The organism is Halodesulfovibrio sp. (assembly GCF_025210605.1).
GTDB lineage: Bacteria > Desulfobacterota > Desulfovibrionia > Desulfovibrionales > Desulfovibrionaceae > Halodesulfovibrio.
Genome location: NZ_JAOARI010000002.1, coordinates 1 through 115,343 on the forward strand (window position 1 = coordinate 1; position 115,343 = coordinate 115,343).

The following is a 115,343-nucleotide window of genomic DNA, read 5'->3' on the forward strand; positions in this document are numbered from 1 at the left end:
AAAAGCTCTTACACTTTCGTGTAAGAGCTTAACTTGCTTTGGCGTCCCCAAGGGGATTTGAACCCCTGTCGCCTGCGTGAAAGGCAGGTGTCCTGGGCCAGGCTAGACGATGGGGACGCGTCGAAATATGTATTTCTAAAACGCTAAAAAGCTTTTTAGAAAATTTGGCTGGGCTACAAGGACTCGAACCTTGATTAACGGAGCCAGAACCCGTCGTCCTGCCAATTGAACGATAGCCCAGCAAGTGAGAGGTGTTTTTATGGAACTCCTCTTCTTTTGTCAACGCAAAAAAATTTTTTTCTAGAGACCGCAGCAGCCACGTCGCAGTGAGCACACACTTCGTTCTATATATGTAAACCCAATACACTTCAAAGAAAAAACTCTCTTTCACATCGAGTAAGCTATTTAGAAGTATAAGACGAATGCCGCATTCATATACCACATGTAATACATTCACCACACGTTACCCGTAGCAGAAGACTTTACTCCATGCTGCCTACCCACGTTATCATTAGTAAGTAACCACTTATAATTTGAGAAAATATAAACTTATCCCTTTAAGTTCCGATATCTCTCGAGTAAGAGGAGTTGCATGTATTAGCAATAGAATACTCGTAAGCAGTGGTGAGTAAACGGTTTCTTTTTGTATACATTACGACATTGATCTTTTTATACTAAAGTTTGCTTTTTAGAATAAAAAAGCAACAGGCTGTAAATATACGCACTGTAATATTTATTACACTATGCCATACTCACGCTGCAAAACTGTTCTCTACTCATTTAATAGACAATAGTTTTTCCTACGACATTCTATTGTAGATATTTAATTACTGAGAGGGGTTACTCATGTCGATTAAAAAACTTTTGCTGCTAGGTTTTTGTACAACCATCGGTTTGTCGCTGCTCATCGGAATAGTAGGATATAAATCAGCCTACAATGCGTCAGAACAAATCAATGAACTCATTCACGCTGATATGGCATTCCGTGAACAAACATTAACAATACGGAATCTTATCCAACGGCATCGTCGCTATGAAAAAAATATTTTCATTAATATTGGCAATGCAGAACAACAAAAAAGTTATTTTCAAAAGTTAGAACACGTCAGTCAAGAAACACAACAAGAGCTCAAAACTATATCTCAACTTGAGCCTACCGTTGTTGAATTGACGACAGAAGAACGTAGTGCCATTCAAAACTTAGAGCCTTACTACAAAGCCTACTTGCAGGGTGTTAAACAGGTTGCCCGGCAAGCTATGTCTCAAGACATTACACCTTCTGAAGCAAATGAAAGAATGATGCCTTTCAAAAAGCCATTTCACGATATGGAAGACTCCCTTCGCGAACTTGGCGAGTCCAGTCACAACATTCTCATTGCTGAGGGTAAAGAATCTATGGATCTGCTGCATGAGTCAGAACTCATGCTTATAGGCATCTGTTGTCTAGTTCTCGTATTTGGTATTGCCATCGCAGCATACATCTTCCGCGCAATTAACGGGCCGCTTACTCAGTTGACCAGTTTTGCAAACAGAGTTGCAGATGGAAACCTTAATGCAGAAACTGAAAGCTCTTTCACTGGTGAAATGGCTGTACTCCATAACTCTATCAACCGCATGATTCTTGTCCTCAAAGAAAAACTCGGGTTTGCAGAAGGCGTTCTCAACGCTATTCCTTCGCCTTGCGGCATTGTAGGACCAGACTTCACTATGCTTTGGGTCAACCAGCAGCTGCTCAATTTGCTGGAAAAGAAAGGCTCTCCTGAAAGCTACAAGGGCATAGTCTCCGGTGAGCTTTACTGGGACGATGCAACCAAAGAAACTCTTTCCGACAGAGCAATTAAAGAGCGTAAGCCGCTGCATCTCACATGCGAGCGCCCATTAAAATCAGGTGAATCATTAATGATTGATGCCACAACAACACCTGTTTACGATCTTAACGGCGAAATCCTTGGCTCTGTCTCCTTCTGGTATGATCTCACAGAAGTAACTGCTCAGAAAAAAATTATTGAAGAACAAAACGAGCGCATCAGCAACGCTGCTCAAGAAGCAAGTAGCATTGCCGATCAAGTTGCAGCTGAAGCAAGCCAGCTTGAGATGCAGGTAAACCAGACGACACAAGGAACTGCAATTCAGAGTGACCGCATAGGAGAAACAGCCGCTGCTGTGGAAGAAATGAATGCAACAACCCTTGAAGTTGCAAGCAATGCCGCCCGTGCAGCTGAAGCCGCTGACACATCACAACACATCGCATCCAAAGGTGCAGAGATAGTTCAGGATGTAGTTCAGACAACCGAAGAAGTACAACAGTATGCACAGGAGATGCGGTCGACGATTACAGAACTGGGGACACAAGCTCAGTCTATCGGCAACATTATCAACGTTATTAACGACATTGCAGACCAAACCAACCTGCTAGCACTGAACGCAGCCATCGAGGCAGCTCGCGCAGGCGAAGCCGGACGTGGTTTTGCCGTTGTTGCAGATGAAGTTCGCAAACTTGCAGAAAAAACAATGCAGGCAACCAACGAAGTGGAAACAGTTGTACGCGGCATCCAGACAAGTTCCGGCTCAACTCTAGAACAAATGGAAAAAGTTGCAAGCCACATCGAACACAATACAGAACTTACTGTAGATGCAGGCGAGGCACTTGCGCAAATTGTTGAAGCTGGCACACAGACAGCGGATAGAGTGCGCTCTATTGCAACAGCATCTGAGCAACAATCAGCTGCATCTGAGCAAATAGCCCGTTCTTCTGACGAAGTGAACGCACTTGCGCAGGAAACATCACAAGGCATGCAAGAAGCTTCTCAAGCAGTTACAGCGCTTGCAATGCTTTCGCAAAAGCTTGAAGCTGTCATGCGCGAAATACAGCAATAGCTTTGCACCAAAAGAGGGCATTTTCCCTCCGAGCCTTTTTTTGCTAAACAAACTAAAAGCTCTGAGTCGTATGGCTCGGAGCTTTTTCCTAAACTTGATAACGTAGCACAGAGATGCAACCGTCAAGTTTTCATGATTTAATTTTTATTTACGCAACATAGTTTTTCGCTTTTTGACATGTATTGTGATATTTCTTTTACACGCCAAACACCACAATACATTTCTTTTATATCGCACAAGAACAGTCAGCTTTGCATACCATACGGTTGCAGAGCGGCTCTTTGCTTTACACACGCATCGAATTGTTGGGGAGCACATGAAAAAAGCAACTCTTATTCACTCTGAAATTTCTTATGTCATCGCAAAAATGGGACATTACGATGCTATCACAATCTGCGATGCTGGATTACCTATTCCATCAAATGTGCAGCGCATCGACCTTGCAGTAACACAAGGCATTCCATCTTTTATGGATACACTTAAAGCGATTGCTTCTGAAATGGAAATCGAATCTGTCGAGCTGGCAGAAGAATTTCAAAAAGCAAGCCCAGACCTGCATGAAACCGTAACAGACTACATTGCACTGTTAGCAAAGCTTCGAAGAAAAAAAATCACTACAACCTATTCTAATTACGAAAAATTTAAAAAGCACACGAAACAAAGTCTTGCAATTATCCGTACAGGTGAATGCACTCCATATGCCAACATCACATTGAAATCCGGTGTGGTATTTTAACGGAGCCGTCGCCGCAAGCAGCGGATCACACAAAACGCAAGCAATTAAATAAAAAGACTTTTTTTCAAGTCAGTCGGGAGTGCAAGTCCGTACACGCAGCACAAAAACAAATTGTTGACGTTCTGCTACATATGGACTGCCTCCCGATACTTGCAACAACCAACGCTCACGTTCACATCTACGCATCACCGAATTGCTAAAACGCAAACTCTGATTCTAACGTGAATTCGGCACTATCCCTATCGACTATACAGCCTCAATAAACTCTAGTGTTAGTTTGAAAAGCTTCAAGAATATAAGCAGGTACATGTTCTTCTACTGGATTTTGCTAAATACTATCATATAAAATTGATAGAACAAGTGCCTTAAGAAACAACACCTCTTCCAACCGTAGCGACGTAGATGCACACCTAGAAAACAACTAGTACACCACTATGACACTGCGTTTATTGTAGAAAAAATATTTGTAGTACCCGCCATGCCATATGCATTTACAATTTATCGCAAAATGCTACGCGACATATTACAATAATTTTCCATGCATTCACAACTTGGTATCCGACCATAACTTCTCTCAGCTATCATACTGGAATAAATAGAAGTCAACAACGCGCCAGACGACTTGCAAATAGCCAGACAGTATGCCAAAATCCCGCATACTTTGACGCAATCACATTGACCCTAACTCAAGCAGAGACCCTATGACTCGAGCATCATCCTCCCTACGCACGTTGCTATTAGCAGCCATGGCGCTCTTTTTCTTTTGCGTGTCTTCACCATCACCTGCTCACGCTTCATCACAAGAAATGCGTCTTACTTCTTTTCGTCTTTCTGAAACTGATGGCGCACTCATGCTCAATTTTGGTGTAGGCGTCACCCAGATGGATCAATTGCGTTTACTGCTCACAGAGGGTGTGCAAGTTGAACTTTTCTGCCATGTAAATCTGTCAAAACCACGTTCGTATTGGTTCGGAAAAGGGCTGGCGGAAACCAGTATTGCAAGCCGCTTATACTATGACACACTCACAAAAGATTATTTTTTAACTCTGCCTGACAACAACGCGCCACACCGTAATAAAAGTTTACCTAAGCTGATTGAAGGGGCTTGGAAGTCCATAACTCTTCCTGTGGGAAGTACAACCTTAATGACTTCCGGTGATGATTACAGAGTCACTCTCGATGTTGAAATGGTTAATACCGATGTGCCCGAATGGCTCAGTAAATCATTCTTCTTCTGGTCATGGGATCCAGCACCTCCAATACAATACTCAACGGACTTCACGTACTGATAGTACGTAGGAATACATATGACCCCTACCGATCAGGGCACAATCATCGTTAACGCCATTGACGCGCGTGAAAAAAAACGCCGCAAACGAGAACTCATCGTTGCGGCTGTTGTCTTCCTTGTCATCATCACACTTACATGGATAGAGCTTAAATATCTTGGTGTGGATTCGTATTTTTTCCTCGCCCTGTTCAATTTAAACTTTATTCTTGTCCTGCTTATCCTTTTTATTGTTCTGCGTAACGGGGTCAAACTCATCCTCGAACGCCGCCGCAAAGTACTTGGGTCGCATCTTCGCACACGCCTTGTACTTGTCTTCATGTGCCTTTCTTTAATCCCGACTGCGCTTATGTTTGTTATCAGCACGCAGTTTGTGCAAACATCTGTGGACTACTGGTTCAAAAATCAGGTCGAAACTTCCATGGAAACGGCGCTTGATATTGGACAAGCATTTTATGCGGACTCCTTGAATGACCTTGAGCACTTCAGCGTTAATATTATTGACCAGATTCGTAAGCGAAAATTCGCATGGGGCGGCAAAGGAATGGATAGTTTCCTTGAAGAAAAACGCTCCGAATACAACCTCACGGTTGTTGGCGTTATGTCTCCCAAGCGCACAGAACAAAACTGGCACGGCAAAAAAGATATCGAAAAAGTTTGGGAAGAGACCAAAAGCCGTATCAACTGGGGTAACTTAGAAAAAGACCCCCGATTCTGGTCTCTTATCTGGCCGGGTGCAGCATCAGACTATGCCGTTGGCGTGCTTCCCGTTGATGAAGGTAAAACAGGCTACCTTGTGCTGGTTCGCAGCATCGGCAAAGATACCATGTTCAAACTTGACCGCATTGTACGTGGTCTGGATGAATATAAAAAGCTGCGCACCCTCAAACGACCTCTTAAAATTACGCTCTACTTTATTCTTGGTGTAGTCACCCTGCTTATTATTCTTGGAGCAATGTGGTTCGGGTTCCGCCTTGCAAAAGAGCTTGTTGAACCAATTCTTGCCCTCGGCAAGGCAACGGAACGCATTTCCAAAGGTGACCTTTCTGTACGTTTGGAAGATACATCCAACGACGAGCTGGGCGTACTTGTCGGCTCGTTTAACCGTATGGCAGAAGACCTTGAGCAAAGCCGCAATAGCATTACAGATGCGAACACAAAGCTGGAACATCAAAATCTCGAAAAAGAACAACGTAACAGATACATAGAAGCTGTTCTCGACAATACAGCAGCAGGTGTTGTTTCCGTTGATTCTCTCGGACGAATTTCTACCATCAACAAAGCTGCTGCCTCCATGTTTGGTGTATCTGCCCAGTCACTTATTGGCTGGAACGTGCACACACTTATGAAAACCCGTGTTGAAAGCGAACTAGTGGGTGAATTGATTTCCCATTTCCAGACGACCCCTGAGTCACCTTGGAAGCGGGAAGTTGCCGTAAACATCGGAGGGCGCGAGTTAAAGTTATTATTGAGCGCGATTGGGCTACCATCCCACGATGACAAAGAATTTGGCTTTGTGGCTGTAATCGAAGACATTACTGAACTGGAAAAAATGCAACGTATGGCTGCATGGCGAGAAGTTGCCCGACGCATTGCGCATGAAATCAAAAATCCACTTACCCCGATCAAGCTGTCTGCTCAGCGATTGCAGCGCAAGTACGGCAAACAGATTGAAGAACCGGCATTCAGCCAATGCACTAATCTGATTGTAAAAGAAGTAGAAGAACTCCAAAACATGGTGCAGGAATTCTCCGCTTTTGCAAAATTACCGGAAGTAATGCTTGCACCGGGAGAAATTGACCCGCTGCTGCAAGAGCTTGTTACGCTCTATAAAAACTCGCACACTAAAATAAGTTGGAATTATCAACGACTGAACGAGATTCCAATAATTCAGATGGACAGTTCCGCACTAAAACGCGTGTTTATGAATATTATGTCTAATGCCGCAGAAATTCTTAGCGGAAACGACAATGCAACAGTGACTGTCACCCTTGAACACAAACAAGCACGAGGGCTTGTTCGCATTGATGTCGAAGATAACGGTCCGGGGCTCACTCAGGAAGAGCGTTCAAGACTGTTTGAGCCGTATTTCTCACACAAAAAAGGTGGCACAGGACTTGGATTAACCATTGTGAAATCCATCATCAGCGACCATCGAGGCTACGTGCGGGCAAACAGTCCTGAGCACGGTGGAACCATTGTCACGGTAGAGCTTCCTGTGGTATAGTACGAGAGGCACACAATCTCGTAACTATTCCAAACCTCGAACAAGAGGGAGCCAGAAACAATGCGCGTTGTACTTCTAGGTGGTTCGGGTTTCATAGGTAGAGCACTCACAAGTCGACTGCTTGATAATAATGCTCATGTTGTTGTTACATCACGTAACCCTGAACGTGGCAGGTATCTTATTCCTGAAGGACATTCTTTCCACGTTGATTTTGCATTGTGGGATGGAAAAAGTCCTGACCAGCTTGCACCGCACATTAAATCTGCTGATGCGGTTGTTAATTTAATCGGGTCAAGCATAGGGGATGGACGCTGGACAGATGAGCGTAAAGCGCTGATCCATGACTCACGTGTATCTGCTGGAACAGGGCTATGTAATGCCGTTTCAATGCTTGATGATAAACCCAAAGTTGTCATTCAGGCTTCAGCTATCGGGTACTACGGTTCACAGCCGACATCACCGGAAGAACAATATGTAACAGAAAGCAGTCCAGCTGGTCAGGGATTTCTCGCCTCTGTTTGTAAAGACTGGGAAAACTCTACAGCCTGCATGGATATCAGCGGAAGCCGCCGAGTTATCATTCGTACAGGTCTAGTACTGGGTGACGGCGGGGTACTGCAAAAATTCCTTACACCGTTCCGTATGGGCATGGGTGGACCTTTAGGAAGTGGTCATCAGGTAATGTCCTGGATTCACATCCAAGATCAAGTTGATGCCATTATCCATTTAATCAACACGCCATCCTGCGAAGGCGCCTTCAACCTTACCTCACCTTATCCAGAAACAATGACAGACTTTTGCAGCGCACTCGGCACAGTGCTCGGCAAACCTTCATGGTTACGCGTTCCTGCTGCTGTATTGCGCATGGCGATGGGTGAAATGGCAGAAGAACTTATTTTGCAGGGTCAACGTGTTCTGCCCGAAAAATTGCTCGATTCCGGTTTCTGTTTCTCGTATCCGTCACTTACTGACGCGTTAAAAAATATTCTCAATCGCTAGTGCAGCATACTTTCTAGTCCGTTTAATACCTATGGAGCTTCTATGCCTCAGTCCAAGGCACGTATATTAATTATTGATGATGAAGAGGGAATCCGCTTTTCACTTAGAGGAATTCTGGAAGACGAAAACTACACCGTTGATGAAGCTGCCAGTGGCGAACTGGGGCTGGAAGCTATTAAAAATGAATCGCCCGATCTAGTTTTCCTCGACATCTGGCTGCCCGGCATGGACGGTATGGAAGTTCTTACAAGCATCAAACAACACGACAAGTCGCTTCCCGTTATTATGATATCCGGACACGGTAACATTGAGACAGCCGTCAACGCTATCAAATATGGAGCGCACGACTTTATCGAAAAGCCTCTTTCATTAGAAAAGGTCGTCATTGCTGCGGACAAAGCACTCGAGTTTCAAAATTTACGTAAAGAAAACCTCGCCCTCAAATCCCGCATACGCACAGAACAAAATGTCGAAATTACTGGGGACTCACCGCCCGTAATCGAACTTCGGGAACAAATTGAGCGTGTCGCACCTACCGATGCGTGGGTCTTAATAACTGGCGAGAATGGCACGGGTAAAGAAATCGCTGCCCGCTCTATTCACGCGCATTCACGCAGAGCGGATAACCCTCTTGTTGCCGTGAACTGTGCAGCAATTCCGGAAGAGCTTATTGAATCAGAGCTATTTGGACATGAACGAGGTGCTTTTACAGGAGCAGACCAGTCCAAAACCGGTAAATTTGAAATGGCAAACAACGGCACGTTGTTTCTCGATGAAATTGGCGACATGAGTATGAAAACGCAGGCAAAAATCCTGCGTATTCTTCAAGAACAGTCATTTGAACGGGTTGGCGGTAACAAAACTATCAAAGTCAATGTGCGTGTTATTGCGGCAACAAACAAAAAGCTGGAAGATGAAATACGTGAAGGAAATTTCCGTGAAGACCTCTACTACAGGCTACGGGTATTTCCTATTTATGTTCCACCTCTTAGGGTTCGTGGGACGGACATAATTACGCTTATCGAGCGATTTATCACAACGCTTGTTGCAAAGCATGGCTTCAAGCCGCTCACCTTTGATGATGACGCCACAAACGCCTTGCTTCAATACGGCTGGCCGGGCAATGTCCGTGAACTTAAAAACTTTACAGAACGAATGCTGATTATGTACGGCGGAAAAAATGTTACCGCTAAAATGCTACCGCCAGAATTTCTGCAATTCATGCCCCAACCTTCAACTGATTGCGACCAACTTATTACTGGTGGCTCCGTTGATTTTAAAGAAGCACGCAACCGTTTTGAAGCAGCTTTCCTCGAATCAAAACTTAAAGAATACGATGGCAATATTACGCGCCTAGCAGAAGCCATCGGTCTTGAGCGAAGTTACCTCTACCGTAAGCTTCGTTCGTATAGCATCCAATCAGACTAACTGCGTAGCTATAGGCGATGTTCATAGCAATCTTATAAAATAAAAAAAGTGGAGAATTATCTCCACTTTTTTTATTAACGACAGTTAGTTGTATAAAGTCTACAAAAGTTCTTTTATCGGATAAATTCGCTGTAACAACGTTGTTTTATTATTGGTGATACTTAATTGAAGTGCATACGCCTCATGCAGAGCAATTGCATCCGGCACTTCAAATGTTGTTACAATGCGCTTAAAGCGGTTAATGCTAAACTCCATATCTTTCTTATTCGCGTCAATCATAACTACTTTACCGTCTTTTCCGATAAACGAAAGTACGATGGAGCCGCGGATAGTTCCTTTAGCATTCTTATTATCCAACTTCAGCGAGAGTCTAAGATTGCCGCCAGTGGCTTTTTGCAATTTAAGATTAGATATTGCAACAAGGTTATGGTCAACTACCTGCAAAATAGACGAAAGATCAATTGGAGGTGGAAGCTCTGCTGAGGCTGCCACACTCATTGAAGAGAACAGTGCCTGAAGCTCTTCAGGATCATTCGACTGCAAAATTTGCTCTATATTTTCAAGACGTTCAACATATACTTTAAGGTCACGAAGTTCTTTTTGCACCCCGTGCCGTTCATTCATGAGAGTGGTATTTTTCTCCCACAATGAAAAGCTCGTAAAAATTCCGCAGACCGCCACCATCACGACGAAAAGCAGGACTATTACGAGTGAACGCAAACTGGAGGGGCTTACTCGGTATCGTCGAACATTGGTATCGTCACGCATTATGAGGACACTATACTTTTCGCTCATCTATCTGGCTCTCCACTCTTCGCTTACAATGACCCACCGATCATGTTGTGGCAGTAAAACAAGTGTTTTTCTACCTTTGTCTGTATATCCGGTACTATCTCCATAGTACTGATTCATACTTACTTCAAGTCCTCGTCTAGACATGCTCATGGTTATATCAGAAAGGGTTATTTGAGCAGGCATTGCATGCTGCCATACTGTACGTTTGTGCTCCGCAATAGATTTAGCCCCACGGCGTACACCTTGAACTGCATTTGGTGCGTACTTTTCAATGTACTTTTCTACTGAAGCACTTTTCCAATCAATAACCCAAGCATCTAAAAATGTATGCACACCCGTAGCCACAGCGTTAAGGTATGCTTTTTCTAATCCATTGTTTCTTTCAACCCACTCCATACCGACAATTGCAAACTCCCCTTCATCGTTTTTTTGCCAATACAAACGACGAGTCCCTTGGGAAACAAGATTGGGCGCTCTATAATACTGCTCAAACCAAGTTACCCAGTAATCAGGACCTTGCAATACATTTACATGATCTGTCCATGTAATTATCCAAGGAAGTCTTGAAAAAAGATTCTTTTTTTTATGAGCAAAAGAAGTAAACGACTCATTCATGCTTTTAGAAAACGCTTCCGATGAAAACATCTGTAAAAAATCAGAAGAGCGATTCTGCCACGCAGCAAGCCACTGCTTTGTTTTTTCCTGTAAAGTATGCACTTCGGCATCAGCTTTAAAGTATGGTGCTACCTTTTCGGCTAAAACAACAGGAGTATTAATTGTGACTCGTGCATTCAAGTCAGCAATATCAGGATTATTCATAGCGATGCAGCCTTTTGTTTCTCGCGGAACAATAGGAGCACCCCTGCCATGTATCCAAATACCATGCCCGTTCTTTTTTCTCAATTTATCAACTGGGTTAGGATAATTAAGTGTATAGGCTTCTTTTCCATACAAAGCGTAGTCGAGTCCGGCAGTTCTCCGATGTTCGACAAAATAGATGCCTTCGGGAGTTTTTCTATCTCCTTCACGCTGCTTATCGCCTTTTACCTGCCCAGAGCTGCATGGAACTTGGGTAGATGCAAGTTCACTGGCTTTATGTCCAAAAAATTGTGCAGACTGTCGGGATTTATCCACAGTAACAAGCATAGGAAGCTCAACAGCTTCTTCAGAAATAACAGCCTGCCAACCGGCAGACGCAGACCCCGTAGAAATGGTAAAACAAATGGCAATCAGAAAAAAATACAGAAACAAGCGCATGAATATCCTTACCAGAGGGACAATCCCCCACACATAGCGAAAGTAGTTTGAAGCTGTAGTATATTGTAAATACAGACTGACAAAGGACATTACAGAAGCCAAATTGTCAAGAAATTGCGACCGAATGCATAGGAAAAAAATGTAAAAAAAAAGTGCTCCCCTCAGGAAGCACTTTAGTACTTAGCAAAATAAAAGTGATTAGCTAGTAGCTAATGCAACAAGCTCTTTACGATCAAAGATGGATACCAGTTTGTAACCACGCTCTGCAAGGGCTTCACGACCACCTTCATCACGATCAAGAACTGCACATACGCAAGACACTTTAAGACCAGACGCTTCGATGCGTTCAATTGCAGTAATAACAGAACCACCTGTAGTTACAACATCTTCAAGCATGACAACTACGTCACCATCTTCAAAGTTAGCCAAGCCTTCAACACCTTGACCAGTGCCATGACCTTTAGGCTGCTTACGCACGATAAGCGCAGGCAGGTGTCCACCTTTCTCATAAGAAATTACAGAAGTAGAGCTTACAAGCGGGTCTGCACCAAGAGTCATACCGCCCACGCCTTTCACTTCTGAAGCATTCTCTAAACCGCAGATGAGATCGTAAAAAAGATTGCCCATCAGCCAGGCACCTTCAGGGTGCAGAGCGGTCTGACGGCAGTCAAAATAGTACTCACTCTTCTTGCCGGATGCGAGAGTAAAGTCGCCTTCTTTGTAAGACTTCTCGTACAGAAGTTTTGCAAGACGTTTTTTTAATTCTGTCATTTTCCGCTCCATAATTTGCTTGAACTGAATATCTTAAGAGTTGAACACGCGACCGAAAATCAAGTCTTCATGACGCAGGTAGTAACTTGCGTCGAACACTTCATCCATTTTTTCAGATGAAATGCGAGCACTGATTTCAGGATCTTTTCGGACTAAGTCTTCAAAGAGCTGTTTAGTGTCCCAACTTTCCATGGCACATTTTTGTACCATTACGTATGCATCCTGACGTCCCATACCTGTTTCAACGAGAGCAAGAAGCACACGCTGGGAAAAGAACAGTCCCATAGAACCAACAAGATTGCGATCCATGTTTTCTGGAATAACACGCAGGTTAGAAACAAGGTTGGACAAGCGGTTGAGCATGTAGTTCATAAGGATAGTGGTATCCGGCATAATTACACGCTCAACAGAGGAGTGACTGATGTCACGCTCGTGCCACAATGCCTGATTTTCCATAGCAGAAAGTGAGTTGCTACGGATAAGGCGGGAAATACCTGTAAGGTTTTCTGCTGAAATCGGGTTTTTCTTATGTGGCATAGCAGAAGAGCCTTTTTGACCTTTGCGGAAGCCTTCTTCTGCCTCAAGCACTTCTGTACGTTGCAGGTGGCGCAGTTCCACGCAAAGACGCTCAATACCACCAGCTGCAACAGCAAGTGCAGTAAAGTAAGCTGCGTAACGGTCGCGGTTGATAACCTGAGTAGAAATCGGGTCTACTGCAAGACCGAGAACTTCACAGGTTATGGATTCAACTTCTGACGGAATCATCGCCATTGTGCCTACAGCACCGGAAATTTTACCGACGCGAATACCTTCTACCGCAGCTTTAAAGCGCTCATAGTGACGTTTAAATTCTGCATAAAAACCAGCCATTTTCAAACCGAAGCTTGTCGGCTCAGCATGGATACCGTGTGTACGTCCCATGCACAGACGACCTTTATTCTCGTGCGCGATAGTTTTCAAAGTCTCAAGCATTTTTTCAAAATCTTTGAGAATGATATCACCTGCACGGGAAAGCAGAACGCCGTTCGCTGTGTCTACAATGTCGGAAGAAGTACAGCCAAGGTGGATAAAACGGGCTGCCGGACCAACTTTTTCTTCTACAGCAGTGAGAAAAGCAATCACGTCATGACGCGTGGTTTCCTCAATTTCCAGAATACGGTCCACGTCAAAATCGGCCTTCTCACGAATCTGCTTCATACTTTCATCATCGATTTCGCCAAGGCGGTGCCATGCCTCACAAACAGCGATTTCAACTTCGAGCCAGACGCGGAATTTGTTTTCAAGCGTCCAGAGCTGACCCATTTCAGGGCGAGTATAACGATCGATCATTTTAGCGTTCTCTTACATACGATTGTGGTTAAAGGTTGCTATGCATAAAAAAGGCAGCCAATGCAGGCCGCCGGAAATATCTATCTAAGATGCAGAAGAGGATGAGGAGTCGGAACACCCGGAAGAACCGGATGGAATGTTCTTTTTAGCGGGATTCGATGCCGCACTGTTTTTTCCATATTCGGAAACATACCAGCCACCGCCTTTTAATACAAAGGTAGTGTTGGACATAATACGTTCGGCTACTCCGCCGCATACAGGACATGTAATGGACTCATCACTCTCAGAACAGGATGTTGTCCATTCTTCAAAAATTTGTTCACACGCATTACAGCGGTATTCATAAATGGGCATGAACCCCTCCATCAACAAAAAAACTGAAAATAACTAAACAGCGGCTTCACTGTCACAAAACATGAAACCGCTGCCAAGAAAAATGCCGTTTTCCAGCCTGCAAATGCAGCTGAAAAACATTATCGAACTGAAGGCAGCCGATAATCTATCGTAAAGAAACTTATGCGTTCTTAGCAGCAATAGCTTCTTTAATACGAAGTTTCATTGCTTTTTTACGGCGATGACGACGACGGTCGAGTTCTTTCTTACGTTCGTGTTTTTTATGAGCCATTATAATTCTCCTTAGCGGTCTTTTCAAAAGTCGGGAGGATACAGTAGAAACCTTAGGTTGTCCAGTGATGCAATAGAATTACTGATGGTTTCAGTATACCTATTGGCAAAAACTTTTTTCTGCGCAATGTCAGAGTGTTATGCAGAAAACCTTCTGCTTCCCATTGCAGCACAAAAATGACAACCGCCTATAAAGTGTTATCCCTTACACCACCATACCGCAAGACAAAGGCTTTCCATTATTCCGACCTCTTATCATGAAAGCCGCTTACTTTTTCAGTACAATGAATTTGCACTGCCTCAAAGCCGACACGACGCAACGTATCTTCAATTGCAACATGGTGTTTGTGCAACATACCTTTTTCTGCGCTGGAAATTTGAAGCACCTGAGAGCCGTCATCTAGTATTCGCACTCGAAAATTTTGCAGTCCATATCGCTTCAGGGCATTCTCGCAATCCTCAACTTGCTGCAACATTTGCTCATCAGGCGCAGTTCCATACGAGAACCGCGTCAGCAGGCACGGGGTCGCAGGCTGGTCGGCATGCTCCATTCCTGTTTCGATCGCCAACTCACGTACATCTTCTTTTGTAATGGAGCACAGTGCAAGAGGGCTGACAATTCCAAGCTCTTTTAGCGCCTTCAGCCCCGGTCGATATTCACACAAGTCAGAAGCATTAGTACCATCAAGTATAGTAGGCTGTGGTCCTTTGCCATCATTGCACTCGACCATCTCTTGAATTGTGGCAAACAGCAGACGCTTGCAATGATAGCAGCGAGCTTTATCGTTTGCCGCAATTTCCGGCACAGAAAGCGGCGACAAGCGCAATGCTCGATACGGTATATGATGCGTTTGCAACCACTTCAGCGCCTTTGCAGATTCTGCACGGGGCACATGTTCACCTGTAATATGTACAGCCATGAACTCTATGTTTGCCCGATGCATGACATGCGCTAAAAAACGGCTGTCCACACCACCGGAAAATGCCAGTACGGGAGAAAAAAAGCCCTTGAGTTTAGACTCAAGGGCTTGAAGCTTTGCAGTATTTACCATGCGGGTATTTTTTCCACTGGTTCGCTCAAAAGAAACTCGCCCTTTTGAATCCATTCTTTAAGTTTGTCTGCAACTTCGAGGGAAATCGGGTAACTGGTCATCGGTACTGTTTCAACCTTTTTACCCATAATTTCTACTTCACCAGACTTCAATTCCTCGTACGTACAATGTTGCAGCACGCGTGGTAACCCGTTGGGGTAATCATGCCCGTAATCCTTAACCGGCATTTGGATGTCACTGTCTGCCACACCCGTGTACCACGCAATTTCCTCATTTAATATTGGAATCGGAATACCGACACCAACGCTCATGGTGTTACCGTACCCTAAGAAACTTAAACCGCGCAAGTATCTTGCATCCATTTGTTTTAAATCACCTTTAAGTTCTAACGTACCGGAAGGTGAAAGAGGAATTCCCCGCTCGTTGCGCTTAGGGTTTGGTACATGCTGTGTACCTGCCCCGATAACATAGCCGATACCACCACCAAGGAAGATACGAGTACCAAGCCCGATAGTCTTGAATAACGGATCGTTAAACAATGGTGACAAGCAGCCAGCTGTCGCAAAGTTTACGTTACGCAAATTAGGCTTAAGAGGTCCCATGTAGGTATATATAATGCGGCTGGTAAGGTTTACCGCAGCATTATAGTTCTGGTAACAATTTCGGGGATTAAACAGCTCTGCATGCGGCAAATCAGCGAGAGTTATATCCCGTTCATACAATTTTCGTGGATAACAGTCTGTGCCATACGCTTCAGCGCGTAACGAAACAGAGCGTCCGGCAACCAAATCTTCAATAACGTTGCCGCCGCCATATTTAAATTGTCCGGGATACACTTTGTTCAGCGGATCGTCTTCCCGCGGCTCAGTCGCACCTAAATATCCATCCACTGCGGCAAGCCCGGAATAGGCTGGAACACCATTAAGGGTGACCTTGGATGTTTTAATTGTAGGTGGCTCCTGTTGACCGATATTAAAAAGAAGACCGGACGAGCACATAGGCGAAAATGTACCGGTAGTAACAACGTCTACCTCTTTGGCAGCCTTTTCTTTACCCATTGTACGTACCGCATCAGTCATTTCTTCTGCGTTTAATACAACAGCCTTACCGGAACGAATTCGCTCATTAATCTCAGCAATAGTTTTATTTACTTTAGTGTGTGCCACTTCCGCGCCTCCTCAAGGAAGATATACTTTTCGTGATGTGATTCGATCTATATCAACTTTTGCAGATAACCTCAAGTAATGAGTTTTCAAAAAAGTCATCTTTTTAGCGTAGTACGTCAGCAGAACTTTTCCCTTTATTATCAGCAACAAAAAAAGACAGCCTCTTTTCACCTGTTGTGCGATTCTAAAAAAGAATTTGCAACAACTTTACGAAAAAAGGCTGTCATTCATGCTTTGGGGAAATATATTTTACATAAGTGATAAAACTTTTCTGGCACCTGCGTGAGTTGGATCAATCTCTAAGCAAATATCTAAATGTACTTTTGCCATCTCCAGCTCTCCCGCCTTATAAAAGATCAATCCCATATTGTAGGCAGTTGCTGGCTCTGTACGAACAAACTCCTGATTCAGCTGAATGACCTTTTTCAAACAAGCCGCTGCCTGCTTATAGTCCTTCCCTTCAGCAGAAGCGACAGCAATGTTGTAGTACAAGTTTTCATCTTTGCGGGAAATTTGAAGAGCGCGTTTGTATTCTGTAATAGCGTCACGCCATTTACCCTGCTTTCGCAGAACAATACCGAGACTGTTGAAAGTCTCAACATCTGCTTTTTCCAGATTATCCCCTTTTACGCGCAAGGCTCTGCGCAAGAAAAGTTCAGCACGTTCAGGGTCATGCTTTTCGTAGGCCGAAGCAATACGCTGGGACACGCTTCCCAAATAGTCCATTGCTTCCTTATTTGCCTGACGAACAGCACCCTCAAAATACGCATCTGCGCTTACAAAGTTACCCAGATCGACGTAAATGTGACCAATATCCAGCTTGCGCTCAACATTAAGCGGACTCATTTTGTCCAGCTTTGTCAGACAATCGAGCTGTCTTTTTTTAACCCCTGCAACACCATATAAATCTGCAAGTTTTTTTAAGGGATCAAGAAATAACGGAGCAGAATCCCCTGCCCCCATGTAGCACTTATGCGCCTGCTCGTACTTTTTCATTCCCTTATACGCATCACCCATAACAAGCAGAGCAGCAGACAACCCCGGCTTAGCCTTAAGGACGGTTCTGCCGACATTGGCAGCATCTTCATAGGCTCCCTGCTCAAGCATGGTCTTTGCGATATCAATAAGCTGAGAAATTTTACTTTGGGGCTTAATGCTGTGAGCGACTTTTTCAATAAAAGTATTAATCGCGATAGGCTTTGTAATAAAGTTATCAGCACCAAGTTCGTGCAGGAGAATAAACTGCTCTTTAGGAGCTTCAGTCATGGTAATAAAAATCTTACATTGACTGTATTCTTTCTTAATTTTGCGGACGAGCGAAGACATTTCCCTGTCTTTAAAAATACGCTCGATAAAGACCAGCAACTTTCTGTCGGCAGCAAGTTCTTTTTTAATATTTTTTATTGTCTCTTCGACGGTACTAACTTGCGTAAAACACTTATTTCGCAACCCAAGGTGTTTGTTAAGAGTCTGCCGCAAAAGTGTCGTAAAGTTCGTATCTTCCGTCAAGACAATCGCATAACCATTCTTCTTCATGAAAAAATCGATTATGCTAGCCTCGAACTTTCGAAACTCCATTTTGGCTAAAACACTTTCCATCGACATACGAACTCCAACCTTACGCTGCTACTAAAAAAATACAATACGGGGCTGCTGATACCATACTACGCGAACAGCAAAACAAACAGTAACCGCAACAAATCTACGTTACCGATGCTCCTCAAGAATAACGCAATGCACTACAAACCCTGTGTGAAGTGATAAGTTGTTATGTAAAAAATATATGAAAATTTTTGTGATAAACTTATCGTATTGCAAAGATAGAAATTATTTTTCTCTACATCACATACATGTATATTAATATGTGTCAAATAAAGTAGCAACACATAAAAATTTAGCAGGTTACACTACAATTACCACTACAACCTTTTTCCGCACCGCTTACAATACACTGCATCGGGAGAGTGATCCTGTGTTCCGCAAGAGCTGCAATTCATCTCTCCGATCTCTTTTTTCGCATCAATAAATCCCTGCGATATGACTCCGGCAAGAATTACAATCATGCTGTACCCTATCAGCATGATGAGCGAAGCGACTACCTTACCCAGCACAGTCTGTGGTGTTATGTCTCCATACCCAACCGTAGTCAGAGTAACTATTGCCCAGTAAATGGAGGTGGGAATTGAAGTAAATCCGTGCTCCTGCCCTTCGATAACGTACATTAACGTTCCGAAGATAACGACAAGCACCATAATCCACAAAGACAGCACTGCTATTCTGCGGCGGCTGTTGCGCAAAATTTGCAACATTAAGTGCGTATCGTTCAAATACTGCAATAACTTTACTAACCGAAGAATACGCAACACGCGAAAAAGGCGCAAAAGTGCTAATGAAGGAAAGACAGGGAACAGAATTGTCACCCATGTCGGAGCAACAGAAAGAAAGTCTATCACCCCGAAAGGACTGGTAATATATGTTTTAGGAGACGGCGTGCACCATATCCTGAGCAAATATTCTATAGTAAAAAGAACCGTAAAAAAAAATTCCAAATAATTTACTGCAAACCAATACTCAGCCGCGACTGAGGGGATGGAGTATGCAAGTACCACAAGAACCGACATTACTATCGAGGCGATAAGAATTGCGTTAAAAATCTTACCCGCCAGCGTTTCACGCAGGTACATAGTTGTATATACAATCTGCCGGACAGTTTTTCGCCTCATACTTCCTCACCGGTTATTTTTCTATCTTTTCAGCCTACTACAAAAACAATTCTACCCTCCAGTATTACCTCTACCGCAAGTATTCCGAACACAGGCACAGTATTTATCTACTATGACCACGCTGCTACCTAAAAAAAGAATGCCCCTTGAGCAAAAAACTCAAGGGGCACGAACAACTCTGGTATATCACAACGCAAAAGCCCGGCTTCTGCAATATCACATTATCCTTTTGCAATAATCTTTCGAAACGCAGCTTCTGTAAGGTGTGACATAAGATTATGTGAACCTTCAACAGCCTCCTCTTCATTCCCGAAGGCAACAGCGCGCATAATAACACGATGAATAAGGCTTCCTTTCAAGTTATCTGATTCTTCTTTATTGGCGAACCAGAACCGCCTTGAAAGGCTTTGCACCTGTTCCATTGTATTATGAAAATACGGATTGCCAGTGGAGTCAGCAACAAGCGTATGTATATCCTGAAGACACTGAAGAATCCCTTCTTCGTCGCCATCTTCTGAACATAACACTATCTTATCTCCCAGCCTGAGCATTGCTGACTTTTGCGAAGCCGTTCCGCGCAGAATCGCAAAACGCAGGCAAATTGGTTCAATTTGTCGGCGCACCTCTAACATCTGAATCTGTTGCTCAGGTGTTATCGTTAAAAACTCAATACCTTTGCGTGGATGAACCTTAAGCATATTGTCGTACTCTAGTTTCAACAACGCTTCGCGCACTGGCGTACGTCCAAGATTAAGCAGCGACGCCAACTTATTCTCAGAATACAGAGTCGAAGTATCCAGCTCCCCAAAAACAAGCTTCCGCTCAATCTCAAGACGTGCAAATTCAGATTGCGATTTATTATTCATAATTTTTAATTCCGTGTTTCATCAACAACGTTGATATACAAGTTCTCAAGCAGGAATCCATCCCAGCCTTCATACTGATCTACCAGACATACAACCCTCACTCAACAAAAAGATAACATATTGTAATAAAAGACTTTTATTTAAAAACCTTTAGAGAAAACACAACCTAGCAAGCACAAACTGACATATCAAGGCAGCATAGATCATATTTTAGATATCCTTTTTTCACCTCATAAGCCTTGATATATACGCATAAAACAGCTTTTAAGCATCTTTTTTCAATTTTTTATTGCAACACTCTCAAAACTGACATATCACCAAAAGGAAGTTGTCCAATTATTTTCTCAAAGAAAATTTTTAGCTAGGTAATTCAAAGCTAAAATAGATATATCAAAAGGAGCATCTATTGGAATTTTGGAATGAAAAAGCGATATCTTCGCACACTGAACCTGTTTTAAAAGAAGTAGACGTTGTTGTTTGCGGCGGTGGGCCTTCAGGTGTTGCAGCTGCAACTGTCTGTGGTCGCCAAGGACTCAACACTCTGCTTATTGAAAAAAACGGATTCTGCGGAGGAGCAGCTGTTTCAGGTCTTTCAGGTACTATCTGCGGTCTTTATTTGACGCAGGAAGACATCGAAAACAAAGAACCTGAACAGGTTGTTTTCGGATTTGCTGAAGAGTTCAAAAAACGCCTGACTGAAAAAGGTGGACTGACTGAACCGCAAATTTACGGAAACACCCACGTTCTGACCTTTGATCCTTTCTGCTGGCGTGAAGTTGCAGACGACATGTTGGAAGAAGCCAATGTTTCTGTGCTATATCACACGCTCGTATCTGAAGTATCTAAAGACGAAAATACGCTGACTGCTATCCGTATTGAATCAAGCGCAGGCAACTCCTACATTAAAGCCAAAGCATTTATCGATTGTACAGGTGATGCTGCACTTATCGCTAAAAGTGGACTCGAATACACATTTGGTGACAACGGAGCTATTCAAAACCCGACAATGATGTTCAGGGTTAGCAATGTCGATTCACCTGCTTTCTATGAATACTTCGGTAAAGACACAATCTGCCCTGCTGACTGCACCCGCAAGCTCTCCGATGCCTACGCAAAAGGCACATACAATACCCCACGAGACCGTGTTTGGATTTTCCCGACACCGCAGGAATCAATTTTTCTTATGAACTGCACTCAGCTTGCAGGGCAGCACGGTGAAATGCTCAACGTCATCAACCCAGAAGATCGTTCACATGCTGAAATATCAGGTCGCAGAGCCGCAAGAGAATATCATCGATTCTTTAAAGACAACATTCCTGCATTCAACGAGTCAGAATTAATTGATATGGCGCCGGAAGTCGGTGTTCGCCAGACTCGAACCATTGTAGGAGAGAAGCAGCTGAGCAACGAGCATGTTGCAAACTGCACTAAATGCGACGACAGCATTGCACGCTCTTCATGGCCGATTGAACTTCATGCTGGAGAAGTTTCCAAATTACAATGGCTTACTAATGACTATTACGAAATCCCGTATGGCACTTTGGTTCCAAAAGATTTGCGCAATGTCATTGTTGCCGGACGATCATTGTGTGCCGAGCATGAGGCGCTTGCTTCGTCCCGCGTTACAGCTCAATGCTTTGAATATGGACATGCCGCTGCTGTTGCCACAGGCTTACTATTTGAAGAGAACTGTAGCTACAAAGATGTTACTGTCAATGAGCTTCGTACCCGCATGGTCGCGAACGGAAGCTCTTTATAAAAATTCCCAATTTATTTTTTTGTACTGTTAGTAGTGAGAGGAGAACACTATGAAAGACTGCAAAATCAGCCGCGTTGAATTGTATGCCGTTGCCGACCGCGAAGCACCCCCTATTCCGTGGGCAGACAATCAGGAACCACTGCTTTACACAAACAACATCGTAAGACTGGTTACTGAAGACGGCATTGAAGGTCTTGGAGCAACTATCAGCTATACTGAAAACGATTTTGATCGCTGCATTATCGAGAGTATGCGTACCATCGTTCCAGGACTCATTGGTAAAAACCCGCTGATGACTGAAGAGTTATATGCATGGCTTGGAGCACGCTGTTCTTGGGGTGGACTGCCTGCAAAATCACCAATTGATATAGCTGCTTGGGATATCAAAGCGAAAAAAGCCAGAATGCCTTTATACATGCTGCTCGGCGGTGCACGCAACAAAATACTCTCTTACGCATCAACGCCAATGTTCGACACCGTAGAAGAGTACTTCCCATACATCGATGAATGTATCGAACATGGTTTTACCGCCATTAAACTCCATTGCTACTGCGTATTTAAAAAAGATCTCGCTTTAGTGAATGCGGTTCAGGAGCGCTACGGAAAAACCGGCATCCGCTTTATGCTCGACACTGCAACATTCTACACTCCAGAAGAAGCCATGAAGATGGCAAAACTGATGGAAAAATACGACTGGGAATGGTTGGAAGCACCAGTTTCTGACTACGACTACAAAACCTACCAGCGTCTTGTAGACAAAACCGATCTTGAAATTTCAAGTCACGGCAACTGCCTGCTCACCCTTCAGGAAGTAACTTACGCTCTTGGCAACGACTTCTGGTCTGATGTTCGTCAGGATGCGACTGTTTGCGGCGGTATTACTCCGTTGAACAAATGCTTCGCCATTGCTGAAGGTCATTCCAAACGTCTTGAAATTCAGTCTATGGGTTACACAATTACTCAAGCTGCAAACCTCCACGTTGCCTTAGCACACTACAACTGCAACTACTTCGAACAGTTCTACCCATACGAAAGCTTTGAGCTTGCATGTAACACTCCTATCCGCACCGACAAAGAAGGCTACGTTCATGCCCCTGCTGGCAACGGTCTTGGTGTTGAGATGGACTGGGATAAAGTAAAAGAAGCTTCTATTGCTTCCTATGTATTTGAATAGCTGCTTTGGAGAATAAAATGAAATTTAAAACGTCAGAAGTAGATTTGAACCTGACACTTACGAGTTTTTCGTTTGTATTGCTGCTTGGGGTTCTCGCTGTTCTTTTCCCTGATTCAGTAAAAGGCACTATGGGTGCTATGCTGGACTTTACCGTAGTAAACCTTGGAACCGGTTTCCTCTGGTACACCATATTTGCAACAGTTGTTCTGCTGTTCCTTGCTCTCTCTAAATACGGTAACATCCGCCTTGGCGGAGACACACCAACATTCAACAAGTTCCAGTTATTCGCCATGGCGCTTTCCGCGGGCATGGGCGCAAGTACCATGTACTGGGCTTTCATTGAATCTGTCTACTACTTCATGGACCCGCAGTTCGGCATTGTAGATACCCATATGGCTATGGAATACGCTGCTGCATACAACATGTTCCACTGGGGCGCTGCCGGTTGGTTCACATACCTTATTGTTGCTATTCCATTCAGTGTTGTATTCTACATTAAACGTAACCGTCGCCTGAGCCTTTCCGGTGTTGTAAACAGTATGTTTAACGACTCCTTACCGCTCTGGACTCAAAAAGTAATCGACCTTCTTTTCATCATCACTACCCTTGCTGCAACCGCGTTGACTCTCGGTCTCGGCATTCCGATGATTTCTTCCAACCTGAGCCAGCTTACAGGTATTCCGAACAACCTGTTCCTTGGTATCGGTGTTATCCTTGCTCTTTCCGTTATCTTCTCCCTCAGCTCATACATCGGTATTGCTAAGGGTATGGCTCGCTTGTCCAACGCTACTATTTACATTTGTGCCGGTCTGGTAGGTCTCATCTTTATTGTCGGTCCTTCCGCATTAATTATGAACAACACCACTAACGGCATCGGTGTAATGCTGAGCGAATACATCCGCATGAGCACCAACACAGATCCATTTGGTTCTAGCTTGTTCCCTCAGTACTGGACTATCTTCTTCCTTGCTAACTGGATTTCCTACTCTCCTGGTATCGGCGTATTCATCACCAAGATCTCAAAAGGACACAGACTCCGCGACGTTATCCTTATTCTGGTAGGTGCTGGTACTCTTGGTACATGCATCATCTTCGGCACATGCGGCACATTCACCATGAGCCTGCAAAACGCTGGTGCGATTGATGCTGTTGGAATCATTAAAGCAGGTCAGCCTACAGAACTGGTAAAAGCTGTATTCGGACAAACTCCGTTCCCTGTTCTGGTAACATTCATTTACCTCATCACAATGATCCTCTTTACAGTAACCACACTTGACGGCACCTCCTACTCTCTCGCAGGTATTGCTACCAAGCGTCTCGATAAAGAAGCTAACGTATCTCCAATCTTCCGCTTGTTCTGGTGTCTGCTCTTAACAGCACTTCCTATCATCTTCTTGCTGATTAACGCTAACCTGAACATTTTGAAATCATTCCCTGTACTCATCATCGTACCAATGATGCCTATATTTGCAGTGCTTGGATTCAAAACGTTACGGTACATCCAAGAAGTATTCGGAAAAATGAGTGCAGAAGAAATCGAACGCTACTCTATCGAAATATCAACTATGGAAGATGAATAAATATACCCTATTCTCTTCATTAAGCCTATATCGGACTCTTTTGTAGTCCGTCGTACCAAGACTTACAGTTGATATGCACCCCATTAGGTGGACACAGTCATAAAACAGCAGTTTTATGCATCCACCTAATGGGGTTTTGCAGTGTATAAAAAACAACCGACTTTGTAACATAAACCCCTTAACTTTTTCTCTATTTGAACGATAAGTCCCTATACATTTTTTATACTAGGAGCTTGTTATGGTTAACACTGTTAAGGGGAAAGTAACCGGTATCCTGATACTCGCATCCCTAGCTACTGCACTTGTAATTCTTTTTGCGGTAACAGCAATTCTTAGAGATAATGCACTTAATGGCTTTAATGAAAACTCTGCCACGGAAGTTGCTCTTATCGATTCAATTGTGGGGGATTTCTTTAAAAATGCCGAGGATGTCGGAAACGATATTGCAAAGTCAGGCTACTTTTCTAAGCCATTTTCCGAAATTGCTGTTGCCTGTGGTGGCTCCAGCAAAGTCACAATAGATAAAAACACGCTTCCAAAACGGGGGCAAATACTTGCTGACTATCTTGCTAATATAGAAAAAAACCATGCAGAATTCGGTTTCATCTATTTTGGCAGTAATGAAAACAGCATGGCTATTTCCAGTCCGGTCACACTTTCTGCCCATTATGACATGCGCACCCGCCCGTGGTACAAAGCACCGCTACAGTCCCCTACAGGGTTCGCCATCACGCCTGCTTACAAAAGTACAGAAAATGAATTTGTTTCCACCGCCAGCCACGTTGTAAAAAGTAGCGACGGGGAAATACTCGGCGTTGTTGCTATCGACCTTCAGCTCACAACCATTCTCGATAAGATGGCTTCGTTACGCATTGGAAAAACAGGTCGAGTCGTCTTAATTGAAAAAAGCGGAACCATTCTCGCTGCACCGGGCTTCAAAGAAGTTATCATGAAGAAACTGGGTAGCACTGGAATTGAAGGATTTGACGCATTAAACGGCAAGCCTGATGGTGTCTACGATCTAATGTTTGGCGAAACAGAAAAACTCGTTCGCGCACATACAATCGACAGCATTGGCTACCACGTACTTGTCATCCAAGATAAAGATGAGATACTTGCAACAGCCCGAAGCAGTGCTATTACCAGTGCAGGACTAGGAATATTTTCTGCGCTGCTCATCGGTGTTCTCGGCTACTTTATTGTTATCCGCATAACCAATCCGCTTGAACTTCTCACACAGGCAGCGACCGAAGTAAGTTCAGGAAACTATGAGGTTAACACCCCAACAAAAGGGTTCAGCACAGAAATGTTTGAACTCCATGCCGCACTCACCCAAATGGTGCAAAACCTCTTAACCACAATATCTCAAGCTCAAGAAAAAGAAGAAGAAGCTAACATACAGGCGCAACGGGCAAACGAATTGGCGGTTCAAGCAGAACGCAAGGTGCAGGAGGAACAGGAACGCCATACAGAACTCATGCATGCTGCTAGTCAACTGGAGCTTATTGTTGAGAACGTTGCCAATGTGACTCATGAACTTTCCACGCTTATTGAAAACACCCGCCTCGGCACAGAACAGCAAGCTTCACGCAGCGGAGAGACAGCGTCAGCTATGGAGCAGATGAATTCTGCCATTGCTGCGGTTGCTCAAAACGCATCCGATGCCGCCCAGCACTCCGATGTTATGCGCGATCAAGTCATCAACGAAACCCGCTCCGTGAATAATGTCGTCAGCTCAATTGATGATATTGCTAACCGTTCCGAGCGTATGACAAAAAGTCTTAGCGAGCTTGGAGACAAAGCACAGGATATTGGAAAAATTATGGATGTCATCTCTGATATTGCAGACCAGACGAACTTGCTTGCGCTAAATGCAGCTATTGAAGCCGCTCGCGCTGGCGAAGCAGGTCGCGGTTTTGCTGTAGTAGCAGATGAAGTACGCAAACTTGCGGAAAAAACCATGCAAGCGACCTCAGAAGTTGAACAGGCGGTTACAGCTATACAAGCAAGCACAGGGGATAATATTCATGCAATGCAAGAAACAACGTCAGTCGTAACAGACTGTACTTCACTTGCACGGAAAGCTGGTGAAGCGCTTGTTAACATTACAACGCTTATTGAATCTTCTACTGACATGGCACGCACCATCGCCACAGCCTCTGAAGAGCAGTCCGCTGCCAGTGATGAAGTAAACCGGACGATTGGCAGCGTTTCCGAAATTGCTGACGACATGGCGTCTTCTGCTGCTGACTCTGCCCAGACAATGGAAACACTGACAGGGCTGTCACACGAGTTGCAACAAGTCATCCGTACTCTAAAGCAAGACTAATTCAGAAGAAGTATCGGAAAATGGTTTATCGACAGCATCTTACTTACATCATTTAAAAAAAGTACATTCGTATGCTGGCGAATAAAACACACAGTGCCTCTCGCTTAGCAGGTAGGTGTGAACTTACAACCATAGATTGTGTAAGAAACCTCTAATTTCTTTCTGTCCCAAAAAAGACAACGCTCTTATGAACCTCATAAGAGCGTTGTTTTCATCTATATATATTTTTACTTTTTCTTTTGTTCTTCCAAACCATACTTCTTAATTTTACTATGCAAGGTTGCACGGGTAATACCCAGCGCCCCAGCTGCATCAACTTTCTTTTTATGTTTTTTCAACGCCGCCTGCACCGCACGTTTTTCAAGACTTTCTAAAGAAATATCGCCAAGAGGAAGTTCTGCACCGCGGGTAGTATTCCCAGAGTGGTCTGGGACATTTTTGCGTAGACTGGCTGGCAGTTCCCTATCGGTAATGTAGTCGGTAGTTGCCATAATAACAGCTCGCTCTATTGTGTTTTCAAGCTCACGGATATTCCCTTGCCATGGATTATTAACCAACACATCCATAGCCTGTGGTGAAAAGCCGATCACGCTTTTATCATATTTTTCAGCGAAAATTTTCATAAAGTGTTCAGCAAGTAATGGAATATCTGCCTGACGCTCTCGCAGCGAAGGAACCTCAAGCCCTATGACATTCAGGCGGTAATACAAATCTTCACGGAATGTCTTGTTTGCGACCTCTTCCTGCAAGTCTCTATTCGTTGCTGCAATAACACGAATATCCACATGCAGAATGCTGTCACTACCGACGCGCTGTAACTCACCCTGCTGCAAAACACGCAGTAATTTTGCTTGCAATGAAAGCGGGATTTCGCCGACTTCATCCATAAATATAGTGCCGCCGTTTGCTTGCCAGAAAAGTCCGTCTCTACGTTTATCTGCCCCTGTAAACGCGCCTTTTTCATGTCCGAATAATTCAGATTCAAGCAAACTTTCACTCAGCGCAGCACAGTTAATAGTTACAAAAGGCTTTGAAGAACGTTCACTTGCCGTATATACCGCCTTGGCAACCAATTCCTTACCCGTGCCGGATTCACCTGTAATCAAAACAGGAGCATGTGTCGGAGCAACAGTGGTTATTGTTTCTACCAACTCGTGCATACGCTCACTACTGCCAATCATACCGAATTGCTGTTTACCGGAGCTTTTCTCTTTCAGAGAGCGGTTCTCTTCGACCAGTCGGGTATGATCGAGCATACGCTCAATCGTAATTTTTAAGACATCAAAGTCGAGTGGTTTAATAAGATAGTCATATGCACCCTGTTTTAACGCAACCACAGCGGTATTAATGGAAGAATACGCCGTCATGATAAGTACAGGAATGGAAGGGTTATGCTTTGCTATCTGAGATTGGGCAGTAATGCCATCCATGCCACCCATTCGAATATCCATCAGCACGCTGTCGTAGGGGCGTTCCTGCGTCATTGCTACAGCTGTTTCGCCATCCGAAGCTTCCGATACGTCATAGCCCCAGTCTTCAATAATAGTTCGGAGCACGGCGCGGTGCGAACCGTCATCATCAACAATTAGAATATGCGCTGGCATTATTGTTCCTTATCCATAGAAGGTAGCTGTATTACAAAACGTGTTCCTTGCCCCTTTTGGGAGAACACACGAATAATTCCATTATGGGCTTCAATAATTTTATGCACCACAGATAAACCAAGCCCCGTACCATGAGACTTGGTTGTAAAATACGGCTCAAAAATCCGCTCTTTTGTGCTGTTGTCCATACCTTCGCCGTCATCTTCCACAATAATGCTTATTGATTGGGCATCCGGTACAACTGTCACCGTCAGCTTGCCGCCTTCCTCCATAGCATCCAGACTATTCAAACACAGGTTAAGAATCACTTGCGAAAATCGGTCAGTATCCAGCATCACCTGCGGTACGTCTTCTGCAATATCAACAGCAAGGTGTACATCACGCAGTTCTGCTTCCTGTGCAATTAGTCCCGTGCAATGCTCAATTACATCCGCCACAAAAACTGCCTTCATACTTAAGTCTGAAGGACGTGAAAGCCCGATGAGATCTGTTATTACGCGATTCAAACGCTCGACTTCATCAATGACTATCGCGGCGGTCTTTTCGCCCGCACTGCCTTGTTTAAACTGAGATTTCAAATAGGTTGCGCCACCCTTTATCGAACTGAGCGGGTTACGAATTTCATGCGCCACACCAGCAGCAAGCGACCCAATAGCGGCGAGCTTGCCTTTACGTTCAACCTCTGTTTGCAGACTATGCACCTCGCGCAGGTCACGCATAAGAAATACAGTACCGATAGTCACACCCTGATCGTCTTTAATCACAGACCCTGTCACACCGACAGGCAGCAGCGGCAAAGCATCAGTTGAAATTTCGATTACTTTTTCATGACGCAATAAGCCATCGCGCGCTTGCAAGTAATATGGAACAAGGTCAGGCAGCAGCACCTGTGCAATATCAACACCGGCGGTAATATCACCATCACAGTGCAGCAACACCTTGCTCAATTCATTCATGTATACAATCAGATCATTATTATCTGTCACAATCAGTCCATCAGGAAGGTTATACATTACCTCCTGCACGGTAGCCTGACTGCGCCCTGCTTTTCGTCTGGAACGCTGAGCACGGTGTGCCCAATAGATGGATAAAAAACCAACAATCGCCAATAACAGCACACTTCCAGTCGTAACAACAGTCTGCACAATGCTGGATCGCTGTAGTTCCTGAAGAGGTCTTGCATCAAGCCCTACATAAATAACAGGTCGGTGTGCCTCTTCATCATTTGGTTCCAAAAAAGACTTTACGTCGATAGCGAGCTTTTGCGTATCAACCTTGGCAAGCTCTCTGGTATCAATTCTTTTTTCAGCAAGCAGCTTGCCTGACGGAGTATCTGATACCTTTTTTTCTTTGTTGAATAACTGAATAAATTTTTCCAAAGGCTTGAGAGTCGGCTGCTTTTGCAACTTCTTCCATAATTCATGGCGCGTCAGCGGAGTAAATTCTCTGTAGGCGAGGAATATCTGACGTTCATTGGCATTGTATATACGAGAACGCTCCTGCGAACCTGTGTGTAGCCCTTTTATATGCTTTAAGAACTGCGTCTCCATACGCTGCTGCCCTTCTGTAAAGCTGCTTTGCATTATCGTGCCGTCGCTGAATGTAATGGCAATGAAGAAAATTTCCGGTCTGTCTGCCATTTCATCAAGCAATAGTTTAAGCCGGATAGTGGAATTTTTACTCCGCAAATCCGTACGCACGCCAGCTTCAACAGAAGTAATGAGCGATGCCCCTTTTTCCTCATACAACCGCACATACTTTTTCTGATTCTGTTGAATTGTATTGTAGGTCAGCGAGGCGACACCAAGCCCGACAAGCAAAATAACCCCAACAAAACAGTAGGGAGAAAGCAGCCTGCTCGACGGCATGTCGTTTCGTGTATTTTTTGAACGCATTGCGTTCTCTACTCCATACTTTTAAATATTAAATATCAATACAATCAAATAATTACATTCTTTTTCGTTCAATTTTTAAACGTTTTATAGAAAACGTAAAGTTTTTATACATAGCGTCTCTACCTCGTTATACGGGAAATATCACTACTTTTTTTATCTTCCTGTAATACAAGCACAAATCATAAAACATAAATTTTGGCACACCGGTTGCTATGTAGAAAAACATAAGCAAGCTAGCTCCCCCGACTGGCTGCTGAAGCGTATAGAGCGTAGCGTCCCTAAAAAAATGAGTTCACCCTCTCATTGTATGGCAACAAATATTGTTTTCAGGAAATAGTGACGCTGCGCTCTAAATAAAAAAGTACTGTGCAAAACCCATTTTTCTGCTCTTTATCATACTTGTTTTGCATTTTTAGATATGAGGAATCGCCATGATTTATCGTCTTTTCTTAGCAATAATTCTCGTATTTTCAATCGCCAGCGGCACCATAGCCGACGCCACTGAAATTGCGGAACACACAAAAGCAGATGCTCCCAAAATTGAGCTGACAGCTGTTCAGCAAAAAGAAGTGCAACAACTTAGCAAGGCGTATACAGAAAAGACCCGCCCTATTCGTGAAGAACTCTGGGCAAAAAAAACTATGCTTCGCGCACTTACACGCAACCCAAATGCCGAAGTTAACGATATTAAAAAGATAGTGAACGCCATGAAAGAACTCCGCGCCAAGCTGCATGCAGAGCGTGTTGTGTTCGAAGAGAGAATGATGAAAAAGTACGGCTTCATCCCCTCTACAAACTGGATAAATACTAATGATGCGTTCCGAACCGCTGACACTGATACTGATACTGCAACAGAAGACTCTCAGAAAACAGATGACAGCGCACCGAAAGTGAAGGGCTTCTTTTCGAGGCTCTTCAACTAAAATCACAGACAGTAGCGGCAGGCATGCCCCTCGAACAACATGCCTGCCGCCAGTCTGAGAAACATACGTTTCCTTTCCTTAACAATCTCACTGCAAAGTTACGCAGGAGTTTTCGATAATACGGTTGCTCTAGACTCAAGCGTCATAGATGCATCTCCCTGCTGCGGTTCTGGTAATCGCATCGCAGCAGGGAGAGAGTGGAGAGTCAGGCATAGTAGATTACTAAACATCTCTCACATTCCTTCTTAGTGCATACACAATTTCAGTCCCCCCTGATTCTCCCGTCAGGGGGGTGTTTTTTATGCTTGGAACCACTTTGAGAACATGAATACTGGTCTAATAGTTCTCTGAAGCGCATACTGTAGCAAACTACAGGCGACGCCCCGACAGTATCGCTCAGGAGTATTTCATGCAGAAAACGGCACTGTACCTTAAGGATATTGGAAAAACATTCTACCTTACTAAAGGAATGACGGATGTACCTACTCCGGCACCTCATAATGTCATTGTAAAAATCAAGGCTGCCAGCATTAATCCAGTGGATGCAAAGCTTGCCATCACAGGTCACCCCCAATGGAAACTACCGTATATACCGGGGCTTGATGGCGCAGGAGAGGTTGTACAAACAGGCGAAGATGTATCGCTTGTGACCGAAGGTGACGCTGTGGCATGGCACGGTAATTTTCTCTATGGAGGCGCATTCGCAACCCATGTGGAACTGCCGGAACACATTCTGTTCAGCATTCCTGATTCTGTTAGCCCAGTTGTTGCTGCCTCTGTCCCTTGCGCAGGACTTACCGCATGGCTTGCCCTTATTCACCGCATGAAACTTACTTCCGGCATGAACATTCTGATTGAAGCGGGTTCAGGTGGCGTTGGCGGTTTCGCCATTCAAATAGCAAAGATGCTTAAACTGCACGTAATTACGACAACTTCTCCTCGAAACCATACCTATGTCAGCAAGCTGGGTGCAGATCATGTTTTCAACTACAGACATCCTCAGTTGGCAAATGAAATCATCCATGCCGCAGGTGGCGAAAAACTCGATGCCATACTGGATACCGTCGGCTACAGCGCTTCCCCTCGCAATATATCACTGCTGAAACACGAAGGGCAGTACGCAAGTTTGCTGGGAATACCGCACGCAGAAGAAGCCGACGTTTTTAAAGTTGCGCCGACAATCTATATTATTGCACTCGGTGGTGCATATATGTCAGGAAGTCATGAAGCACAGTGCAGGCTGGCAACAATGGGCGATGAACTACTTGCAGCCCTTAAAGATGGATCAATACATCAGTTGCCGATAGCAGAAATTCCTTTTACTGACACCGCAGTTACACAGGCAATGCATCGCCAACTTGCAGGGCACGTAACGGGAAAACAAGTAGTTGTAATTGAGTAGCTACCGAAAAAATTTGCTGATTCAGGAGTAGTATATGATACGTGCTGTTAGAACATTGGCACACGCTGTTATTCTTATATGCATTGTTGCAATCGGTGCTTTTGCAGCAGAACAACAAGAACTTCCTCCACCTGTAACGATGGAAGTGGATAACGACTGGACTGTTTCTCCACGATGGAAAACCGCAACATACACGTTCCATAAAGAAGAGTTCATTAACCCCAAAATTATAAAAGAAATGATGGGTCCTCTTTCAGATAGCGGAAATCAGATCATTTCAGTCAACGTCGCCAAAGCCAACGTCAGTAACCAATTTTTTAGTGAAGTAAGGGTTCGCACGACAAACGCCGAGCCGTATGTGTACTATAAGGAAGGCGATGCAGAATTTGGATATATATTTGTTGGAGCCACAACAAATGGTATCCAGATTATTCATACCATCGACAATGGTGGCGGCTCTGGCACATTCCATTCACTCATGTTTTTTATCTACACAGATACCGAAACTATTTCATTTAAAAAAGAAGTAAGATCAGCTAGTCAGCCGACCTTAACCCTTATCGGGTCGTTGCCGTTGGGAGACAGATTTGCCGGTACAATTAACTTCAAAGAGAATGTGTTAACCGTGCTGCCATCTCCAAAGTTTTTTCAGCCTATTCCAGAATACAAAGGTGGAATAATTCTGCAATTTGACGATTAAGCACAAGCAAAATCAAAAGCTATCCTCAGCCATGCAATGTAAAATTCTTATGGATATCGCCCAAAAGAATTTCCCGTACAGTCGAAAAAAGCATACAGCAATGCACACAGCTAATTATGATATGAATCTGCAATCACGCAAAATGATCGGTAATAATCCCATTTTTAGTAGTCGAAAAAAGTAGATTGCTAAGCAACAATTCAAACTACCGTGACTGCTCTATAGGCATACAGGCGTGAAGGAGTATTCCATTTGATAGAGGTAACAAGCTTTCACAAGCTTGTTATTTTTCAGCATAAAAAAGCATGCCCATTGTTACATCGGAACTAGCAAAGCCCGTCTCTGCAACTTTGGATACATTGATAAAACCTGCGTCAGTAAGTAGTGCCAGAAACTCCGTTTCCGGTATTGCACCACCTTGTCACTGAAACCAGCTTGAAATAGCCTGTTCTCCAGACATCCCTGCACCAACTAAAATTTGATCGGCAACATGTAACCGCCCACCTTTTTTCAGAACACGGTAGACCTCTTTTAAAACACCTGCTTTATCTACAGCAAGATTCAGCATAGCGTTTGTGGTTACCACATCAAACTGTTCATCATGAAAAGGGAGATTGACACTATCGACAAGCTGGAAGGAGACATTGGGCGTTTGGGAAATTTCTTTATTATGTTGGGCGCGCTCAATCATATCGCTCGATACATCCGCCCCGACAACTACTCCCGATTCTCCAACCAATTTCGCTGATACAATCGTATCCACACCAGCTCCGCAGCCAAGATCGAGTACATGCTCTCCAATATGAATTGCACCAAGTGAAAAGGGATTCCCCACACCGCAATACCATTGCTGTACACTTTCTGGAATGCTTTCAAGCAGCTCTTGAGGGTATCTTAGCCCTTGCAAGCCGTCTTTTCCAGTAGGATACCTGAACTGGCTGGCAAGGGATTTAGCAACATTTTTATATTTTCTCTTTATGACAGAAAGAATCTTCTGCGAAGTTTCTGTATCGGGTTTCAGCATTATTCACCGCTCTCCCATTTTCTATGCACGCAAAGCATCACTGTGGAAACAACTGATGCGTTCAATAAAAATTCATGCAGATAATAGCTTGCTGAAAACAATTCTGTCTATATTTCTCTATAAAATCCTATATATAAGCACTCACTAACAAATATGCCCTTGTAAAAAACAAGGGCATATTGAAGTGATACTATTATAATTACTTGTCACATTGCAGTACTTCACTTACTTCATCAATTGAATAGAGACATTTACGATAAATGCCGTATCCCATCATGCGGGAATGTACGAATTTGATATCAACAGCATCGTGTAACAGTCCCAATGCACTGCGGAAATGTTTTGAGTTCATCAATTCTGTCAGGTGTGAACCTTGTGGCTCCTGATTCGCAAGGTTAATCACCAGATGCGGCTTTTTACTTGCAATATCATGAATACCTTTTTCATTTTCCACCAGACTTCCCGGAAGCATCAATTTTTTGCGCTGGTAGAATACGCTTTTCACCTCGTCCGCTAACTCTGCCAAAGCATTTGTGCCTTCCACCAATTTAAACAGCTTCTCTAAAAATGGAATAATGCCATACGGACCAACAAGATTCATCGTACCAAAGCGCATTGAAAAAATAGCAAGGGCAGGATTTGGATCAACAGTGGCACCGATTTCTGTTGGCAGATACAACCCGAGCATGTCGAACCGGACAACCGCGCCCGTTGAAAAAGTGCTTAAACAATCTATGTCGGTAATATGATAATCCGTTTTAGGAGCAACGGCTGAATATGTGTTCTCCCGCATGGTTGTCTGCAAAAAATCCTTCACAACAACTTGCTCTTCACAAGAGTACACTGTCTTTTCGTTGCAAGACAGATAAACATCAATACATGTTTTTAATTCCGCAAATATTCCTACCCAGCGTTCTGGATCATTCATCAATGTGTTGTCAACGCTGGGCATTTCAACATGGTAGCTCTTGGTCAAATAATTCTGATTAAACAGCATGTCATACTTACCAGCCCGTAAGCGGACAATCAGTAATGCTATCCCTCTATAATAAATATGCACTTCATCTGGACGAATTTGCATATCCAAAGATGTATCCTTACGAACAAATTCAAGAAACGGGTACAGAGGGCCGTTCTCATGCAAATCATTCATGAATTTACTGCTCAGTTCTCGCGCCATAGCAAACTCCTTTCTGTAAAAAAAGCCTACTACCACTATCCCATAAAAGCAGATAAAACCTATGATAACACCATATAGTTACAGCAATACCTAACCAGTTTTCTCCCCATATAAAATCATCCTTGGCAGAACAAACGCACGCCTTTTTCCTGCGCTCGATCACCCATTAGAAACAAAAAAGCTCCCTGCACAACTGCAAGGAGCTTTTTGAATTCGTAGCGATGATTATGGTGCTGATTAGTGCAACATAAACTTCAAAACAAACAGACCTACAAGAATGTATGCAAGATTAGGAATCTCGGAACGACGACCTGTAAGAAGCTTGAGTACAACAAAAGCAGTAAGACCGAAGATAATACCTTCTGCAATACTGAATGTGTACGGCATCATAACGATACACAGGAACGCTGGAATAGCTTCTGTGTAATCTTCAAGGTCGATTTCGCGAATCGGGCTCATCATGAACATACCTACAGTAATAAGTGCAGGAGCAGTTGCCTGAGCAGGAATAACGAGGAATACAGGCGCAAGGAAAAGCGCCAGAGCAAACATAATCGCAGTGGTAAATGAAGTAAGACCTGTGCGACCACCTTCCGCTACACCAGCAGCACTTTCTACAAAGGTAGTTACTGTAGATGTACCAAGACAGGCACCAGCGGTAGTTGCAACAGCGTCAGCAAAAAGAGCCTGTTTCGCATTAGGAACACGTCCACGCTCATCAAGCATATTTGCCTTAGCGGTAACACCGATAAGAGTACCGACAGTGTCGAACATATCAACAAACAGGAAAGTGAAGAGGATAATTACCATGTCCAATGAGAAGACATTGGAGAAGTCCAGCTGCATAAAGAGCGGAGCCAGACTTGGTACGCTGAAGAGATGTTCGGTATTAAATGTGCTCAGATCAGTTACACCAAATGGAATACCGATAAGAGTTGCTGCCAGCATGCCGATAAGCAATGCGCCTTTCACTTTTTTAGCGAAAAGAACACCGATTACAACAAGACCAATGATACACACCATAGGACCTGCGGATGCAATGTCACCTACAGTTACAAGGGTTCCTTCAGAAGGAACAACAATACCGGCGCTTTTGAAACCGATAAGCGCAATAAAAAAGCCGATACCGGCAGAAATAGCGCGCTTTAAGTTGACAGGAATACTGTTAACAATTGCTTCACGAATATTGGTACCAGTAAGGATAATAAAGATAACACCTTCAAGAAAAACTGCGGTAAGCGCAGTCTGCCAAGTGTATCCCATAGTCAGAACAACGGTGTAGGCAAAAAATGCGTTAAGTCCCATCCCCGGTGCAAGTGCAAAAGGAAGGTTGGCAAAAAGAGCCATAATCATTGTACCTACAACTGCGGACACTGCGGATGCAGCAAACACCGCAGCAGGGTCCATTCCGGCAGCGCCCAGAACCATTGGGTTAACAGCCAAAATGTACGCCATAGTCATAAATGTAGTCAGTCCCGCAGTTACTTCTGTACTTACAGTAGTACCCTTCTCGGACAGCTTGAACGTACGCTCAAGAAATCCCTTGCTCACAACAAGATCCTCCTTACGTAGCAACACCGTATTTTCTTACCTCATCACCCCGCACTGTCCCCGTGCGACATGCCGCACCTTATCAGAAGGTGCTCATAAAAATACAATCTTACTCGTTAACAACAGCAAAGCCGACCACGAGAAGCAGGTCGGCTCGCATTGCATGCCCCAAATCATGTAAGAGCGCAAGGAAAGGACTATACATGTCTCAACGTGTTTCACGCATTGTGTCTCAACGTGTTTCACAAAACACAAGCGATACTGCTCACACTCCCTGTGCGATGTCTCAGCCCTTATAACTAATATCTTATACTCACTAATTCATAGCACGACTGTCGTAGGTGTATACCTTTCACCTTCATACACTTTGGTGAATACAGCATGTTGACTGAAAATAGTTTAGCAGCTAAACTGTTTTCATGAGAACCTTTGAAGATATCAAACCGCTACTGCAAAATGTAAGTCATGCACTTACTAAGTACACAATTATCGACCGAATGGATTTTGATTTTGGGGTAGGGGTTCCCTTGTACCCTGCTGAAATTCATATGCTTGAAGCGATTAACAGGCGAAGCAACATAGGAGTAACAGAACTTGCAAAAGAATTTGGCATTACAAAAGGAGCAGTGTCGCAACTAGTTGGCAAGCTGGTAAAAAAAGAGCTTGTTGTTAAGGAGAAAGACCTTGAACACAAAGCGCGCGTTATTATAAAACCGACAAAGCTGGGGCGGAAAGCCTGTAAGAATCATGCTGAGTTCCATGAAAAACACGACCAAGCTTTTTTTGAATACTTGCGCCAACTAGATGACGAGTCATTTAACGTTGCTCTGGAACTGAGTAACCACATGAACTTATGGATGGATAAATATCTGAAATAATTTTTTTTACACAATTAGTTTAGCAGCTAAACACTTGGAGAAAGTTATGTCTACTGCAAAACCAAACTTAGACTTTGCACCTATTCGCACCATGCTGGTGGAATCAATTTCGTCAAAAGTGCTGATGAGCGCAGTCGATCTCGCCGTTTTCGATCACTTAGAAAAGCCTTCAACAGCAACAGCTCTTGCGGAAAAATTAGATGCTGTACCAGAGCTGCTGGAAAGCATTCTCGATCTTCTTGTAGCCATCAACCTTCTTAATAAAGTTGACGGAACCTACCAGAATTCACCTATGGCTTCAGAGTTTTTGGTCAGCAAAGCGCCTTTCTATCAAGGCGATCACATGCGACTGACAATGAGTTTTAACGACATTATCGAAAACTCCATTACAAATTTAGTCACTGGGAAAAAAGCGGCTCATACAGATGCTGCAAAGAAGTGGTCTGTTGCTAAAGCTATGGAAGGGTGCGCCCAAAACGCAAAAGGGTGCGGTTTAGCCTCCACAATTGAGTTTATTACCTCTCTGCCTGATTTCAAAAACTTCAAAACAATGTGCGACATCGGCGGCAACCACGGTCTGTATTCTATGGCTGTCCTCGATCAAAACAAAAACATGAACGCCATGCTCTTCGATCTTCCACCAGTGGCAGCGCAAGCGCAGAAACGCTGCAATGAAGCTGGATATGCAGACCGCCTGACAACATATGGTATTGATTTTAAAAAAGACCGCCTTCCAGCAGAACAATTTGATCTCGTTTTCACATCGCACGTTCTCTATGCGTTCAAAAACATGCTCCCTGAGACACTGGGAAAAATTTCAGACGGCTTACATTCCGGCGGCTGGTTCGTGTCACACCATTACACAGGGCGCGAAGAACAAGGGCAGGAAAAAATGAAAGCCTCTCTCGAAGTGCTGACGCGCCTGAGCGGTCACCCTTCACACTTCATTGAAAAAGATGAGTTGGTGGGTTTGCTTGAATCTCTCAATTTTACAGACATCCGCTGCCAGCCTGTCGCAAACGACGGAACAGGACTTATGGTTGCCGCCCGCAAACAATAACTATCCTGCGAGGACAGAAGAGTTCTCCAGCGTAGAAATCCAATCCATACTTAGAATTCCGGTGCGCTATCAGCAGCCCTCTAGCTCACCAAAACAAGAAAGCTGCATGATTTCATGCAGCTTTCTTTATATAACAATTCAGCGTTCCACCACACAAGGTAGAAGCTTGTGCAGTTTTTTCAATTAGGAACTATTTATTGAATACGTTTTTCTACCGGACACGGCTTCTTCAGCCGGTAATCACCTTTTTTCAATTCGTACACGTCGTTTTCCCACTCTGCGTCCAATTGATATATGTGCCACTCAAGCCCTGCCGGAAGAGTACCGTTTTTAAGCAACATGGCTAACCCGTCTTTTGCATTTTCTACGCTCTGATAGACAATACCGCCCCCGTAACTTCCATCCGGTTCTAAAAAAGATTTCGGAAAGATAGGAGGAACATTTCCGGCTGGAATAGGACCGAGCTTCATAATCGGCTTTCCATCAGCCAGCGCCTGATCGTAACTTACTTCACCGACGGTATATACTTCTGAACACATGCCGTAGTGAGGAAGTGCTAAAATAGTAACGAAAAGAAAGAGAACACTTGTGGCTATAGCAGCAATTGTATTGTTTTTCACGATTATCCTTTTATCTACGATATGGTTGTATGCAACATAAGTTCACTTCAGTACATTCCATTGTTATTTTCATAAAATAGGATGCGAGAGTCCTCCTCGCAACATATTTTTTTATAACAACACACTGGTGCACACAAGAATTTTGCGACAAAAAACCTTACAAAACTATGCTACAGTATTGCGCGGGAAAGAATGTATTTTTCTAAACGAGCACAGCTTGTTTCGACTGATTCAAAGACTGTTTCTAGTGTACAATCCGGTGAACGGGGTATTTCAAACGGAGCAGATACACCGGTATAGTCAGTAATTTTTCCAGAGCGAACCGTTGCGTACAGTCCTTTGACATCTCTTTGTTCGCAGAGCTGTAATGAACAAGCAACATAGACTACGTTCGCCTGCGGCAATATAGTCTGCACTATCTCACGATGCGCCTCTGTAGGCGTAATCAGCGAACAGATAGAAATAATACCTCTCTTCGCTGTATTCTCTACTAGTCGCGCTACCCTGTAAATATGCTCTGCACGATCTGCATGTGAAAAACCTAAATCTTGCGAAATAGTTTGTCTGAGTTCATCCCCATCAAACACTTGAACAGCGTGCCCCGCAGATGCCAAGTTACGCGCTGCGGCATGCGCTAATGTTGTTTTTCCTGCACCAGAAAGTCCTGTCATCCAAAACACTGTTGCACTGTAATCAACATGCGTTTCAGGAAAAGCATTACAAAACTGATTACACGCTTGCTGCGTCGGACGATCATGTACATATACCTCAGACAACCCGCTCATAAACCTTCTCGATTTTGTTTGATAATACTCGTAAATCATAATGATGAATTCGCCTGTACCCATTGCTGGAATATTTTTGTCGCAATGAGTCATCCCCCAGCAACATCATCAATTTTTCGGCTAACATTTTCTGTGCTCCCACCGGAAAAAGCTCGCCTATCTCATTTGTGCGTACAAGTTCAGGAAGTCCGGAACCCTGCACATCAGCTGCGAGAACCGGAAGTCCGACACGCATAGCTTCTAGCACAACCATACCGAACGCTTCGTGCCTGTTTTTTGAGGGAACACACAGCACATCTGCTTGATGCAATTGCTGCTGTAAAACAGCATCCGGCACATGCCCTAAAAAATGTACTCTGTGTTGAAGATCGTACTGTTTCACTAGACCTTGTAGCGCTTCTGTCAGCCCTCCTTCACCAACAAAAGAGATCGTAACCTCTTCCGGCAAAAAACGAAGCGCACCGATAGCATCCTCAAACCCTTTATAGGGAACGTGCCGTCCTACACACAGAATTGTTTTAGTACCCGAAGGTAACTCACAAGCCATACGTTTTTTTTCTACGCCACACTTGCCCTGCTCTGTATCAAGCAAAACGCCAAGAGGAATGATCTGAGTCTTATGAGCAAAGGAAACTAGGGGTAAACTCGCTTGTCGGTACGACTCAGAAGTTGCGATGATTACGGAGGCATTTCTAAGCAGCCAACGCTCATATCGACGATACAACCTGTAGCTCATTCGGAACAGCAGTGGGCTTTCGCCGATAACAACATCAGAATGCCAATGAACAATAATTTTCCCCTTCCAGCACTGCAAAAGAGGAAGCGCAAGTAGCGTAGGCATATGCACATGAATCACATCGGGCGAAAATGTTGCAATCAGCCGTGAGAGATCACAAAACATGTATGGCGTTATCGGAACACCTGCCAGCGCGCCTAAACATCGTGTTGGCATCGTCGTTGAGCTGTCGTGTTCACCGGCAGCAAAAACACAAACATCATGCCCCTGCTCCTGTTGTACCTGAGCAAGCTCAAACAGATACCGTTCAATCCCACCAAATGTTGGTGAAGCATATTTTCCTATGTGTAGAATCCGCATAGTATTTATTTTTTCTACTGCAACTGGCTCATATCAAGGATTGGCAGAAAAATAGCCAGAACAACAAAACCAACAATGCTTCCCATAAATAAAATCAGCATCGGCTCAACAAGAGAGAGCGCAGTTGTAAGTGTTCTTCGCAGTTCCGTTTCTGTCCCTCTAGAAATATGGGCAAACATAGAATCCAGTTTACCGCTCTGCTCACCTGCATCTAAAATACGCAGTTCCTGAGCTGAAAAAATATCGTCATGCAGTAACTGAACAAACGACCTGCCTGCTTTCAATCCTTCATCGACCTCACCAAGTTGCGTTTCCAGTACGGCACTGCCCCCTGTTGAAGAAGCAACACGTAACGCCGACAACAGTGGTACACCGCCAAGCAATAACACATGCATAATGCCACTGAACTGTGACACAACCCGCAAACGGTGTGCCTTACCAATCACAGGAACACGCAACAACATGGAATGCACTGCAAGACGAAAGGCTGGTCGCTTCAATCCCAGCTTAAACCCTATGGAGAAAAGGAGAACAGCAGCAGGAATTGTCCAATACCAATGCGTAAACCACTCGCCCACAGCAATTAAAAATGCGGTAGAAGTAGGCAACTGCTTTTGCATGTCCATAAAAATTTCGGAAAGTTGAGGAACAACCACTGCCAGCAAAAACACCACTACCGCTATGCAAAACAGTAACAAAAAACCTGGATACGCCATTGCAGAACGAACCTTTCCATGCAGGTGTACACTACGTTCAGTCTGTTCAGCCAATTTATCAACAACCCCGCTCAAGTTGCCGGATGCCTCGCCAGCTCTGATAGTTGCTATGACGGCATCGGGAAACGCTTTAGTCTGCTCCATGCCTGTTGAAAGAGAACTTCCTTCCTGAACAGAGCTGAGCGCCTGCGCTAGCACTCTTTGAACTGTCGCACTTCCTCCCTGCTCTACCAGCAGAATCAAAACATCTTCCAGCGGCAGACCAGAACCAAGCAGAATGTGCATTCGTTCCAAAATGTCCTGTAATTCTTTTAACGAAAGTGCGCGGCGGGTAATAAACTCTCGTTGCAATAGAGACGGCATAGATTTTTTGGCTTTGGCTTCAGAAACATCCAAAGGAAACAATCCTTGCCGATGAAGCTGTTCAAGCGCCTGCGTTTTTGAATCAGCAGTCAGCGTGCCTTTTTTTGTCTCACCACTTTGGGTAACGGCGGAATATATAAATTTACTCATTCCATTTCACCTTGTTAACTCTACTGAACCTGCCAGACTCCGCCGACACCAACCTTATACACAAGGGGAGAAAAGCCCTGCGCTCTGCCAAATACCAGCAGCCGTCCTGCTAAGCTTGTTGCCATCGCATGCGGCAATAACAGAACTTCGTTTCCCGTCTCTACTGATGCAACACCATCTACCGAAAAGTCTGTAGTGATACTCAGTTCTGCATCACTCCGTGTAATACTCATTGATACAGGAGTAGCTCTTCCATTCACCTGTATTTCTTTTCTGCCATGAAGAGGCATCCCGACCATTCGTACAGTCGGAACAGGAAAGTTCGTCATTATGTTTGATGGTCTGAACCACCATGTCCTTTGGAACAGCCCTTCATCCAGATACAAAAATAACGATTGAGAATTTTCCGGAAACAATTCTGGAATCCAATACCGGACAGACAATCCCTTGGAACGTAGTAATATCTCAGCGTTGTTTCTTCCACGAAGCAGGCTGCTCAACCAATGCAGCCGCTCTTCAAATGCAACGCTGCTATCAGTCAGTGCCTGTTTCGACAACGGAGCAGGAAGACGAAATATGCCATTCACGCCATGTGCTGCAAAAAATCGAATACAATTCCGTGCAGTCACAGCGTCCTGCAAACTTAAAATATACTGCAAAATGCGAATACGAATTGTGTTCTGACGTCCGCCATCGATAAACACCGGAAGCCCTGTCACATAATGCGCAAAGTATCCTGTATCCCACCATGAAAAGAGCATCCCGTCAGTATGCATGTTCCCATAGCCGTCAAGGGCTGAAAGCAACTCTACCTGCGGACGGGAAAACAAATTTGCTTCTGCACGCGCTTGGTGCAGATTCCACACAAATGAGGATAGGAGCAGGCACGCAACGCTGGCTGCTGCCCATTTTTTATCAATCTTAAAATAGTGTAGAAACATCAGCCAAAAACAAGCTGTTCCAAGCCCTGCAATCGGCGTCAAAAATAGTGCAAATCGAGAGTTCACAAAGCATAGTAGACCAAGCGCAAGCCAAGGAAAGACCAATGCAACAAAAGGTCTTCCATAGGTGCTTATGCCGTAAATGCAACCCATACAAACTATACACCATCCCAGCCCGCCGAATGGTGCTAATGCAGAAAATTCATTAAGACTCAGCGGTTGAAGCTCGGCAATTCCCGCCATATTTTCAACGTGCCCAGTTAGTAACAACTGTACGTGCGCTGCCCCCCATTCCCAGACATTCTGGTTCACCAACAGCAAAGCACAACCCAATGCTGCTATCAAAATCCAAACGATGCCGCGCACACGAAGCCAAGGAAGCATGCAACAAATAACGACTGCAACAACAATTGCCGCCATGCCCCATGTCCACCACAAAAGGCATATTGCCCCTACTAGTAAGCACCAGTACTTCCCTCGTGCGCTGAAGGCATTTTTAAGAGCAAGAACAGCACCGCAAACTACAGCCAAACACAAAACAATAATCGGGTCTGTATCAAACCAATTCGGGGCTGAGCGGACATAAAAATAAGGAAAAAATGCACTTACTAAGGCAGCCAGACACGCGACCTTCGCAGAAACAACACGGTGAAAACACCAGCACAGCCCCATAATAGCCGCCCAATAACAGCCTAAAGCAACCAGTGGTGCTACGTCTTGCACGGAAGAAGAAGTAAGGTTTGCGATACCAGCCGTAAGAGCACTCAAAAATGGAGCCTGTAGCCACTCAGCGCTAGAAGTCGCATTATGCGCCAGTTGTCGGGCAAGGCTCAGATAATGATACCCATCTGCCGATAGCTCAGGACCCCTTCCAGTCCCCCACATACTCATAGTGGTCATCAGCGTCGCTCGATGCAACACTCCCATGACGGCAGTTGCAATACAGGTCGTTACAAAAAATTGCATACTCCCTCGCTGGGTATCTCTGTCTAACCACAAACACTGCATTATTTCACCGTGTCGCAATCCTCAGCAGCACCCTTGCACTCAGCATGGTGTACCCCAGTGTTGCCTTCCAATTGCTGCACACGTTCTTCTAATAACGCATATGATTGCGCCAATCTTCTATGCGCTACTTTTTGCTGAGAAAGAGTAACGTCGGCAAAAAAAGCTCTCACGACAACGAGGACAAACGGAGCAAAAACCATCAGCAAGGAAGCTCCGTTAGATGTCATTAATTGTGAACCGCCCTTTCCCGCAGCCACCGAGCACGATGTTATTACAATAAAAACAATCCACCACGAGGCATATCGGGCATGCAATTTTTTTCGGGCTACAAACAGCAGCACAAGCAAAATCAAACAACCAGAAAAAATACTCATGCCCCACGTAGAAAGCATTGCCATACGATTACCGCTCAGTTTTATTTTTAGAGGATAGCGTTACGTCTCCGACAACAAGCACAAACGATTGCAACATGTAGTCTACAAGCGAAAGAAAGCAATCAAACACACGCGATGAGCCGTGTTTTCGTTGTTCAAACGCTACAGAATATTCAGAAACAATCATTCCGGCTTCACGAACAAGACACAGCGGCCCTATGTCCTGATAATCAAACAGGGATATTTTCTCTTCTGCAAACAGTGTTGCAACCTTTCTATTCATAACTCGAAAACCGGACGTTGAATCGCACACAGCGGTGCGTGATACAATCCCGAAGATACGCCGTGTGTATTGCTTCAGCATTCCTCCACGCTCAGGATCGGAAGCAATTACAATATCAGCCTGCTGTCGCTCCTGTTCTTCCAATAGCTGCGGAATATGTCTGGCAGGATGCTGTGCATCACCATCCATACAGACAAATGTTGTCACATCCCGCTCAAGTCCGAAGCGCAGACCTGTTTGTGTCGCGCACCATGCCCCCAGCCGCACCGGAAGCCGGAGCACAATTGCTCCGGCTTTTTTAGCGACAGATGCGGTTGAGTCCTCGCTGGCATCATCCACAACAACAACCTGATACCCGCGTTCGAGCAATGGTGCCAGAACCTCAGGTAATGAGGGTTCTTCGTTATGGGCAGGAATAACGACAAGCAGCCTGTCTTTATGAGGAGCTGCCATTATCAACACCTACAGCCTTTGTGTCTGCTGCATTTTGTCCTGCAACTTTTGCGGTAAGCGTAATCTGTGTAATTTTTGAAGTGTTATCGCGGATTCTGTAATCAAAGCGGATAGTACTGCTACCAGCACTACGTTCCACAGTTTGTGAAGGGGCAAAAACACCTTCTCCAGCAAGAGAAATTTCGCCTTGATCGACGCTGAATGTAACAGGCCAGTCAACCACGTTACCGGATTCAAGGTTCAAGAGAACCTCCAGCGCTGCCGTGCCGCTTTTAAGCAATGCACCATCAAGCGGGTTATCAATACGCAGTGTTAATTTTGGAGCCGGTAAATCATCGCGAGTTAAACTGACAACAAGGTTATGTTCATAGTAAATGGTATCGTCGGTGTATGTTGCAGTCACCGGAACAGGCGTTACCGTTTTGCTTAACATGCTTCCGTCATACGTAAGTGTGTAGCGTCCGCTTGCCGCTTTCGCCAACGTAACACCCTTCATAACGGGAATCTTCACAGACAATTTAGCATCTGCCGGAACTTGTGCACTGCCATCAGACATACGCAGCACATATTGCAAGGTAGAGTTAGAAGTAGACCCAGCTCTAAGGACATTCGGAACAGCACTACCTTCCAGTCGCAAAGGAATGGATTTAAGCGCACGCTCGAATACTTCTTTGGCTATCTTTTTTAACTCCTGCCAGTCATTTTCAGAGAAATGTTTCTCAACAGCACCAGCATATGTTTTCACTTCATGTTCAGCGATGTCCATAACACGCTTAATCTGTTTCTCACGTACTGCGCTATTGTTGGTGTAGGTCTCAATAGAATCTTCAAAAGATGTCACATAACGTTGAAATGCTGTATCATTTAAAGGAGAATCTTTATCTGTACTGCTTATACCATTCTGCTCTAATGTTGTTTTGACAAAAGCATTATTGGCGATAAAAGAAGTTGGTTTTACATTTCGATTAATTTTTCCAATAATCCCATACTGAAGTCCCAATGTAGCAAGGTAAGAGTTAAAACTTTTCTCAGAAACGACTACATTTTCACCAGAAGCTTTTTCTAACACAGCGTTGTATAATTTATATTTCAAGAAATTTTTTCGCTGGTTGGAATCAAAATCCTTAGAATACAATAACGGAGCTGTTTTGATATCTGTTCCAACAAGCTTTTCAGTTAGAGAAAAAGCGTCTTCCATATCTTTCTTTGTTACGTACTTAGAATGAGCAGACGCTTTACCTACGGCAATCCAATATGCAAGGGTTGTTGCGGGAGAAACGGTAATTTTTGCATCTTCTCCAGTATCCATCATCATTCCGTACAGCGCAGCACCTTCTTTCATAGGGGTACGCTTAACTGAACCATCCTCATTAACGATACGCTCAGTACCTTGAGAAACTTTTACAAGATACGGCCCGCCCACTGGCACGGTCACTTCAAATTTACCCAACTCATCCGTCTTGCCAGTCTCAACAATAGTTCCAAACTCAGGTTCAAGAAACTCCACTGTTGAATTTTCAAGAAAAGAAGCACCCGCTACCCCTTGTACTTCCGTACTGCTCTGTCCGCAGCCACTCAGAACAACAAGCAACCCTACTACGATCAACGTGCAGACACGCCGAAGTGAACCTACTGACATACTCCAGACTCCTCGTATAAATCTAACGTACCACAAAGCCCTATATCACAGGCTTCCACAAGCATTTTACAACCGGTCACGGAATCTTCTTCGCGCAGCAGCGCTACGCCCATTGCAGCTTTGGCAGCAGCAAAATCTTTTTTATATCCGATTGCTTTTGAAAACTCTTTTGCAGCTTCCTGATGCTTCCATTGACGAGCATACAGCTGACCCCGATTATAATAAAAAACAGCTTCGGATGGCTGATACAAAATGGCTTCATTCAAATGATCCAATGCATCTGTGTAGCGTTCATTTTGCAGCATCAGTAACGCAAGATTGTTATGGGCGCGTGCAAATTCCGGATTATACCGCAGTGCAGTATTGTAATTTTCTTCTGCTTTTCCCCATAGCTCTAACTTCTGCAATGCCAGACCTTTATTAAAGAAGGCTTCTGCATAGTTGTGTTTTATGGAAATAGCTTTTTCAAATTCTTTTTTAGCAACCATAAATTCTTTTTTTCTATAAAACGCAAGCCCTCTGCCATTGTAGGCTCTGTACATCTTGTCATTTAACGAAAGCGCTTTAGAAAAATCTGCAATTGCTGCATCAAGGCTATCTTTTTGTAATAATGAATAGCCCCGATTATAATAAAATTCTGGAACATCCGGTGCTTTCACTATTGCTGTTGAAAGATATCTTTTGCCTTCGTCATATTTTCCTGCCGCAACAGCCAGTGTTCCACGCATTCCATAGTCACCGGCGTTCGCAAGATTCATAGAAATAAGTTTATCAAGCATCTGTTGTGCCTGATCTGTAGCACCACGCTTAATAGCTCGTGCAGCTTGTTCACGAATAACTGATGCTTCCGGCAACACAGGAGTTGTCTTTTTTATTGAACGCTGGGCACAGCCAGTCAGTGTTAACGCTACGCACAGCAGGAGAAGAAACCGCGTTCTACCCGCCATGTATCTCATCATCGTATTCATTATTTCCCTCTGTTTTGCTGTGCACCGCGATGTACTGTTGTTTTTCCCCGAAACGCCTGAATATGCACTGTCCGCGTTTCCTGACCATCACTTAGAACCATGGAAGCCTCTTCAATAATTCCCGCTGGCTTAATCACCAGCTCAACAGTGCCGGACTTCATGGTTTTGTCTGCTTTCTGCACATGAAGGATAGAAGCGGAAGAAAAACGAATGCTAGAAAGCACCTCTTCTGCTGCTACAAGCTCTATCTTTCCAGTGCGAATATATACTTTTATACGAAGGTGCTTCCGATCTCTTCTTGCCGAGTCCACACCCTTCTCAATAAATCGGGAGCACGTTGCAATATCGTGATCTAGCGATGAAGCACGAAGAGTTTCCCACACACGCGGCGCAGCAACCGTTGCCAGAATAACCAACAAAACAAGAGCGACGACTGTTTCCAGTAGCGTCATCCCTGCTTCACTATTTGGTTTCCCAACTGTTGATATCTGCATCAGTGTCTTCTCCTCCAGCCTCACTGTCTGCACCGTAGCTGGTAATATCGTAAGCACCGTGTTTTCCGGGTGCGGTATACACGTATTCGGTATCCCATGGATCTTTCGGCAGGCGGGCTACATATCCGCCAGTGCGATAATTTACAGCCTCACGACCAAAATTCGGCTTTGCAACAAGCGCTTCGAGTCCTTGTTCCGTTGTCGGGTAAAAGCCGTTGTCCATTCTGAATGATTCAAGCCCCACACTCAGTTGCTCCATTTGCAAACGCGCTTTCACAACCCGAGCCTTATGCGGTTCATCCATAATTTTAGGAACCACTAGCCCCGCAAGAATGCCTAGAATCACAATTACGATCATTAATTCCATCAGGGTAAACCCGCTATCAGCAGCAATGCGGGGTGAAATTCTTTTCGTCTCTGTTTTCATACAATTCCTTCCAAGTTCTTCTGAAACGACTAAGACGGAGCTATAAGCAAATTCACAGTCAGCCCGTTCTTTTGTTTTCCTATCTGCGCTTGCTCTATTGCCACATTTCTCATTGCGTGTTCTATGCGGAAAAGTAGCCGCACGACTTCAAATGTCTTTAAAGAATGAACAGAAAGACGTACTCGCTCCTGACCATTCGATGGTTCCGCTTGGATAGCATTGACTCTTCGGGTCAGTTGAAGATTCTTCGTCAATTCTTCCAGTTGCGAAAAAAGCGTGACACCATTTTTTCGTGGTTTACTGCGCTCTTCTTTGGTCACACCATTTGCGGATAAAAGACTTTGGTACGTAGCAACCAATTGCTGAACTTTGGTGAATTGCGCCTGTGCCTCTTCGTATTTCGCAGACAGTGAACTATACCCAAGCACACCGGCGATGAGCGCAGTAAGTAAACCTGCTGCAATGACACCTATTTTCCGGTTTTCACGCACTTTCGTATATGCAGCTATAAGTGTCTGCCGTGCTACAAGCACATTTTTCTCAATATATTTCTGTATATTTTGGCGCATACACTACTCACTCATGGAAAGCGCTATGGTAAACTCCACAGCATTTTTCTTAACCGCCCGTCGTGCGATAACCACATCTGAAAAAATATTTTGTTGCTTCAAAGCCGTTACAAACACATCTACTTTTGAAGAGTCCTTTGTTCTGCCTGACAATTCAAAACCTTTTGCGGTCTTAACAAATCGAGTTAGCGAACTCTTGGCAGGCAGCTTTGCAGAAACAACCTCGAACACACTCAAAAGGCTGTGCCCCTGAGTACTCGCCATTGCTTTAAGCTCAGTTATTTCTGATTTGATGATTCGTATTTTTTGAGAACGGCTTGCTTTTTTGTAACGCTGAGCAACCGCGTTATGGATAAGCTCTTCTGTCTTCGATTCATAATATGAGGTGGCACGATACAATTTCACAGCGTGTGCAGATACGAGAAGCAGCAGGCTTACGCCCAGCAAACCAACACTCAGCAGCATTATTTTGGGAGAAACTGTACCCTTCTTGGCTGTTGATTCTTTTTTCTGCTTCACACCAACTGAGGCAACGTTCTTTTGACGCGACGGAAGAAGAGGAGAATTAAGGCATGCACCTACCAACACGCGGCGCTGCCCATCAGTCACACCCTCCGGTAGAACATCAACCATTTTTCGGTATAACGCTTCAGCAACAGGAATAAAGGTCGGCTGAACTAGCGGGAGCAAGGAAGCCGGGGGAGCTGTATTGGCTTCTACGCCGTCATCTGTCATTTTTTGATGCGCAAGGGGTGTAATTCCAACCTGCTTGAGCCGATAGAGACACCTCATGAGCAGTTGATATTCATTTCCATCATTGGCGCTTTGCTGCTGAACATACACTGGCACTGTCCCCTGCAAACCGACCAACATTTCATCATGAGGCATAGTCAGCACAGCAGGAAAATGCTCTTTTATAGCAGCCAGAGAGCGACAAAACGCAGACACTGGTGAATCAAAACCTGTTACTGCAATACCGTGTTCACCAAAAATTTTTTCCACAAGTTCGAGATGCTCTGAACTGCTTGCAACCACGCCATAACTGAACAACCTATCCGCCCTGCGCCCCAGAGATACTGACTGAATCCGTAATGCGCCTTGCAGTGCCGGAATTTTTCTATCTATGTCATTCGCAAGCACTCGTTTTGCATTGCGACCACTTTTTACAGGGATAGCGCTGTACGAATGCAGCACTGTGTGTTGAGGACAAATAATAACGCAGCGCGGGCGGACTATCTCATGCTTCTGACAAAAACTGCGAACCTCTTTTGCAAGCCCTTCAACATCATCAGAAGAAGTTGCGGACAACACAGCACATGCTACAGCACTGTACTCATCATTGCCGCCGAAGGTCTTTTGGGGCAACAAACTGACGAGCTGCTGTCGTATATTCCCAGTCCTTTTCTTCTCAACAGCAAAAAGAACTGGAGTTACGTTTGAACAATCAACAACAAGCATTCGTTACCCTTTCTTTATACTCTTTTTCATCAGTTCAGCTTCACTTTGAACCCAATGCCCGCTCTTATCGAGTTCTCCAACAGGAAACGCATCTACAAATTTGACAGCCACCTTTGTGCCGCTTCGCTCAACATACACCCGTCTGGTCACAGAAACTGACGGCATTCCAATTACGACATCAATAAAAAACACGCTGCTTTTGCAACTTCCCATGGCTGACAACGTTGATTGAGCAGACTTCGGATACGTGCTTTTAATGTACCATTGCCCACTCAGCTTTGCCTGTTCGTCGTTCTGCTTTGCAGCAACATCCTTGGCAAAATCCTGTCCAGCGGCATCATCCACAAACAGAGAACGAAGCAATACGCTAGTTGCAGTATTAATATTGACTTTCGTTCTCATATGCGTGGTAAAAAAAAAGCCGAACGGCTGCGAAGTCACTACCGGATAAAATGGCGTTCCTTTCATCGCGGCGTAGACTTCACTCATAGAAACAAATGCACGGTTTACTGGTCGCGCATCTGAAATTGTTGATGCATACGCCTCTGTTTCCACGCGCCCCCATCTGGCTTCTACCGTGTCGCCATCGATCCAGTCTTTTATCCGCCATAGTAGCACCATTTGATTTTCTTTTGAAATAGTCGGAAAAACATGGTGCAGCATTCGTAAAAAAATCTGTGCAGCCTCATCATGCTCACTGGTTATAGAGCCAAGGCTGTTCAGGTTAAACCGCGAGCTAGCATCCAAAATTCTTGCAGAAACAGTCATCCCGTCCACCTGATGTTGCAGACTTTGCATTGCAGCTGAAAAACGATTCCAAGGTTCCTGAAATGTGTCTATTTCTGCATCATCTTGAGACAACATGACCAGCCCCGTTGCAATAACCGATTGTGCAGCAAGTTCTGCTTGCTCTTTCTGCAATAACGCGCTGGCGGTTATGGTATTTCTTGCCGATACCCTGACTAAACTGACGGCTGTGATTGACAACACTGCAACCATTGCAAGTATCAAAATAAGAACCGCACCCCGCTCACCGGAATTGGAGCCGAAGTTATGCTCCGCTGTCTGCATTTTTCATCTCCGGCACTGCATATGAGTACGAGACTGCTTTCGACACAGAACTCTTTTGCTCTCTGCCCCTTACTGCGAGCGACACTTGCATAATCGACAACGCAGGAACATCGGTAAACTTCAGACTGCGAACATCACCCACAAGCAACAAGGATTCCCAGTCATATGTCTGAGATGTTCTGAACGCCCGTGATATGCGAAGTAGCTGACGCTGCCTGTTCCCTGCCACCTCATGCGACCGCAATACATACTTCACTTGTTGAATTGCTGAATAATCGTCTTCAAGAGGATTCGCTGTGGTGCATAACTGCAAAACAACATCTTCATTACCACCAGACCGCACAACACTGCTTTTAAGCTTGCAATCCTCATGTCCTGTATATGCCAGCAACAAATCTTCAGATATAATATCAAGCACATGCCTCGTCACATCATCAATCCCAGCCCGCTTGGTAAGGATATCCGAACCGGATATGGATGTGCGATATGAGCCAACAGCTGCAACGATAAGGATTGCACAAATCATCAATGAAACAAGCTGCTCCAGTAATGTCATCGTAACTAAAACCTGCTATCAGTTGCGGGCAAAGCTGGACGCCACATGGTCAAAGATTGCTGATGTCCTGTTGCCAGCTTGTACTTCATTGAAAAAACTTCCACCGCTGTGATATCTGCCAGCTGGATTGGTGTAATCTTCAACTGCCATTCAACAGCACCATCCATTGTCGAAATACTGCCTTTTTTTACAGGCTGCTGTGTGCTGTGTATAAATTCTTGTAGCATGGCAGACATAACACGTTGTGATTCTTCCATATGTCGTACAGTCACAACGGATTGACCTGCATTGTGCGTACTCCTGAGAGCTGCTGTGCCTAGCACTCCCATGATAACCACGCCAATAAGCGCTTCCAAAAGAGAAAATCCATCTTCCTTGCGCGCTCGAATCATATTCGTGACACCCGTAAAATTTCTTCAGGAGTTGTCACACCAGCTAACGCTTTTTCTGCACCACTCTGCTGTAAACTGCACATACCGCCAGCTTCTGCGCTCTTACGCAAAAGGGCAGCATCAGCACAGGCAAGAATTTGCGTTTGCACCTGTGGATCAACCTGCATTATTTCCCCGATTGCGCAACGCCCTTTGTACCCTGTGCTTGAACAGGCAGCACATCCGCACGCTTTGCCGACAGAGCTATGTTCTGCAAGACCAAGCTCACGGGCTTCCTCACTCGCGACAGGTTCCATACCTCCGCACTCTGGGCACAACCGACGCACAAGTCGTTGGGAAATAACCCCACGCAAAACAGACGAAAGCAAATACGGCTCAACGCCCATATCAAGAAGACGTGTGACAGCACCGGGAGCATCATTTGTATGCAAGGTAGAAAGCACCAAGTGCCCTGTCATTGCGGCTTGAACCGCAATTTCTGCCGTTTCTTTATCACGAATTTCACCAATGAGAATGACATCGGGGTCCTGACGAAGCAACGTGCGCAAGCCGTTGGCAAAGGTAAGTCCTTTCTTCAAATCAACCTGCGTTTGTCCGACGCCGTTCAACTGATATTCTACCGGATCTTCAATGGTCAGAATGTTCCGGTTTGATGAATTCATTTCCCGCAGCAGTGCATACAGTGTTGTCGTTTTACCGCTACCAGTCGGTCCCGTCATGAGAACAATACCGTTTGCGGAAGACGCAAATCGTCGTAACGCTGTCACCTCATGTTCCACAAAACCGATCTGCTCCAGACTCAACATTTCCGAGGACTTTTCGAGCAAACGCAGCACAACACGTTCCCCGAAAGCTGTAGGAAGTGTGGACACACGCAAATCAACCTCTCGTCCACCAAGCACTAAAGCAATACGACCATCCTGCGGCATTCTTTTTTCCGCAATATCAAGGCTTGCCATGATCTTTACGCGCGAAACAAGCGGTGCATGCACAGCCCTTGGAAACGAAAGACGATCATACAACACACCATCAAGACGAAAACGTATTCGCAACTCATCCCTGTACGGCTCGATATGAATGTCACTTGCATCTGCTTGAACTGCTTGAGCTAAAATGCTGTTTACCGCCTTAATGAAAGGCGCCTCACTTGTATCTACAAGCAGTTCATTCACTGCAATATTCGTATCGAAATCGTCAGAAACCTCATTATGCAGATCTGTCAAAATGCTTTCGTCTTCTTTATGCTGCGCTGTTAATGTCTTGTTAAGCAGCTCTTCCACTAAAGAAAGCGAAGCAAACATAGGTGTGACATCTTCGCCCAGTATGAAACTGGAGTTTGCTGCATACTCAAGCACTGCCGGAGTACTTCCCAGCAGCACTAAGGTCTTCTCCACATACAACGGAACAGCGTTCACTGTTCGCAGATACGAAAGCTTCAGCGTTTCAGCAACATCAACAGCCAATGTGGCTGACGCTGTTGTTTCAAGAACTTTCACCCCGAAAAATGATGCCCATTCAGGCATCAGCGATGCATCCTCCCATACTGCCAAACCGGAGTGTGCATGCAATTCTGAGTGCCCAGCATGTTCTTTAAACAGATGCTCAGGCATGGCTATTTCTCTTCTCCATCCGAAGACATCAAGGTCACAGAAGGCAGTTGAGGTACATCAGCACAAGGCGCAAGCAAAATAGGTTCCGGCATTCCGGATTTTCCTAGTCTGGCTTCTTCGAGATACTGCCGTTTCAGGTTATAAATATCCCGCATCTGCTCTTCTGTAGTAATAATGCGTGGATGCAGAAACAACATGAGGTTTGTTTTTTTGTTAGAATCTGAAGTTCGCTTAAACAGATGCCCAAGCACAGGAATATCTGAAAGGAAAGGGACACCATTTTCGCCGTCTTCTTTTTCTTTACTCAAAAGACCTGCAAGAACCACTGTGTCGCCGTCCTGAATCTGCACAGTTGTATCAAGTTCACGACGCTGAGTTTTTGGTGCAAGCAGAACCTGACCATCTGATTCAACAGAAGACTGTATAATTCTACTTACTTCTTGGTGAATTTTCAGACGCACCTTACCACCCTCAGAAATCTGCGGGAGAATCTCTAAAACAAAACCAACGTCTTTGTACTGAAAACTTTGTGATGCGTCAGAGGTACTTGTTCCAAGTGTAAGCTTGGTACTAAATGGAATATTTTCGGCAACAACAACTTTGGCTTTTTCATTATCCATCGTCATCAACTGCGGGGTAGCCAGAACTGTATAGTCAGAACTGGTCTGCGAAAGGTTAATAAGCGACTGGAGACTGCCGAATTCTAATCCACCCAATTTTAATGGAAATGTCACAAGTCCTGCCGTCAACCCGGCAGGAAGCTGGAAGATTTTACGACTATCGTCACCTTCCGAAGCAGGAACCTTAGATATCCCAAGATTCGTACCGCCAAAAACGATAGAGCGTTGTCCTGCAACATCCAGCTCTTTGCCAAACCCCCAGTTAACACCATAGCTGATACCGGCATTTGATGTTGTTTCCAGAACAATTGCCTCAACATAAACCTGTCTGCGTTTGATATCGAGTTTGCAAACAACATCCTGTAACACTGCAAAATCTTCTGCTGATGCTGAGATAAGCAGGCTGTTTGTAGCTTTATCTGCAACAACCCGAAGTTCACCGGAAACAAAACCGTTAGTATTCCGCTTTCCAGCATTTTTGCGTTGTACTAAATCTGTAAGGACCTTTGCGACGTCCTCTGCTTTAGCGTTTCGCAAAGCGATATGACGAAATCCACCTCGTCCTCGAGCTGTTGGTCTATCAAAAGCCTTCACAACTTCGACAACCATTCCCACTTGCTCAACAGGTGCAGAAATTACAACGCTGTTACTTCTAGTGTCTGCTTCAATCGAAACATCAATTCCCCGTTTGCCCAGCTTTTTAAGTTTTCTGTTCAAAACTTTAAGAGACTTTGTTGCAACTTCACTTGCAGCGCCATGCCGCAGCACCAGCGTATGAACCCCCATCTTGATATCGCGGTCGATATTTTCGATGATCTTTAATAGCCTTCTGACGTTAGATTGATAATCCGTGATAATGAGCAAGTTAGTTGCAGCATGAACAGCCAGTGAGCCTTGCGGAGAAGTTAATCCTTTAAGCGACGCAGCAGCACGCTCTGCTCCGGTATGTTCCAACGCAACAATATGCGTAATAACTCTATCAGTAACTCCTGTAGAGATGCGTTTGCCGCTCGACATACCTAATTCTCGTCCCTTAGCAGTTTGCGCAGGAACAATTTTAAGAACATGTCCGCTGGAAACAATGGTGTAGCCATGCACTTCCAGCACAGATTGAAAAATTTTATATACTTCAGCAGAACCGACAGCCTGTGAGGAATAAATGGTCGCCCGCCCTTTTACACGCGGATCAACGACAAAAGTTTTTCCGGTAACCGCACTGATTACCTTAACCATTTTGCGTAATTCAACGTCTTGAAAATTTAATTGAACAGGCTTCCCTGCTCCGTAGGCTACATTCCCCATCAGCAACATGCCGATAACAAACAGAATGCACCCTGTGTGTCTGACCAGATTCCCCAGCATGACTCTCCCCTAAAAAGCACCTAGTATATTGCAAGCTCAAGCGTTCTTTTGGCAGTTCCGCGAAGCAGCGTGATAGTTACCTTCTGTCTATTCAGCATAGAGCGCAAATTGGCTACACCGCCCCGCATAGAAAAAGGCTTGCCGTTAGCTGTAAGCAGCAAGTCTCCTTTTTTTAGCCCTGATTTCTCTAACAATCCACTTGGGTTAATATTCTTAATGAAAACACCCGAAAGCCCTTTTCGCTTACCGGGGAGCAGCACTATCTCTCGTGCTAAGGAATCAGGACTGCCAAGCACTTTCATGATTGCAGCTTTATTGATGGAACCGGACAAACGCGCAGTATTAGCGACCGCACCTGCCGCTTTTTTACTTTTTCCAGCTTGTGCAGCCAGAGCTTCCGGATCCATTGCAAGAACTTCCAATGTGTTATTTCGACGCAAGACAACCGCTTTATCACGAATCTCTACAAGGCGAGCACCAAAGGCTATATCCCCTTTTGAAAACACGCCTTGCATACCGCCTTTCTTTTCTATGATTGCCATTCCGCCAGTCGCATCTTGCGAAGCAATAGTGCCCACTAACCTATATAGTTTTGATACGCGGGGTAAGTTAGCTATTGCCTTTTTTTTATTGGGCGACATCAACGCAAACGGGTTACGTTTTACGATACCGGAATATGACGCCAAGCTTCTGGCAGGCTTTGTAGAAACGTTCTGGATGTTTTGTCTGTGAATGTTCTGCTCCGGCATCCGCAATGCAATAAGCGCACTTACCAATAGTAACGCCGCGCCTAGCACACTGCTCCAAAGCATAATTGTATCTTTTTTCATTTAAGACTCGATATTGAAAGTCGTTCTCAAATTGGGTCTACTAATAGCCTTTTCTCCGAGCTGTCAAGAAATCTTTACGTAAAAGCAACTTTTCTCGAACACTGTTCATTTGATTATGATTTTCATTTGCATTCATAAAAGAAATCTGGCATCAGTGCCCGTATCATGTCTGCGTTAAATACAATCACAGCCCCTAACTCCCCAATCATCATATGTATTGGCGGGATGCATAGAAACGGAACAAGCACAGTTACCAAGGCTCTTTCTACACTTGGGGTTGCGCTTGGAGACTCACTTATGCCTGCGGACTCCGGCAACCCGACCGGATATTGGGAGCACACAGAAGCTGTTGCCATCAATGAAGCAGTCTTGCAGTGGTTGCAGATACAATGGGATTCTCCGCTTATTGCTTCAAAAACAACAACTGCACTTCCAGAATCATTGCGTAAACGCGGCATTGATTTCATACAGCAACAGACGTCTTCTGTACCTTTTGCATTTAAAGACCCGCGTACTTCGCGACTGCTTCCTTTTTGGCAAACCGTAATACAAGAGCACAAAGAACGGATTGACGCACGCTATGTGATTACCTTGCGCAATCCACTAGATTCTGCACGATCTTTGGCACGAAGAAACGGTATTCCAGTTATTAAAGGGCTGGCGTTATGGATTGAGCATATGCTCAGCATGGCTGCAACAGTAGATTGGAACAACACCATTGTTGTAGAATATGAAACGTTATTGCAGCATCCTCACAACACACTGTACAAGTTACACGATGACCTTGTTGCCTTGAACGTATTGCAACATAGCGCAACAAATACAGCTCAAGAAACAAATATCGAAGATGGGATTGAGGACTTCGTCACAAATTTTCTGGATGTAAAGAAATGCCTTTCCATTTCAGAACGCTCAGAACTTGAAGAATATTCTGCGCAGCTACCGCTGCTTCTTCCTTTGTATGACGCCTTGCAGCATGCAACGAGAGAACCTGTATCAGCTGTTACGCAAAGCTGGTTTGCAACCTGCTGGGAGTCCTATGGGTTAGGTAGCATTCTTTCGAACACATTCTCTGAGGCATCAGCATGTGAGGCTAAAAGCGCTCTTGCCTGCGAAGCTGAAAGGAACTCTTCATGCTGTTTATCAACAAAATCCTTCTGTCTGCAATTGTACTATGACAGCGGCTCTGGATTTAATGAACACGAAAAGCTGCATCAGATGGTGCCGCACGGCGCTGTAAAAACGACGTTTGAACTTCCGCAAAAACAAGTCACCCGTATTCGTCTAGATACCGGTGATACGCCGTGTGTTTGTCATCTCGACTATGCAGCAGAGCGCAATGACACCACATCAACACAAATTTTTCCCAAAAGGCACAGCGCGTTATCTGAACAAGATTCAGTGTTTTTATTTCAAGAAGACCCTCAGATAGAGTTCACACTCACCCCTGACGCCACCGCTGTAGACATTACCCTTGAATACATTGAGCTACCTGCTACAGGTGCTGGTACAAACCACTATAACGCGCTCATCGCGCAACTTCTGCAAGCAGTTGCGCCACAAAAACAAAAGACGCACGCAGTAGAAAAAAAAGCTCATCAACTCACAACACAGATTGACGAACTTTCTGTGGAAAACAAGCAGCACCGTGCCACCATAGCCAACCTGACAATGCAGCTTGAAGAGTCTCAGGCAATACACGAACGCAACGCAGCACATCTTGCCCAAAAATATGAAGGCAAGCTTAAGGCACTTCAGCAGCATATTTCAAAGATAGAAAAAGACCTTACAGAGCAGGCGACCTACACAGCGCATCAACGGTCATACTTGGAAAACGCGACACAATCCGCAGTTGGATTGCGTGGAACAGTGCAACAAATTCGACATGAAAATGAATCACTCCGGTTTGCACTGGATGAAATACGAAACAGTATTACATGGCGCACTGCACGCTTTTTTCTTCAACCAATTGAACATATGGGATGGTTCAAAAAGCTTCATAACGTTTTAAAATCACCCAAGCGAACCAACAATACGGTAGATATTGCATTGCCGCACACTGCCCCTGTGATTCCAGAACGAATGGAGCACCCGCTGTGTATTGTTATTCCGGTATACAACGGCGTTACGGCTCTTGAAAATTGTTTCAACAGCCTTATGAGCAGCTATCCAGCACCAGAAAAAAACGTGCAGTTTCTTATTATTAACGATGCTTCACCAGATCCGGCTGTTGAAAATCTATTCGCAATGCACGCCTTTTGTGCTCGTCCCGATGTCACTATCACTGCCAATAGAAAGAACCTCGGCTTTACAGGAACCGCGAACCGCGGGATCACGATGGCTGAAAAACAGGATGTTGTTCTGCTGAACTCAGATACTGAAATCTGGGCACGAAGCTTTCATGTCCTGCAACATACTGCCTATCGAAACAGCCAGATTGCTTCTGTTACTCCTTTTACCAACAGAGGCAGCATTGCCAGCCTGCTGAACTGGCCTGACGGTTCCGACACGATCTTCCAAGTGCCCGTACGTGATCTCACCGCCATTGTGGAACAGACAGCCATTGCGACTCCAGTTCAATCTGTGCCTACAGGTGTGGGCTTTTGCATGTACATAAAGCGCTCGGCACTGAATAAAGTCGGCATGCTGGATGAAAAAACATTCGGCAAAGGCTACGGGGAAGAAAATGACTGGTCACAGCGTGCCATAAAAAAAGGATTTCACCATGTAATTTGCACAGAAACGTATGTGCATCATGCTGAAACGCAATCCTTCACGTCTGAAGAAAAAAAACAGGCACTTACCAACAATCTCGCAAAGCTTAACAAGAAGCATCGTGGATATTCAGCACAGGTAGAGCGGTATATTCACAGTAACGCGCTGGATACAGAGCGCAATGTTCTTCTCTGGAATATTTTAGGACGCAGCAAACATTACGCACAACGTAAAACAATTTTGCACGTACTGCATAAGTCTCCCATGAATCATCTTGGAGGCACAGAGTTGCATGTGCGAACTCTGACAGCAACGCAGCTTGAGCACGGCAATATTGAAGCACTCTGGCTTACTCCAGACGTTGACGGACTACGCCTCAATCTCATTGTACCGCCGTTTGAATCAGTTTTTTCGATGCCGATACCAAAACAGCTTATCGACTACATGCTGCCATCAATTTTGCAGCGTGCTGACCTTGTGCATATACACCATTTGGAAGGATTTACAGAGAGTACAATGGCTGCTCTTACTGACTGGACAGATTGCCCCAAGGTCTTCACCGTGCACGATTTCAATTGTGTATGTCCTTCCTGGAACCTTCTGCGGGATGGAGAATACTGCGCAAGTCAATCAATAGCAGAGTGTACTGGCTGCGAGCATGAACACGGTATGTTCGCACACAGAGTGCAATACGCTCGATTGTTTACTACATGCGAAACAGTCATCACGCCGTCTGACTCCACTGCACAGATCATACAACGCATTTTTAAAGACGAAGTACAAAACCTTTCAGAAAAGCTGACAACGCACTCGCACATGCTGCCAATCCCTGTATCGGAACCCAAAGAGTCCCGCAGCGAATCGCCGCGAGTCGTTTTTCTCGGGGGACTTACAGAAGCCAAAGGAAGCAAGCTTGTTCTGAAATCCTTTGAGCAACTTTCATCGTTGGGATTTGTCTGTGAAGTTTGGGGAGAGTCCAACTTTACCCTACCGAACGGTGTCATCTTGCGGCGCTATTTTTCACGCGAAGAACTACACGCTATGTCTCAACAGTATCCGGCAGATATTGTATGTATTCCATCTATTTGGCCGGAAACATTCTGCTACACAGCATACGAAGCTTTATGCATTCTTAAGGCTCCTATTATTTGCGGCCCCCACGGAAATCCAGCTGACATAGTGAAAGCGCACAACGTAGGTGCAGTGATGAACAATTGCACGTCTTCTGAACTCACAGAAAAGATAACGTATGTTACAAATAATCACGCCGAGTACCAGCAAGCTGTGAACTCATTTATACCGGAAATGCTCACTAAAAATTATGCACAACAATACTGCAATGTTTTTACACAACTTTTTTCATAGCCCGCACCGTAGTGGCAAGTTTGCACAGCATGTACCTGATTCATCCAATACTCAGGGGGTGCTCAATTCCACAGTAGCGAATACAGAAAGAGCAACTGTGTCCTACGGAACGGAGAGTACACCATTCTTTCTTGTTGGATGTGTGCGCTCAGGAACAACGCTTCTGCGGGATATTCTGCGAATGCACCCCCGTTTAGAGGGAGCAGAAGAATCACACTTTTTCAGATGGTCAGACCCGTTTGCAACGCCGCGGTACACAGCGCTGTACAAAAATAACGGTGATTTAAAAGAAAGCAGACGGTTAGATCAAATCACTGAAGAAGAATTTTTTTCTATCTTTACTTCTGCGCAAAATCGTAAAGAACTACAAGACGCCTATTGCAAGCTATACCTTGCAAAACAAAGGAATCCTTCGGGGCGCTGGTTCGATAAAACACCACAGAATATTTACGGATTATTCTTATTGAAAGAAGCATATCCAGAAGCGACGTTTGTTCATATTCACCGAAATCCGCTTAATGTTGCTGCGAGTTTGCGTAAAGGCGTGGTCATGCCCTCAATGACGCTGACAGCAGCAATAAATTACTGGAACGACAGCTACATAATGATGCGTGACTTTTCAAAGCTGTATCCGGAATCTGTTTATACGATCCCATATCTTCAGCTTACAACATATCCGCAGCAGACACTTTCCGGCTTGCTGCATCATGTTCATGAAGATCCTGACAAGCTCACCATTCCAGAAGGCTATGTATATGCGGAACGCAATGCATACACTAAATCCTTGTTACCAAGTGAACAGCAGTACATTCAAACCGCATGTGCCAACGGAATGCACGCGCTAGGATATGTATAGCTATGCACTGAAAATGAATTTCGTTTTTATCCCTTTATCCATCTGATAACTCTACAACACTATCTAAGGAGAATTTCATGAAACGTGGAATGATACGTCTTACTGCTGCACTGGCAGTATGCACAGCACTACTTTTCACATCGCTCAGTCCTGCTTTTGCCGCAGGCGACGTTAATGCCAAATGGGGCTGGCACACAGCTAGCGTGGAAGAGGTTGGTATTACAGGCCCTGACAACTGGTTTGCGGTTCTCAAATCAGATTCCGGCACAACAACACGAGTAACGTTTGTTCAGGCAAGTATTCGTAAAGAACTGCTCGCAGTAGCCCTCACTGCCAAATCTTCCGGCATGAAAGTAAAAGGGTACTATCAAGATACTGGCGCTACCGGTAACAAAACCGTTGGCTGCAAAGGTCTTTACATCACTAAATAATACAACGGTGCACTCTGCATTCGGCAGGGTGCACCCATGATAGTATGCCACTTAATATTCTCGTTAATGCAATTCCACTTACCAATGTTCATACTGGCATTGCGCGCTACACGTACATGCTTTATGCAACTATGCAGGCGCAATATGGCTCAGCCATTAACGTGACATTTTTTGACGGCAAAAATTGTCTTTCAACGCCACCCTCAGGTCCCCAAAACATATCCGGCTGGAATGCGCTTGTTGACGTATTCTGGAAACTGCCCCCATCTATTGCATGTTCTGTCCGTAATGCTGTGCAAATAAAACGGGAACGTGCCATTGCAAACGTTATTGGCGACTTTGATGTCTACCACGAAACAGGCTTTTTTCCGTTTGCCTGTGCAGCGCATATTCCTACAGTTTTCACCGTGCACGACATGTCCCTGCAGCGTCACCCAGAATGGCACCCTAAAGAACGGGTTCTGTTTACCGAAACCTACTTCGCTAAAAGAGCTTCGCTGGCAGATCACATCATCACTGTGTCAGAGTTCACCCGCACAGAATTTCATTCTGTATTCCCCGAATTATCTGACATCCCTGTTACGCCGATACATCTCGGTGCGTCACCGGATATTTTTGCCCAACAATCGAACATTCCCGAACTTCCTGATGCGTATTATCTGTTCGTAGGAAGCAACGACTCACGTAAGCATCTCGACCAAGTTGTAGCGGCTGTGTGTGCACAAAATGACCTTCCCCTGCTTGTCGCTGGTTGGAATGGTTGGGGAAAATCTATTCAACATCACGAAAAAATAATCCCTCTTGGACATGTTTCAGATACGCTTCTTGCTCATTTATATAGCAACGCAACATGCCTTATTTATCCGAGCGCATACGAAGGATTCGGGCTTCCTGTATTAGAAGCAATGCAATGTGGGTGTCCCGTAATTACCGCTAGAAATGCGAGTTTACCGGAAGTAGGAAGCGATGCTGTTTACTATATTAACGGTGCGGTATCGCCCGAAACTATCCGACATGCTTTAAACGCACTGCGAAAAGAAGATCGAGCACGATACAAACAAGCAGGATTTGTGCAGGCAAAAAAATTTAGCTGGAAAAAAACGGCACAAAAAACGTACGATATTTTACAACAAACAAGTTATAACTACACCCAGCAGAATAAAAAGTGAGCACATCATCTGCTCATCTGTACTAATTTCTGCCTACATGCTTGTCCCTGCTCAACGTGTATTTTTTCCGAAATAGTGCCATCAGCAATGCGTATTACGGAAGTACATATTCGTTGGATTAACTGAATATTGTGCGAAACGAGCACCGTAGCACAGCCGCTCCGAATTCGTTCCTGTATTGTCGATAAAGACTGCTCTCTGAATACAGCATCCCCCACACTGAGCATCTCATCAATCAAAAGAATGTCTGTTTCTATTTGAACAGCCACAGAAAAACACAGCCGCGCACGCATTCCTGAAGAATATTCCCGTATATGGTCATAAAAAGCATCGCCTAATCCAGAATATTCCTGCACAGCTGGCAATCTCTTTTGCATTTCCCTTTTTGAAATTCCTAATGAAACCCCCATGAGCAACGCATTATCATACCCTGAAAGATAGGGGAGCAAACCTCCTTGCAACGAAAGCAGTGCACTTGAACAGTTGTACTTTTCTACACTTCCCTTTGCTGGAGCAAGCACGCCAGCTAATACACGGAGCAATGTGGATTTACCTGCCCCATTAGCCCCTACAATCCCCAGCACTTCTCCTTTGTGCAACGCAAACGAAACATCTCGCAGCACAACTTTTTCAACAGAACGTAAAAAGCCTGAACGCTTGCGATAGGCGCAGTCTACATGCGTTGCAGCAAGCACAACGTCGCTGGTATCTAAGTGCGGCTGCGTACAACCTTCCTTCGCCGTATGCACTAAAGCGGTTTGCGTGTTTCCTGCGTTAACGGAAACATCGTACAGTTCTGGTCTCATAGCTTAACATATTCTCCACGTAGCCTTTGCATCAACCATATACCGAGCGCACCGCACGTTACGCCTACTACTAAAGGGTATGTGACAAAAAGCAGATTAGGTGCTGCACCAGTCAGCATTATTGTTCGAAAATTTTCAAGCAAACACGCTGCGGGGTTCATGTAGAAAACTACTTGCAATGATTCTGGAAGTTCCTTTGCTGAAAAAAAGACTCCAGCAGCCCAAAAACCTACTTGTAATAAGCTTTCAACAACAAATCGAAGGTCAGGTATTAACGGCATGATTGCTGCCAGCAACAAACCTAACCCTGTTCCAAACACAAGCAACACAAGCAACAATAGCGGCAACGTTGCCCACCAGAGAGTCATCCCTGCATACAACGCAATTGTTGCACAAAGTACAACAAACACGCCTGCTATCTTAACACCATCAGCAATGACAGCAGCTATAGGAAACACCCATTCAGCAAGCGATGTTTGCAACAGAATATTCCGATGTTGCATCACCGAAGGAGCTGCATGCAAAATTAACGACGAAATACCTTTCCAACAGGTTATACCCACAAGTAAAAAAGGTACGAATCCTTCGCCACCACGCTGCAAAAAAAGACCAAAGAGTACATATAATGTAATAAGCTGAAGCAATGGCTCAAACAGCCACCAGACAAACCCCAACCAATACCGCTCATGCTCTGCTTTCAATTCAGCAGTTGCTTTGACAAAGGCATACACCAAGGCATGTGAATACGTCATATCACCCGTTCCTCAGTTGTACGTTTTGGAGGAAGTATCCTGTTCCAATCTACAAGTTCATAAAAGCGCCTATACGAAAAAGGTACTCGTTTGCGTTTAAACATGCGCAGACCATCTACAAGCCCTCTACCGACACCTTGCAGCGTTGCTAAAGCGATTTTCGGCTGTCCTCGAAATGTTTGCACCAAAGCCATCATCAAAGCAGTGCCGAGAAAAACACATATCGCTACACCAACATACATGGCAGGAAAGTACCGAAGAATCATTTGCACTGCGTTTTTTTCTGTGAGCGCAATCTTCCAGCCAATACCTAATAAACGGGTACTCTCACTGCCCGAATGCAAAACCATAGCGCAGGGAATGCACCAGAAAGGAAGTCGTGTTGCTGCATACCGTTGATGAAACCTGAAAGCCAAATCAAGGTCTTCTGCGTACATCCCTAACGACTCGTCAAAAACTTGCTCGAATTCCAACGTTCTGATGAGCGCCTCTGCCCTGAAAAAAACTGCGCCCCCTGTACATCCAACAATAGGAAACGGTGAAGGCACTGTTCTTAGCAGTGGAGCTAGCGCAATTTTTTGCGCTTCTTCAGTATCATGCGGACAACACTCCACCCGCGCTCCCATCAAGTTATCCCATCCTCGCCCCGTGAATGAACATCGAACTCCGGCAGACTGAATATATTCAGGGGAGTACTTATCCACTAACAAGGGCTGACACGCAGCAACACGCAGATTTGCGTTCATAAAATCTAACAATTGAAGCAAACATCCTTCGGACACCTGCGCATCAGAATTGAGAAGAAATATGTAATCCGCACCGTGAGTCAACGCGTATTCAATGCCGACATTGGCTGCCGCTGCAAACCGCCTGTTTTCCGGAAGCTGTATCACAGTAATATCCCGTAAAAACTGCTGCAAAATACGCATGGAAGCATCGTCCGAGGCATCATCCACAACGACTATATGCAAGAAATAGCCGGAGCCCGACTGCACTGAGTGGATGCACTCAGCAAGCAATCGGACTCCGTTATAGTTAGGAATTACGACGTAAACAGTCTGCACGTTGTATTAGCTCATAAGTAACGACATGACTGGTACAGGCATTTTTCCTTTGCTTGCGCTAGGAACGCTGTGTGCGTCATCTGGGTCAGTGTTTTTCTGGAACTCTTGAAGGTTAGACGCTCCGTCACCGTCTTTGTCGCCATTTGCGTCATTCACATTGACTGAAAGACCGTTATCAACTTCCCATCCGTCAGTCATACCGTCATCATCAGAGTCGTTATCATTAGGGTCAGCACCCTGACGGTATTCTTCAATGTCGCTCAAACCGTCATTGTCCGTATCCCCTGTGCCATCTTTTGAGAGGGAGCCAAAATGTGTCTGCTCCCATGAGTCTTCAATTCCGTCGTTGTCAGAATCATTTGAAGCTTGAACAAAAGTAGCCACAGCAGTTACATTTCCGGTTACTGGTGAAACGGTTGTTTTGTTACTGGTAACCGCAACGGTTTTGTTGTTAACTTTAAAAGAAGAAAGGGTGTACCCAGCAGCAGGCGTTACTGTAAAAGTAACACTACCACCATGTTCAACAGAATTTGCAGACGCAGTTACAGTACCGTGAGAAGGAGAAGTAATATTTACTGTGTACTGTTTTTTGGCAAACTCAACAGCCAGTGTGTGATTCTGAGAAATTGAAGTAAATTGATAACTGGAAGCAACAGTTACTGGCGAGTTATCAACCATAACTTTTTTGATTTCGTATCCAACATCCGGTGTGAAGGTAAATGTTTTACTGCTGCCATCAGCAACGGTAACCGTACCTTCTTCAGAAACACTACCACCAGCATTACTGGACACCGTAATGGTGCGTGTCACAGCAACTTTTTCGTAGACAACTTTGATTGTGGTATTTTTTTGCACGTTGGTGACATCAAACGATGAAACATTACCTGCAACTTTGCTACCGTCTACCTGAACTTCTTTTACGACATAACCGCTGTCAGGAGTAAAGGTAAATTTCTGGGTTCCGCCAGAAGCAACATCTACAGGAGAAGAAGGGCTGATTGAACCACCAGCAGTGGTCTGCGGAGTAATTGTGTAGTCAGAGGAAGAGGATGAACTGCTTTTAAATTCAACAGCAATCGTTTTATTCTCGCCTATATTTTCAACTGTGTATTCAGAAACACTGTCGGCTACTTTATTTCCGCCGACCATAACTTGCTTTACTGTATAGCCGGATGCAGGCGTAAAGAAGAATGTTGCTTTTCCGTTTTGAGCAACTTTTACAGCGCTAGATGGGAAGATAGTACCATTGGTTGGAGCAGTTGGGGTAACTGTATATTTAGAAGCAACAAAGTCTACTTTGACAGTATGCGCCTTTGTTACATTTTTGAATGTATATGAAGGAATACCGTAATACGTTTTTTCATCATCTGTACCCTCGTCAATGATGACAGCTCCGACAGCGGTATTATACGCAGACGTAAAAGTAATGCGTTGATCTTCGCCGCGTACAACCTTAGGAGATGAAGGACTTACCGTCCCTGAGTAACCTGATTTCGTGATTACAATGTCAAATTTCTCTTTTTCAAATTCTACTGAAACAGGAATCGAACGAGTCACATTATCCACAACATGTGGATTGCTAGGACTAGAGATTTTGGAACCGTCTTCTCGAATTTCTTTAAGCTGATAGCCATCAGCAGCTGTATACGCAAGTGCCACTGAACCATCGTATGGAACCGAGAACACATGGCTGGAGTTCGCATCGTTCAAAGTGACGTCACCAGAAGTAACCGTACCGTTGCCTTTAACAGTTACTGTGACATCAAGTGGAGGGTGCTGTTTAAACGTGGCTCGTACTGAATGAGATTTTGCAATTTTACTGATGGTCAGTATTTTTTTGAATCCATCACCGTCAGTCAATGTGTTTGTTTTATCAACTGTATCCACAAATACTTTATCAACAACATAGCCAGCATCTGGCGTAAACGTTATTGGGTAGTCGTTACCTTCTGTAACCTCAACATCACCTGAAGCAGAAGCTGAGCCATTGGCTTCGGCTGTAATACTTACGGTATGTTTAACATCGCTGCCACCGCCAGCATCAGGAAAACTGAAGTCGGTGAGTTCAAGTTCTTTTGCGTAACCATTTATTGAAATCCGAAGTTCAGTGAAGTCTACACCGGAGCCAAAGTTGACATTATCAACAGATAACCCACCAAAAGAGCATTGCAAATTGTCACTACTACCCGATCTTGAAAAAGTGATTACACCCGGGTTTGACTTGTTAAGACTAACTTTTTCAGACTTGGAAGAAAAAGCATAGCTCCATCCCTTTCTACCCGAAAGAGTACGAGTCCATTGGTTACCGCTATAATCTGAAACCTGTGATATATTTATGTAATTATTATCATTTTTATCTTTATATTTTAACTCCACCCGTCCCTGAGCTTTCACATTGTTTTTAAAGGTAAGGTTTACACCACTTTTACCTTTGGTGCTCACCTTTACCGTACCAGAACTCCAAGAAGATGAGTTTTTTATCTTCAAAGTTCCGTCTGCCGTTTTTTCAAACGAAATAATACTATCGGAAGAACTCCACGTCTGCCCCTTCCATTCAATACTTCCCGCAGAAGCTACTGCTGGGATTAAGAACGTTGAGCAGAAAAATAGCAATAAGACGGCTATAGGCAGAAGCCTTTTCATAATAACTCCTTGAAACCGTCTCGAATACGTTTGGGCGACTTACACTTAGCGTAAAAAATTTACAAAGAAAACAACTTTGTTGATTTTGAAAATTGATTTCATTTAGCTTGACAATGATTTTTTCCTCCCCTAAACGGTGTTCGAGGCTATCCAGCATTTTAAAAAAGCACACAATATATAGGAGTCTTTATGTTTACCCGATACTATTGCTCTCTTGAGACCCGAATGCACGCCTTCCTGCATCGAATCAAGCAGGACGAACGAGGCATCACAGCCATTGAATATGCTGCACTTGCTGTTGGTCTTGCTGGTCTTATCTCAATGCTCGCTGGTGAAGACGGTGAAATTGGCAAGGCACTTAAAGCTGCGTTTGAACAAGTCACCACTAAGCTGACCCAAAAGTAGCGCTATTTTTTTCTCTATCAACTGATAAGGACATTCAAAATCATCTCGAATAGTTTGGGCAACATACGAGATTATTTTATTTTTTTGGAAACAGACACACTAGGAGAGCACAGCGCGCTTATACGTCGTTTCGTTCATGCAATCTCGGCAATTGATGAAACAACGTTGGCTTGGCTGTCATAACGCTATGCGCAAATTCTTTTTTTTTTCGTTTTGTGCGGCTGTGTGCATTTTTGGCTACCTAGCCTTTAAATCGCTCACCACCGAACCAACCAAAACACCGATACAAGCGATTGCGAGGGAAGAAGTTCCTGCTGCTAAGCCAGAACAAATGACGTCCGTATTTGTGACACGTCAGGATATTCCATATGGAGCGTTCATTTCAAGACGGCATCTTAGCAAGGTAAACGTGCCAGTCTCTTCGGATGCAAGCATCAACGGAGTTACGTCGTTTGAAGGACTTGCCGGAACAATTGCCGCAGAACCAATTTCTGCAAATCAGCTTCTTGAACGTGCGCAAATTGTGGCACCAGACGAAGCTGGCTTTATGGCAATTGCTATCCGCACAGGGCATCGCGGAATCAGTATTCCGATCTGGCGAGAAGGAACCAGTGCAGCAATTTACCGCCCGGGCGACATCGTTGACCTTGCTCTTATTGCGACGTTTCCTGACCGCAACGAATTTGAAGCATATCAAGAAGCAAACGGTAAACGCACTCCAGCAATGCTGAAGGATATAACGGCAACCTTGCTCACACAGCATGCCCGTATCCTCGCTGTTGGCAGTAGTAAAAAACCGACGTTGGATGAAAACGAAAGCGGCTCTTTTTCCTCACAAATTCCTATGGTTTTGGAAATACGAGACACCGACGCAGAAAAAGTCACGCTTGCAGCAGGAATTGGCAAAATTATGCTCCTCATGCGTGGCGCAAATGCTAACGACCTTGCGAGCAAAAAACAGCATACAACAGCAGAACAACTCTTCCCGCAGTTCAAAAATCTGGGACCGACTCGCGGCACAACCATTTTGCGTGGTTCCCTGAAAGATGTTGAAGGCTACCCGCTTAATGACAACAGCAAGCAGGAAGAAAAAGAAGAAAGCACAAATAACGAACAGAGTAACTCCAATGAATAAAAAATATTTTACTATTGTCTTTACTACTCTGTTGCTTTTTGCTGCCACCATTGCTCAGGCAAGAACCGTAACAATTCCTGTCGGCACAGGACAGCTTGTCAGCCTGCATGTTCCAGCTAAAACCGTTATGATTGCTAATCCTTCCATTGCCGACCTTCAGTTACCGTCACCTTCAACTATGTTTCTTTTCGCAAATAAGGCGGGCAAGACTACTGCGTACGCTCTTGACGAAAATGGACATATTATCAGCAAAATCAATATCGTGGCTAGCCATGACATTGACGGCTTTCTTTCTACAGTAAAAAAAGAACTGCCCCACAGCTGTATCACCGCCAGAACATTACGTGGTAAATTGTACGTTTCAGGCACGGTTGCCACACCGCAAGAAGCAGACATGGTTTCTTTAATCGCAAACAGCTACGAACCTAATGCTAAAAATATCGTAATTCAATACGGTGTCACTATGCCTACGCAAGTAAACATCAAGGTTCGCTTTGCAGAGGTGTCGCGCAATGCCACAGAAAAACTTGGGCTGAACTGGGACTCACTGGGTTCTATTTCTGCATCAACACTTTTCACAGGCAACTTTGGTTCCGCTAAAACTGCAATGGGTAGCAACTTGGGCTTCTCATTCACTATCAGTCAGGATGCCATTTTCAACGCGCTGAGCGGCGACGGTCTGCTAACGACACTTGCAGAACCAAACCTTACGGTTCTTTCCGGCAAGAAAGCTACATTCAACGCCGGTGGTCAGGTTCCTGTCTCAATTCCTGTTGCTGCTAACCAGCCTGCACAGATTGAATACAAAGATTTTGGTGTACTGCTCTCTGTGGAACCAACAATTCTTTCATCAGGTCGAATCAGCCTGCATGTGCAGCCAGAAGTAAGCCGCGTTGTCGCGTCTTCTCCAGAAATGAGTGGAGCATTTACCTTCACACGAAATAGTGCAGATACCTACGTGGAACTTGCAGACGGGCAAAGCTTTGTTTTAGCCGGACTGTTTAAAAATCGCGAAAACAACCTAGCCAACCGCTTCCCGTTTCTCGGTGATATTCCTGTGCTTGGTGCTCTTTTCCGCTCCACGCAATACCAGAAAGAAGAAACAGAGCTGGTCATTATCTGCACAGTTAATCTTGTGAAGCCGGGGCTTGAAAAAGATTACACGCTGCCTACTGACGGTGTTCTTACTGCTCCGCCATTTGAGCGTCTCCTGTTTGGAAGATTACAAAAACGGGTTGCGCCAAATGCACAGAATTCCGTAACGACTACCCCACTTGAATCTCTTCCTTCCCGTCCGTTAGAAGGAAAAGCAGGCTTTTATTTTTAACATGCGAGAATCTGGAATGCACAATATACTCACAATCCTGCTGACCGGTATGCTCTTGTTCGCAACCGGATGCACAAAGACCTACACTGATACAATGAGCAGTGCCCAATACAGATCTGCTCTTGTGGCATATTCTCTTGCACTACCGACAAAAACAATTACCTCACAGGCAGTGCTTCAAGCAACGGTTCAGAATTTTGCTAATAAACACAGTGATATTTCCAAACCCGTATTTATTGTTTCAACATCAACATTACCAAACCAGATTTCTGCAACAGCAGTGCGTCAAGCGTTGCAGGCTCTATGTATTCCCGGTGCACGACTTGCGATAAAAGCGCCGGATAAACTGCTGCGCCATACAGAAATCACTCTTCAAGGCTATACGATCATTCCGCCTGCTCCTGCCACATGGGACTTCCCTTCCAAGTCATACGAACTTGCCAACTCACGCACTGTAGACGGCAGCAGCGTTAATGCAAATATCGGGGCAATGATTGCAAATCCTAAGAATAGTGCGGTTCGCCAAGAACTTGCACCTGCTGACGGGCGATACCACACCGCGGTAATTAAACGCTACCATGGGCTCACTGTAGAAAAGTCAGGTTCATCAAACTCTGACAGCAGCGCAAATAATTCAAATAAAAAAGACGGGGACAAGTAACATGCTTTTTTCCCGCACGACTAATCAAGTTCACACCGTTGCCGGTTTTATCAGTAATCCCCAATTAGCGGATGATATCTCGTATACGCTCTCGCTCCTTGGGTTCACTGATAATATTTTCATAAAATCCGGAACCGTCGAGGATGCCAAAGAATACTGCATCAAAACACCTTCTCCAAAGTTGCTCATTATCGATATCAGCAAAGAGCTTGAACCGGTATTGCAACTGGATTCTCTAGCAAACCACGTAGAACCGGGTACAAAAGTTCTTGCATTCGGTACGCATAACAACATTGATTTGTACCGCGAACTTATGAACATGGGTATTTCAGATTATCTGTCATTCCCTGTTGATAATGGACTATTGGAACGCACCATCAAATGCGCTCTTTCATTATCTACAAACGACAGAAAAAGTTCTGGAAGACTTGTACCAATCATCGGCACAAAGGGCGGGTGTGGTGTTTCAACGGTAACTGCAAGCCTCGGCAGCTTACTTTCCAGTAAATATGGCTGTCGCACAGTTATCGCAGATTTAGACAGACACTGCGGTGACTTGGACATGCTGCTCAACACAAAAGCGGCAAACACCTTGGATATGCTGCTCACCGATGAACAACGTGCGCGGACAATGCTCGTGGATCACGCCACAGACGCGGTTTCAAAAAATCTCTCTTTGCTGAAAAGCAATCTTGGCTTTGAAACTCCTAATGCGCCAGTATCTACAAATGCGCTTACTGCATTGAACGAAAAGCTCTGTGAACACCACAATTTTGTACTATGGGACACACCGCTGCACAGTCTGGGAACACCAGCTGTTCAGGAGATGCTTGGCATGGCTGACATAGCCGTTGTTGTTTTCACTCCTACAGTTTCTTCGGCACGGGGCTTAAAAGAAGTTCTTTCAATGGTGAAAAAAACTGGCAGTGCAAGAACGATTGTATGCGTCAACCGCATCCACCCGACTGCTGTTGAAAACATCAAGCTTACTGATCTCAAAAAACTTACCGGACAAGAAATAGACATTATTCTTCCGCATAGCCCCAAAGCAGCTGTGCTGGCTGCTGACACCGGAAAGTTTGTTAAAGGTAAATTGGGAACTTCATTAGACTCTTTAGCATGTAAACTTATTGGCAGACGCCACAAAAGCGGGTTGATAGCCCGTCTTAAAAAACGAGCTTAGTGTATGTTTGGTCGAAAACAACAACGCAGTAGTACGCGCGACCTTCAACAACCGGTTGCTGCCACAATTCCACCAGTAGTGCCTCAGCAACCACGCAATGTTGATGAACATTCGGTACAGCAACCAGCTACGTCTAAAGAACAGCTGGAGCAGCTAGGAAACCTACGCAAAACTGCACTTGATCGCATTGATGCTTCTGTTGCTGCGCAACTCACCCACGATGAGCTTGAGAACCAAGTCCACCGTGCTCTTGAAAAAGTTGCCAAGGAGCAAGGATACCCTCTTGCAGCAACCGAGCTGCAACGACTTGTTAGCAGTATTCTTGATGACATGACCGGTCTTGGGCCTATCCAGCAACTTCTCAATGATGAAGCAATAACGGATATTATGGTCAACGGCCCAGATCAGGTATTTGTTGAACGACACGGAAAATTAGAACTTTCCAATGTTACGTTCCGCGACAACACACACGTTCAGCATGTGGCTCAGCGTATTGCCAGCACTGTGGGCAGACGTATTGACGAATCCAGCCCGATGGTTGACGCACGCCTGCTGGATGGCAGCCGTGTAAACATCATCGCGCCTCCGCTTGCTCTTGGCGGCACATGTATTTCTATCCGTAAATTTTCTAAGGATGCTATTTCGCTCGAAGGTATGGTGCAACACACTAGTCTTTCAGCTCAAATGGCGTCATTGCTCCAAGTTGCAGCAGAATGCAGGCTCAACATACTGGTTTCCGGTGGTACGGGTGCAGGTAAAACGACTCTGCTCAATGCTATGTCACAGCTTATTTCGCCTGACGAGCGCATTGTTACTATTGAGGATGCCGCAGAACTTCGCCTGTTACAGCCACATGTTGTTACACTGGAGACAAGACCGCCTTCCACAGAAGGCACAGCAGAGGTCACCTTGCGGGACTTGCTCATCAACTCTCTGCGTATGCGCCCTGACAGAATTATTGTCGGTGAGGTTCGTGGCGCAGAAGCATTCGAAATGATGCAGGCAATGAACACAGGGCACGACGGTTCTATGTCCACACTCCATGCAAACTCCCCTAAAGATGCCCTGCTGCGTCTTGAGAATATGCTATTGCTCAACGCAACTCAGGTTCCTGTAAGTGCGTTACGAAGACAAATTGCAAGTGCCGTGAATATAATCGTTCAAGTTGAACGCATGCGCGACGGGGTACGTCGCATTGTTTCAATCACAGAAATAACAGGTGTGGAAAACGATACGATCGTAACGCAGGAGCTTTTCACATTTCAGCAAGAAAAAACAACAAAGCCCGGTGAAGTGTCCGGCTCTTTTACTCCATGCAGTGCCCGTCCTATGTTTACCGAAAAAGCGGCGTTCTTCGGGCTTGAGCAAAAACTTGCGAATGCACTCGGAGTATAGCCATGACATTTGCTTTACTGACTTCCGGTTGCATCACACTTTTGCTGGGTGGCGCGCTCATTTTTACATCTGACGGTTCAGGAAACAAACTGGCTGCCCGTCGGCTCAATGCTGTCTTTGGTTCTGCCCATCAAAAGGAAGATAATAATAAGCAGGCTTTTGCGGATACAGAAACCACAAACCGGAGACAACTTCTCTGGCTTACAATCCGTGACAGAGCAAGTGGTGTCGGCGGCATACGTGCCTTGCTGCCTGTCTGCCTGCTGGCAATTCTTTGTGGCGGAATATCACACTTTTTTACCACACAGTATGGACAACTGGTGGCATGCGGTGCTGGCGTTACTGTAACTGGCGGAGTTCTCCTGTGTGGATACAACTACAAACTTCACTTAATGCGTAAGCAGTTCGATCAAAACTTACCGCTTGCGATTGATCTTGTCGTGCGCGCTGTTTCAGCAGGTGTTGCATTACCTGCATCGTTTGAACATGTGGCAGAAAGCATTACAGGGGCAGTTGGTAAAGAATTTCAAGTGATGCATGACTCTATCAAAATCGGCATGCCAATCAGAAGTGCTCTTGAACAGGCGGTTCGACGTATTCCATCTGCTGAATTCAACTATTTTGCCATCATTCTGGGTCTTAACATCGAGACAGGCGGCAAGCTTTCTGAGTCATTGGGTAACCTTAGTGACAAGCTCCGTTCACGCAGGCATATGGAGCGCAAAGTACAAGCTCTCACTGCCGAACCTAGAATGTCTGCCATCATTGTTTCTTTCTTTCCTCCTGTGTTTTTAGGGCTGCTCTACATGCTGAATAAGAAACAATTCTTTTTTCTTTTTACTGACAGCACAGGCAAAACACTTCTCGGCTACGCAATGGCTAGCGTCTTAATAGGTCTGCTCCAAATATACCGCATGACGAGGATATCAGCATAATGAATCGAGATATTATACAAAATATGCTGTTGCAGCACTCTGACGTGACATTCTCGTTGCTGGGGATATCGTTGGCGGGGTTAGTCATGCTTGCATGGGATACACACTCTTCCCGCTCGGATTTCTTTTATCAGAAACTCAGAAGCGCAATGGATATTCCACAATCTGCTTCTTCGCAGTGGCTGAGTGAGACTGCTTCTATTCTTCCAACCCTGCTTTTAGGTCAATCCGGTAAACGAAAGATGTCTGAACTCCTTGTTTCCGCAGGATTCAGGAGCCGAAAATCTCTCGTTTTACTGGCGGTTGCCAAATGGTTGCTCGGATTATGCGGTGCGGCTTCTATCCTTTGGTACATTGGCAAAGGATTTACTCTGCAAACAGTGGCATTCAGTACATTTGGTTTTGTGTTCGGCAGTTCTTTACCAGAACGCTGGCTGACCTCACGGGCAAAAAAAATCCAACGTGAAATTGTCAGTTCTATTCCAGATGCTCTCGACCTGCTCGTGGCGTGCGTTGAAGCTGGTTTGACTTTGGATAAAGCCATTGAACGTGTGGGAAACGAAATTCGTACCGTCGCACCTGCTTTATCAGAAGAACTTACGATCACCCACTCAGAACTGTTGGTTACCGGAGACAGAAAAAAAGCGCTCACCAATCTGGCAGCGCGAGTCAAAATTCAGGAACTGGAAAACATGGCGTATACGCTTGCTCAATCCGATAGATACGGAACTCCAATCGGTAAACCACTTCGCGGCATTGCTTCAGAAAGCCGAACCAACCGCCTACTTGAACTGGAAGAGCACATAGGAAAACTCCCCGCTAAAATGAGTCTTCCTCTTGTAGGGTTTGTACTCTTTCCACTGGTAATCTTAATGGTTGCCCCGCCAATTATCATGACTCTTCGCATTCTGGGAGGAAAATAGCCATGCGTAATATCCTAGTAATAGCCCTCTGTTTTTTGCTCGGTGCATGCAGCACAAAGACTCAGCATATGGAAACAGCTGCACCGCAAGAAAGCAGCATAAATCTTGCGCGCATTGCCAAGAAAAATAAGCTCTATGGTGCGGCAATCCGCCTGTACAGTGAAGCACTTGAGCTGCATCCGGAAGACCCTGTGCTCCTTTTTGAACAAGGTGAAGTGTACGCATTGGCAGGACAATGCAATCGAGCAGAAAAGCAGTTTGCTGAATCCTCTATTTCACACGCAGACCCCGCAGGCATTACCAAGAGCCTTGGTCGTTGCTTTGCTAAAGAAGAAAACTTCACCAAGGCACTGAATGTTCTTTTAAAAGGCGAGCAGTACGGGGCAGATGATCCGCAATATTTGAACCTGCTGGGCACTACGTACAGCTTTTCCGGCAACACATCTCGTGGAAAAAAAGCATTGGAAAAAGCACTGGAACTTGCGCCAGACGATATGGAAATCAAAAACAACATTGCAGTCGTGCATATAATCGAAGGCAAATACGATATTGCTATCCAAAAGTTATCCCGTCTTCTGCGCCGTGGATATAACACAGCCAGAATACGCCATAACCTTGCCTTAGCGTACGGACTTGCAGACAAAACAGAGCAAGCAGAAAAAGTATACGGCATCGATTTATCCAGTGAGCAAATCAAGCAAAATTTAGCTTGGTATCGTCTGATAAAGCAGAACAAAACAACACGTAATTAATAATGTTACCAAACCTTAAAAAAGCAAATGGAAGCATCACTGTTGAGATTGCCGGAACACTGGTCTTGATCTGCATTGTGCTTTTCATGGTCACCATGCTTATCCGTCTTGTTATTGCTAAAGACATGCTGGACTACATTACTGTGCAGACATCGCAATGCATCAAATATGGCAACAACGATATGGGGTACTGCTTGCAATCTGCTGCTTCCGAGATGACATTTATTGATTCAAGCAAGATTTCGGCAACAGTGAATTATTACGATTCATTACTCGCATACCCAAAAGCATCTGGAGTTCGCAAAGCCAAGGGTATAGCAACCGTAGACCTTTCGTATACTTTCATTCCTGAGATGACGCTGCTGAACTCTCTGTTTCCTGAACGAACTGTCATAACCTCAACTGCTGTAGTCAGGATTGAAAAATGACCCGACACCGTATGACACAACAAGGAGTTGCATCCATTGAAGCAGCTGGAGTTATTGCCATGGTGCTGGCAATGGGCTTCCTGCTTTTCGATTTCTCTCAGGCTATACGCATACACAACAGAGTCGGGCAAACGGCTGCTATGCTGGCAGATGCCGCCACAACTATTGATCCAACAGCGGATGTACCAACACTTACGGAAAACATTAACCACTTAAAGATGCTGGCAGGAAAACTAGACTCTATTCCCAAGGAACTACGGATAACTATTTTAGACAAACCAGCAGGTAACCCTGTTACTAAACAGCAATACGGTGGTGATATATCTTCGTGTTCACCAACCACAACGCCGGAAAACGAGTTTACCCTTATTTCTCCCGCGCAGTCTGAGGACTATACATTGTATGTGGTTGAAGTTTGCTATGAAGCCCCCAACCAACCCAAGACGCCTTCTTTTGTGAAAAACATACCATCTCCATTTTCACAACTGCTTCCGGCATACGGTATTTCCCACGCAGTAGGACGATAATATGCACCGACATACATCAAAAAAAGAACAAGGAGCCGTCTCCATAATTGGCGTTGGGCTATTACTGACAGTTATGCTTGCAACAGGCTTCTCTCTTGATGCTCTTGAAATCATGTCAACAAAAAGCAGATTGGCACTTGCAGTAAATAACGTCATCAGTACGGTGTATTCTTTACCTGAATCCAAATGGCTTCCTGTTGCAACAGCCCTGCTCAACAGGCACTTTCCCGAGGATACTATTTCCGTAACGGCTTCAGTGAGCAAAACCTCAAATGGCTGTGCATTGAATGCGTCAGCATCTGTGCCTTCTTTATTTATGCATAAATTTACAGACGCCGCATCCTACACGGTTACTGAACGGGTAAAACTCATAAGCAGCACCAGCAGCTCACTGCCGAAAAGAGAAATTGCGTTGGCTCTTGATATTAGTGGTTCAATGGATGGTGGATATTTTAATATCTTCGATGGGCACTCTACCCCTAACAGAAAGTTTACCCATCTAAAAAAAGCGGTTCACGCCTTGCTGAAGGAAGCTGATGGCGATCCTGCCTTCCGCGGTCGAGTACGCGTAAGTATGATTCCTTTTGCTGACAAGGTTAATATTGGTCGCAATAGAGCATGGGCAACAGTCCACCCTGAAAGCTCTTTTGGCGAATGTGCCCAAAGCCGATACCCTAGCTTTACTAGTTTTAATGCAAGCAACACTGCAAACCAAGCTCTGTTGCCACCTTTCACAGCGCATATTGATTACTACAAATATATAGCACCCAACCCGTGGCTAAAACCTGTTTGCCCTAGTGCTGCATTAACTCCCCTTACAGAAAATTTTACCAAACTATTAGCTACGATTGATCCTATGGAAACATCAGGAACGCGCTCTGGTATGACTGCTCAGGATTCAGGAGTAATATGGGCAGGTCGTACACTGCTCCCAAGCTGGGGAACAGCATGGGGATCAGGCGGTAACCCTTCAAGCTCACCTGATGTGGATAAGTACCTTGTTCTTATTACCGACGGGGCAATGGGATCACCTCCAGGAACCGACGCTACACAAATATTAGGCGGGCTATGCAGCAGACTAAAAAATGCTGGCATAACTATTAGTGTCATAGAATATCACAAGGATTCGAAAAGCAACGCATTTAAAAATTGTGCCTCACCAGGACACTACTTAACCCCTGTACCGAGCGATCCTTCCAGTGCAAAAGAATTAACTACCGCAGTTCTTAAATCTCTTGAAAAGCCTGTTGTAGAAAAAAATATCATTCTCACCGATTACTAAAGTGGATGAACTATGAAACTATCTCGAAGAAATTTTCTTAAATTTTGCGGTATCAACGCCGTAGCTCTCGGGCTTTCATCCGGCGTTTTGTCTAACCTTGAACAAGCGTTAGCAACAGGTGAGCCTAAAGTCATCTGGTTACAAGGTGCCAGTTGTTCCGGCTGTACAATTTCTACATTGAACCTTCTACAGGACACCGGCATTAAGAACGCTCATGACTTGCTTATTGATACTATCGACCTTCAGTATCACGGCACTGTTATGGGACTTGCCGGTGACGAGGCTCAAGAAAAAATCACAAACGCCGGAAACGGATTTATTCTCGTTGTTGAAGGAGCTATTCCTACAGCATTTAACGGGGAAGCATGTGTATTATGGGAAGACAACGGATCACCTGTAACGGTGAAAGATGCGCTTATTGACCTTGCAGGCAAAGCATCCGCCATTGTCTGTGCTGGAACCTGCGCCTCTTTTGGCGGTATCCCTGCTGCTGGTCCTAATCCTGCCGCCGTAAAAAAAGTGTCAGACATTATTTCACAGGATGTCATCAATATTCCGGGCTGTCCTGTGCATCCTGAACGCTTAGTACTTACTCTTGCCAAGCTCATTGCCGGTGAAACAGTCAGACTACTTCCAGACGGTAAAAGTATATGGGAAGGTCAAGATGGACGCTGTCACAGCTGTCATGATCATGGCAAAACCGGTCTGCCTGCAAATCACCCCCCAACAGCAGGACAATCCTGTAATGCATCAGGTTGCCACTCCGTTATGGATAAACTTCTACTTCCAAGCGACCACCCCTCTATAGGTAAAAAACCATGTGCGACATCAGGATGTCATGACCGTGGACAACATCTGGATGACACGGACAAGCATAGAAATCTAGCTGGTAAAGACTGCTCAAGCTGTCACTCTGGTGGATTTGATGACGATGACGATGATGATCGCAGCTACAGTAGTTTCAGCAGTAGTAGCAGTCGCTATGATTGGAATCCACCAAGTTCATCTAAGCAGTCTTGCACATCATGCCACAGCGATAAATCAAGCCATATTCCGACACGAGAAATACAGCTTTACGGTACGCCTTTTGATAATCAACGCGTTCCTGCAACATATTTCAAAAGTCCTATCTGCCCGTGCAGCAGACAGGTTGGTGGTCTCGCTACCGCCTACGGTTCTAGCTCAAAATGCCAATATGACCTCGGATGCAGAGGTTCACTGGCTTTTTCCGATTGTCCAACCAGAAAATGGCACGGTGGAATCACATGGTGCATGGAAGCAAATGCACCATGCACAGCCTGCGTACATCCGGCATTTCCTGACGCCAGCAACAGAGCACTGTTAAAGGTAGGGAAAAAAGCCAGCGGCGTGTTTATGGAAGAAGAAAAAGAGCCAGTCAAACCACCTGTACAGAAGGCAACCACACTCGCACCTATCATGAAACTTTTAATGGATTAGCACATGAAAAAGATAATTCACCCCCTCACCCGCGTTGAGGGACATATGAAAATGGAAATCGAAACCGCTTCTGACGCTTCAGGTAACCAGACTATCACCAATGCGGCATGTGCAGGTTCATTATACCGCGGATTTGAAAATATTCTTATTGGACGTAATCCGGTGGACGCAATTACCATCACAGAGCGTATTTGCGGAGTCTGTCCGGTTGTGCACGGCATCACAGCTGCCACTGCTTTGGAAAATGCGTCAGGGGAGCAGCCACCTAAAAATGCGAAAATTGTTCGCGACTTGATGCTTGCATCAAACTTTGTGGCAAACCACATTACGCATTTTTATCTGCTTGCACTTCCAGACTATGTTGCAGGCTCTCAAGGCTCTTTTGCACAAGAGACGTGGAGCGTAGACATGCGAAGTGATGCTGCGTTGCAAAGCATTCCAACTCACATGAACAAAGCCTTGGAAGCTCGACGAAAAGCCCATGAAATGACAGCAATATTCGGTGGCAGAATGCCGCATCCTCCTTCGATTATTCCGGGAGGACAGACAGCAGGACTCGAAACAGCACGAGTGAACAAGTTCAAAGCCTTGCTTGCCGAGGTTAAGGCGTTCACGCGCACATATTTTCGTCCAGATGTGGAAACATTAGCGCGAGTGTATCCAGAGTACTACAACATCGGTAGAGGGCCGGGTAACCTAATGTGCTTTGATGTATTTTCACACGGCACAAATTCCCCGCTTCTTCCGGGGGGCTATGTTCTTGATGGTTCTTCAACAGTTAACAAAGTCTACACTGGTGAAATAGAAGAAACCACCAAATTTGCTTTTTATACAGAAGAGTCCGGCGGCCATCCTTCTTCCGGCTCAACAACTCCTGAATACCCAAAAGACGATGCTTACACTTGGACAAAAGCACCGCGCTATCGCGGGCTTCCGATGGAATGCGGTCCCCTTGCTCGTCTTTGGATGTCAGGAAAATACCGTCATGGAATTTCAGCAATGGATAGAATGATGGCACGCTTAGTCGAAACAGAATTACTTTTAACTGAAATGTCCTCTTGGATTACGCAAGGCGATGCATCATCTGTACATAATGGATTTAACGTACCGAACAGTGCCAAAGCATTCGGGTTAACAGAGGCTCCACGCGGCGCAATTGGGCACTGGCTGAGCATTAGCGAAGGTAAAATTTCTTCTTACCAAGTCATTACACCGACGTGCTGGAATTGCTCCCCCAAAGATGCCAGTGGAAAACACGGGGCATTAGAAGAAGCATTGCTCTCCGTACCCGTTACTAATATTGACCAGCCAATTGAGGCGTTGCGCGTTGTGCATTCCTTTGACCCATGCCTCGACTGTTCTGTCCACGTAATGCAGGCAGACGCAAAAGAGCACCACATTGTTGGCTAATACGCAGGAATTGGTATTCGCAGCAGCACTTGGCGTATGCTGCGGGCTTGCCGGAACTCGCTTTGCCCATCATTACACACGGAAAATTCAAAGCGAGTCCCCGTCAGGTGTTGGCATTACGGCGTGCTGCATCAGCTGGTGTGTACTGGCACTCCTTACAACAGGAGTAAATTTCGGGTGGTTTGCTATATCTTGCATAGGAGCCATGCTTATTACAGCCAGCGCCATTGATCTAAAAGTATTATTGCTACCAGATGTGCTCACGCTACCAGCCGCCGCATTATCTATTCCTGTTTCCATTTTTCTCATTGGGAACAGCCCTGAATTTGCACTATATGGTGCACTCGCTGGCTCAGGATTTTTTTACATCATCGCGGCGATATATGAAAAAATCCGCAAACGATCAGGGCTGGGCATGGGAGATGTGAAGCTGCTTCTCAGCCTTGGTGCGTTCACTGGTCCATCAGGGATTTTCTATGCAATTACATTCGGGAGCATGCTGTTGCTTCTCTGGAGTATACCGCAGTTACTTTTTTCTAAACAACGAGCTAGCAGGATGCAGACAGCATTACCCTATGGACCATTTTTATGCTTAGGCGCAATGAGCGTCTTTATGTTGCAATAAACCAACTCGAGTTTCGACTCTTACTGCATGGTATGAAAAAACACGTCATCATCCTTGGTGGAAAAACCGGACTCCTTGGTCAAGCGCTTGCGGCAGAATACCAAGCTGCGGGCTATACTGTTCACGCACCGCTGCGAACGGACTTTGATACTCTTAATAGTGCTCAGCTAGCAAAACACATCGACTCTATAGAGCCAGAGATTGTTATCAACGCAATCGGGTATACTCATGTAGATCAGGCAGAAAAAAACACGGATGAAGCCTACGCTGTTAATACAACGTCTTGTGAAACACTCGCTGAGGTTTTGAGCACACGCCCTGTGCGCTGTATTTCATTCAGCACAGATTATATATTTAGCGGGCAGAATGACACTCCTTATACTGAAAAAGATATCCCCAACCCCCGTAATGTGTACGCAAAAACAAAATTACTCGGCGAATACGCATTGCTTGACCGCATTGCAGATAAAACCATGATTCTACGGACTGCATGGTTGTTCGGACTTCATAAAGCAAATTTTGTCAGCACAATTACAGCTCTTTCTCGGCAAAAAAAAGAACTGCCCGTCATTGCAGACCAAGTAGGCAGCCCAACAAGTACACATGATTTAGCCCGAGCATGCCTTACGCTATCTGCCACAGAAACAAATGGGGTGTATCACATTACCAACTCCGGCACTGCAAGCTGGTATGAACTCGCTCAAGCTGCTGTAACCTTGGCAGGACACCCAGATAATATTGTTCCTATACGTACCGCTGACTACAACCAGCAAGCACCCCGTCCAGCCTACTCTGCGCTATCTACAGACTTGCTTACCCTCAACACAGGCATCACTATGCGCCCTTGGAAAGAGTCACTCGCAGAATATGTTTACGCGTCATCACAAAAGGAAATCACTCATGCAAATTTTTGATACGCCGTTGAAAGACATGCTTGTTCTTAAACCTGACGTATTCACAGATGAACGCGGCTTTTTCTTTGAAAGCTTCAATCAAAAAAAATTCGAAGATGCTGTTGGGAAAAGCGTATCTTTTGTGCAGGACAATCAATCATGTTCCCGCAAAAACGTACTTAGAGGTCTGCATTACCAACGGACACCGCATGAACAAGGCAAGCTTATTCACTGCATCAGCGGTTGCATTTACGACGTTGCGGTCGATATTCGCCCTACGTCCGCAACCTATGGAAAATGGTTCGGCAAATATCTTTCCAGCGAAACCAAAGAACAGCTTTGGATTCCTGAAGGGTTCGCGCATGGATTTTTCACCTGCTCCCATGAAGCGACTATAGCGTATAAAGTCACGTCATTTTACAACCCACACGCTGAGGTCACGATTGCTTGGAACGATCCCACAATAAATATTTCATGGCCAATAGAGACTCAGCCAATTCTTTCACCTAAAGACGCAATCGCACCTCTTTTAGCTGACTGCAGCGCAGAAGCTGTTTAGGAACTCGCCAACTACTCGCTAAAGCGCACCGAGTACCACTGGCAATCTACCTGCCTACCGAGTATTGCCAGAAAAAGAACGTCCTTTAGCACAAAGCCCCATGTGTACCGCATTTCGGGTGAACAATGGGGTCGAATCCCATTTGCAGCCACATCTCGTATTGCTAGTATTAATTCAAATAGATAGACATTAATGGCAGAGATTATTTCAAAACTCTAAATCACCCCATCTTAACTTTTAAGCTCTATTCGTTATCAAGCTGCATGGAGGAACATGATGAACTATCTCAAAGTTCGCTCGCTATATTTTATTAAAGGGCTCAACTACGAAGGTGCTGCATTCTCCCTGTTAACCGATGACTGCCAACTTACCATATTCTCAAAATTAGAAAAAAATGTGATAAAACCGTATGCTATAATAAATAAATTTGGAGCTGAGCTTCTATCAGCCATGTCAGGAAAAACTTGGCAACGCCACCCAATAGAAGAATATGAAACAGCACTTCTTAACAAATATAACTTAGAATCCCAAACAGGAACCTTTATTCAAGTCAGCAATCGAATAGAAACAGGTGTAGAACTATTTCCTATGGAAGATTCAAGCCCACTTGCTAAGCCAGCTAGGACTCAACCTACCCCTACAAAGGATCATCGCGTTCACGGACACATTTCTTATTATGAAGTCGATGGTATTATTACTGGATTCTTACCAAGTGAGCTAGAGCATGAACTACTAACTCTAGAAAAAAAAGAAGCAACTAGCCTAGGTATCTACCTAATAAAAAGTAAGAACTCTATTTCAACACAAAAGCTAGCATCCTCTACATCAATTGAGACACCGGGTATGGAAGTATGGCTAAATAAAATCGCTTGTTCTGCATCAATGGAGATTATTGAAACATGCAATGATACAAATACAATGGTAAATAATTTTTACTCAAACTCTATTCTAACCAATAACATCGATGGGCTACTCCTGATGCAATCGCTAGGACACAAGACTGCAACACCATACGTACAATTTATATCTTTATGGATAGTCCTAGAAAAAATAAGTAGCAATGCATTCAAAGAACTGAGTAAACAGGAGATATATGATCTATCGCAAAAAAATTACAACTTACTAAACAAAAACACGAAAAAATACATTAATTACGTTGCAACGAAATCTGTGACAAGAATTAACAAAGCAAAATTCTATCTTACAGATAAGTTTATCATTTCGGCGGCGGCTGCAGGAATTGAGCTTAATGACGAAACAATAACCCTTTTTAGAAATGTAAAAAAAACTAGAGACGAAGTTCATAGCTCTGTATGCGAATACGGAAATTTTCCCACTGAATCTATTTTTAAGCTCCTCCGAATGCTTTGCTCTTAGCGACAACAAGCTCGTAACGGGACTCCCCCCCCCGCACTCCTTATTCAAACCCATGCCATATTCTACTCATAATTTGATTCAACTAGCTGAGTATTTAAATCTTGGCGACATATTTATGGCAAACTGAGAACTGGCTAAACGTTACATATAAGCAAAAGCTATTCTTACTCCACTTGGGAACTGCAGGAAGTTGCAAGGAAAACTCTTGCAGCAACACATGAAATTCGGGGGCAAGCTCAGTCCTGCGCATCAACAAAAGGTGTTGCGTAGTTTCTATTTCTCCTTACATGCTGGTAGTAATACCAAAATGCTGTAACGCACTAATCGAGTTATACGCAAAACTCCCTGCACGTTCTTAGCGTGTATGACATCATAAAAAATATCGCAGCTCCATAGGAGCACACCTATGGAGCTGCGATTGTACAAGTGCAACCATGTGCTTGCTGACATAACATAGCACTCCTACTACTTTTGCATAAAAAAAGCCTTCGAAGGTTTAGCTAGCTAAATAGAACAAGCACGTTTCTCCCAATCGTTGGACACAAAAAAAGCCCTCACAGCTTTCACTGTAAGGGCTTTTTTTAATGGCGGAGAGGAAGGGATTCGAATTAATAGTTAACCATTTGAATTTTAACTAGTTAAATAATATTTAGATTATAATGTGCACCCTGTGTACCAGTTCTGGAGCGAGCACTGGGTTCGCATCTTAGCTGCTATCTTTAAAGTTATAAGCGAACTAAGTATTATTCTCTTCCACCACATAAAATACACCTACACGTGCTCACCTAAGTCCTGGCGCCAAATGAAGGAGCATAGGCACTCTATATATGATTAATCGCGCAATAACGCCGTTGCAGGAGTCAATCGAGAAGCTCGGTATGCTGGAATTATTCCAAAAAAAACACCAAAAATGATAGAGCAGAAGAATGCCCAGAACATATTACAAGCGGAGTGTGCAAGCGGAATATCTGGAGCGAAATTCATGAATAGCAATTGAACAATGTATGAAGTAAACACGCCGAGAAGGCTACCTAGAAGACACAGTATGATAGATTCAATTACAAATTGAATCAGTATTTCCGCACGCCTAGCGCCGATAGCCATTCTCAAACCAATTTCTGAAACACGCTCTGCAACAGAAACAAGCATAATATTCATGACACCTATCCCGCCCACCAAAAGAGAGATAAAGGCAATACATGCGGCTGAAAGACTCATTGTTTCAGATGTTTGTTTTACAGCATTATGCAGCAAATCAATGTTAAAAGTGAAAAAATCTTTTTTCCCATTATGTAACTTTAACAACACACTATTTATTATTGATTCAGCAGAGGTGGCATTAACGCTATCTTTCAGTTTTATGGAAATTGATTGAATCTTACTCCCAGGTGATAATTTCGTCCAAACCGTTGAAAATGGGCTATAAGCTGTAAGTGCGCCTACATTATCCTGCTGTAACGAATTTTGCTCTATAACTCCCACAACTCTTAGCGAGACATCATCTAAAAGAACTGCACGTCCGATTACCGATGTCGAATGGGGAAATAGTGTATTTTTTATTTGCTGATCAATCACAACTACAGATGCCATATCGGTAATATCACTTGGGTGAAGAAAACGTCCTTCACTTAATTTAAAGTTTTTAATTGAAACATATTGAGAGCCAACGCCTTTTAAAACAATCTGTCCGACCTTGTTATTGTATATAATCTGTCCGGTAGAAATTAAAACTGGGGATACAGCTTTAATAAATGGGCGTTGCTCAAGATATTGTACGTCATTTAATGAAAGACTGTTTAAACGCCATGACTGAATATCACCAAACCCTTCTCCTGGGTGCACCTCAATCGACGCCGTTCCCATTGCATTTAAATCTGATAATACTTTTTTCTGTGCCCCCTCCCCGAGGGCAATTACGAAAAGTGTCGCCGCTATTCCAATGATGACACCCAGCATCGTTAACGATGCTCGTAACTTTTCAGTGCATATTGTCTGTATCGACATATTAAGTGCATCACCGAAAACTTTTGCGGCTCTTTTTGCAAGATCTTGAGCTTCATAATTTGTTTCAAAAGCTATTGTTTGAGTTACGGGACGGTGAACTTCATTTGAGACAATACAACCATCGCTCAGTGTTATTGTTCTGTCAGCATAAGCTGCAATCGATTCATCATGGGTAACCAAAACAATAGTATAACCCTCTTTGTTCCTTTGTTTTAAGATTTCCATAATAACTTTGCTGTTTTCTACATCCAGCGCTCCGGTCGGCTCATCAGCAAGAATAACCTTACCTCTATTCATCAGAGCACGGGCAATACTTATACGCTGCTGCTGCCCCCCAGAAAGTACCGACGGTTTGTAGTTAATTTTGCTCTTAAGCCCAAGGTGCTCGAGTAACGCAAGAGCACTTTCTTTCCGTTGCTTGGTTGGTGCTCCTGCATAACGCGCTGGCAATTCGACATTTTCGACAACGGTTAATGATTCTAGCAAGTTATAACGCTGAAAAATAAATCCAAAGAAATAGTTTCGCAATGCTGCTAAATCATCATCTTCCAATTTGGATATATTCGCTCCGGCAACATGATATGAGCCGGCAGTTGCCCGTTCCAAGCATCCAATAATATTAAGAAGTGTTGACTTCCCTGAACCAGACGGCCCAACTATTGCAACAAATTCACCTGAAGAAATTGTTACATTAATATTTTTCAGAAGATGGAATTCTTCTTCACCATCATCTACAGACTTATTAATGCCCTTTAATGAGATTAGCTGCATTATGCGAAACCTTAGAGTGGAATGTTAACACCACAAGCTGAATAGTCATCATTCATTCCAGTAAGTATCACTTGATCGCCAACAGATATTCCAGAGGTAATTTCTATTGTTGTTCCATTTGTGCATCCTGTAGTGACACTTTTCTTGATTGGTATGTTTTCAGCGGACAGGCTCCAAACATAACAAGAAGGGCCGTGACATTTTATTGCATCTATTGGCAGCACCACTACACTTTCAGCAGTTTTAATAGTAATGACGCATTGCGCAGTCATTCCTATCTGCAGTAATCTGGAGTGGTTCTCTACGTACAACCTTCCATAATAGTATATTGGATCCTTTTGGGTGGCGCTTTTTCCATCTTTAGAATTAGTGATATGAATGGGAGCAGGGTCTACTGAATGCAACGTGGCATCATACTTTTGATTGGGCGCAGAAAGAATATTAAATGAGACCTTCATGCCAGGTCTAACGTTAGCAATATCTCCTTCGGAGATACGCATTTTAACTTCAAATTTTGTAAGATCAGCAATCTGCACAATCGTTGGAGCTGACTGAACGGCATTTACAGTTTGTCCTGTTTTTACAGGAATAGCCACAACAGTCCCTGAAAGAGGAGAAACGATTTTTGTATATTCAAGATCAGCTTTAGCATTCTCAAATTCAATTTGAGTTTTCTCAATTAATGCTCTCTTCTCTGCCGTTGCGGCCTGTGCAAGTGCTAAAGCATTCTCTGCTTTGTCTACAGCTTCTTGAGACGTAGCACGTTGTTTTGCAAGCTCCTTCTGCCTGGCAAGACTTTGCTGTGCTTCTTTGACGGACACTTTTTTTGATGCCAGTTGGGCATAGTATATAGTGATCTGTGTTTTAACTGTGCGCAGCCTATTCAATTGAGGAGTTGCATCAATTTCAGCAATCAGCTCGCCCTGTTCTACAAACTGCCCAAGTTTGGCATTCATCTTTGTTATTTGGCCAGAGACTTGAGCTCCTACATGCACAAGTTCTATTGGAGTAATCTCTCCAACAGCCATTATCTGCTGTTCAACATTTCCTGTTCGTGCCTCAACTATCTTGTATGGTGGAGAATTAACTTTCTGCTCTTTTTTTAAAAAAAAAGAACCCGAACACAAAACAGCAAGAGCGATAGCAATGTATTTTAACAGCAAGGAATTTTTCTTAGACATAATAGATTCTTCTTTGCGTAGAATTGATTTTTGCAGCCCCCATTACCCACTAGCTTGCTTTGATATTAGTTCAGCATAAGAATTATAAAAAGTTGCAGAACCGTCATCTTCGAGCATCAACACCTTGTCCAACTTATTTAAATTGTTATGATTGTGTGTTACGACAATACTCATAGCTTCTTTCAATGGCCCTTCAAATAAAGCAAAAAGAGAGGCCTCTGATGCAGAATCCATATTTGAACTCGCTTCATCAAAAATGTAACAATTTTTTTTCCTGAGGAGTATTCTTGCAAGAAAAACTTTTTGCCTCTGGCCACTGGACAGAGTTCTACCATTCACTCCTACAGGAGTGTACTTTTTCCTTTCAACCAACTCAGTTAGCCCACTTTTTTTAATTGCTGCCAACACTGAGAGCTCTGAAAAAGGTTCTCCCAATGTTATATTGTCATAAATAGAAGCATTAAAAAGATAACTATGAGGATTGATGGACAAGTAAGATTTACGATATGCTTCAAGGTCATATTCATCAACATTACGGCCATTTACAAGGACACAACCTGAATCAGGAGTATAGAATCGCTCCAGTAATTGTAGAATTGTAGATTTCCCAGAGCCATTAGGCCCAACGATAGCTAAAGTCTCTGTTCCTTTGAGAGTGAAATTGATATTTTGAAGTGTTTTCTGAGTATGATATCCAAAAGACACGTTTTTGAATTCTATCTCATTGATTAAGGAAAGCGGTTCATGCCCATCCAATTCTTGTTGAGCTTGGCTAGAGTCTAGAAACATAAAATGTCGTTGCGCTGATGGAAGTACGCCAGACAGGAGATACATAATATTTAATATCGAACCGACTGGCCCAATAACCTGCATACTGCATGCTATAAATGCAAATAAACATCCTATCGTCATTGTATTTCCAACAACAAAATGTGCACCGATCAGAAGAATCAATGCTTCTATCAGTCGGACTACAAAAAATTCTGAAGACATATTGTATCGAGCAACAACACTCATATCCCGAGCGTGTCCTGCTACTTGCTTTGCTTGTGCGTTTATAACTTGTTTTCGTTCGTTTATGATTCCAAAGCGCCGAATATCTTGCATCGCATTGACATGTTCTCCAAAACACTGAGCAAAAGCATAAGAGCTATTTATGAGTTGCTCTGCACAACCATGACAATGCCGTGAAAAATGTTTTACAATTATGAATTTAACTGGAACGAACAAGAACACCAATAAAGATAATCTTTTCTCAAGAAAAAAAAGACCAACAACACTACCTATGAAGGTTAACAACTCACTGATTGCAAGAAAAATCTCATCGTCGCATATTTTTTTTATGTTTGTAATATCAACATCTAGGTTGTTTAATGTCTCGGCTGCGTCATTATGGTGAAAAAAAGAAATTGATATTTTCGAAAGGGCACGGAAACTATCTGCAATAAGCTTTTGATATATTTCTGATGCAATTGTTGCTCGAAGCAATTCTTTAAAAACATCTATAGCAGAACTCAACAACGCCAAAGAAAGCATCACAATAATCATTTTAGTCACGAATGCGAGCTCTTGCTTTACTACTCCATCGTCAATAAGGTATTTCGTTAAAAATGGGCGCATAAATGCAAAAAATGCTTGAAAAGCAAGGCAACATAAGATGAATGCCAGTTTCTTCCTATGTGGTCGAAATAATTTCAAAAGCCTTTTTACTAGTAGAGAAGTATCCTTTTTCAAAATAACAGCTCCCACTTAAAGCCCCCCACTACCTTGCTAACTTATGAGCAATAATTTTTGAAATTCCTTCTGGGCAATATAAATTGTCATTTAAAATATCTTCTTCAGTAAACAAAAATGAAAATGTCTTTTCAAGTTGGAAGAATAGAAAGAGCATTTCTCTGGCACTTAATTGCAAACTATCTCCAAAAAAATGTGCGTTAGAGAAGTCTGACTTCCAATGAATGCTAAATTTCTCGCGTAAAAGGCTTACTAAATATTTGTGTACTTCTTCTGACGTGTTCATAACTAACTCTCCAGCTCCGTTTTGTTATAATACTTCAACTTCGTTGTAACTTGCTAGCTGAGCAATAACAGCATCGAATAATTTATTTTGTGATGACATTCCATATACTGGAACGGGAAGTGTGACGTAATATGATTCGTCAACGGTTTCTGGAGAAACAGTTAATGTTGACAATTTACTTGTAGAGTCAAAGGATGTATAATCCACTGCAGTATTATTAATAAGAAATCCAACAACTTCAATGGAAAACCTGTTTTCAATAAGCGTTCTTAATTTTAAAATATGCTCTTTCGTATATTTTTCACAATAAGTCGAGATAAAGGTAGCATCTGGTGGAACTGCATTAATCATTTCAAATGCAGTAATTCCGAATCTATTTGTTTGCTGCTGCGACATTTGAATTAAACCACCAGGTACGCCGATAATAATTACATCTGGCTTTTCTTCCAATTCAATCTTCTTGACAAAGTTGTTAAACAAAACAACTTTTTCATGCTCATGATAGTTTTTATCGAACATAAAGCTAGGAACTGAATGTTCGCAAATTAAATGACTCCATCCCCGCGAACCGATGACAGAAACTTTGTAGCCAATATCTTGCAAATATTCTGCAAAAGAAACCTGAGCAGTAAATTTTCCAACATCTTCTATCGTCCCTAAAACCATTACTACAGGTGTATTAATTGTTCTTAGCAACAATTGTTCTTCAGAGATGAGATCTATCTGATTACGCTGTTGATTATCACGACAATATGTAAACACAACCCCATTTTCTTTTGCCGTTGAAGCTAGTAGCTTACACTCAGATTCTGTAAGCTCAAGAGCACAGATGATATTTTTATTTTTCTCAATGGATAATTTTATTTTCGGAAGAATAAGCGTTTCTTTATCAATCATATGGTCTGATTCTGTAAAAAATACAGTATCGACTCTCCGTAGTGCCTCGTTAAAGTCGGCGTGAACAATAATTCCACAAGTAGAGCCAAAATCGACCATACCTGCATCTAGTCCTGAGAGTCCCCATCCTGCAGGTGACACGAGTTCCGTAAAATCACACTGTGTTGCAAGGATATTTTTTTTTCGAAGCATTACTGCAAAATGTTTATCAAATGGATATACGAGTGTTTTTTCCTTCATCGGTCCTAATCCCATGTGTATAACGGTATTTCATCATTCTCAAAAACAAAACCGTACTCAAGAAGTGTACAATAATCTTTCAGCATCTCTTCAGCATAGCCTTTTACCTCTTTGCAACCCGCCAATCTTTTTTGTGCTGACAACTTTTCATTTTGATCTGCAGTTGCAATACATTGCGTACACATTAAGAAAGCCCAACACTTTTTGCAGTGAGAGGCTGTCAAGCGGCCTACATTCAGAATGGACTCAATTCTTTCGAAATCAAATCCATCTATCAAATTTCCTATAATGCTTAGCTTTGAAGATTCACTAACTCTTTCACAAGGGAATAACTCGCCATCAACATTTAAGAATAATTTCCTAACGCCGGGAACACATGGACCACCTGGATGGCATTTTTCAGGGAGTGCTGTCGGGCGTTGACGTAACAAAAACATCTTTCCTTTGATCTCTTCAAATTTCCCTAACGTAATTTTGGAAATATGTTTTGACTCTAATCGATTTAATTTGTGAAGAAAAAGTTTAAAATTCTCTTTTTCTTCCTGAATGAAAAATTCGTCAGGAATGTCAATGTCATCTTTTCGATACTGGCTAGAAATAATGCTTGCGGTAACGTTTACCCCTTCAGCTTCTTTACATTGAAGGAAAAAATTATTCGAACACTGATTGGTTATTGTTGGATCAATTACAGCATTATACGTCATTCGTGAATATAGATCAGAGTAATGCTCTTTAATTATTCCCAAATATTTCATAATAGTATCAAAGGTACCGGTTCCTGAAACGGCAAAAACTCTATTCTTGTCGTGCTGTTCTTTATCTCCATCTAAGCTTATCAAAACATGGAATTTTTTCTCTTGAAGATATGTTAAAATTTCTTCCGTAAACAAAGTTCCATTGGTCGTGATGTGGAAGCCAATATTTTTCCCTTCCCCTTTCTCTTCAACATATGCCACAACTTTTTTTAACACGTTAAATGCCAACAAGGGTTCTCCGCCATAAAACCCTATATTGATATCATCGCAGTCAATGGAGTGGTTCAGAAGAAAATCTACTCCCTTGCATGCTGTTTCGAAAGACATGGCCTTATTTGTATGCCCCCTACTGTCATAACATCCTGAATAAACACAATATTTACAGCGAAGATTGCACTGTTGAGTAATCTGCAATGTAATCCCCTCAACCCTTCGTTCTAATAAGGAGGGGAGGATGGCTGTGCTTGGGTGAACAATTTCTTCTATTTTGCTATCCTGTAACCAACCAAGTTTTTTTATACTATCTAAAAATTTTTTGTCTGATTCAGAAATGATTACACTATCTCTATCTTCAAGATACCTTGCAACTTTCTGTGTTACTTTTAATATAGAATTCTTATTTGCATCATAAACATAGTGATTCTGTGGTGTGCAAAAAGAAAAAAATAATTCATTATTCTTATGCATCATAAATTCTCGTTGCTAAATTTTTTTACATAAAAAAGTACAGTAAAGAACAAAATCTTTACTGTACTTTTATTTTTACTAGTTCTTAATAGTTTCTGCTGTTTTTAACAGAAACATTTCGAGAAAAACTTCCGCTACCACCAATACAACCACACGCTGCACAATAACAAATGCTCCAAGAAAGAACTGACTCAAAGTTGTGTGCTTTTTTTCCTAACTTTTTCATAAAATACTCCTTTAAGAATTTTTTGATTAGATGAAAAGCTTTTCAATTATTTTTTTTACATGCACCAATATATTTAATATGGCAACATATTTATTATTTTTTTTTGAATATTTTTATCATTTTTGTTTTTTTCACTATAGCTTCTCAAATTATTTTAACAACGATGAAAGACAAAGATTTTACGGATAAACTCAAAGTTGCATCCACAAACAAGCCACATAACGCACCTCGCAGACAGAAAGTCTTTTACCATAGTTAAAGATGCATTCTCGTGCCATTCACCTGACATAAAGGTATAGAAAAATGTTATAAACTAAGAGATGCAAGTTTTTACTTAATCATTTGTAGATGAAATGGCGCGAAAAATTTTTCAAAAGATGCTCTAGCTAGATATCCGGCTAGTTAAGAGGACAAATTGTATTCGCTCAACAATGCAGACCTCACCTAGAACGATCTATCGAATGTTATTCACCATTAGGCGCGACAAGTTAGAAAATCTTTAGTCAGAAAAACAAGAGCTAAACACCTAAGGCGCCAGACTGTTATCTCAACATCAAAAAATTTTATAGACGACTCGTAATCATATATTGGATATGGTCGCCCACCTGAAATGACCACATTTAACTTCTAGGTATTGTGAAAATATTTGCTGTGCAGACCCAAAACACCATATTGTCCTTCTTGTTGACGCAAAAGCAGATTTATACTGGCTGGTTAAATAACGTGGGAAGGATTCGGCGTCTCTTACAGCCGCACTTAGTCCTAACATTCTAGTTACAGGCTGTTTTCAAAAAACACGATATGAGTCTCGTGAGCCTAAGTGAAATGCTTATAATATCATTACTCAAAAAATGATAACTAGTTACTTTTATAATCCTAGAAGCCATTCGACTGCATGGCCCAAACAAAAATTCAAATGTGTTGCCTAGACAATACTCTTCTGAAAAAACGAATTTGCAGATCGCTTACAAAAGTATCTTGGTAATGCGGAAGAGGGTGAGAAAAGCTATCGATAAAGGCACTTCACTTCCGGCGAGATATCGACTTTAGTGTAGCACGCCCCATTGAATCCTAGTCGTGTAGACGATTCTCATGACTCGCCAGATATGCTTGGTACCGGCACCACGCGCAAATGACACAGATTCATTATGCCAACTTCACTGCTTGGATTAGACACCCGAAATTTCAACGGCAAGGAGTATTGGGAATGATAAGCAGCACTAGTTTGTGAGGCAAAAATTTTCTTTGGCTTTAAAACTAGGAATGAGTAGACAAGGGGAAATACAAAAACAAAAAAGTTCGTAAGGATATCTTTAGCTACACGAAATGTTCTTCAATCCTGTAAGTGGCATTGGCGCAATGCGAATACTGCTATTAATAAAGTTGAAAAAATGTTTTTACACTATACGTGTGCGGGGGGGGGGAGGAGAAAATAGCGGCGATCAAAGTAGATTAAAGAGCCTCCTCCCCATGACGAAGAGGAGATTCTTTTACATTTTTTTAGGCTTCTATACTCGAATAGAAACCCTTCTCGATGGTGCGGTTACTGGCGCAGAGGCCAGACGCGGCCTCCGTGAAACGCTGCGACTTGTCGCGTGGACAATGGCTTCACTAGCCCCTTTCTGTGTGGCATTTTGTTCTTCACTCTTTTCTGTATTTGCTTCCGTTGCGCGGTTCAGTCTGCGTGCAGCCTCATCACGATACAGTACGGCACCTCTCCTCCCGATTCTAGCTCGTCTCGAATAACTTAAATCAAGTGGTCCATGGTATGAGGCATTATTTTCAGGAACATTAGCTTCTTCATAACTCATTTGCGCTTGTAGCAAAGAAGTCATCGAAGCCATTTTGTTATCCATGGCCTTTTGAGTTGCTTGACTTGCTTTTCGCTGTGCACGAATTACCTGAGAGTGATCAGTTTGCTGGTTAACAAACAGGCCAGAAAGCATATTACGCTGTTCTTTCTTCCCAATCTGTTTTTCAACTTGCTGCTCTTGCTGTTTTGCAAGCTGTTGTGGAGTGAGTTTTCTAACTGAGTGCAATACATTTTCTATTTTCATCACACACCTCATATTAAATTTATTCTTCGTTATATTAAACATATCGTCAGTACTTACTTACTCTTTAGAAAAAATATAGCTTTTTTATTAAAAAATAAACGATTCGCCCCATTTTCATAAATAAAAAATGAAACTCGTTACATAAAAAATCCATAAAAGCGTTTATTTATTTTTTGATAGACAAAAAAAACAGAAAACCGGCAAGACATACATATAAAGCTTTATATAAATAAAATTATTTAACACACCCTATGCCAGAGTTCTGCACATGGCCCTTTTGCTTAAGCACATGTTAGATTTAGTCTGAACCACTACCTAAAAAAGGATGAAATCGGTCATTTTTTTTTAGGCTAGCGATTTTTTATTTTTAAAAGTAAATAAAATCAAATTGCACCCTTACCAGCAGCCAACAGCCCCCCGAAAGGCGCAAACCTTTAACGGTTTTCAAGCGCGCTCTCGCTATCTTCACCTGTGACCACATATGGTAATATTTACTTGAAATTATTTATTTTTTAATAATTGAATAAATTTTAAGCTTCTCCTGTTATTCACAATAAACAGGTCTCTTTCACTCGAAAAAGTTGGACAACTTTTCATAGTCTGGAGCAAATATGTCCAAGTGGATCAAATCAAAATTTCCTGGCGTCAGATTCAGAGAACACCCTAATCGTAAACATGGAATCACGGCCGAAAAATACTACACCATCACCTACAAGCTCGACGGGAAAACCAAAACAGGAAGCTGTAGGTTGGCAAGTGAGGGCATCAAGCCAAGTTATTGCGCAGAACTTCTCGCAACTCTCAAACGCAATAAAAAGACTAGTAGTGGTCCTTGCACTCTTGCAGAAACACGAAAGCAAAAACTGCTTGAAGAAACGATTAGACACCAAGAGGAAGAAGAACTCACCACACAGCGCGAAAAAGACCTCATAACCTTCTCCGAAGTCTTTAGACAGTATGCTGCCGCAGGGAAAGTCTACAAAAAAGACAAAGTGCTAGCGGTCAATAACGGACGATTTAAAAACTGGCTGTGCACCACAGTTCGGAAATAAGCCGATGAAACTCGTTACAACACGAGACCTTGAAGCACTACAAGCCACAATGATGGACGCCGGCAAATCTTCTTCAACCATACATCATACTCTGAGTCTCTTTCGAGCCACATGGAACTGGGCAAGAAAACGCCAACTCATCTCTGGCGATAATCCATTTCTCATTATGGACAGACTGAAAGCTGAAGGAAAACGAGAGCGTTACTTTAAAGCTGAAGAACTTCAACTCGTCCTTAATTGGCTCAAAGAAAAAAAATCTTTCAACCTTCCAATTAACTCTGTGTGCAGCTCATACAGGAGCACGTTTAGGTGAAATCGCTCATCTTACATGGGACAGAGTCGATTTTCGTGCCCAACAGATTAATTTTGTCCATACAAAGTCCGGAAAGCCCCAATCGGTTCCTATGACTAAGGAACTCATTGTAATGCTGAAAGAGATTGGAAAAGGCCTACCAAGTGAACCTGTGTTCAAACAACGTACAGGCGCTCCGTGGTTCACAGATAGAACTGGATATCGAAAAACAGAATCCCCATACTTTTTCCGTCATGCAGTTGAAAAGCTAGGTCTCAATGAAGGACACGCACGTCAAACACGCCTAACCTTTCATTACCTACGCCATACTGCCGCAACTATTCTTTTAACCAGTAGAGTCGATCCACGAACAGTTCAAGAAATAATGGGTTGGAGCACCCTCCGCATGTTGGTGCGGTACGTTCATGTAATGTCTGAAACAAAACGCCAAGCTGTTAACGCTCTTGAAGGTGCTTTATCCTTGGCAAGTTAGCCACTCATTGACACTTCTCAAAAAAAGGGTAAATTCTCAATATGTGGGAAATACTATTTACGTCAAAAGCACGAAAACAAGTCCGCAAGCTCCCGCAGGATATGCAGGTTGTGCTTAACTTGCTTGCTAAGGAAATTCAACAGTACGGCCCAGTAAGAACATCATGGCCGCACTATGGAAAGTTAAAAGGACGCAAAGAAGTCCACCACTGCCACCTGAACAAAGGTAAACCGCGCTATGTTGCAGTATGGCAGGTAACAGATACAACTATTAAACTCATTGAGGTACAGTATGTTGGAACTCACGAAAAAGCACCATACTAGTGATGTAACTGAGATCTGCTTGCGCGTACCAACTAAAGACGCTCAGCAGGTCTTTGAAGCAACCAAACAGTTTTTGCTTCTTGCAGGTTTGCCCGTTCAGGAAACAAACGAACAAGGCGAACCTCTTTACACTTTAGACGAAGTCTTCCCTGATTCACACCCTGGAGTCGCTTTAAAGGGCTACAGGATAAAAGAAGGCATTACGCAAAAAGCACTCGCTAAACAGCTTGAAATATCTCCTAGCAACCTTTCCGACATGGAACATGGCCGTCGCCCTATCAGTAAAGCAATGGCTAAACGTATCGAGAAGGTTACAGGGATTGGATACAAGGTCTTTCTTTAACACCTACATATAAAAGTGCCGCAAGTTCTAATAATGAACTTCGGCACTTTTTTATTCAGCCAACGCAACTCCAAGTCAAATAACATGTTATTCAGCCGAGTGTTATGGTAGCTATGCTCAATTTCATTTACGAGAAAGAAGCCTCTTCTCTACGAAGAGGCTTCAAGTTTACCGACAGCTATTCATTGTCAATGTAGCTATCGTTGTTCGGATTATGAGCATCTGCCCAATCATCCATGTCAGCATCATTATTTGGATTATTAATATCTGACCAAACATCCAACTCTTCCTGCGTCATTTCTGATGAATCAGGCATACTGTAACCTACTTGTTTTGATTAGGGTTTAATTGTTTGCCGCGATTACCATTACGCTTTGACCAAGCTTCATTTTGTCCAGAAGTACCCTTGTTTGCGTTTTTCTGGTCTGCATTGTTGTTGGCAGGGGATTTTTTAGATTTTGCTGACATTTCAAAAACCTCTTTTTTAGTAGTTAATAAAAAAGCTCTTCTCACGTGAGATGAGAAGAGCTTAATTTTGTGCAATGCACTAAAAAGGCTTTTTTAAAGAAAAATTAGAATACTTCGTCTAAATAATTTTTAAACTCTTGAGCGTTCTTATATGTTTTCATTATATATTCACTTAACAACCTTGCATCTAACGCCTCAAAAGTAGTAGCTGCCGCGATACGATATGCCCGCTTAAAGTCGTGCTGTAAAAAAGCAAGCAGCATTTCATCCTGTCCAGTTTGCTTAGTGTTCGCAGTCAAAATCACTTCTGGCAACGAAACCTCACGTCCATCAAAAAATGCAGTAGGAAGTTCTATAAAGGGATTAGGAAACTGCTTTTCGGTAATATCGCCCCAACTACTGATGGCTTCAATAAAACTCTCAAGATCTTCCGAAAACATTACTTCTGGAATAGAGCTCTTCCGCTCCTTCAAAATTAAACTTAGGACTGAAGCAACTCTTGCCCTTTCTTCAAAATTTAAAACAAGTTTTGTTACGTGGGAAGGTTTTGGGAAAAAGGCAAGAAGCAAAACTAGATTATAAAATAACGGCAAGTTGGCATCATGAAATAGACGCTTATCACGCTGCACCCCAGCTTCTGACGCATATGGTAAAACTCCATTACGCTCGAACGTGGTTAACTTATCTTTCAAATTACCATAGGCTGAAATCTTTTTACCAAACAACTTCTTAAAAGCTTGGGCTCTGGTATAACGATAATATTGCTCGCTCACCATGACTTACCAACAAGTATTCTTCAGCAGTTGCTGATAGCTTTTTCCAACATTAAACTCTTCTGAAATCACACTAGCTCTGTTCTTCAAACTTCCACGACAATGATTCACACGAGCATACTCTTCTAGTGCGCCTCGACATACACCAGCACGCATGGCATCTGCCTGTGAGATATCCGAAATAATACTTAATATTTCATCCTTACTCTCAAGAATCTCTACCAACGACGAACAGCCATCAATTAACTCTTCACTCGACAGTCGCTTCGCATTCGTCGTGGATACGACACTAAAGAAACATAAACAAAACAATAAACCGCATATCATCTTACTGAACTTCATTACTCTTCCCCGTTTCATTTCCCTGTTCTTTTGATAGGATAACATTCTCAGAAGTTTCTAAATCAGGAACAAAATTCTTTTGAGAAGTAGGTACCGTTTGCTTTAAACAACTCGTCACGTTACTTGAATCAGGAACACTTGAGTAAAGACAAAATAAAACACTCAGCATCGCAAAACCGTTGAAATTTAAGGCATCCTCGACTTGTTCAATGGGGTATCCCATTTTTTCAGCCATCAACTCTACTGCAATAACAACCATGAGGCCTGTTGCAATAATCCCAGATTTTCTTATTACAAAAAAAAGTTGTTTAAAAAAACTGACATTAAATTTCTTAGAATAAGAATAGAGCCTCCATAGCATAATTACTGCAACAAAATAATAAAAACTCTCTCCACGTGATAATTCGGACAATCCGGTTTCGACATAATCACCATAAGGATAAATGGACGATGCCATCCCACAAAAGAGAATCCCACTCACAAAAAGATAACTTTTTATAATTAAAAAAAATAACCAGCTAATAGCTCTTGCACACCATAGATCGAATGAAAATTTGTATTTCTTCCGTTCGTTACAGGCCATTACCCCTCCCACTATCGTATAGTAATTTTTATTAGCACCGACTATTTGTAAATACTTACTACCTTGTCAATACAAAACGACTTACAGAACAACTTTAGCAAGATGTGCAAAGAAAACGTGCGAAACCAATTAAGGCCATCACTCAGTTACAACTTGTTATGAGTGGTGGTCTGTTATCTAGTTTTCCTACGTTGAGCCCGCAGCGAATAAGTTCTTTTCCACCTTTTGGTGGCATGCAGTAAAATACCCTCACATCAAAAGTGGGGGCATCTTACCTGTCCTGCCATAAACATTTTATACAACGAGTAGTAAAATCTATCACAAAACAGTTTAATTTTATTTCATTACATACAAAAAAACAGTTTAAACATTAAAATGTATAGATATGAGACTGTTCCATACTATCAGTTATGATAATCATGCATAACATCACCATCTCTGGTTTTCTCACCCTAAAACTTCCTGAGCGAAGTTTTCTTCTTAATCCAATAATTCCACAACAGGGACTTGCACTACTCTACGCGCCGCGTGGACTAGGAAAAACATATGCAGCCCTAAGCATTGCTCTTGCCGTTGCATCTGGCAGCGAAGTCTATGATTGGCAAGCTACAAGTCCACATCAAGTTCTCTACATCGATGGCGAAATGCCTGCTTGCTCTATGCAAGAAAGTCTCAATGGCCTGTCTAAAGGAATGAAACTAACCGTTCCTTATCCGGAGCTCTTCCAAATCATTACTCCAGATTTACAAACAGTTCCCATGCCCAATCTTGCAAACCCAGTAGGCCAACAATCCATTGAAGCCTTAATCCAAGACACCAAGCTCATTGTTATGGATAACCTAGCCACCCTTTGCCGAAATGGTCGCGAAAACGAATCTGACTCCTGGATGCCAGTACAATCTGGGCAGCTTGATTTGCGACGAAGGGGCTTATCTGTCCTTATCGTTCATCATGCAGGTAAATCCGGAGATCAGCGAGGCACCTCCAAAGAAGACATTATGGACACCGTAATCAGCCTTAAAATGCCAAAGGGATATACAATGCAGAAAGGTGCGCGCTTTGAAGTGCATCTAACCAAAGCACGCGGAGTTGCCGGAGAGGAAGTAAAGCCTTTCGAGGCTCACTTATTGAAGAGGACAACGCTCTCTCATGGAAAAAGCGGGACATTGAAGAGGCAGACACTGGGACAGTTTAAAAAGCACCTTGAAAACGGTCTCTGAATCCGAAAAATCGTAGAAGAAATGGGTAAATCCAAGTCAGCCATCCACCGTTTAGAGACCAAAATATAAAAGTATCCCGCTGTCCCGCCTATTCAAGAGAGGAACAAATTTTTAGCTTTTAAAATGATTGCTAAAAAATCTTATGCTGAAAAAAGAGAGAAAATAGGTAACCTCAAAGGTAAACCAGTGTGTTTCTCAACTTAGCAATTACACGCTAGTTAAGCAAACCACGCAAACCAACCGGACAAAACACAAAATGAAAGTAATACTTAGGTAAATTTTATTTAAAATCCACTAAAAAAATTAGATATTTTTTATCCGCGACGCAGCAGCCCGCCTAAAGCTCAGAAATACTATTATGGCAACCAGCACATGCCCACTAATTACAATCAACATACTAGAGTCAAAGTCTTGAAGGATACAGCCTGCTACCACAAATAAAATGCTCGTGCCCATTATACTCACCGGTGTTGCCCATATTCGCATTCGTTCAGGAAGAAACAGTGTTAAAAAAGTAAGCAACACAGAGACAGCATATGTAACGCCGCCTGATGGCATTACATGCTCATGGGATTGCCATAACAAATAAAGGGCAGCTAATTGATATAAAATATAAACAAAAGAAATAATAAACGCTGATATAGTCCAGAACCTATTCTCCATCTTACCAACTCCTGTTCACTTACAACAATGACAGCTTCGGATATGATTCTTCTGGAATTACTCGATGCTCTTCGTCTTCACCCTTTCTTTGATAACTTTCATTGGGTGCTTCATCTTTTGAATCATCTCGCTCATCTCCTTGATCCCTCGATGGAAGTATCTCTTCTAATACCTCAGCAAAGATAAAAGCTCTTCCTGAAAAAGATGTCAACAACGTCGCTAACTGTTTCATAATATGAGTCCAACCACGGGGCTTGCCATTTATCATTTTCCTTTCATCCTTAGTCAACCCAAGCAAACCAATCGGATCAATCAAATTAACTGGGTCAACCAAACAATACCCATATACATCAACATCACCGCCTCGCAGGCCTAATGGATCCCGCTGAATAAAACGCCCAGTTGACGGATCATAATCACGAAATAAAAAAAGAATCAGACCAGTACCCTCATCAAACAGTCCACAGCCAAAATTAAGCATGGCAACAGTCACGAGCTTATGGTTCGCAATCTTCGACCAAAGCATCTTGTTGTTTTCGTACACGTGGTATGGAAGTTTGGACACCATCACTTTGATAAAATTGAGACCATCTCCCCGCATATTTTGCCTCAATTTCTTCGACAGTAAGAAACATTTTCGCCATATTTTTTACAGCCTGACCAACAACATCGTGAAATGCAAAAGCGTAAGCTTCCCCTTACTGCGACCACATAAACAAAAAAAGTTGGACAAAGGTTAAACAAACTCGTTTATCCCAATCATTGGACACAAAAAAAGCCCTCACAGTTTTCACTGTAAGGGCTTAATATCATGGCGGAGAGGGAGGGATTCGAACCCCCGGAAGGCGCAAACCTTCAACGGTTTTCAAGACCGCCGCGTTCAACCGAGCTCTGCCACCTCTCCTTGTTGTGTTCTCTGCGAAGCAGAGGTGGTCTGTATAGGGAATTACAATTCAAAGCGCAAGTACTTTTTGTATTTTTCTTAACTTTTTTCTAGATTGCTATTTTGCCGTTGCATCAAACTCTTGAAGCAATCCGAACAAAACTCGTAACAAGTTATCGGGATTTATAGGTTTACCAACATATTCGTTCATTCCAGCGGCAAGAAACGCTTCACGATCCCCTTTTAAGGCATGAGCAGTCATTGCCACTACTGGAACATCTGGACGAACACAAAAAGATGTTGATTCACGAATCCTGCGCGTTGCTTCTAGCCCGTCCATCTGTGGCATTGCAATATCCATCAATACCAAATCATATTCTTCTATCTTTACTGCTTCCAGCGCTTCAATTCCATTTGTCGCAAGCTCGACTTCAAAGCCCTGCTTTCTCAAAAAAATATCCATGTATTTCAAATTAACAGCATTATCATCAACCACCAGAACCTTCTTAGTACTGCCAAGCACTGGCTTCGCCATGGCGGTTTCACGAGTTGCCACCTCTCCCCGCTCATTTAGCTTACCCAGCTGAAAAGGGAGAGTGAAATAAAATTCGGCACCTTCGCCCGGCGCACTTGATACTCGCAGCTCCCCGCCCATCAGTTCAACTAGCTTACGGCAAATAGCAAGTCCAAGCCCTGTGCCCTGATATTGACGCGATACTGAGCTGTCAGTCTGTACAAAACGTTCAAAAATTGCATCTTGATGCTCTTTAAGAATGCCTATGCCACTATCTTTTACAGAAAATCGCAGCTGAGCATTATCAGATTCAAGACTTTCCAAGTCTACAGACAAATGCACAGTGCCACCGTCCGTAAATTTGAGCGCATTATCCAACAGATTGACAATCACCTGCCTAATACGTGGAAAGTCTCCGACAATCACATCCGGCACATCGTCGGGAATTGTAAATACAAGATGTAAGCAACGTTCTTCTGCACGATGAAAAAACATCGTCCGCAAGGCAGAAAGACGCTTCCGAAGCCTGAAGGCCTGCTTATCAACTTCCAGAACACCTGCTTCGATTTTCGAGAAATCAAGTATCTGATTGATAAGCACCAGCAAAGACTCAGCGGAATTCTCTACCGCCTCAAGGTACTCACGTTGCTCTGCATCTAACTCAGTATCAAGCGCAAGGTCGAGCATACCCAATAGCCCGTTCATCGGAGTGCGGATCTCATGGCTCATCGTAGTTAAAAAGTCGCTTTTTGCTTTATCTGCCGCTTCGGCAGCATCTTTTGCAGCTCGCAACTCATGCGCCATTTCCAATTCACGGGTTACATCATACGCATACTTCACAACAAGCGGATCGCCTTGCGCTGATCGTAGGGGAATATATTGAACATTGCGATGCGCGCCTGTTTTTACATGCCGCTCTACTTCTGCATAGCCGATACCACCGGCAAGACGACTTGTTGAAGATTGAGAGCTTTGGCTCTGCGAAACTATAGGTTCCGCTTCTGCTTTTTGCTCGCCATCCCCGCCCTGTGTCGATACCCACATGGGATCAGGCGCTGCTGTAGTGCTGTATAAAATCTGGTCATCCGCCGTATATACTGTTGCATCAGCAGGAATCACGCGCAAAAGCTCCTTAAGCAACGCCGCTTCACGCTTCGCTGCCGATGCTTCCAACTCTAGTTTTGCCGAATATGTTTCAAGCTCGACGATTTTTTCAATAGCTGTCGAAAAATCTGTAGAGCCAGAAAGTTGTGATTCTCCCTGTGCGGAGCTAAGCAAAGAGAATTTTTCTCGAATATTCTTATCCATATGCGCCCCCAGTTCTTGCACATATCCATTAAATCACATTTTTCAGTACCACAGCTTCAGAAAAAAATCTTCATATTATACATACTCGCCAATAAAATTTTTTTGGCAATACATAGGAAATATTAGCCACTTTTTTTGAATTTAGCCTCCCTATTTGTGTCTACAAAAAGTACGCTTAATATTTTTTGCACAAGCATCAAAAACTACCAATTTACTCCATTTTTCACGTTAACATGCTGAAAAATCGTAATTACTACGGTTGATTGGATTTTCAAACAGTCATGGGCTAGCAGTTTTTTTAGTATCTAAAAGTTTCATTTTATGTTTTAGAAACACAGTTAATGGAGACATCACATCCGCTAGATATGGACGTTTCAAAGGGGCTAGTTACTGCTCGTGAAATATTTCACCTTGACGCAATTGTCCCCAAGAAGTAGACACAGCGATGTGGTAATGTGGGATTTTTTTCAATATTTTAAACCAGCTATGAGGCGAAGGGTTATGGAGGAGAGGCTTTTACATCCTGCCGACGGGAACAGTACGTCACGCCAATTTGGCGGCGCGGCCCCGTTCTTCGTAGGTCTGGTAGTGGCACTCATCTTTGGTTGGTGGGCTTTCCCTGGAATGCTTTATTCCGAGAACGAACAGCCTATTAATTTCAACCACAAGGTGCATATTCAAGACGCAGAAATGGAATGTTCTGCGTGCCATTATTTCCGTGAAGACGGCACGTTTGCCGGTCTTCCGACAACTGAAAGCTGTGCTGAATGTCACAGCGACGAACCACTCGGGGAAGATCCGGAAGAAGCACGCTTCATTAAGGAGTACGTGGAGACCGGTAAAGAAGTTAAATGGTATGTTTACCAGAAACAGCCGGATAACGTCTTCTTCAGTCATGCAGCTCACTCGTTAGAGTCATGCAACAACTGTCATGACTTCTCTGAAGTTGAGCTCTGCTCCCAGTGTCACATTGATGTGGCAAATATGGACAAGACCCCGACTTACTATGAAAACAAGCTGACTACGTACAGCAAACAGACCATGAAGATGTGGCAATGTGAACGCTGCCATGCTCATCCAGAGCACTTTGGCGTTACTCGTTCCAGCAACGCATGCTTCGTCTGTCATAAGTAAAAGGGGAGTATCCAATGGCAGTAGATAGACGAGGATTCCTTAAGTTTGTTGCAGGCGCCACCACTGGTGTTCTGGCTACTCCGGTACCTTGGAAACTCCTTGATGACGCGAGTATCTGGACTCAGAACTGGCCCTGGATTCCACGAAATGTAGATGGAGAAAACTCCTACATTTCAACAATCAGTAAATTGTGTCCTTCCGCTGCGGGCATGAAAATTCGTCTTGTAGGCAATCGCCCTGTGCGTGCGCTTCCAGATGATAACCACCCTCTTTCCATGGGTGGCATCACTGCTCTTGCTGCAGCAGAAGTTCAGCTTATGTACTCTCCTTCCCGTGTGAAACGTCCACTTAAGCATTCCGGTGACGGCGCTTACGTTGCGATTTCATGGGAAGAAGCAGAAAAAATGCTCAAAGAAAACCTCAGAAGAGCAGGTTCCAAAGTTGCTTATGTATCCGGAGACGAAACCGGTACGATCAACGAACTTCTTTCCGGTATGGCGAAAGCAAGTGGTTCCGAAGACTTCTACATGATGCCTTCAGAGGTTCAGCCAGCAGCACTCGCCTTTGCCAACATGAATGGTAAAGGTCAGCTCGGCTACGACATCGAAAACAGCGACTACGTGTTTGCTATCGGTGCCAACATTCTTGAGTCATGGGGTACTGTGCTTCGCAACCGCGCTGCATTTAAAAACACCCACCCTGCTGGAGAGAAACCTACCGCTACATTCGTTTACGCAGGTCCTGTGCAGAGTAACACTGCCGCAGGCGCAGACGAATGGTTACCAGCTAAATCCGGTGCAGAAGCAATTGTTGCAATGGGTATTGCAAACTTGCTTATCAAATCCGGCGCTACAATTGACGCACCTGACTTTGCAGAGTTCAAAGAGCTTGCTGCTCTCTACACTCCACAAAAAGTTGCGACACTTGCAGGCGTTGCTCCTGCAAAGCTTAAAGCTATTGCAGCTGCGCTTTCAAAAGCTCAGAACCCAGTTGTTCTTACCGGTTCCGAATTCGGTCAGGGCACTGGCGTAGCAACAGTTCTTGCTGGTACCGCGGTTAACATGCTGCTCGGTAGCTTTGGTCGCGAAGGCGGCGTAAAAGCTCTTCCTTTGGCACCGAAAGTTATCGCTTCCGGTATGGATCGTTCTGAAATTGCTCAAAAAGACCTCGTTGCATACCTTTCCCGCCTTAATGCAGGTAAAGTTTCCGCACCAAAAGCTATGGTCTTCTACGAAGCAAACCCTGTTTACGGTCTGCCTCAGCCTGCAGCTATGTCAAAAGTTATGCATAAGGTTCCGTTTAAAGTTGCTTTCACAAGCTTCCTTGATGAAACAGCTAAAGCGTGTGACCTTATTCTGCCTACACCACTCGGTCTCGAACGTTTTGATGACGTAGAAACACCTTACGGCATTGGTCAGGCTTTTTACGGTCTTGCCCGTCCTGTTGCACCATGTGCAGTTGACGGCAAACCTGCTGCTGATGTTCTTCTTGGTGTTGCCGGTCAGCTCAACATGGATCTTGGTTTTGCTACGTTTGAAGAAGTTCTTCAGGCAAAAGCAGAAGCCGCAGGTGCTGATTGGGATAGCCTGATGGAAGGCGAATTCTTTACAAGCGATGCTGTTGTAGAACAATCCGGTCTGCGCCTTTGTGCAGGCATTATCGGTAAAGCTCTTGCTACTGCGCCTAAGGCTAGCAAGCTGAGCATCGCCCCTGTACAGAAGCTTAACATCGGTACTCCTAACACCGCTATTCCACCGTACAACAACAAAACAATTCGCCGCTGGGAACTCCAGAAAAACGAAATGTATGTTGCTATGAACGGTGCAACAGCGCGTGAGCTTGGCGTGGTAAAACACGACCGTATCAAGCTCAGCAATAGCAGTGGCAGCATCCAAGCCCGTGTGAACATTTTCGAAGGCGTTATGCCAAACACCATCGCTGTGCTGATGGGCTTTGGTCACACCGCGTTTGATAAGTTCAGCAAAGGCAAAGGCGAAAACGTCATGGAGCTGCTGACTGTTGGTTATGAAGCCGGCACCGGACAGTCTGTCTGGAATGTTGCTGGTGTAAACGTCAGCAAGGCATAAGGGACGAGCGTCATGGAAACTAAAGAATTCACTATCAAATGGGGCATGGCGATTGACCTCGATAAATGTACCGGTTGTGGTGCTTGCATGGTTGCATGTCAGGCAGAAAACAACTTGGCGCCAGTTGTCGATGCTTCCAATAAAATCAAAGTAATGAACTGGATCACAGTCTACGAACTGTCCAACGGTAAACCTTACCCTGAACATGACGTAGCCTACCTGCCTCGCCCTTGCCAGCAGTGTGGTCATCCACCTTGCGTTTCTGTTTGTCCGGTTATTGCGACTGACAAAAACGAAGAAGGCGGAATCGTCAGCCAGGTTACACCTCGTTGTATCGGCTGTCGTTACTGCATGGCTGCTTGCCCTTACCATGCTCGCTACTTTAACTGGAGCGATCCGGTATGGCCTGGCGGACTTGAAAAAGCTCTTACTCCAGACGTATCTGTACGCCCACGCGGTGTTGTAGAAAAATGTACTTTCTGCCACCACCGCTGGATGGCTGCAAAAGACAAAGCAATAGTTGAAGGGCGCGATCCTATGGATCTGCCTGAAGGCGAATACGTTACTTCCTGTACCGAGGCTTGTCCTAACGGTGCAATTACCTTCGGTGACCTTAACAACGAAGAACACGAAGTAGCTAAGCTTGCTAGCTCTAAATACGCTCACAGATTACTCGAACGTCTCGGTGCCGACACTCAGGTTTACTACATAAGCCGTCGTGAATGGGTACTGCGTCAGCTCGACAACTATCTGGAAGACGAAAAGGTTAAGGGGTAACAGTCATGGAAAAGAACTACTCTCTTCCAGCAGATCATGATCTCTTTCCAGAAGGCACTTCACGTTGCTCTCTGACTAAGTTTTCGATCTGGATGGGACTTGTCGGTGCTGTAGCTCTTTGGGGTCTTTACGCTGCATTCCGAGTGCTTGCGGAAGGTCTTGCCGTTACAGCCCTTGATGACTACTTCGGCTTTGGTCTTTGGATTACCTTTGACCTTGCTGTTATTGCTCTCGGTGCCGGTGCGTTCTTCACCGGTCTGCTCAGATACATTCTGAACATCGACCCACTGAAGAACATCATCAACCTTACCGTTATTATTGGTTTTATCTGCTATTCCGGTGCTATGCTCATTCTCGTGCTCGACGTAGGTCAGCCGATTCGTGCATGGTTCGGTTACTGGCATGCGAACGTACACTCCATGCTGACAGAAGTTATTTTCTGTATTACCTGTTACCTGATTGTTCTGATTATCGAGTACATTCCATTGATTCTCGAGCAGAAGCAGCTTAACAGAATTCCAGTACTGCATCACCTCGCGCACAACCTGCACGTGTGGATGCCTCTGTTTGCTGGTATCGGTGCGTTCCTTTCCACTTTCCACCAGGGTTCACTCGGTGGTATGTACGGCGTTCTCTTTGGTCGTCCTTACGTACTGCGTGATGGCTTCTTCATCTGGCCTTGGACATTCTTCCTCTTCGTTATTTCCGCTGTTGGTTCCGGTCCGGTATTCACCGTACTGATTGCAACCCTCATGGAAAAAATGACTGGCAAGAAACTGGTAAGCTGGGAAATCAAATCCCTCATGGGTAAAATTGCTGGTGCAATGCTGTGTGTATACTTGATCTTCAAGTTTGCAGACACCTACGCATGGGCAATTGACGTACTTCCACGTTCCGGTCTCACTTTTGACCAGAACTTCTACCAGACAATCTACGGCAAGTGGCTCCTGTGGTCAGAGCTGTTCGTGTGCGGCGTAGTTCCGTGTATCATTTTGCTTACACCAAAACTCCGCAACACTCCTGCTCTGTTCTACGCAGCTGCACTGCTTGATTGTATCGGCATTACAATTAACCGTTACGTATTTACGGTTCAGGCTCTTGCTATGCCTGTAATGCCTTTCGACACTTGGGAAACATACGCACCAAACTGGGCAGAATGGGGTGCAAGTGCACTCGTAGTTGCCTACGGCGCTATTATCCTGAGCCTGTCATACCGTTACCTGCCGGTATTCCCGCAGGAACGTGCTTTGAATGCGACTAAGTCCAGCTAGGGCTTAGTTTCAGATAGGTAAGCTTAAAGTCAGTTGAACCCCGGCCGGTCCCCACCCGCGCCGGGGTTCTTCGTATTTAACGATACAATTTCACGCCCTGAAGCTACATCCCCTCAACGCTACATCCAGAAATAATACAGAAGCGTAAAAAGAATAAGTGAAGCGGCTCGAACGCCTTGGTTGCAAACGATAAGCCAGAAGGCGAGGCGTGGTGGAAAAATTCCCATATACGTGGGTAGTTGATGCCGTACAGCACGCATTGGGGAAGAAAGTATATTCCCTGCCAGCAATGCCAATACAATCTCTTTTGCGTGAATTGTTCCCTCGGTTAGCAACGCTCCTGCCGCTGCCATTGCCGCAGTAATTTCCGCAGCAAGACTCAGAACTAGCACACCAGCCGCCTGAGGATTAATAAACGGAAGTAAGCCGTTGCTCCCGCCAATAACATCATTCAGCGCTGTAAATGCTCCCGACCGATTCAACACAAAAACGATGGTATACACCGGAATGGTAACACGAAGCACACGTTTAATTCTCCGCATAAAGCGTGTGCGAACTCTACCGAGAACTTCTGTAAAGCTTTTGGGTGCATTATCATCCAACTCGCACGTAACGCAGCCTTCCGGTGTTGGGGGCAATACTATTCTACCTATTATGACCGTCCCGAATGTACGAAATAATGCGGCAGCTACGATTACACCAACATACCACACGGCAGCCTTGCCTAAAAACGGAACAGCTAAAAAAAAGAGTGAAGGCAGATGAAGAAAAAGCACAGGCGTGCTGTTCAATAAATTGGAAAAATAGAGTTCCCTGCGAAGAATTTTTCCTTGCTCATATTGTTCTGCCAAATACGTGTTGGCAGTGATGCTAGAAAAAAACGCCATAGTGAATGCAGCACCGGAAACATCCTGCAAATGCGCCATGCGTACAAGGGGAGAAGAAATACGGGCTAAAAAACGTCCCCAGTGCAGTGCCTCGATAATATTACCGATAGCCAAGCCTAACGAGATAGAAAAAATAAGCCTGAATAACGGATAAAAAAGTCCGTTCAAGAGCGCGTCATAATCCATAAAAGTAAAGAGTTCAGTATGCATACTGAACTCTTTACCATAGTTTACTTTAATAACAAATTGGAAGAGCGTAGAACGAGTCTTCACTATCAATGCTGAGTGGAGCAGCCTCGCCTAAACATAGCTCAGCTCAAATTGCGGCTATACAACGCTAGGCTGCGTCATCGTGCCCTTTATCCCGCGGCAAATCAGATTTTGACGCTTCAGCGCGGGCAAGATCGTCGCATCGCTCATTCTCTGGATGTCCACTATGACCGCGAACCCAGTGCAAAGTGACATCATGTTTTTCAAGATAAGGAAGAAGGCGGAGCCACAGGTCTTTATTTTTAACCGGCTTTTTGGAAGCATTTTTCCAACCGTTCTTCTGCCAGTTAACAAGCCACTTTTTTTCTACAGCGTTGCGTACGTACTGAGAATCAGTATATAAATCGACCTTGCAAGGTTCTTTCAACGCGGCAAGCCCCTCTACCACAGCAAGAATCTCCATCCTGTTATTTGTCGTCAGAGCAAAACCACCGGAGAGTTCTTTTTCTGTCTCACCGAATCGTAGGATACTTGCCCAGCCTCCGGGACCGGGATTACCGAGACAAGACCCATCTGTATAAAGCAAAATATGTTTCATCGTAAAATCACTCACATACTGTAGTAGTTGGATAATTCATGTGTGGCGCAACATGCTGTAGCATTTGCCGCGGCATGTTCAGTAAAAAACATAAAAATGTCTGAACAGCTAGCTTTTTTCCATCCACTCCACACAATGGCGCAACACCTTGTAATACGAATACTATAAAACTCAAAAAAAGATTACATTGCAGACGGTTCTGCGTATACTCACCAAAAGATCGTATTCTTTTTTAATCCCATCATGTTGAAATTTTTGCGGAAAAAGCAAATGATTATGGTTCAATACATTACTTAAACCAACGAATCGTACAACTATGTTTTTTTACCTGACTGCAATAAATTTCCAGCAATCAGGCTTGTTGGTTATATTGTTTCAACCTAACACACAGCTTACAGCTCATTGAGGTATGCATGATTAAAGCTTCTGTATTCATCAAGTGGACATTTATTATTTTTTGCGCGCTGGTTCTGGCAGGATTATTCTTTTTCAGGCATCTAGGCACTAAATCAGCAGACATGACCATGCAACTCGGCGTCACCAACGGACAGCTTACAGCTATGCCGACAACACCAAATGCAGTGTCCAGTCAAACAGATATTAAGGACAAATACGTAGCGCCATTGCCAATGCAAGGAACCGTGCAGCAGACAAAAAATAAAATTTTGCAATGCCTTCAGGCGATGGGAAATAATACTATAGCTTCACAAGACGCAGACTACGTCCATGCGGTGTTTGTCACACCTTTCATGCAGTATCATGACGATGTTGAATTTTATATTGATCCGCAAACGCAAAACGTGCAATTCCGATCTGCCTCCCGAGTTGGCAAATCAGATTTCGGTGCAAACCGCGCCCGATATGAAAAATTCAAGACGCTGTACTTACAGTAAATACACTACGTAAAAAGGCGGCAAGTCGTTGTGACCTGCCGCCTTCATATATTGTAAACAGTCAGAATATTATTTCCCGCCTATGTCATCCCAGAGCTGTTGCAGAGCCGCTCCCAGCCCCACCTGCCATTGGTTCTTTTCGAAGTACGGTATAAAATATTCATTTTGCAGCTTGTACATATAATCCTGCCCCAAAGCTTTTCGCAGCAATGGCGGAAATTCAATCAGAACCTGACGGCTGTACGGATTTATTCCGATAAAAACAGTTTTAGTATCCAGTTTCTCCGGAAGAACTACAGGTGTATTGCGTACCTGAAGGCGCAACTTCAACCC

103 protein-coding genes and 3 tRNA genes (1 of these 106 running past the window's edge) are annotated in these 115,343 nt (G+C 43.9%); 48 read left to right on the forward strand and 58 right to left on the reverse strand.

The window, feature by feature from the left end; all coding sequences use genetic code 11:
* Positions 1 to 39: 39 nt before the first annotated feature.
* Both N4A56_RS00070 and N4A56_RS00075 read right to left on the reverse strand, forming a co-directional pair.
* A tRNA-Glu gene (locus N4A56_RS00070) sits at positions 40 to 117 on the reverse strand.
* Between the two features lie 48 nt (positions 118 to 165).
* Positions 166 to 240, reverse strand: a tRNA-Gln gene (locus tag N4A56_RS00075).
* 606 nt (positions 241 to 846) lie between these two features.
* On the opposite strand from N4A56_RS00075, the gene N4A56_RS00080 reads away from it, so the two are divergent.
* From N4A56_RS00080 to N4A56_RS00105, 6 genes are all read left to right on the forward strand, one after another.
* Positions 847 to 2,877, forward strand: a complete 2,031-nt coding sequence (locus tag N4A56_RS00080; RefSeq protein WP_295544076.1) for a methyl-accepting chemotaxis protein — start codon at positions 847 to 849, stop codon at positions 2,875 to 2,877.
* A 316-nt stretch (positions 2,878 to 3,193) separates the two neighbouring features.
* Complete coding sequence (rbsD, locus tag N4A56_RS00085) at positions 3,194 to 3,613, forward strand: D-ribose pyranase (protein WP_295544078.1); 420 nt, start codon at positions 3,194 to 3,196, stop codon at positions 3,611 to 3,613.
* Between the two features lie 701 nt (positions 3,614 to 4,314).
* Positions 4,315 to 4,902: a DUF4390 domain-containing protein gene (locus N4A56_RS00090; RefSeq protein WP_295544080.1), complete on the forward strand. Its 588-nt coding sequence runs from the start codon at positions 4,315 to 4,317 to the stop codon at positions 4,900 to 4,902.
* A gap of 18 nt (positions 4,903 to 4,920) precedes the next feature.
* Positions 4,921 to 7,128 carry an ATP-binding protein gene (locus N4A56_RS00095; RefSeq protein ID WP_295544082.1) on the forward strand — a complete coding sequence of 736 codons (2,208 nt, stop codon included), beginning with the start codon at positions 4,921 to 4,923 and terminating at the stop codon, positions 7,126 to 7,128.
* 60 nt (positions 7,129 to 7,188) lie between these two features.
* A complete protein-coding gene (locus tag N4A56_RS00100) occupies positions 7,189 to 8,127 on the forward strand; it encodes a TIGR01777 family oxidoreductase (protein ID WP_295544084.1) in 939 nt (312 codons plus the stop codon).
* 42 nt (positions 8,128 to 8,169) lie between these two features.
* Positions 8,170 to 9,555 carry a sigma-54 dependent transcriptional regulator gene (locus tag N4A56_RS00105; protein WP_295544086.1) on the forward strand — a complete coding sequence of 462 codons (1,386 nt, stop codon included), beginning with the start codon at positions 8,170 to 8,172 and terminating at the stop codon, positions 9,553 to 9,555.
* 99 nt (positions 9,556 to 9,654) lie between these two features.
* Here the strand turns inward: N4A56_RS00105 and N4A56_RS00110 are convergent, their stop codons facing one another.
* The 10 genes from N4A56_RS00110 to N4A56_RS00155 all read right to left on the reverse strand — a co-directional run bounded on the left by N4A56_RS00110 (position 9,655) and on the right by N4A56_RS00155 (position 20,138).
* On the reverse strand, positions 9,655 to 10,350 hold the full coding sequence (locus N4A56_RS00110) for a hypothetical protein (RefSeq protein WP_295544088.1): 696 nt from the start codon (positions 10,348 to 10,350) through the stop codon (positions 9,655 to 9,657).
* Positions 10,351 to 11,607, reverse strand: a complete 1,257-nt coding sequence (locus tag N4A56_RS00115; RefSeq protein ID WP_295544090.1) for a L,D-transpeptidase family protein — start codon at positions 11,605 to 11,607, stop codon at positions 10,351 to 10,353.
* Between the two features lie 198 nt (positions 11,608 to 11,805).
* Positions 11,806 to 12,378 carry an orotate phosphoribosyltransferase gene (gene pyrE / locus N4A56_RS00120; protein ID WP_293670036.1) on the reverse strand — a complete coding sequence of 191 codons (573 nt, stop codon included), beginning with the start codon at positions 12,376 to 12,378 and terminating at the stop codon, positions 11,806 to 11,808.
* A gap of 33 nt (positions 12,379 to 12,411) precedes the next feature.
* Positions 12,412 to 13,707, reverse strand: a complete 1,296-nt coding sequence (purB, locus tag N4A56_RS00125) for an adenylosuccinate lyase (protein WP_295544094.1) — start codon at positions 13,705 to 13,707, stop codon at positions 12,412 to 12,414.
* A gap of 84 nt (positions 13,708 to 13,791) precedes the next feature.
* Positions 13,792 to 14,061 carry a zinc ribbon domain-containing protein gene (locus tag N4A56_RS00130; RefSeq protein WP_293670038.1) on the reverse strand — a complete coding sequence of 90 codons (270 nt, stop codon included), beginning with the start codon at positions 14,059 to 14,061 and terminating at the stop codon, positions 13,792 to 13,794.
* A 509-nt stretch (positions 14,062 to 14,570) separates the two neighbouring features.
* Positions 14,571 to 15,383, reverse strand: coding sequence for an ATP-dependent sacrificial sulfur transferase LarE (gene larE, locus N4A56_RS00135; RefSeq protein WP_293670040.1), 813 nt, complete (start codon positions 15,381 to 15,383; stop codon positions 14,571 to 14,573).
* A complete protein-coding gene (locus tag N4A56_RS00140) occupies positions 15,377 to 16,549 on the reverse strand; it encodes a homocysteine biosynthesis protein (RefSeq protein ID WP_295544096.1) in 1,173 nt (390 codons plus the stop codon). Before N4A56_RS00140 ends, larE begins: the two co-directional genes overlap by 7 nt.
* A gap of 249 nt (positions 16,550 to 16,798) precedes the next feature.
* Positions 16,799 to 18,154: a tetratricopeptide repeat protein gene (locus N4A56_RS00145; protein ID WP_293670044.1), complete on the reverse strand. Its 1,356-nt coding sequence runs from the start codon at positions 18,152 to 18,154 to the stop codon at positions 16,799 to 16,801.
* Positions 18,155 to 18,468: 314 nt separating this feature from the next.
* Positions 18,469 to 19,272 carry an ion transporter gene (locus tag N4A56_RS00150; RefSeq protein WP_293670046.1) on the reverse strand — a complete coding sequence of 268 codons (804 nt, stop codon included), beginning with the start codon at positions 19,270 to 19,272 and terminating at the stop codon, positions 18,469 to 18,471.
* A gap of 221 nt (positions 19,273 to 19,493) precedes the next feature.
* Positions 19,494 to 20,138: a GntR family transcriptional regulator gene (locus tag N4A56_RS00155; RefSeq protein WP_295544099.1), complete on the reverse strand. Its 645-nt coding sequence runs from the start codon at positions 20,136 to 20,138 to the stop codon at positions 19,494 to 19,496.
* 406 nt (positions 20,139 to 20,544) lie between these two features.
* On the opposite strand from N4A56_RS00155, the gene N4A56_RS00160 reads away from it, so the two are divergent.
* From N4A56_RS00160 to N4A56_RS00175, 4 genes are all read left to right on the forward strand, one after another.
* On the forward strand, positions 20,545 to 21,897 hold the full coding sequence (locus N4A56_RS00160) for an FAD-dependent oxidoreductase (protein ID WP_295544101.1): 1,353 nt from the start codon (positions 20,545 to 20,547) through the stop codon (positions 21,895 to 21,897).
* Positions 21,898 to 21,946: 49 nt separating this feature from the next.
* Positions 21,947 to 23,071 carry a mandelate racemase/muconate lactonizing enzyme family protein gene (locus N4A56_RS00165; protein ID WP_295544103.1) on the forward strand — a complete coding sequence of 375 codons (1,125 nt, stop codon included), beginning with the start codon at positions 21,947 to 21,949 and terminating at the stop codon, positions 23,069 to 23,071.
* A 17-nt stretch (positions 23,072 to 23,088) separates the two neighbouring features.
* A complete protein-coding gene (locus N4A56_RS00170; protein WP_295544105.1) occupies positions 23,089 to 24,651 on the forward strand; it encodes a BCCT family transporter in 1,563 nt (520 codons plus the stop codon).
* A gap of 238 nt (positions 24,652 to 24,889) precedes the next feature.
* Positions 24,890 to 26,980: a methyl-accepting chemotaxis protein gene (locus N4A56_RS00175; protein WP_295544107.1), complete on the forward strand. Its 2,091-nt coding sequence runs from the start codon at positions 24,890 to 24,892 to the stop codon at positions 26,978 to 26,980.
* Between the two features lie 227 nt (positions 26,981 to 27,207).
* On the opposite strand, the gene N4A56_RS00180 is transcribed toward N4A56_RS00175, so the two are convergent.
* Together N4A56_RS00180 and N4A56_RS00185 are read right to left on the reverse strand one after the other, a co-directional pair.
* Positions 27,208 to 28,584: a sigma-54 dependent transcriptional regulator gene (locus tag N4A56_RS00180; protein WP_295544109.1), complete on the reverse strand. Its 1,377-nt coding sequence runs from the start codon at positions 28,582 to 28,584 to the stop codon at positions 27,208 to 27,210.
* Positions 28,584 to 30,479, reverse strand: a complete 1,896-nt coding sequence (locus tag N4A56_RS00185) for an ATP-binding protein (RefSeq protein WP_295544111.1) — start codon at positions 30,477 to 30,479, stop codon at positions 28,584 to 28,586. The genes N4A56_RS00180 and N4A56_RS00185 overlap by 1 nt, the downstream gene beginning before the upstream one ends.
* Positions 30,480 to 30,910: 431 nt before the next feature.
* On the opposite strand from N4A56_RS00185, the gene N4A56_RS00190 reads away from it, so the two are divergent.
* The 3 genes from N4A56_RS00190 (at position 30,911) to N4A56_RS00200 (ending at position 33,504) form a co-directional block, all read left to right on the forward strand.
* On the forward strand, positions 30,911 to 31,402 hold the full coding sequence (locus tag N4A56_RS00190) for a periplasmic heavy metal sensor (RefSeq protein WP_293670060.1): 492 nt from the start codon (positions 30,911 to 30,913) through the stop codon (positions 31,400 to 31,402).
* A gap of 409 nt (positions 31,403 to 31,811) precedes the next feature.
* Positions 31,812 to 32,804, forward strand: coding sequence for a zinc-binding dehydrogenase (locus N4A56_RS00195; protein ID WP_295544113.1), 993 nt, complete (start codon positions 31,812 to 31,814; stop codon positions 32,802 to 32,804).
* A gap of 34 nt (positions 32,805 to 32,838) precedes the next feature.
* A complete protein-coding gene (locus tag N4A56_RS00200; RefSeq protein ID WP_295544114.1) occupies positions 32,839 to 33,504 on the forward strand; it encodes a hypothetical protein in 666 nt (221 codons plus the stop codon).
* 421 nt (positions 33,505 to 33,925) lie between these two features.
* On the opposite strand, the gene N4A56_RS00205 is transcribed toward N4A56_RS00200, so the two are convergent.
* From N4A56_RS00205 to N4A56_RS00215, 3 genes are all read right to left on the reverse strand, one after another.
* Positions 33,926 to 34,528, reverse strand: coding sequence for a methyltransferase domain-containing protein (locus N4A56_RS00205; RefSeq protein ID WP_295544117.1), 603 nt, complete (start codon positions 34,526 to 34,528; stop codon positions 33,926 to 33,928).
* A 199-nt stretch (positions 34,529 to 34,727) separates the two neighbouring features.
* Positions 34,728 to 35,708, reverse strand: a complete 981-nt coding sequence (locus tag N4A56_RS00210; protein ID WP_293670068.1) for a hypothetical protein — start codon at positions 35,706 to 35,708, stop codon at positions 34,728 to 34,730.
* Positions 35,709 to 35,945: 237 nt separating this feature from the next.
* Positions 35,946 to 37,259 (reverse strand): NCS2 family permease, encoded by a 1,314-nt coding sequence (locus N4A56_RS00215; RefSeq protein WP_293670070.1) that lies wholly within the window; start codon positions 37,257 to 37,259, stop codon positions 35,946 to 35,948.
* A 419-nt stretch (positions 37,260 to 37,678) separates the two neighbouring features.
* Here N4A56_RS00215 and N4A56_RS00220 point away from each other — a divergent pair, with 419 nt between their 5' ends.
* Complete coding sequence (locus N4A56_RS00220) at positions 37,679 to 38,137, forward strand: MarR family transcriptional regulator (protein ID WP_295544119.1); 459 nt, start codon at positions 37,679 to 37,681, stop codon at positions 38,135 to 38,137.
* A gap of 46 nt (positions 38,138 to 38,183) precedes the next feature.
* On the forward strand, positions 38,184 to 39,197 hold the full coding sequence (locus N4A56_RS00225; RefSeq protein ID WP_295544122.1) for a methyltransferase dimerization domain-containing protein: 1,014 nt from the start codon (positions 38,184 to 38,186) through the stop codon (positions 39,195 to 39,197).
* Positions 39,198 to 39,391: 194 nt separating this feature from the next.
* Here the strand turns inward: N4A56_RS00225 and N4A56_RS00230 are convergent, their stop codons facing one another.
* The 19 genes from N4A56_RS00230 to N4A56_RS00320 all read right to left on the reverse strand — a co-directional run bounded on the left by N4A56_RS00230 (position 39,392) and on the right by N4A56_RS00320 (position 57,982).
* Positions 39,392 to 39,817, reverse strand: a complete 426-nt coding sequence (locus N4A56_RS00230; RefSeq protein ID WP_295544124.1) for a DVU_2496 family lipoprotein — start codon at positions 39,815 to 39,817, stop codon at positions 39,392 to 39,394.
* A gap of 170 nt (positions 39,818 to 39,987) precedes the next feature.
* Positions 39,988 to 40,602, reverse strand: coding sequence for an adenylyl-sulfate kinase (gene cysC / locus N4A56_RS00235; RefSeq protein ID WP_295544126.1), 615 nt, complete (start codon positions 40,600 to 40,602; stop codon positions 39,988 to 39,990).
* Complete coding sequence (locus N4A56_RS00240) at positions 40,586 to 41,698, reverse strand: glycosyltransferase (RefSeq protein ID WP_295544128.1); 1,113 nt, start codon at positions 41,696 to 41,698, stop codon at positions 40,586 to 40,588. The genes cysC and N4A56_RS00240 overlap by 17 nt, the downstream gene beginning before the upstream one ends.
* Before the next feature lie 14 nt (positions 41,699 to 41,712).
* Entirely contained in the window at positions 41,713 to 42,927 is a 1,215-nt protein-coding gene (locus N4A56_RS00245) for a type II secretion system F family protein (RefSeq protein ID WP_295544130.1), read from the reverse strand.
* Between the two features lie 20 nt (positions 42,928 to 42,947).
* The gene (locus N4A56_RS00250) at positions 42,948 to 44,834 is read right to left on the reverse strand and encodes a hypothetical protein (protein ID WP_295544132.1); all 1,887 of its coding nucleotides are present in this window, start codon (positions 44,832 to 44,834) and stop codon (positions 42,948 to 42,950) included.
* A gap of 41 nt (positions 44,835 to 44,875) precedes the next feature.
* A complete protein-coding gene (locus N4A56_RS14910) occupies positions 44,876 to 45,103 on the reverse strand; it encodes a hypothetical protein (protein ID WP_366519882.1) in 228 nt (75 codons plus the stop codon).
* Between the two features lie 175 nt (positions 45,104 to 45,278).
* Positions 45,279 to 45,986 (reverse strand): glycosyltransferase family 2 protein, encoded by a 708-nt coding sequence (locus tag N4A56_RS00260; protein WP_295544133.1) that lies wholly within the window; start codon positions 45,984 to 45,986, stop codon positions 45,279 to 45,281.
* Positions 45,970 to 47,625: a hypothetical protein gene (locus N4A56_RS00265; protein WP_295544135.1), complete on the reverse strand. Its 1,656-nt coding sequence runs from the start codon at positions 47,623 to 47,625 to the stop codon at positions 45,970 to 45,972. Before N4A56_RS00265 ends, N4A56_RS00260 begins: the two co-directional genes overlap by 17 nt.
* Positions 47,616 to 48,593 carry a tetratricopeptide repeat protein gene (locus N4A56_RS00270; RefSeq protein WP_295544137.1) on the reverse strand — a complete coding sequence of 326 codons (978 nt, stop codon included), beginning with the start codon at positions 48,591 to 48,593 and terminating at the stop codon, positions 47,616 to 47,618. Before N4A56_RS00270 ends, N4A56_RS00265 begins: the two co-directional genes overlap by 10 nt.
* Positions 48,593 to 49,087: a prepilin-type N-terminal cleavage/methylation domain-containing protein gene (locus N4A56_RS00275; protein WP_295544142.1), complete on the reverse strand. Its 495-nt coding sequence runs from the start codon at positions 49,085 to 49,087 to the stop codon at positions 48,593 to 48,595. The genes N4A56_RS00270 and N4A56_RS00275 overlap by 1 nt, the downstream gene beginning before the upstream one ends.
* Entirely contained in the window at positions 49,056 to 49,514 is a 459-nt protein-coding gene (gene gspG / locus N4A56_RS00280) for a type II secretion system major pseudopilin GspG (RefSeq protein ID WP_295544144.1), read from the reverse strand. Before gspG ends, N4A56_RS00275 begins: the two co-directional genes overlap by 32 nt.
* A gap of 29 nt (positions 49,515 to 49,543) precedes the next feature.
* On the reverse strand, positions 49,544 to 50,083 hold the full coding sequence (locus N4A56_RS00285) for a hypothetical protein (RefSeq protein WP_295544146.1): 540 nt from the start codon (positions 50,081 to 50,083) through the stop codon (positions 49,544 to 49,546).
* A 3-nt stretch (positions 50,084 to 50,086) separates the two neighbouring features.
* On the reverse strand, positions 50,087 to 51,541 hold the full coding sequence (locus N4A56_RS00290; RefSeq protein ID WP_295544151.1) for a PilN domain-containing protein: 1,455 nt from the start codon (positions 51,539 to 51,541) through the stop codon (positions 50,087 to 50,089).
* A gap of 3 nt (positions 51,542 to 51,544) precedes the next feature.
* On the reverse strand, positions 51,545 to 52,612 hold the full coding sequence (locus N4A56_RS00295; protein WP_295544153.1) for a type II secretion system protein GspK: 1,068 nt from the start codon (positions 52,610 to 52,612) through the stop codon (positions 51,545 to 51,547).
* Entirely contained in the window at positions 52,593 to 53,168 is a 576-nt protein-coding gene (locus tag N4A56_RS00300) for a hypothetical protein (protein ID WP_295544155.1), read from the reverse strand. Before N4A56_RS00300 ends, N4A56_RS00295 begins: the two co-directional genes overlap by 20 nt.
* Positions 53,169 to 53,173: 5 nt before the next feature.
* Positions 53,174 to 53,560, reverse strand: a complete 387-nt coding sequence (locus N4A56_RS00305; protein ID WP_293670096.1) for a prepilin-type N-terminal cleavage/methylation domain-containing protein — start codon at positions 53,558 to 53,560, stop codon at positions 53,174 to 53,176.
* Positions 53,557 to 55,170, reverse strand: coding sequence for a GspE/PulE family protein (locus tag N4A56_RS00310; RefSeq protein ID WP_295544157.1), 1,614 nt, complete (start codon positions 55,168 to 55,170; stop codon positions 53,557 to 53,559). The genes N4A56_RS00305 and N4A56_RS00310 overlap by 4 nt, the downstream gene beginning before the upstream one ends.
* A 2-nt stretch (positions 55,171 to 55,172) precedes the next feature.
* Entirely contained in the window at positions 55,173 to 57,152 is a 1,980-nt protein-coding gene (gene gspD / locus N4A56_RS00315; protein ID WP_295544159.1) for a type II secretion system secretin GspD, read from the reverse strand.
* A 20-nt stretch (positions 57,153 to 57,172) separates the two neighbouring features.
* Positions 57,173 to 57,982, reverse strand: coding sequence for a type II secretion system protein N (locus N4A56_RS00320; RefSeq protein ID WP_295544162.1), 810 nt, complete (start codon positions 57,980 to 57,982; stop codon positions 57,173 to 57,175).
* A gap of 165 nt (positions 57,983 to 58,147) precedes the next feature.
* Here N4A56_RS00320 and N4A56_RS00325 point away from each other — a divergent pair, with 165 nt between their 5' ends.
* From N4A56_RS00325 to N4A56_RS00340, 4 genes are all read left to right on the forward strand, one after another.
* Positions 58,148 to 62,062, forward strand: a complete 3,915-nt coding sequence (locus N4A56_RS00325; RefSeq protein WP_295544164.1) for a glycosyltransferase — start codon at positions 58,148 to 58,150, stop codon at positions 62,060 to 62,062.
* A gap of 97 nt (positions 62,063 to 62,159) precedes the next feature.
* Positions 62,160 to 62,918 (forward strand): sulfotransferase, encoded by a 759-nt coding sequence (locus N4A56_RS00330; RefSeq protein WP_295544166.1) that lies wholly within the window; start codon positions 62,160 to 62,162, stop codon positions 62,916 to 62,918.
* A 77-nt stretch (positions 62,919 to 62,995) separates the two neighbouring features.
* Positions 62,996 to 63,349, forward strand: coding sequence for a hypothetical protein (locus N4A56_RS00335; protein WP_293670106.1), 354 nt, complete (start codon positions 62,996 to 62,998; stop codon positions 63,347 to 63,349).
* 44 nt (positions 63,350 to 63,393) lie between these two features.
* Positions 63,394 to 64,518: a glycosyltransferase family 1 protein gene (locus tag N4A56_RS00340; protein ID WP_295544169.1), complete on the forward strand. Its 1,125-nt coding sequence runs from the start codon at positions 63,394 to 63,396 to the stop codon at positions 64,516 to 64,518.
* 5 nt (positions 64,519 to 64,523) lie between these two features.
* On the opposite strand, the gene N4A56_RS00345 is transcribed toward N4A56_RS00340, so the two are convergent.
* From N4A56_RS00345 to N4A56_RS00360, 4 genes are read right to left on the reverse strand one after another with little or no spacing between them, the layout of a single operon-like run.
* Positions 64,524 to 65,324, reverse strand: a complete 801-nt coding sequence (locus tag N4A56_RS00345; RefSeq protein WP_295544172.1) for an ABC transporter ATP-binding protein — start codon at positions 65,322 to 65,324, stop codon at positions 64,524 to 64,526.
* Positions 65,321 to 66,076, reverse strand: coding sequence for an ABC transporter permease (locus tag N4A56_RS00350; RefSeq protein ID WP_295544174.1), 756 nt, complete (start codon positions 66,074 to 66,076; stop codon positions 65,321 to 65,323). The genes N4A56_RS00345 and N4A56_RS00350 overlap by 4 nt, the downstream gene beginning before the upstream one ends.
* Complete coding sequence (locus N4A56_RS00355; protein ID WP_295544176.1) at positions 66,073 to 67,140, reverse strand: glycosyltransferase; 1,068 nt, start codon at positions 67,138 to 67,140, stop codon at positions 66,073 to 66,075. The genes N4A56_RS00350 and N4A56_RS00355 overlap by 4 nt, the downstream gene beginning before the upstream one ends.
* Positions 67,141 to 67,146: 6 nt before the next feature.
* Entirely contained in the window at positions 67,147 to 69,783 is a 2,637-nt protein-coding gene (locus N4A56_RS00360; protein ID WP_295544178.1) for a hypothetical protein, read from the reverse strand.
* 189 nt (positions 69,784 to 69,972) lie between these two features.
* Between N4A56_RS00360 and N4A56_RS00365 the strand changes: the two genes are divergently transcribed.
* The 18 genes from N4A56_RS00365 to N4A56_RS00450 all read left to right on the forward strand — a co-directional run bounded on the left by N4A56_RS00365 (position 69,973) and on the right by N4A56_RS00450 (position 87,058).
* A complete protein-coding gene (locus N4A56_RS00365; protein WP_293670118.1) occupies positions 69,973 to 70,188 on the forward strand; it encodes a Flp family type IVb pilin in 216 nt (71 codons plus the stop codon).
* Positions 70,189 to 70,342: 154 nt separating this feature from the next.
* The gene (gene cpaB / locus N4A56_RS00370; protein WP_295544180.1) at positions 70,343 to 71,323 is read left to right on the forward strand and encodes a Flp pilus assembly protein CpaB; all 981 of its coding nucleotides are present in this window, start codon (positions 70,343 to 70,345) and stop codon (positions 71,321 to 71,323) included.
* Positions 71,316 to 72,650 carry a type II and III secretion system protein family protein gene (locus N4A56_RS00375; protein WP_295544182.1) on the forward strand — a complete coding sequence of 445 codons (1,335 nt, stop codon included), beginning with the start codon at positions 71,316 to 71,318 and terminating at the stop codon, positions 72,648 to 72,650. The genes cpaB and N4A56_RS00375 overlap by 8 nt, the downstream gene beginning before the upstream one ends.
* Positions 72,651 to 72,666: 16 nt before the next feature.
* Positions 72,667 to 73,311 (forward strand): hypothetical protein, encoded by a 645-nt coding sequence (locus N4A56_RS00380; protein ID WP_295544184.1) that lies wholly within the window; start codon positions 72,667 to 72,669, stop codon positions 73,309 to 73,311.
* A gap of 1 nt (position 73,312) precedes the next feature.
* Positions 73,313 to 74,494 carry an AAA family ATPase gene (locus N4A56_RS00385; RefSeq protein WP_295544186.1) on the forward strand — a complete coding sequence of 394 codons (1,182 nt, stop codon included), beginning with the start codon at positions 73,313 to 73,315 and terminating at the stop codon, positions 74,492 to 74,494.
* 3 nt (positions 74,495 to 74,497) lie between these two features.
* Entirely contained in the window at positions 74,498 to 75,889 is a 1,392-nt protein-coding gene (locus N4A56_RS00390; RefSeq protein WP_295544189.1) for a CpaF family protein, read from the forward strand.
* Between the two features lie 2 nt (positions 75,890 to 75,891).
* Positions 75,892 to 76,824, forward strand: coding sequence for a type II secretion system F family protein (locus N4A56_RS00395; protein WP_295544191.1), 933 nt, complete (start codon positions 75,892 to 75,894; stop codon positions 76,822 to 76,824).
* The gene (locus N4A56_RS00400) at positions 76,824 to 77,747 is read left to right on the forward strand and encodes a type II secretion system F family protein (RefSeq protein ID WP_295544193.1); all 924 of its coding nucleotides are present in this window, start codon (positions 76,824 to 76,826) and stop codon (positions 77,745 to 77,747) included. Before N4A56_RS00395 ends, N4A56_RS00400 begins: the two co-directional genes overlap by 1 nt.
* A 2-nt stretch (positions 77,748 to 77,749) precedes the next feature.
* On the forward strand, positions 77,750 to 78,499 hold the full coding sequence (locus N4A56_RS00405) for a tetratricopeptide repeat protein (RefSeq protein ID WP_295544195.1): 750 nt from the start codon (positions 77,750 to 77,752) through the stop codon (positions 78,497 to 78,499).
* Between the two features lie 2 nt (positions 78,500 to 78,501).
* Entirely contained in the window at positions 78,502 to 78,927 is a 426-nt protein-coding gene (locus N4A56_RS00410; protein ID WP_295544197.1) for a hypothetical protein, read from the forward strand.
* Entirely contained in the window at positions 78,924 to 79,454 is a 531-nt protein-coding gene (locus N4A56_RS00415) for a TadE family protein (RefSeq protein WP_295544209.1), read from the forward strand. The genes N4A56_RS00410 and N4A56_RS00415 overlap by 4 nt, the downstream gene beginning before the upstream one ends.
* 1 nt (position 79,455) lies before the next feature.
* Positions 79,456 to 80,736, forward strand: coding sequence for a hypothetical protein (locus tag N4A56_RS00420; protein ID WP_295544212.1), 1,281 nt, complete (start codon positions 79,456 to 79,458; stop codon positions 80,734 to 80,736).
* A 12-nt stretch (positions 80,737 to 80,748) separates the two neighbouring features.
* Positions 80,749 to 82,194: a twin-arginine translocation signal domain-containing protein gene (locus N4A56_RS00425; RefSeq protein WP_295544214.1), complete on the forward strand. Its 1,446-nt coding sequence runs from the start codon at positions 80,749 to 80,751 to the stop codon at positions 82,192 to 82,194.
* A gap of 3 nt (positions 82,195 to 82,197) precedes the next feature.
* The gene (locus N4A56_RS00430) at positions 82,198 to 83,604 is read left to right on the forward strand and encodes a nickel-dependent hydrogenase large subunit (protein ID WP_295544216.1); all 1,407 of its coding nucleotides are present in this window, start codon (positions 82,198 to 82,200) and stop codon (positions 83,602 to 83,604) included.
* Complete coding sequence (locus N4A56_RS00435; RefSeq protein ID WP_295544218.1) at positions 83,597 to 84,229, forward strand: A24 family peptidase; 633 nt, start codon at positions 83,597 to 83,599, stop codon at positions 84,227 to 84,229. The genes N4A56_RS00430 and N4A56_RS00435 overlap by 8 nt, the downstream gene beginning before the upstream one ends.
* On the forward strand, positions 84,193 to 85,143 hold the full coding sequence (gene rfbD, locus N4A56_RS00440) for a dTDP-4-dehydrorhamnose reductase (protein ID WP_295544220.1): 951 nt from the start codon (positions 84,193 to 84,195) through the stop codon (positions 85,141 to 85,143). Before N4A56_RS00435 ends, rfbD begins: the two co-directional genes overlap by 37 nt.
* Positions 85,130 to 85,681 (forward strand): dTDP-4-dehydrorhamnose 3,5-epimerase, encoded by a 552-nt coding sequence (rfbC, locus tag N4A56_RS00445; protein ID WP_295544222.1) that lies wholly within the window; start codon positions 85,130 to 85,132, stop codon positions 85,679 to 85,681. The genes rfbD and rfbC overlap by 14 nt, the downstream gene beginning before the upstream one ends.
* A 273-nt stretch (positions 85,682 to 85,954) precedes the next feature.
* Positions 85,955 to 87,058 carry a hypothetical protein gene (locus N4A56_RS00450; RefSeq protein ID WP_295544224.1) on the forward strand — a complete coding sequence of 368 codons (1,104 nt, stop codon included), beginning with the start codon at positions 85,955 to 85,957 and terminating at the stop codon, positions 87,056 to 87,058.
* 831 nt (positions 87,059 to 87,889) lie between these two features.
* Here the strand turns inward: N4A56_RS00450 and N4A56_RS00455 are convergent.
* The 7 genes from N4A56_RS00455 to N4A56_RS00485 all read right to left on the reverse strand — a co-directional run bounded on the left by N4A56_RS00455 (position 87,890) and on the right by N4A56_RS00485 (position 97,896).
* Positions 87,890 to 89,833 carry an ABC transporter permease gene (locus N4A56_RS00455; RefSeq protein ID WP_295544226.1) on the reverse strand — a complete coding sequence of 648 codons (1,944 nt, stop codon included), beginning with the start codon at positions 89,831 to 89,833 and terminating at the stop codon, positions 87,890 to 87,892.
* 11 nt (positions 89,834 to 89,844) lie between these two features.
* Positions 89,845 to 91,014 (reverse strand): efflux RND transporter periplasmic adaptor subunit, encoded by a 1,170-nt coding sequence (locus tag N4A56_RS00460; protein ID WP_295544229.1) that lies wholly within the window; start codon positions 91,012 to 91,014, stop codon positions 89,845 to 89,847.
* A gap of 42 nt (positions 91,015 to 91,056) precedes the next feature.
* Positions 91,057 to 92,763 carry an ABC transporter ATP-binding protein gene (locus N4A56_RS00465; protein WP_295544231.1) on the reverse strand — a complete coding sequence of 569 codons (1,707 nt, stop codon included), beginning with the start codon at positions 92,761 to 92,763 and terminating at the stop codon, positions 91,057 to 91,059.
* A 13-nt stretch (positions 92,764 to 92,776) separates the two neighbouring features.
* A complete protein-coding gene (locus N4A56_RS00470; RefSeq protein WP_295544233.1) occupies positions 92,777 to 93,034 on the reverse strand; it encodes a hypothetical protein in 258 nt (85 codons plus the stop codon).
* A gap of 24 nt (positions 93,035 to 93,058) precedes the next feature.
* Entirely contained in the window at positions 93,059 to 94,171 is a 1,113-nt protein-coding gene (locus tag N4A56_RS00475; protein WP_295544234.1) for a TIGR04066 family peptide maturation system protein, read from the reverse strand.
* 5 nt (positions 94,172 to 94,176) lie between these two features.
* On the reverse strand, positions 94,177 to 95,616 hold the full coding sequence (ccpM, locus tag N4A56_RS00480; protein ID WP_295544236.1) for a Cys-rich peptide radical SAM maturase CcpM: 1,440 nt from the start codon (positions 95,614 to 95,616) through the stop codon (positions 94,177 to 94,179).
* Positions 95,617 to 97,347: 1,731 nt separating this feature from the next.
* Complete coding sequence (locus N4A56_RS00485; RefSeq protein WP_295544238.1) at positions 97,348 to 97,896, reverse strand: hypothetical protein; 549 nt, start codon at positions 97,894 to 97,896, stop codon at positions 97,348 to 97,350.
* 611 nt (positions 97,897 to 98,507) lie between these two features.
* On the opposite strand from N4A56_RS00485, the gene N4A56_RS00490 reads away from it, so the two are divergent.
* From N4A56_RS00490 to N4A56_RS00510, 5 genes are read left to right on the forward strand one after another with little or no spacing between them, the layout of a single operon-like run.
* Entirely contained in the window at positions 98,508 to 98,948 is a 441-nt protein-coding gene (locus N4A56_RS00490; RefSeq protein ID WP_295544240.1) for a hypothetical protein, read from the forward strand.
* 4 nt (positions 98,949 to 98,952) lie between these two features.
* Positions 98,953 to 99,261, forward strand: coding sequence for a hypothetical protein (locus N4A56_RS00495; protein ID WP_295544242.1), 309 nt, complete (start codon positions 98,953 to 98,955; stop codon positions 99,259 to 99,261).
* Between the two features lies 1 nt (position 99,262).
* Positions 99,263 to 99,733 carry a site-specific integrase gene (locus N4A56_RS00500; protein ID WP_295544500.1) on the forward strand — a complete coding sequence of 157 codons (471 nt, stop codon included), beginning with the start codon at positions 99,263 to 99,265 and terminating at the stop codon, positions 99,731 to 99,733.
* Between the two features lie 41 nt (positions 99,734 to 99,774).
* Positions 99,775 to 100,056 carry a cytotoxic translational repressor of toxin-antitoxin stability system gene (locus tag N4A56_RS00505; RefSeq protein ID WP_295544244.1) on the forward strand — a complete coding sequence of 94 codons (282 nt, stop codon included), beginning with the start codon at positions 99,775 to 99,777 and terminating at the stop codon, positions 100,054 to 100,056.
* A complete protein-coding gene (locus N4A56_RS00510; protein ID WP_295544247.1) occupies positions 100,025 to 100,399 on the forward strand; it encodes a helix-turn-helix transcriptional regulator in 375 nt (124 codons plus the stop codon). The genes N4A56_RS00505 and N4A56_RS00510 overlap by 32 nt, the downstream gene beginning before the upstream one ends.
* A gap of 178 nt (positions 100,400 to 100,577) precedes the next feature.
* Here N4A56_RS00510 and N4A56_RS00515 read toward each other — a convergent pair whose 3' ends face one another.
* The 5 genes from N4A56_RS00515 to N4A56_RS00535 all read right to left on the reverse strand — a co-directional run bounded on the left by N4A56_RS00515 (position 100,578) and on the right by N4A56_RS00535 (position 102,565).
* Positions 100,578 to 100,715: a hypothetical protein gene (locus N4A56_RS00515; RefSeq protein WP_293671267.1), complete on the reverse strand. Its 138-nt coding sequence runs from the start codon at positions 100,713 to 100,715 to the stop codon at positions 100,578 to 100,580.
* A gap of 8 nt (positions 100,716 to 100,723) precedes the next feature.
* On the reverse strand, positions 100,724 to 100,867 hold the full coding sequence (locus N4A56_RS00520; protein WP_295544251.1) for a hypothetical protein: 144 nt from the start codon (positions 100,865 to 100,867) through the stop codon (positions 100,724 to 100,726).
* Between the two features lie 104 nt (positions 100,868 to 100,971).
* Positions 100,972 to 101,643 (reverse strand): hypothetical protein, encoded by a 672-nt coding sequence (locus N4A56_RS00525; protein ID WP_295544253.1) that lies wholly within the window; start codon positions 101,641 to 101,643, stop codon positions 100,972 to 100,974.
* Positions 101,644 to 101,646: 3 nt separating this feature from the next.
* On the reverse strand, positions 101,647 to 101,982 hold the full coding sequence (locus N4A56_RS00530; protein ID WP_295544255.1) for a hypothetical protein: 336 nt from the start codon (positions 101,980 to 101,982) through the stop codon (positions 101,647 to 101,649).
* Complete coding sequence (locus N4A56_RS00535; RefSeq protein WP_295544257.1) at positions 101,969 to 102,565, reverse strand: hypothetical protein; 597 nt, start codon at positions 102,563 to 102,565, stop codon at positions 101,969 to 101,971. Before N4A56_RS00535 ends, N4A56_RS00530 begins: the two co-directional genes overlap by 14 nt.
* 419 nt (positions 102,566 to 102,984) lie before the next feature.
* Between N4A56_RS00535 and N4A56_RS00540 the strand changes: the two genes are divergently transcribed.
* The gene (locus tag N4A56_RS00540) at positions 102,985 to 103,785 is read left to right on the forward strand and encodes an AAA family ATPase (RefSeq protein WP_295544260.1); all 801 of its coding nucleotides are present in this window, start codon (positions 102,985 to 102,987) and stop codon (positions 103,783 to 103,785) included.
* Positions 103,786 to 104,467: 682 nt separating this feature from the next.
* On the opposite strand, the gene N4A56_RS00545 is transcribed toward N4A56_RS00540, so the two are convergent.
* The 3 genes from N4A56_RS00545 to N4A56_RS00555 form a co-directional block, all read right to left on the reverse strand.
* Positions 104,468 to 105,049 (reverse strand): RHS repeat-associated core domain-containing protein, encoded by a 582-nt coding sequence (locus N4A56_RS00545; protein ID WP_295544262.1) that lies wholly within the window; start codon positions 105,047 to 105,049, stop codon positions 104,468 to 104,470.
* A gap of 211 nt (positions 105,050 to 105,260) precedes the next feature.
* Positions 105,261 to 105,352: transfer RNA gene (locus N4A56_RS00550), tRNA-Ser, on the reverse strand.
* A 97-nt stretch (positions 105,353 to 105,449) separates the two neighbouring features.
* A complete protein-coding gene (locus N4A56_RS00555) occupies positions 105,450 to 107,153 on the reverse strand; it encodes an ATP-binding protein (protein WP_295544264.1) in 1,704 nt (567 codons plus the stop codon).
* Between the two features lie 501 nt (positions 107,154 to 107,654).
* Here N4A56_RS00555 and qrcA point away from each other — a divergent pair.
* Genes qrcA through qrcD form a run of 4 tightly spaced genes read left to right on the forward strand, consistent with a single transcriptional unit; the run spans position 107,655 to position 112,422 of the window.
* Positions 107,655 to 108,287 (forward strand): menaquinone reductase multiheme cytochrome c subunit QrcA, encoded by a 633-nt coding sequence (gene qrcA, locus N4A56_RS00560; protein WP_293671231.1) that lies wholly within the window; start codon positions 107,655 to 107,657, stop codon positions 108,285 to 108,287.
* 14 nt (positions 108,288 to 108,301) lie between these two features.
* The gene (qrcB, locus tag N4A56_RS00565) at positions 108,302 to 110,374 is read left to right on the forward strand and encodes a menaquinone reductase molybdopterin-binding-like subunit QrcB (RefSeq protein ID WP_295544266.1); all 2,073 of its coding nucleotides are present in this window, start codon (positions 108,302 to 108,304) and stop codon (positions 110,372 to 110,374) included.
* 12 nt (positions 110,375 to 110,386) lie between these two features.
* Positions 110,387 to 111,151, forward strand: coding sequence for a menaquinone reductase iron-sulfur cluster-binding subunit QrcC (gene qrcC / locus N4A56_RS00570; RefSeq protein WP_293671233.1), 765 nt, complete (start codon positions 110,387 to 110,389; stop codon positions 111,149 to 111,151).
* A gap of 5 nt (positions 111,152 to 111,156) precedes the next feature.
* On the forward strand, positions 111,157 to 112,422 hold the full coding sequence (gene qrcD, locus N4A56_RS00575; RefSeq protein ID WP_293671234.1) for a menaquinone reductase integral membrane subunit QrcD: 1,266 nt from the start codon (positions 111,157 to 111,159) through the stop codon (positions 112,420 to 112,422).
* Positions 112,423 to 112,541: 119 nt separating this feature from the next.
* Here qrcD and N4A56_RS00580 read toward each other — a convergent pair whose 3' ends face one another.
* Entirely contained in the window at positions 112,542 to 113,519 is a 978-nt protein-coding gene (locus N4A56_RS00580) for a hypothetical protein (RefSeq protein WP_295544269.1), read from the reverse strand.
* Between the two features lie 127 nt (positions 113,520 to 113,646).
* On the reverse strand, positions 113,647 to 114,117 hold the full coding sequence (gene rnhA / locus N4A56_RS00585; RefSeq protein WP_295544271.1) for a ribonuclease HI: 471 nt from the start codon (positions 114,115 to 114,117) through the stop codon (positions 113,647 to 113,649).
* Positions 114,118 to 114,530: 413 nt separating this feature from the next.
* Between rnhA and N4A56_RS00590 the strand changes: the two genes are divergently transcribed.
* Positions 114,531 to 115,010 carry a DUF1499 domain-containing protein gene (locus N4A56_RS00590; protein ID WP_295544273.1) on the forward strand — a complete coding sequence of 160 codons (480 nt, stop codon included), beginning with the start codon at positions 114,531 to 114,533 and terminating at the stop codon, positions 115,008 to 115,010.
* A 69-nt stretch (positions 115,011 to 115,079) separates the two neighbouring features.
* On the opposite strand, the gene N4A56_RS00595 is transcribed toward N4A56_RS00590, so the two are convergent.
* Positions 115,080 to 115,343, reverse strand: the 3' portion of a protein-coding gene (locus tag N4A56_RS00595) for a TPM domain-containing protein (RefSeq protein WP_293671238.1). Its footprint extends 243 nt past the window's final position; the window shows 264 of its 507 coding nt (coding positions 244–507); its start codon lies beyond the right edge, outside the window; the stop codon is at positions 115,080 to 115,082.

Coding starts and splice junctions, on each gene's coding strand:
- N4A56_RS00350 (WP_295544174.1), bottom strand. CDS start 66,076: ATGACGTATTCACATGCCTTGGTGTATGCCTTTGTCAAAGCAACTGCT.
- N4A56_RS00200 (WP_295544114.1), top strand. CDS start 32,839: ATGATACGTGCTGTTAGAACATTGGCACACGCTGTTATTCTTATATGC.
- N4A56_RS00245 (WP_295544130.1), bottom strand. CDS start 42,927: ATGAGTAAATTTATATATTCCGCCGTTACCCAAAGTGGTGAGACAAAA.
- N4A56_RS00335 (WP_293670106.1), top strand. CDS start 62,996: ATGAAACGTGGAATGATACGTCTTACTGCTGCACTGGCAGTATGCACA.
- N4A56_RS00100 (WP_295544084.1), top strand. CDS start 7,189: ATGCGCGTTGTACTTCTAGGTGGTTCGGGTTTCATAGGTAGAGCACTC.
- N4A56_RS00185 (WP_295544111.1), bottom strand. CDS start 30,479: ATGCGTTCAAAAAATACACGAAACGACATGCCGTCGAGCAGGCTGCTT.
- N4A56_RS00535 (WP_295544257.1), bottom strand. CDS start 102,565: ATGGCCTGTAACGAACGGAAGAAATACAAATTTTCATTCGATCTATGG.
- N4A56_RS00110 (WP_295544088.1), bottom strand. CDS start 10,350: ATGAGCGAAAAGTATAGTGTCCTCATAATGCGTGACGATACCAATGTT.
- pyrE (WP_293670036.1), bottom strand. CDS start 12,378: ATGACAGAATTAAAAAAACGTCTTGCAAAACTTCTGTACGAGAAGTCT.
- N4A56_RS00405 (WP_295544195.1), top strand. CDS start 77,750: ATGCGTAATATCCTAGTAATAGCCCTCTGTTTTTTGCTCGGTGCATGC.
- N4A56_RS00530 (WP_295544255.1), bottom strand. CDS start 101,982: ATGAAGTTCAGTAAGATGATATGCGGTTTATTGTTTTGTTTATGTTTC.
- N4A56_RS00515 (WP_293671267.1), bottom strand. CDS start 100,715: ATGCCTGATTCATCAGAAATGACGCAGGAAGAGTTGGATGTTTGGTCA.
- N4A56_RS00590 (WP_295544273.1), top strand. CDS start 114,531: ATGATTAAAGCTTCTGTATTCATCAAGTGGACATTTATTATTTTTTGC.
- N4A56_RS00475 (WP_295544234.1), bottom strand. CDS start 94,171: ATGAAGGAAAAAACACTCGTATATCCATTTGATAAACATTTTGCAGTA.
- rfbD (WP_295544220.1), top strand. CDS start 84,193: ATGCTTAGGCGCAATGAGCGTCTTTATGTTGCAATAAACCAACTCGAG.
- N4A56_RS00580 (WP_295544269.1), bottom strand. CDS start 113,519: ATGCATACTGAACTCTTTACTTTTATGGATTATGACGCGCTCTTGAAC.
- N4A56_RS00080 (WP_295544076.1), top strand. CDS start 847: ATGTCGATTAAAAAACTTTTGCTGCTAGGTTTTTGTACAACCATCGGT.
- N4A56_RS00510 (WP_295544247.1), top strand. CDS start 100,025: ATGTTGGAACTCACGAAAAAGCACCATACTAGTGATGTAACTGAGATC.
- N4A56_RS00190 (WP_293670060.1), top strand. CDS start 30,911: ATGATTTATCGTCTTTTCTTAGCAATAATTCTCGTATTTTCAATCGCC.
- N4A56_RS00340 (WP_295544169.1), top strand. CDS start 63,394: ATGCCACTTAATATTCTCGTTAATGCAATTCCACTTACCAATGTTCAT.
- gspD (WP_295544159.1), bottom strand. CDS start 57,152: ATGCTGGGGAATCTGGTCAGACACACAGGGTGCATTCTGTTTGTTATC.
- N4A56_RS00220 (WP_295544119.1), top strand. CDS start 37,679: ATGAGAACCTTTGAAGATATCAAACCGCTACTGCAAAATGTAAGTCAT.
- larE (WP_293670040.1), bottom strand. CDS start 15,383: ATGGTAAATACTGCAAAGCTTCAAGCCCTTGAGTCTAAACTCAAGGGC.
- N4A56_RS00295 (WP_295544153.1), bottom strand. CDS start 52,612: ATGCAGACAGCGGAGCATAACTTCGGCTCCAATTCCGGTGAGCGGGGT.
- N4A56_RS00155 (WP_295544099.1), bottom strand. CDS start 20,138: ATGAATAATAAATCGCAATCTGAATTTGCACGTCTTGAGATTGAGCGG.
- ccpM (WP_295544236.1), bottom strand. CDS start 95,616: ATGATGCATAAGAATAATGAATTATTTTTTTCTTTTTGCACACCACAG.
- N4A56_RS00105 (WP_295544086.1), top strand. CDS start 8,170: ATGCCTCAGTCCAAGGCACGTATATTAATTATTGATGATGAAGAGGGA.
- N4A56_RS00195 (WP_295544113.1), top strand. CDS start 31,812: ATGCAGAAAACGGCACTGTACCTTAAGGATATTGGAAAAACATTCTAC.
- N4A56_RS00455 (WP_295544226.1), bottom strand. CDS start 89,833: ATGCAGCTAATCTCATTAAAGGGCATTAATAAGTCTGTAGATGATGGT.
- N4A56_RS00165 (WP_295544103.1), top strand. CDS start 21,947: ATGAAAGACTGCAAAATCAGCCGCGTTGAATTGTATGCCGTTGCCGAC.
- rbsD (WP_295544078.1), top strand. CDS start 3,194: ATGAAAAAAGCAACTCTTATTCACTCTGAAATTTCTTATGTCATCGCA.
- N4A56_RS00380 (WP_295544184.1), top strand. CDS start 72,667: ATGCACAATATACTCACAATCCTGCTGACCGGTATGCTCTTGTTCGCA.
- N4A56_RS00490 (WP_295544240.1), top strand. CDS start 98,508: ATGTCCAAGTGGATCAAATCAAAATTTCCTGGCGTCAGATTCAGAGAA.
- N4A56_RS00505 (WP_295544244.1), top strand. CDS start 99,775: ATGTGGGAAATACTATTTACGTCAAAAGCACGAAAACAAGTCCGCAAG.
- N4A56_RS00425 (WP_295544214.1), top strand. CDS start 80,749: ATGAAACTATCTCGAAGAAATTTTCTTAAATTTTGCGGTATCAACGCC.
- gspG (WP_295544144.1), bottom strand. CDS start 49,514: ATGAAAACAGAGACGAAAAGAATTTCACCCCGCATTGCTGCTGATAGC.
- N4A56_RS00090 (WP_295544080.1), top strand. CDS start 4,315: ATGACTCGAGCATCATCCTCCCTACGCACGTTGCTATTAGCAGCCATG.
- N4A56_RS00540 (WP_295544260.1), top strand. CDS start 102,985: ATGCATAACATCACCATCTCTGGTTTTCTCACCCTAAAACTTCCTGAG.
- N4A56_RS00305 (WP_293670096.1), bottom strand. CDS start 53,560: ATGATTCGAGCGCGCAAGGAAGATGGATTTTCTCTTTTGGAAGCGCTT.
- N4A56_RS00260 (WP_295544133.1), bottom strand. CDS start 45,986: ATGGCAGCTCCTCATAAAGACAGGCTGCTTGTCGTTATTCCTGCCCAT.
- N4A56_RS00395 (WP_295544191.1), top strand. CDS start 75,892: ATGACATTTGCTTTACTGACTTCCGGTTGCATCACACTTTTGCTGGGT.
- N4A56_RS00485 (WP_295544238.1), bottom strand. CDS start 97,896: ATGAAAATAGAAAATGTATTGCACTCAGTTAGAAAACTCACTCCACAA.
- N4A56_RS00225 (WP_295544122.1), top strand. CDS start 38,184: ATGTCTACTGCAAAACCAAACTTAGACTTTGCACCTATTCGCACCATG.
- qrcD (WP_293671234.1), top strand. CDS start 111,157: ATGGAAAAGAACTACTCTCTTCCAGCAGATCATGATCTCTTTCCAGAA.
- N4A56_RS00390 (WP_295544189.1), top strand. CDS start 74,498: ATGTTTGGTCGAAAACAACAACGCAGTAGTACGCGCGACCTTCAACAA.
- N4A56_RS00270 (WP_295544137.1), bottom strand. CDS start 48,593: ATGAATACGATGATGAGATACATGGCGGGTAGAACGCGGTTTCTTCTC.
- N4A56_RS14910 (WP_366519882.1), bottom strand. CDS start 45,103: ATGACATCTAACGGAGCTTCCTTGCTGATGGTTTTTGCTCCGTTTGTC.
- qrcA (WP_293671231.1), top strand. CDS start 107,655: ATGGAGGAGAGGCTTTTACATCCTGCCGACGGGAACAGTACGTCACGC.
- purB (WP_295544094.1), bottom strand. CDS start 13,707: ATGATCGATCGTTATACTCGCCCTGAAATGGGTCAGCTCTGGACGCTT.
- N4A56_RS00095 (WP_295544082.1), top strand. CDS start 4,921: ATGACCCCTACCGATCAGGGCACAATCATCGTTAACGCCATTGACGCG.
- N4A56_RS00285 (WP_295544146.1), bottom strand. CDS start 50,083: ATGCGCCAAAATATACAGAAATATATTGAGAAAAATGTGCTTGTAGCA.
- N4A56_RS00525 (WP_295544253.1), bottom strand. CDS start 101,643: ATGGTGAGCGAGCAATATTATCGTTATACCAGAGCCCAAGCTTTTAAG.
- N4A56_RS00240 (WP_295544128.1), bottom strand. CDS start 41,698: ATGCGGATTCTACACATAGGAAAATATGCTTCACCAACATTTGGTGGG.
- N4A56_RS00345 (WP_295544172.1), bottom strand. CDS start 65,324: ATGAGACCAGAACTGTACGATGTTTCCGTTAACGCAGGAAACACGCAA.
- N4A56_RS00205 (WP_295544117.1), bottom strand. CDS start 34,528: ATGCTGAAACCCGATACAGAAACTTCGCAGAAGATTCTTTCTGTCATA.
- N4A56_RS00265 (WP_295544135.1), bottom strand. CDS start 47,625: ATGTCAGTAGGTTCACTTCGGCGTGTCTGCACGTTGATCGTAGTAGGG.
- N4A56_RS00170 (WP_295544105.1), top strand. CDS start 23,089: ATGAAATTTAAAACGTCAGAAGTAGATTTGAACCTGACACTTACGAGT.
- N4A56_RS00430 (WP_295544216.1), top strand. CDS start 82,198: ATGAAAAAGATAATTCACCCCCTCACCCGCGTTGAGGGACATATGAAA.
- N4A56_RS00150 (WP_293670046.1), bottom strand. CDS start 19,272: ATGAGGCGAAAAACTGTCCGGCAGATTGTATATACAACTATGTACCTG.
- N4A56_RS00210 (WP_293670068.1), bottom strand. CDS start 35,708: ATGGCGCGAGAACTGAGCAGTAAATTCATGAATGATTTGCATGAGAAC.
- N4A56_RS00520 (WP_295544251.1), bottom strand. CDS start 100,867: ATGTCAGCAAAATCTAAAAAATCCCCTGCCAACAACAATGCAGACCAG.
- N4A56_RS00300 (WP_295544155.1), bottom strand. CDS start 53,168: ATGACATTACTGGAGCAGCTTGTTTCATTGATGATTTGTGCAATCCTT.
- N4A56_RS00400 (WP_295544193.1), top strand. CDS start 76,824: ATGAATCGAGATATTATACAAAATATGCTGTTGCAGCACTCTGACGTG.
- N4A56_RS00470 (WP_295544233.1), bottom strand. CDS start 93,034: ATGAACACGTCAGAAGAAGTACACAAATATTTAGTAAGCCTTTTACGC.
- N4A56_RS00325 (WP_295544164.1), top strand. CDS start 58,148: ATGTCTGCGTTAAATACAATCACAGCCCCTAACTCCCCAATCATCATA.
- N4A56_RS00415 (WP_295544209.1), top strand. CDS start 78,924: ATGACCCGACACCGTATGACACAACAAGGAGTTGCATCCATTGAAGCA.
- N4A56_RS00460 (WP_295544229.1), bottom strand. CDS start 91,014: ATGTCTAAGAAAAATTCCTTGCTGTTAAAATACATTGCTATCGCTCTT.
- cpaB (WP_295544180.1), top strand. CDS start 70,343: ATGAAACAACGTTGGCTTGGCTGTCATAACGCTATGCGCAAATTCTTT.
- N4A56_RS00375 (WP_295544182.1), top strand. CDS start 71,316: ATGAATAAAAAATATTTTACTATTGTCTTTACTACTCTGTTGCTTTTT.
- N4A56_RS00175 (WP_295544107.1), top strand. CDS start 24,890: ATGGTTAACACTGTTAAGGGGAAAGTAACCGGTATCCTGATACTCGCA.
- N4A56_RS00450 (WP_295544224.1), top strand. CDS start 85,955: ATGATGAACTATCTCAAAGTTCGCTCGCTATATTTTATTAAAGGGCTC.
- N4A56_RS00420 (WP_295544212.1), top strand. CDS start 79,456: ATGCACCGACATACATCAAAAAAAGAACAAGGAGCCGTCTCCATAATT.
- qrcC (WP_293671233.1), top strand. CDS start 110,387: ATGGAAACTAAAGAATTCACTATCAAATGGGGCATGGCGATTGACCTC.
- N4A56_RS00555 (WP_295544264.1), bottom strand. CDS start 107,153: ATGGATAAGAATATTCGAGAAAAATTCTCTTTGCTTAGCTCCGCACAG.
- N4A56_RS00115 (WP_295544090.1), bottom strand. CDS start 11,607: ATGCGCTTGTTTCTGTATTTTTTTCTGATTGCCATTTGTTTTACCATT.
- N4A56_RS00310 (WP_295544157.1), bottom strand. CDS start 55,170: ATGCCTGAGCATCTGTTTAAAGAACATGCTGGGCACTCAGAATTGCAT.
- N4A56_RS00250 (WP_295544132.1), bottom strand. CDS start 44,834: ATGCAATTTTTTGTAACGACCTGTATTGCAACTGCCGTCATGGGAGTG.
- rnhA (WP_295544271.1), bottom strand. CDS start 114,117: ATGAAACATATTTTGCTTTATACAGATGGGTCTTGTCTCGGTAATCCC.
- N4A56_RS00360 (WP_295544178.1), bottom strand. CDS start 69,783: ATGAAAAGGCTTCTGCCTATAGCCGTCTTATTGCTATTTTTCTGCTCA.
- N4A56_RS00365 (WP_293670118.1), top strand. CDS start 69,973: ATGTTTACCCGATACTATTGCTCTCTTGAGACCCGAATGCACGCCTTC.
- N4A56_RS00410 (WP_295544197.1), top strand. CDS start 78,502: ATGTTACCAAACCTTAAAAAAGCAAATGGAAGCATCACTGTTGAGATT.
- qrcB (WP_295544266.1), top strand. CDS start 108,302: ATGGCAGTAGATAGACGAGGATTCCTTAAGTTTGTTGCAGGCGCCACC.
- N4A56_RS00545 (WP_295544262.1), bottom strand. CDS start 105,049: ATGCGGGGAGATGGTCTCAATTTTATCAAAGTGATGGTGTCCAAACTT.
- N4A56_RS00145 (WP_293670044.1), bottom strand. CDS start 18,154: ATGTCGATGGAAAGTGTTTTAGCCAAAATGGAGTTTCGAAAGTTCGAG.
- rfbC (WP_295544222.1), top strand. CDS start 85,130: ATGCAAATTTTTGATACGCCGTTGAAAGACATGCTTGTTCTTAAACCT.
- N4A56_RS00275 (WP_295544142.1), bottom strand. CDS start 49,087: ATGCAGATATCAACAGTTGGGAAACCAAATAGTGAAGCAGGGATGACG.
- N4A56_RS00385 (WP_295544186.1), top strand. CDS start 73,313: ATGCTTTTTTCCCGCACGACTAATCAAGTTCACACCGTTGCCGGTTTT.
- N4A56_RS00495 (WP_295544242.1), top strand. CDS start 98,953: ATGAAACTCGTTACAACACGAGACCTTGAAGCACTACAAGCCACAATG.
- N4A56_RS00290 (WP_295544151.1), bottom strand. CDS start 51,541: ATGCTTGTTGTTGATTGTTCAAACGTAACTCCAGTTCTTTTTGCTGTT.
- N4A56_RS00320 (WP_295544162.1), bottom strand. CDS start 57,982: ATGAAAAAAGATACAATTATGCTTTGGAGCAGTGTGCTAGGCGCGGCG.
- cysC (WP_295544126.1), bottom strand. CDS start 40,602: ATGAGCGGGTTGTCTGAGGTATATGTACATGATCGTCCGACGCAGCAA.
- N4A56_RS00180 (WP_295544109.1), bottom strand. CDS start 28,584: ATGCCAGCGCATATTCTAATTGTTGATGATGACGGTTCGCACCGCGCC.
- N4A56_RS00130 (WP_293670038.1), bottom strand. CDS start 14,061: ATGCCCATTTATGAATACCGCTGTAATGCGTGTGAACAAATTTTTGAA.